We start from the raw sequence: 115,343 nt of genomic DNA, 5'->3' as shown, positions 1-115,343 counted from the left end.
CACGAGCCGCCGGGTCAGCGCCGCGCGGCTCTGGTTGAAGTGCGAGTGCACCGAGGCCACGCACACGTCGAAGCCGGCCAGGAACTCCGCGGGCCAGTCGACGTCGCCGTCCGGGCCGATGTTCAGCTCCACGCCGTGCAGCAGCCGCATGCCGCCCCGTCCGCCCCGCTTGCCGTACGTGCCGTCGAGTTCCCGCACCCGCTCGCGCTGGGCCAGCATCCGTTCCTCGGTCATCTGCTGCATGTACAGGTTCGGACCGTGGTCGGTGATCGCGTAATAGGCGTAGCCGCGCTCGGCGGCCGCCTGCGCCATCTCCTCCAGCGGCGCGAGCCCGTCGGTCAGATCGGTGTGCGTGTGCAGATCGCCCCGGAGGTCCGGCTCCCGCACCAGGTCGGGCAGCTCGTCGCGCAGCCCGGCCTCGATCTCCCCGCGGTCCTCGCGCAGGGGCGGCGGGATCCAGGGCAGCCCGAGCCGGGCGTAGACCTCCTCCTCGGTCTCGGAGACGATCTTCTCCCCGCTCTCCACGTCGAACAGGCCGTACTCGGACAGCTTCAGGCCCTGGTGCACGGCCAGCTCCCGGGTGCGGATGTTGTGTGCCTTCGAGCCGGTGAAGTACTGCAGCGCCGCGCCCCAGGAATCCGGCGGCACCACCCGCAGATCGACGGCCAGCCCCTTGCCGGTGCGTACCGAGCTCTTCGCCGGGCCGTGCGCGATGACCTCGGTGACGTACGGCAGGCCGGTGAAGGCGTCCATCAGCGGCCCCGACCTCTCGGCCGCGACGAGGACGTCGATGTCGCCGATCGTCTCCCGTACCCGGCGCAGCGAGCCGGCGTAGGTGCAGCGGCGGCAGCCGGTCACCCGGGACAGCTCCCCGACGATGTCGTCGGCGAGGTCCAGGGCCACGTCGAGCAGGACCCGGTCGCCGGAGGACCGCAGAAGCTCGACGCCATGGAGGATGTTCTCCTCCGTCCTGGGCCCGAAGCCCTTCAGGTCGCGCAGCTTCTCGGCGTGGATCGCGTCGACCAGCTCGTCGACCGAGGAGATGCCCAGTTCCTCGTAGACGGCCAGCGCCTTCTTCGGGCCGAGCGTCGGGACAGCCGTCAGCCGCCGGACTCCGGCCGGGATCTTCGCGCGCAGTTCGTCGACCGCGAACACGCTGCCGGTGCGGAAGTACTCGGCGACCTTCTCCGCGATCGACGTGCCGACCCCGGGGATCTCCCGCAGCCCCTTGGCGTCGAGCGTGGACACGTCGGCGTGGTAGCCGCCGATCGCGCGCGCGGCCTTTTCGTAGACGCGCGCCTTGTAGGCGTCTCCGCCGGTGATCGAGATCAGGTCCGCGTACTCCTGGAACAGCGCCGCGACCTCGTCATTGGACCGAGCCATTCCCCCCGAGTAGGCAGGAACGCCCCGTTCATTCCTCCCGGCCCGGCCCGGTCGGGCGGTCGATATCCGCTTTTCTTCTGTCCGACGGCGTTCGCCGGGCGCGGGTGGGCATGAGCGGCTCGGCAAGGGGGCACTCAGTACCTATGGAAGGCGCGCCGGTGATCGTGCAGCCGCCGAGCCCTGACGGCGGCAGGCGAGTCACGATCCGTGGCAAGTATGTCGGCACTGCGTATCATCTGCTCGATCTGGTCGAGTTTCTGCGCCTGACCGGCCTGCCCGAGACCGACACGACACTCGACGACCCGAACCTGATCGAATGGCGCGGCGGCGGCCCGAAGGCATGGTCGGCAGTCGAGTGACCGGCCCCCTGCCGCACCCCGTCCGGACCGGCGCGGGTCGGACGGGGTGCGGCGCGCTTCTCGATCGCTCACCGCATGACCGTCGAGCGGGCACTGCCGCACGCCGGGCGCCTGGTCAGACCCCGGTCGAGTCCTTCATATGTGTCGGAGGCACCGTTACAGGTCCGGGTGCGGACGTCGGCTCGGGGCCGCCTTCGCTGAGGCCGTACCGCGTGTGGAGCCTGCGCAGGAAGCCGGGCGCGTACCAGGCCGTCCTGCCGAGCAGACGCATCGCGGCGGGGACGAGGACGCCGCGGACGGCGATGGCGTCGAGGAGGACGGCCAGTCCGCTGCCGAGACCGAACATCTGCATGAAGCTGATCTTCGCGGTGCCGAAGGCGAAGAAGCTCACCGCGAGCAGGAAAGCAGCCGCGCTGACGATGCGCCCGGTGTGGCCGAGACCGTTGACCACGGCGGTCTCGTTGTCGGCTCCGTGGTCGTGGAGTTCCTTGATCCGGCTGGTGACGAAGACCTCGTAGTCCATCGAGAGGCCGAAGGCGATGCAGAACATCAGCACGGTCATCGTCATCTCCATCGGCTGCGCGGTGAAGCCGAGGAGGGACGAGAGGTTGCCGTCCTGGAAGATCCAGGTCATGACGCCGAGGGTGGCTGCCAGGCTGATCAGGTTGAGGAGCAGTGCGCGCAGCGGTTGCACGATGCTGCCGGTGAACAGGAAGAGCAGCAGGAAGGTGGTGAGGACGATCAGGGCCACGGCCAGGGGGAGCTTGTCGGCGATGGATTCCTTGGCGTCGACGAGTACGGCGTCGTTCCCTCCGACCAGAGGGTGGGCCCCAGGGGGCGGGGTGACCGAGCGCACCTGCTTGACCAGGCTCTCGGCCGCTTCCGACTTCGGTGTCAGGCTGCTCACCACGCTGATCCGCTGTGCGTCGGGCCGACCGAGAGCGGAGTTGGCCGGGCCGGTCGCCGCGGACTGTCCCGCGGTGTAGACGCCCGTGCTGGTCTCGACACGCTCGACGCCCTTGAGTGCGGACAGCCGGCCCGCGTACGACGCCAGTGGGGCCTTGTCCACGGGCTGGTCGATGGCGATGTGGAGGGCCGAGTCCTCGCTGCCGCCGAACTTCTCTCGCAGCACCTGCGAGACCTGGCGGCTCTCGGCGTTCTCGGTCAGCACGCGTTCGTCCGGTGTGCCGAAGGTGATGTCCAGCAGCGGGGCTGCCGCGAACAGCAGCACGGCGAGGACGGGCAGTGCCGTGAGTACGGGCCGCCGCATGACGGTGCGGGCCAGTCGTCCCCACAGAGGTGTGCGGGCGGCGGAGCGCCGCCGCTTCGCCCAGGGCAGCCGTCCGCTGTTGACCCGGTGGCCCAGGACCTTCAGCAGGGCCGGCATCACGAACAGGGTGCTGAAGGCGGCGATGGCGACGACGCCGACTCCGGTGAAGCCCATCGAGCGCAGGAAGTAATGCGGGAACACCAGAAGCGCCGCCAGGGCTGCCGCGACGGTCGCGGCGGAGAAGGCGATGGTGCGGCCCGCGGTGTGCACCGTGCGCCGGACGGCGTCGTCCACGCTCGCCCCGGCCGCGAGCTGCTCCCGGAAGCGGCTGACCATCAGAAGGGCGTAGTCGATGCCCAGTCCGAGGCCCAGGGCGGTGGTGAGGTTGGTCGCGGTCTCGGCGACATCGGTGACGCTGCCGAACAGGAAGAGCTGGGCGAAGGAGCCCATGACCGCGATGATCGCGATGACCAGCGGCAGCAGGGCCGCGACCACGCTGCCGAAGACGATCAGGAGCAGTACCAGGGTCAGCGGTATGGCGATCGCTTCGGCGAGGATCAGATCCTCGACCACCTGGTTCGACAGCTCGGCACCTACGGCGGCGCCTCCTCCGGCCTGGACGGTGAGGGTGTTCTTGTAGGTGCCGGTGTAGGTGTCGAGGACCTCGACGGAGTTCTCCCGCTGCTCCGTGGTGTCGCCTCGCACGTGGGTGAGCACCATGGCCTCGCGGCCGTCCTCGGAGCGCAGGTCGGGGCTGTCCGTCTCCCAGAACGAGACGACGTTGCTGAGCCGCTCGTCCTTCTTGAGGTCGGCCACCAGGGCCTGGCCGCTCGCGCGGGCGGCGGGGGTGTCGATGCGGCCGTCGGGGGAACGGACCAGCAGGACCAGGTTCGTCTCACCGCCGAACTTCTCGTCGATGACCTCCGCTGCCCGGGTGGAGGGGGAGGCGGGGTCGTCGAAGCCGCCCCCCTTCAACTTGTCGAAGGCGCCCGCACCTACCGCGCCCATGAGAGCCACGGCCAGGACGGCGACGACCAGCACCAGCCGGGATCGGCGAATCGCCAATTCGGCTATACGTTCGAACACGGGTGATCTCCTTCAATGCGTTCTGCGATAGGCGAGGGGGCCGGCCGGGCAGGGGCCGGATCGATGCGCCGCAGCGCTCCTTTCACCCCGTCAGAAGGGGTGCGGCGCCGCGCTCTTCGTCGCCGCGAACGACGCTAGTGAGACAGCCGGTGTTTGAGCAGTAGGAGATTTACCTGACACCTGTCAGGGATTTCTCCTCGCTCTCGTTTTCTGATGTCCCGTCGGATCGGCCGTCGTAGGATCGCCGCATGTCCGCAGACGCGTATACGACGGCCGTGACCTCCCTGCGCCAGCGACGCCGGGCCGTCGCCGTCCAGGAGACCGTGGAGGCCGCCGAGAGTTATATCGCCGAGCACGGGCCGCACGCTCTGTCCCTGAGAGGGGTCGCCCGCAACCTCGGCATGACGGTCCAGGGGCTCTACCACTACTTTCCGAACCGGGACGCCCTCGTCACAGTTCTCGTCACCAAGGCGTACGACGATCTGGCCGATGCCGTGACGGCGGCCGCCGACACAGCGGCGGACGAGCCGGCCGCGCAGCGGTTCATGGCCGCCGCCGAGGGTTATCGCCGATGGGCCACCACCCACGTCGAGCGATTCCAGCTGCTGTACGGAGCGCCGCTGCGCTATTACGCGGCACCCCACCAGGGCTCGACCACCCGGGCGATGCACCGGATCTGCGAGATATTCCAGCGCGAGATGTTCGACGGGTTCACCACGGCGCAAATGGCCGCCGCCGACACCCGGGGGCTCTCGCCGGCTCTCCAGGCGCATCTGGAACCCCTGTTTCCGCACGGCCCGGAAACCCTGCCGCCGCCTGCGGGCGCTCTCCTCCTCGGCGCATGGGGCCACCTGCACGGCATGGTCGTCCTGGAGGTGTTCGGGCACACCTCCTTCATCGGCGAACATCAGGCCGAGATCTTCCACATGGCGATGGGGGACCTGCTCGAGGACATTCATCGCCGGATCCCTGGGTAGCCCAGGCGCTGAAGTCACGACTGCACAAGGCGATACGTCACCCTGAACCCGCCCACCAGGTAGCGGAGTTCGCCCCGGGCAGGTCGGCCGCCACCGTGCCGAGCAGGGCGAGGGCCTGCCGGGAAGTGCTGCCGGGTTCGGCCTGGTACACGACGAGTTGCTGGTGCCTCGCGTTCTCGATGGTGAACGAGTCGTAGGTCAGGGTCAGTTCGCCGACCTGGTGGTGGTTGAAGCGTTTGGCCTCGTGGGCCTTCCCGCGTACGTCGTGCCGGGCCCACAGGGTGCGGAACTCCGGGCTCTTCAAGGACAGTTCGCCGATCAGCCCGGTGAGCCGGGGATCGTCCATCAGGTCGCCGCTGTCCGCGCGCAGCGCCGCGAGCACGGACCTGGCGACCCGTTCCCAGTCGGGGTAGAAGTCCCGGGCGCCCGGGCTCAGGAAGATGAACCGGACCAGATTGGTCTCTCCCTGTTGCAGCATCCCGGCGAACAGGGCGTATCCGAGACGGTTGCCGGCCAGCACGTCCAGGCGGCGGTCGAGGATCAGCGCGGGGGTGTCGAGCCAGCCGTCCATCAGGCGCAGCAGACTCGGTCCGACGGGTGCACCGCCACCGCGCCGGACGGGTTCACGTGTCGCTCCTGCCAGCCGGTGCAGGTGCGCCGTTTCCTCGGTGTTCAGGCCGAGGGCGCGGGCCAGGGCGTCCACCACCTGCGTGGACGGGCGCCTTTCCCGTCCCTGTTCCAGCCGGCGGTAGTAGTCGGTGCTGACTCCTGACAGCTGGGCCACTTCCTCCCGGCGCAGGCCCGGTGTCCTGCGCCGGCCCGACCAGAGCAGCCCGGCCACGGCCGGGCTGGTCATCTCGCGCCGGGCGCGGAGGAATTCGCCCAGCGGATTGCGGGTGTCCATGCCTCCACGGTAGACGCGCACGCGATCGGTTGCCTGGGAGTGGCGCACCCCGGATGTGACCGGGCCTGGCTGGCCTCCGGCGGGGCGCACATGCTCGGCCTCATGACCGACAACCTTTCAGAAGACTTCTCCCTGCCCGCTCCCGGTGTGTCCGGGGGGCTGCTCGCCGGCCGGGTCGCGGTGGTCACCGGGGCCAGTGCCGGGATCGGCGCCGCGACCGCACGCCGCTTCGCCTCGGCCGGAGCGGCGGTCGCTCTGCTCGGCCGACGGGCCGCGCTGCTGGAGGATCTCGCCGCGGCCCTGCGCGAGGAGGGCTGCGCCGATGTCCTGCCCCTCGGCGTCGATGTCACCGACCCCGCCGCGTTGGCAGCCGCAGCGACGACGATCCGTGCTGCTCTGGGCCGGCCCGACCTGGTCGTGGCCAATGCCGGGGTGATGCTCGGAGCGCCGTTCGACGAGGCGGACACCGCCGAGTGGGACCGGATGATCGATGTGAATCTTCGCGGACTGCTGGCGACCGGCCGGGTCTTCGTCGCCGACCTGCTCGCGGCGGCGGACGCCGGACGGGCCGCTGACCTGGTGAACCTCGGCTCGATCGCGGCCGAGGTGATCTTCGCCGACTATCCGGTCTACGGTGCGACCAAGGCCGCGGTCACCCAGCTGACCCGCAACCTGCGCGCGTCGCTCGGGCCGCGCGGCGTGCGGGTGCGGTCCGTCGACCCGGCGTTCGCCGTCACCGAACTCGGCGCCTCCATGGCCCACGAGGCCACTCGGGCGGGGCTGGACGAGATGCGGTCGGCGATCACGACCATCACCGCGGAAGACGTGGCCGACGCGATCACGTACTCGGTGGCGGCGCCGGCCCGGGTCAACATCGCCGAACTGACGGTCGTTCCGACCCAGTTGGGCTGAGAAACCGCTCGCCACCGGTGAGATGCGAACCGAACGGCCCGCACATCTCGCGTCTCCCCGGCACACCGGCCGCCGCACCCCTTCTGACCCACTGCACCGCAGGCCAGAAGGGGCGTGGCGGCATCCGTTGCTCAGATGTCGCGGAAGAGACCAGCGAATGCGGTGACCTGCCGCGATGTTCGCTCAGCGGTCGCTGACCTGTGAGAATGACCTTTCGGCTATTTCACGCTCGTGCCGGTTGATGAGGCCGGAAGTCCCAGAAAAGTCCCAGAGCACTCCCAGGGCTGACGGACACTCTTTCGGCTCTGGCCAGGGGCGTAGGGCAGTGCGGGCTGGACCTCGTGCCTCGGCGGTCTGCCCTGAACGAACGGCGGCGCGGGATCCTCGAACGGCTCGTTGCCAAAGAGGATCCTCGAACCTGGTGGTCGGGTGACTGGCGCTCGGGCCATGCCCTGCGGGATCGTGTCTATTGATGATCGACGAAGACCCTGCGTACGCCAGCGGCAGTGAGCCGGCGGAGCCCGTCAAGCCCCGGACGTCGTACAGCGAGCGGCCCGTCGCGCGGGCCCGGCGGGCGAAGGCACAGGAGCTGATCGAGCGGCTCGTCGCCGAGGGCCGCGTCCGAATCACTGATCCCGATGACGACGAGGTCGCGGAGTGGCGGCGCGTCGTCAACTACGCGAAGCGACACGGCCTGGAACCGGCGGGCAAACGCATCGAGAAGGTTCCGTACGGCGGGTCGGGGCTGGAACTGTTCCTTGCGGAGGGCCCGCATCCCAACGCTCGGAGTCAGCGGCCGAAGGAGAGCCAGGGTCTGGTTCCTGTTCCCGTGCGATTGGGGAACCTGCATCCGATGGTGGCCGCGCTCAAAGACGACGGGAGTCGGCTGGTGATGCCGTCTGCGCTGCGCCGTAGGTCGCTCCTGCTGCTGCAGGGACTGGCGGCTGAGGCGGTACGACGAGGGTACGAGGTGAGCAAGGCCCGGTCGTCCTTCTTCCCGCGTGAGGGCGGAGTGGACGTCGCTGTCGACGGCTTCGCGTATACGGTCACCGTCAGGCAGGAGTTCACGGATCCGGAGCGCTCCGCTCGTCTTGCCGTGGAGCTTGCCCATGGTCTGACCGGTCGGCCCGGTCGCTGGCGGGATCGGAAGAGCCGGACGCTGGAAGAGGCCATGGGCGTGATCCTTGGAGAGATCGAAGCGCGAGCGGTAGAGGACGCTCGGCGCAGGGAGGATGAGCAGCAGGCCAGGGCAGAACGTGAAGTTCGTTGGCAAGCGGCCAAGGAGGTGGCAAAGGAACAAGCTGTTCGCGAGCAACTTGCCCAGGTGCTTCGCGGAGAGGCCGAGTGCTGGCAGGAGGCTGCTGTCCTCAGTGCGTGCTGCACGGCATTGGAAGGTCGTATCGGCGAGTTGGATGGCGCTGTGGACGAGTCGGCTCTGGACTCGGCCAGACGCTGGTTGGACTGGGCAAAGGGGTACGCAAGGTCGATCGACCCCTTGAGCAGGCTTCCAGAGATGCCGCACACACGTGAACCCACGCCGGAGGAGCTCAAGCCATACCTCAAGGGATGGAGTCCCTTCGGACCGGAACGGCGTGGCTGAGTGGGATGCGAGCGGGCCCGACGACGTCTGAATCGTGGCGCTGGTTCTTCAGCTGGGTCGTTCGAATTCACCCAGGCGACGGTGGCGGGGGCCGCGCGTCGGTGACGACCGTGCGGCAGTCCCGTCCGGCACGCCGAGAGCGAGGGCGTACGGTGAGGAGTCATTGGAGGGGGAGGGATCCGCAGTGAGTCCCAGGAAACGGGCGGCGGTTGACGCGGCGTACTGAGTGAGCAGCACGCAGGCCAGTGGAACGGCCAGATGGTCCGGAGACGGAGGCGCCGATGTGCCGGGTGCGGGGCGTTGGGGTTCCTTATGCATGAGGAAAACGTCGCTGGTGGCGGTGGACGGGTGCTGGAGCGAGGCTCCACGTTCTGGCACCACTTGCGTGTCCGAACGCCTCGCGCTTGTAGGCAGGCCGTGTACGTCCGCGTGCTTAGCCACCCACGGTGTTCGCGAGCAGCCGTGTCGGTCACTGCGCCCACTCGTCGGCGGTAGCGGACTGGGGCGGTGAGCGGACTTCTTTTCCCGACGTGACGACGAGGCGCAGGGCCCGCAGCGCCGTGACGTCGTGCAATGGGTCACCCTCGACTGCGATGAGGTCGGCGCGCAGCCCGGTTTCGATCCGGCCGGTCAGTGTCTCGACGCGCAGAGCGCGGGCGGCACGGGACGTCGCGGCTTCCAGGATCTCGGCGGGCGGCAGACCGAGCCGGGCCATGCCGATGAGGCCCTCGACGTACGCGTGGTGCGGCGCACCGTCGGTGCCGGCGTCGGTACCGGCGACGATAGCGACGCCCTGCCGGTACAGGGCCGGTAGGGCGGGTACTCGACTTGGGCCTCTTCCATCTCGACGCTCGGTGAAACGGACGCTGATGGTCGGACAGACGTGGACGCCGCTCGAAGCAAGTCGGCGTATGAGGCCCTGATCCGGGACGATCGCGCCGGACGCGTCCAGGAAACTGCAGTGCTCGATGGTGTGAACCCCGGCTCGCAGAGAGGCCGCTATCCCGTCCGTACCGTGCGCGTGCGCGGCGACGGGAAGGCCGACGCGGTTCGCCTCATCGACGACGGCCGCAAGTTCCCGCTCCGTGAACTGCCCCTGGCAGGAGTCCGACCCCCGCGTCAACGCGCCCCCGGTTGCCATCACCTTGATGACGTCGACACCGGCGCGGGCCTGCTCGCGTACCGCCTGTCGCAGGGCCTGTTCGCCGACCCGCGCACCACCCATGAACCAGCAGTGGCCGTCCGGCACGGTCAACGGTGCCCCTGACACGACCAGTTCGGGCCCCGGAGCGAGGCCCGAGCGGATAGCACCACGGACGCGCACCCCGAGAACGCCGGGTGCGCCGAGGTCGCGGGCAGTGGTCACACCCGCGGACAGCAGCTGGGCAGCGTTGCGCAGCATCAGTGTGTACAGCTCGTCGTCGGAGATGGCCCGCATCCGGTCCATGGCGCCGGGCGCGCCGTCCAGTGCCAGATGGACATGGCTGTCGATGAGCCCGGGCAGCAGTGTCAGCGGTCCGAGCTTCACATGCTCGCTCTCGCGCCGCAGCCGTTGCGGCACGTCCCGGTCGGGCCCCGCCCACCGGATAAGCCTCCCGTCAACCAGCACCCCGCCGTCGCGGATGCATCTGCCGCGGTCGCCGGTGATCAGCCGGTCTGCCGTGTAGTACCTCACCAGGGTTTCTCAATTCTGCCGGGGGCGCGCCCCCGGCAACCGACGGGTACGCCCGGGATTCCCGGGACCGGGCGCTCACGGGCCGGCGGCGGCCCGAGTCGCCGCCGAGCCGCCGCCGTCAGTAGTTGCCCAAACCCCCGCACACGTTCATGGCCTGGGCCGTGATGGACGCGGCCAGATCGCCGGCGAGGTAGCCGACGAGGCCCGCGACCTCCTCGGGAGTCGAGTAGCGGCCGAGCGGGATCTTCGCCTGGAACTTCGTCAGCACCTCCTCCTCCGTGGTGCCCCAGTGCGCCGCGTAGCCCTGGCGCACCCGGGCCGCCATCGGCGTCTCCACATAGCCAGGGCAGACCGCGTTCACGGTGATGCCGGACTGGGCGAGTTCCTTGCCGAGTGCCTTCGTGAAGCCGATGACGCCGTGCTTCGACGCGGAGTACGGGGCGGCCAGCTCCACGCCCTGCTTGCCGCCCGTGGAGGCGATGTTGATGACCCGGCCGTGGCCGCGTGCCAGCATGCCGCCTTGGGACAGCACCTCGCGGGTGATGCGGAAGACGCTGTTGAGATTGGTCTCGATGACCGCCTCCCACAGCTCGTCCGGGAGTTCGGCGGTCGCGCCGCCACCGCCCCGTCCGGCGTTGTTGACAAGGACGTGGATCGGCCCGAAGCGATCCACGGTGGAGCGGACCAGGTGCTGGATATCCGACTTCGATGTGACGTCGGCGGCGACGCCGTCGGCATCGAAGCCGCGACTGCGCAGCTTGTCCACGACGGCGGCGACTGTGTCGCCGTCCCGGCCGCACAGGAACACCGTGTGCCCCTGTTCCGCGAGCAGTTCGGACACGGCGAAGCCGATGCCGCTCGTGCCACCGGTGACCAGCGCCACCCGCCGGTCTTCCGCCCTCGTGTTCTCGTTCTGGGCGGTTGCTTCTGCCACTGCCATGGTGGGTCCTTTCGCGACGACATCCACAGAGGTTCGGAATTCGGGGTGTTCAGGGCTCGGGCCGCTGCAGCACATGCCGCAGCGCGTGCTCGATTTCGGCGACCGGGTCCGGGCGCGCTCCGGCGGAGCGCCACGCCACGAACCGGTCGGGACGCACCAGGGCGGCCCCGTCGGCGCCGATGCCGTACGCAGCGGCGAACGCCCCGTCGGCGTCGAGCAGCCCGGTGCCCGGGCCGACCCGGTGCACCTGGACGGCGACGCCGAGCGCGTCCGCCGCGGCGACGGCGCCCTCCGCCCACGCCGCCCCGTCCGGGCCGGTGAGCAGCACGAACGCATGGCCGAACAGAGCCGTCGTCGAGGTGGCCGAGCCGTCCACGCGGGTGAGCGGGACGTACGGGGCGTGGGATCCTGGCCGGCCGGTGGGCCGGGCCGGGTTCTCGAACAGCTCGCCGCCGTCATCGGGTTCGGCGAGTACGGCGCCCTTCGGGAAGCGGTAGCCGAACGCGATCACCGGCGGCGGCAGTGGCTCGGCCAGAGACGCGTTGGCGAGCTCGGGTGAGATCCGGTCCACCAGGTTCGCGAACTGCTGCTCCACCAGTTCCGCGGCGTACGGCCGGCGTTCGGCGTCGTGGCTGTCGAGCAGTCCCTCGCCCGCAGTGCCGTTCAGCACCGCCGCAAGCTTCCACCCGAGGTAAAGCCCGTCCAGATAGGCAGTGTTGCCGCCCATACCGCCGGTCGGCGGCATCACATGCGCCGCGTCACCGACGAGCAGCACCCGGCCCTCGCGGAACCGCTGGGCGACCCCGCAGGAGATCTCTGTCTCCCCGATCTCCTCGATCTTCAGCGGGGTGTTCGGGATGCCCAGGTCGGAGCGGATCTGCGCGGCGACAGCGTTTTCGCGCGTCCACCAGCCGTCCGGCAGTTCGGGAGTGAGGTTGCGGAAGTACCCGTACAGGCCTGGAATCTCGGTGTTGAACAGGACCGCGCGGCCCACGTGCAGCGCGGTGAAGCGGCGGCCGTCGGCGGCGCCGTCTGTGTGGGACAGCGGCTCGCTGAGATCGGCCTGGAACAGGACGCGCAGCACCTTGCCCACCGTGCCCCGGCCGCTCACGGCGATGCCGAGGGACTGCCGGATACCGCTGCGCCAGCCGTCTGCCGCGACCAGGTACTGGGCCCGGATCACGCGCCGTTCGCCGGTGTCCGTGTGCTCGGTGACCGCGGTGACCCCGTCCGCGTCCTGGGTAAGCGAGGTCAGCCGGGTCGAGAAGTGCAGCCGCGCGCCGAGTTCCCTCGCCCGGTCGGCGAGCACGGCTTCCACGGCGGACTGGCTCGCGGTGCCCCAGTCCTCCGGGGACACATGCCGCATGCTCAGCTGGTCGCCGCTCATCAGTGTGCGCAACACCGGGCCCGCGAGGGTCTCCGCGACGACCATGTGGAAGTCGCTGCGATACCTCCGCCCCCTCTCGCGCACGGTCTCGGCTGCGCCGGCGATGGCCAGCGCCTCCATCGTGTGCGGGTACTGGCCGGTCGCCTTCACCGCGGTCGACGTGCCGGGGTGGCGCTCGACCACCAGCGCTGGTACGCCGTGCAGACCGAGGAAGACGGCCGTGCTGAGGCCACCGGGGCCTGCCCCAGCGACGAGGACGGGGACGGTCTCGTCGGGCTCAGGCGTCGGGGCGGGTGACGGTGTGTCGGCCGGAGTCGACTGCTTGGCTCTCTGTGACATGGGACGGGCTCCCTAGGGACTCGGTTCCGGACTCAGGGGACGAGGACCACACGACCCAGCTGTGAACGGCTCTCGATGACCCGGTGGGCCTCGGCCGCCTCGGTCAGCGGCAGCGCGGTGTGCACAGCGACACGCAGATCTCCCGACGAGACCAGCCGGACCAGTTCCGCCCGTGCCTCCGCGACCCGTGCCGGGTCGGCATTCGCCCACGCGTCGAGCGACGTGCCCACCACGTAGGTGAGACCGAGGAGTTCGGTCATCGCCACCTTCGCGACCTCGCCGTCGGCACCCGCGAAACCGTAGTAGACGAGTCGTCCGTACGGCTTAAGCAGCTTCAGGCCGTCCTTGAACACGGCGCCCTCGACGCTGTCGAGCACGATGTCTACGCCCTGCCCGCCGGTGAGTTCGCGCACCTTGTCCGCCCAGTCCGGCTGGCGGTAGTCGACGACGTCGTCGGCGCCGTGCGCGCGGACGAAGTCGGCCTTGGCGGGCGAGCCGACCGTGCCGATGACCCGGCCCGCGCCGCGCAGTTTCGCGAGCTGGGTGACGATGTGGCCGATCGCGCCGGCCGCCGCGTGTACGAGCACCGTGTCCCCCTTGGCTACCCGGGCCGCGTCGAGGACGCTCCACGCGGTCTGCGCGGTGGAGCCGAGCGCGGTCGCGGTGGTCGCGCCGATGTCCTCGGGCACCACGAGGGCGCGTTCGGCGTCGATGACGACCTGGTCCGCGTACGCGGCGGGAACGCCGAACGCCGCGACGCGGGTGCCGGGCGCGGGCCCGTCGGTGTCCGGGCCGAGCGCCTCGACCCGACCCACCACGTCACCGCCGGGGCGGCCGGGCAGCGGAGCGGGGAACGGGGCTGTGTTGCTCCGTAGTTGGGTCTCGATGAAGTTGACGCCGACGGCCTCGGTGCGCAGGAGCAGCTGGCCCGGGCCCGGTGCGGGCACCGGGGCGTCCTCGACGCGCAGGACGTCGGGGGAGCCGTGCTCGTGGTAGCTGATCAGTCGCATGGGAACCTCGCGGTGCAGTGACGGAAGTGAGTTCGGGGTGCGGTGACGCGCACCGGCGTCCGCGGTCACATGGACAGGACGACCTTGCCGTTGACCGAGCGGGAGTGGAGGGCGGCGATGGCGCGTTGCGGGTCGGTCCAGGGGGTGAGCAGGCCCGGTTCGGCCACGAGCTTCCCGGAGGCAACCAGGGCGAGCAGCAGAGCGAGGTCAGCCGGTACGTCGCGCCGGGTGACCTCGTCGAGCAGGAACAGGTACTCGATGCGGACGCCGGGGCGGGCGTGGCCCCAGTCGGCGGGCAGCCGCAGTTCGGCGCGGACGGTGTTGCCGAATACGGTCGCCACACCGCCGCGTCGCAGCGATGTGTAGCCGGTGGTGAACACTTCACCGCCGACACTGTCGACGAGGATGTCGACGGGAGTGGTGGGCGGCTCCTCGTAGCCGGCAACGACCTTCGCGCCGAATTCGGCGAGCCCCGTGCCGCGGGCCTCGGAACCGACCCAGGCGGTCACCTTGCTGCCGCCCGCGTGGGCAAGTTGCACGGCCACCCGGCCGACGCCGCCGCTCGCGCCGGTGACCAGGGTGTGCTTGCCGAGGAGCCAGCCTGCCTTCTGGAGCGCGTACAGGGCCGTGAGGCCGGCGACCGGCAGGGTCGCGGCGTCGGTGTCGGTGACCCCGTCCGGAACAGCCGCCAGGCGGTCGGTGCGGACCGCGGTGAGTTCCGCCCAGGCGTTGTTCGCGGCGAGGCCGGTGACGCGGGCGCCCGCAGGTGGGCCACTGCCGTCGGCGGCGGCGCGCAGGACCGTACCGACGACGTCCAGACCGAGGGGGGAGCCGACCGGGCGGCGGATCGCGAGGAGGAGATCGGCTCGGTTCAGGGCCGTCGCATGGACCTCGATCAGAGCCTCGTCCGGGCGGGGGCGGGGGTCGGGTACGGAGCGCAGCTCGAGCGCGAGCGGGTCCAGGGTGGTGGTGACCAGTGCCTTCACGTTTTCCTCGCCGACAGGGGATGCGGTGGTTTCTCCCAGGTGTAGGTGGCGGCGCTGGATTCCTGGTCCAGCGGCCATGGGGTCGGCCGACGTCTCGGGTGGACGCCGTCGCGGACCGTACGACCGCCCTCGGCAGTCGTGAAACGGACCGGCCCGCCCAGGGAGGGCCGGGCGGGCCGGGGTGGGGGAGGTGCGGTCAGGCGGGGGTGGACTCGGGGAGCGGGCCCTCGTCCTCGGCGGGCTGCTCCGGGGGAGCCTCCGCGCGGAAGGAGCCGGGCAGGACCACGGCCGCGAGGGCCGCGATCACGCTGAAGGCGATGATGACCCAGTACGAGCCGCCGTACGCCCCGGCAGGGTGCCCTGACGTGCCGAGCCGATCCTGCAGAGTGATCGCGATGGCCGCGATCCCGAGCGCGCCGCCGATCTGGTTGAAGATGAACAGCGCACTGGTTGCCCGGGGCGCGCTGGCCTCGTCGACGGCCTTGTACATGAACGCCATCGTGCCAGGCGCGGTCAGTCCGATGCCGTAGCCGGTCAGGCCGAGCGCAACGGACAGCAGAGCTGTGTTCGTGTCGGAGCCGATCCCCGTGAAGGCAAGTGTGCCGAGCGCAGTGACCAGCATTCCGGCCGTGGAGGTGAGCCGCGCGGTGACCTTGTTCGCCGTCTTGCCGGAGGTGATCGCGCCGGCGGCGCCGAGGAAACCGGAGGGGATCAGCAGCAGACCGGCGTGCAGAGCGCCGAAGTCACGCGACTGCTGGTAGTACAGCGGGGTCAGGAAGAGCAGGGCATTGGCGACCGCGCCGACGAAGAACATCGTGACGACGGCCATCGTGAAGCCACGCTTGCCGAACATACGCAGGTCGATGAGTGGCGTGATCGAGGTGCGCAGCGCGTGCACCACGTACCCGACGAGCAACAGCGCACCGGCGGCGAAGGCGACGAGCGCCTTGGGAGACGAGGCGTCGCCGGAATGCGCGGCCGTCGTGAACCCGTAGACCAGTGCGGCGAAGCCGGGGGAAAGCAGTACCAGGCCGAGAACGTCAAGACGTTCCTCGGGGCGGCCGGCGTGCTGGTCGGCGGGCAGGGTCCGCAGCGCGAGCAGCAGGGTGATCAGACCGATGGGCAGATTGATGAGGAACATCCAGCGCCAGCTCACAGCGTCCACGAGGACACCGCCGAGGACGGGGCCGAGGATCGGACCGACGGTGAGCGGCAGCGAGATCAGAGCCATGGCCTTGGCGACTCGCGAGGGGCCCGCGGTGGTCGCGAGGACACTCTGCACGACGGGCACGATCATGCCGCCGCCGACGCCCTGGATCAACCGGAACAGGATCAGCGACTCGATCGACCATGCACAGCCGGACAGCACCGAGCCGAGCACGAAGAGGGAGACGGCGGTGAGCCACATCGTGCGGCCACCGAAGCGGTCGACGGCCCAGCCCGCGAAGGGCGTGGCGACGGCGACGGCGAGTAGATAGCCGGCGGTGACCCACTGGACGGTGGCGAGCGGCGAGCCGAACGCGCCGCTGAGCGTCTTGACGCCGACGTTGACGATCGTTTCGTCGAGTAGCGCCATCAGCAGGGCCAGCAGCAGAACGGCGGCCATGCGCATGAACGCCGGGTCGAGTTTGTCGCTCGCCGCGGCGGACGTCTCCGGTGCCGCTGGAGCGGTCTGCGAGGGCTCCGATGTCGTATCTGGTGCCGGGGAGGATTCGGGAGTTCCGCGTGTCATGCGTACCGCCTGTTGTCGATTCAGCCGGGGACGGGCGCGGATCGGCGCCGCGCTGTGTTCACCTCTCAGACTAGAGTTAAATGTAGGCGCCTGCATCTAAGTTTCGGACAGATCCCTGCTTGCCTTGCCGATGTACAGGGCTTTGGGGCAGGCTGGGGATGGATGCGCAGGAAAAATACCTGCGTAGACAAGGATCGTGCATAAAGGTGGCTATAGTGGAGGGGAGCGAACGAAGGGGAGGCGGACATGGCGACCGATGGCCGCGCCGGGCGTCCGGAAGAGTTCGACCTGTGGCGTCGACTGACGCTCATGGTCGGTCAGCTCAACCAGTCTCTGGAGAAGACACTCGCGAGCGAGTACCAGATCTCGCTGCCCGAGCTGATGGTGCTCATCGAGCTGCGGTACGGCCATGAGCGCGGCACTCGGGTGCAGGAGCTGTCCGCCGCGGTCGGGCTCGACCAGTCGTCCATGAGTCGGCTTGTCACCCGGCTGGAGAACAAGGGCCTCACGGCCCGGGTCTCCTGCGAACATGACCGCCGGGGCGTGTACTGCACGCTGACACCAGCGGGTGCCGAGCGCGGTGAGCAGGCGGAGGCCCGCTGCCGTGAGGAACTGACGGGACTGCTCGACGTCGCCTCGTTCGACGATCGCTGGGCATCGCTCGTCGCCCGCTTCCGGCACACTGTGGCCGGAGCTGCCACCCCTTAGGACGCGTCACCCCCTCCTTCCGGCCCCGACCGTGAAGGAGACCAGCGTGAAACTGTCCGTCCTCGACCAGTCCGTCGTGCCGGAGGGATCCACCCCGGCCACTGCCCTGCGTAACTCCCTGGACCTGGCCGGTCTGGCGGACCGGCTCGGCTACCACCGCTACTGGCTTGCAGAGCACCACGCCACGCCGTCCTTCGCGGGCCCCGCCCCGGAGATCATGGTGGCCAGGGTGGCAGCCGAGACCCGCCGCATCCGTGTCGGTTCCGGCGGAGTGCTGCTGCCGCACTACAGCCCGCTGAAGGTCGCCGAGGTGTTCCGGGTGCTCGACGCGCTCTCGCCCGGCCGGATCGACCTCGGTATCGGCCGAGGCATCGGCGCCAGCAGCATTGAGGCGCATGCGCTCGCCCCCGGTTCTTCCGCGGATGGGGACGAGACCGAGTTCCCCCGCAAGCTCGCCGAACTCCTTGCCTTCCTGCATGGTGGCTTCCCCGACGGGCATCCGTACGGGCGCATCCAGCTCATGCCCACCGCCGGGGCCCCGGAAGTGTGGCTGTTGGTCGCGAGCCCTCAGAGCGCCGAGTTCGCCGGCCGGCTGGGACTGCCCGTCTCCATAGCCCACTTCGGCCGACCTCAAGTCACCCGTTCCGTCGTGGAGTCCTATCGCGCGGCCTTCGACAGCCGCGACGGGGCCCGACCGCGCGTCCAAATCGGCGTCGGTGTGTACTGCGGGCCCACGGAGGAGGAGGCTCAGCGGGTCTTCGCCAGTCAGCGGCTGTTCCGCTTGCGTATGGGGCGCGGGTTGCTGCTGCCCCTGCCGTCGCCGGAGGCGGCGCTCGACGGGCTGCGCGGCGAGGTGGAACCGCTCGCGGACGAGGTGGCCGAGTGGCCGAGGTGTGTCGTGGGCGACCCCGACCATGTGCACAAGACGCTCACCTCCATGGTCGATGCCCTGGAGGTCGATGAGTTCATGCTGCTCTCTACGATCCACGCGCCTCGAGACCGCATGCGCTCCTATGAACTGATCGCGCGGCGCTTCGGCCTGGCTGCGCAAGGTGAAGACCAAGGCGTTTGAAAACAAACAAGATGACGGGCAGTCAAACAACAATGTCCTGAACCGTGAGACTTCCCGGCCTCGCAAGCGAGACCCGGATCATTACCTGGGCGATCTTGTGCGTAAGCGTGTTCTATTGTGTCGCGGTGTATCGCCGACGTTGCGCATGGTGACTGATCGGGCAGGTGTGTTCTTGAACGGAGAAGCTGCTTCAACCTACGACTTTCGGATACTCGGGCCCCTGGCGGTCCGCACAGGGGGGACGGAACTGACAGTCTCGTCCCCCAAGCAGCGGGTGCTTCTCGCGTCCCTGCTATTACGGGCCGACCAGGTGGTCACGTCTGACGAACTCATCCGCAGGCTCTGGGATGACCAGCCGCCGCAGGACACCCGTGCCGCGCTGCACATCCATACCACTCGGCTGCGGGCGCTGCTACGCGGCTCACTCGGTCTCGATGCCCCTCCGGTCATCGAGACCCACCCGGGCGGCTACCGGATCGCGATGGATCCGGACGCCCTCGACCTGACCCGCTACCGGAAGGCGGCCGCAGAGGCCCGTACCGCCCACAGTGAGCGGGACCCGGACCGTGAACTGAGCGCCCTGGAACGGGCGCTCGCCGAGTGGCGCGGCGACCCCTTCGAAACAGTGCCTTCCGCCTCGCTCCAGACCGAGGTGGCGCCGCAGCTTATCGAGGAACGTCTCACCTTGGCCGAACGACGCCTCGCACTCGTCCTCGACATCGGCAGCAGCGCCGATGTCATCCCTCAACTGCGCGCCCTCGCCGCCGAACACCCGCTACGGGAACGGCTGCGTGAGTATCTGATGCGGGCGCTGCATCGCTCTGGGCAGGTCGCTGCGGCGCTGGAGGAGTACCGCGACTACTACCGGATGCTCGACCGTGAACTCGGACTCCTGCCAGGGCAGGAACTCCAACAGCTGCACCGGCAGCTGCTCGCCGAGACCGGTGAAATCCATGCGTTCCAGGCCACCCCCTCGGGCACCCCCGGTGCGAAGGCCGCCCGCCAGGCCCACCGGAACGCTGGGGTTCAGCCCATCAATCCCAATGCGCCGTGGGTAGTGCAGCGCCAGCTTCCACCAGAGGCAACCCACTTCGTTGGCCGGGAGGAGTTGTTGCAACAGGTCGTCACCGCCCTTACTCCACGCCATCGCACGGTTGTCCCGCTCGTCAGCCTCGTCGGCCCGCCCGGCATCGGTAAGACCGCGCTTGCGTTGCGCGTAGCGCACCGGCTCGGCTCCGTGTATCCCGACGGGCAGTGGTATGTACGCCTCCACGATGCCCGCGGAGGAGCTCGTCCTGTGCATGACATCATTGCCGAGCTGTTGCACTCCTCAGGGGCCGACGTTTCCGCCCTCCCCACCGAACGGCACCAGCTCACTGGCGTGCTCCGCAGCCGGCTTGCCGACCGGCGTGTGCTCGTCGTCATCGACGATGTCAACGACAGCGAACAGATCTTCGACCTGCTGCCTGGTTCCCCGAGCTGCGCCGTCCTCGCCCTGCACCGCGAGTACCGGCCCGACCTCGTTGCCGTCTACGGTGCACGCAGCTTTACTCTCAACCTGCTGTCGCAGAAGGAGGGCGAGGATGTCCTCACCGCCGTCCTCGGCCGGGCCCCGGAGACGCTGTGCAGGACGGCCGTTACCGAACTCGTCGAACTCTGCGGCCGGCTCCCGCTCGCACTGCGGATCGCCGCCGGACACCTCGCCGGACGACCCTGGCGCTCTGTCGAGTCCTTTGTCGAGGCGTTGCGAGAAGGCGACCCGCTGGAACTCCTCGCCCTCGGCGACAGCCCATCCACCGCTGTACGGGCCGCATTCAGCGTCGCCTACAATTCTCTGGCCGCGCTGTCCCGCCGGTTCTTCCGGCTCCTCGGCGTCGTGGGCGACATGGCCTTCACCCCTTGTACCGCCGCACAGTTGGCCGACTGCGAACCCCAGGTGGCCGACCAACTCCTCGACAAGCTTGCCGCGGCCCAGCTCATCGAGGTCTCGTCCGAGGACACGTACCGCTTTCACAGCCTCATCGCCCTGTACGCGGCCGAGCGAGGCGTCGAGGAGGACAGGCCCGCCGACCGGCGACAGGCCCTGAACCGGCTGTGCCGCTGGTATCTGCGTCGCACCGACGAGGCCGTACAATCATGCTACCCGGGATTCCTGCGGTTGTTCCGGCTCGACCCTCGTGTGCTGGCGCCCGAGATCGACCCTCGGGACGCGCAGGCGTGGCTGCGGGCCGAGCAGGCCAACCTCGTCGCCCTCATCGTCCGCGCCGCCGACGCGAAACTGGACGAGGTGTGCGTCCGCCTCGTGGACATGCTCCGTGGCTACTTCACCCTCGGCCGACTCCAGACCGATTGGCTCACCGTCGCCCAGGCCGGGCTGCGCGCCGCCCTATCGCTCGGCGATCAGCGAGTCACTGCCGTGATGCGGCTCAGTGTCGGACTCGCCCTCCAGGGCCTCAACCGGCTCCCCGAGGCCGCCCGCGAACTGCGGGCCGCGCACAGGGGGTTCATCCGACTCGGCGTACGCGATTTCGAAGCCGTCACTGTCAACGCCATCGCGATGAACCAGTTGCAGCAGCCCACAAAGCACATCGACAGCGCTGTTACCCTGCTGGAGCGCGGTTTGGAGCTCAGCAGGCAACTGGATCTGCCGCATGTCGAGGCTCGCGGGCTGATGTACCTCGGTATGGCCCGGCACAGTCAGGGACGGCTCCGCGCGGCCGAGGCCCACTTCAGCCGCGCCGCCGCGATTCTCGACGAGGACGGAGTTCAGCGCTCCCGCCCCGAGGTGCTGGCACGGCTTGGCTGCGTCTACGCCGACTTGCGAGAATGGGACGCGGGCATGGCCAACCTCGACCTTGCGCTGTCGCTCAGCGAGGAGTTCAACGCCTCCCACTCGATCGTCCTCGCCTCCTACGGGCTTGCCCAGATCTACGCCTGCAATGGCCATGTCGACCTCGCCTACCAGTACGCAGAGAGCGCCGTCGTCATCGCCCGTGATCATGGTTATGTCGCCCTGGAGGCCAACGCCCGCAACATCCTTGGGGGACTGCATCTGATCCGGGGCAGATCATCCGACGCTCACGAGGAGTTCAGCCGCACTCTCAGCATCGCCGAACGCATTGGCCACCCCCAGTCCGAGGCCCATGCCCTCATCGGCCTCGGTCGGATCGAACTCGTGGGCAGGCGGCCCGCGGAAGCGTACGAGCTCGGCATGCGTGCGGTCGCTGTCGCCGACAGGTCGGGGCTGCTGCTTCTGCGTGCCCAGGCCGATGACCTGTGCCGGCGCGCAGGTCACTCTCCGGCCCCGGAACGCCAGGTGCCCACTGGCGAAGAGCCCGTGGACGGCGGTGGTGCGGACCTGCCCGAGGTGTCCGACCGTCTTCGGGCGCTGTTCCCGGAGTGCACTGCCTGAGAGCGCGTCGGTGAAAGGAGTGGTGGACGCGTCCTGGGCGGAGGGCGCCTCGGCTCGTCGCGGACGGCTATCTCAACGCCGTATTGCGGCTTCATGACGGCGATGCCTGTGGTGTGTCTGTAATAGGGGAACCTCACTGGGGTGAAAGGCTACGGAAAGTGAGGCGCAAGAACCGAGGAACAGGATGGTGTGCGTCCCCGATCCAGCCCGTCCTGGAGGCGAGATGTACGTACGGATCCTCGGCCCACTCACTCTCACTGAAGGTCTGCGGACTGTCACCCCGCGGGCCCCGAAGCAGCGTCAGCTTCTGGCCTTGCTGCTGCTCCACGCCGGGCAGGTCGTTACCGTCGACGAATGCGTCGATGAGCTGTGGGCGGACTCGCCCCCGCACAGCGCCCACTCCACCCTCCAGACCTACGTGATGCAGACGCGTAAGACGCTCAGAAGCGCCGTGTCCGCCACCGGAGCCCCCGCGGCAATGCACTTGGAGACCCGCGACCGCGGCTACCTCCTCGCCGTCGGTGCCGGTCGACTGGACCTGCACCAGTTCGAGAAGCTCGTCGAGCAGGCGTCCCTTGCCCGAATCGTCGGCGACCACGCCCGCGAGTCCGAACTGCTGCACAGCGCCCTCGGCCTGTGGTCCGGCAAGGCGCTCGCCGACGTCACGTGTGGACCGGTGTTGCGCACCCGGCTCAGCGGACTGCGGGAGACCTGGCTCGGAGCCCTCGAACAGCGCATCGACGCCGACCTGAGGATCGGCCGCCATCACCAGCTCATCGGCGAACTCAGGGTGCTCACCCGCCAGTACCCCACGTACGAGAATCTGCATGCCCAGCTGATGATCGCCCTCTACCGGTCCGGGCGCACCGCCGACGCCCTGGAGGTGTTCACCCGGCTCCGCCGCACCTTCAGCACAGAACTCGGCCTGGAGCCTTCGACCCGGATACGGGATCTGCACGCCGATCTGCTCAACTCCGCGCCTGTCACCGAGTCCGTGTACCTGCCGGGGCCGGACAGTCCGCCAGTGTCGCTGCGTCCGGCCGGCTGACCCCGCGGCGCGGTGCCGTACGGGTGGAGCCGGACTCCACGCCCGCTCCACCGGAACCGGAAAACCTGGCCGGGACCCCAGCGCCCGACCGGCGCCCACGAAGCACAGGAGGAAGACCGTGACGCGGACCGCACCGCCGGACACCAAGACCGTGTCCGACCTGGACTACGCGGCCATCATTCAGTTCTACGCCGGGCACGCGCAGCTGCTGGACGCAGGCCGGGCGGAGGAGTGGGCCGAACAGTTCACCGAGCACGGAACGTTCGCCCAGAACGTCAAGCCCGGCGTCAAGCGTGGCCGGGCGGACATCGCCGCAGGCATGCGCAAGGGCATCGCCGCGCTCGCCGCGCGCGGTCTGACCCGCCGCCACTGGTTCGGCATGGTCGCCGCGGAACCCGTCGAGCCCGACGTGGTGCGCACTCGCTACTACGCTGTCGTGTTCGAGACCCCGAAGGGCGGCGAGCCCCGGCTGTACCTGAGCACCACCGCCAAGGACGTCCTGGAACGCCGGGACGGGACCTGGTTCGTGCGCAGCCGCTACATCAGCCACGACGGTGCCGAGACGATCACCGGCATCGAAGCCGTCACCGAGGCCGGGGCATGAGCGGCCTCTTCGACCCGGTCCCGTTCGGCGGCCTCACCCTGCCGAACCGGATCGTCATGTCCCCGATGGGCCGCGGCCGCACCAGTGCCGACGGCACACCGCTGCCGGTCATGGCCGAGTACTACGCGCAGCGCGCCACCGCCGGACTCGTCATCAGCGAAGCCACCCACCCGAGCCCGGTCGCCGTCGGCCATGCCCACAGCGTCCGGCTGCACACCGCCGAACAGGCCCGCGCCTGGGACGAGATCGTCCACACCGTGCACAGCGCGGGCGGGCGGATGTACCTCCAGATCATGCACGCGGGCCGGATCAGCCACCCCGACCTGCACGGCGAAGTACCCGTCGCGCCGTCCGCCGTCCGGGCCGACGGAGTCGCCCGGATCTTCCGCGGCAAGCCTGCCTATCCGATGCCGCGTCCGCTGACCGCCGACACCATCGCCGCCACAATCGAGGACTTCGCGCGCTGCGCCAGTACCGCCGCCCGCATCGGCTTCGACGGCGTCGAGATCCACGGTGCCAACGGCTACCTGCTGCACCAGTTCCTGTCACCGGTGAGCAATGTACGCGAGGACGAGTACGGCGGCGACGCCGAGGGCCGCATCCGGTTCACTCTCGAGGTCGCGCGGGCCATCGCCGCGGAGATCGGGCCGGAACGCACCGGCATCCGGCTCTCCCCGGGCTTCCCGCTCAACGACATGTCCGAGCCGGACCGGGCCGATGTGTACCCGGTACTGCTCGACGCACTCGACGCGCTCGGCCTCGGCCATGTCCACTTCGTCGCGGGCAGCGACCTCGACCTCGTCCACGAGCTGAGCCGACGGTGGCGGCGCACCGTCGTCGTCAATGCCGGGACCGGGCCGCTCGACACCGGCGCCACCCTCACCGCCGCCGACAAGGCCCTGGCCGACAGTGCCGACCTGCTCTCCTTCGGCCGGCAGTTCCTCGCCAACCCTGACCTGCCCGAGCGGTTGCGCACCCACGCACCGCTCAACGCCTGGAATCCGCGGTTCTTCTACGAGGGCGGCAGCCGGGGCTACACCGACTATCCGGTCCTCGCCGCGAGCGCGGCGGGCCCCGCAGGCTGACCGGCGCCCGCCGGACGGCCTTGTCTGTGCGGCACGGTGTCGGCCGGCCCTCTCACCATCACCCGCCAACGACCATCCACCCGAGGAGACCACCATGGCCGTCGTGTTCGTCAACAAGCTCACCCTGATCGGGGACGCCGAGGAGTTCGAGAACCGCTACGAGGCGGTCGGCGCCTTCATGGAGACCCAGCAGGGCCTCATCCGCTACTCCCTCGTACGGTCCTCGAAGGACGACTCCGTCTACTTCAACATCGCCGAATGGGAGGACGAGGCCACCTTCCGCAAAGCCCTTGCGGAGCCGGAGTTCCGCCGTCGGCTCGACGCGCTCAGCGGGCTCATCAAGGGTGAGCCGCACCTGAGCGTGCCGGTGCGGCAGGGGCAGGCCACCCAGGTCTGAACCGGACGGAACCGCGGGTCGGAGCGTACGCCACGCGCCGGCCCGCGGTGTCCCCATGGGCGTACTCAGCGCACCCCACCGTCCACGTGCAGTATCTGACCGTTGACGTAGCTGCTCTCGGGCGAGGCCAGGAACAGCACCGCTTGGGCCACCTCGTCGCCCGTACCGGGCCGCCCGGCCGCGAGCGTCTCGGCGAACTTCGGCCACAGAGCCTCGTTGCCGATGAGCGCCCTTCCCATGCCGGAGTCGATGTAACCCGGCGCTACACAATTCACGGTCAACCCGTCCGCAGCCAGCTCCAGCGCGGCGACGGAGGTGAACGCCTCCACAGCCGCCTTCGACGCGCAGTACGCCACCGCGCCCGGCGTGGCCCGCGAACCCAGGAGAGAGGACATGGTGATGACCCGCCCCCCCTGCGTCTCACGCACGTACGGCAGGGCCGCCCGCACCGTGTTGAACACGCCGTGCAGGTTCGTGTCGACGACCTCGCTCCAGTGCTCCACGGACAGCGCGGCGACCGGGCCGGGGCGGCTCACGCCCGCGTTCGCGACCACGATGTGCGGACCTCCGTACTGCTCGTGGACCGTGTCCATCAGCGCCGCCACCGAATCCGGTGCCGTCACGTCCGCTTTCAGCGCGACGATGCCCTCGCCCGGGTCGTCCGGGACTTCTCGGGCGGCCACCACGACGGTCGCGCCCGCACCGGCGAGCGCGCTGGCCACGTCCCGGCCGAGCCCCCGGGTTCCCCCGGTGACGACCGCGGTCCTGCCACGCAACTTCATCTCTCCTCCACAGCATCGGCTTCGGGACTCCGCCGAGCCTGCGCGGCACGGCTCGCGCATGGGCGGAGAGGGACTGGAGACGCCGACGTACGGGGAGGTGCCCCGGGGTGCCGTCCAGCGCACCTGGAGCCCCGCTCCAGCGGGCGACGAGACGGTGCGGGGCATGGACACCTGGATATCGCCGCGCCCGGGGTTGTACCGGCCGTCAGGCGAGGCAGCGCAGGGGACGGCCGCCGTTGAAGGCGACCATCTCGCGCATGGCCGGCGCCGATTCGATACGGGCGCCGGGCGCGCCGCCGGCCGCCTCGTGGAAGGCGCGGTGGAGGTTGCCGACCAGCCGCTCGCGATCCAACAGCGCCGCGAACGCGCCTTCGTCGGCGCCCTGCGCAGTCTCCAGCGGGCTCAGCCCGTCCGCGAGCCCCTGTTCGGCGAGCGCCGCGACCCAGCGCAGGTACTCCTCGGTGAACGCGAGCAGTTCCGGTCCGCCGACCCGGCCGTGCCCGACGACGACGACCAGTGGATCCAGCTCCCGCAGCCGCGCGAGCGCCGCGAGGGACCCAGCGAGCGAACCCATGAGCACGAACGGCGCGGCTCCGGAGAACACCAGGTCGCCCGCGAAGAGCACCCGCTGCTCGGGCAGCCACACCACCAGGTCGTCCGAGGTGTGCGCGACACCGGGGTGGATCAGCTCCGCGGTGATGTCGCCGAGGTGCAGCGTCGCCCCCGCGCGCACGGTCAGCGTCGGCAGCACGGTCGGCGTGTGGCCCCACTCGACATGCGGCCACATCGACTGCAGCGCAGTGCCCTTGCGCACCAGTTCGGCGGGACCGGCGTCATGGCTGACCAGCAGCGTGTGCGGGCCGGAGAACACATGGTTGCCGAAGGTGTGATCGCCGTGGTGGTGGGTGCTCACCACGATCCGGCGCGGACCCGGCGCCAGCGCGTCCACCGTGTCCCGCAGCGCGAGCGCCCGCTTCTCCGTGGCCGCTGTGTCGACGACGAGGACCGTGTCCTCACCCACGACGATCCCGGCGTTGTTCACGCACCAGCCGCCCGGTTCCTGAACATACGCGTGCACCCCGTCGGCCACCGTCACCACTGTCCCCGGCATGACTCCACCACCTGTCCCGCACGATCTCGGCTTCCTGCCCGTCCATTGGGCCGACACCCGGTGGAGCGCCGCTGGAGGAGCCGCGGAAACCGCCCGTGAACCACCGCACCCGGCGACGAGAGGAACCACGATGGAATTCGGCGTGCTCGGGGGACTGTCCGTCGAGGACAGCGACGGCCGCCATCTGCCCACCGCGCCCAAGCAACGCCAGCTGCTCGGACTGCTGTTGCTCCACGCGGGAGAAGTCATGCCCGTCCGCACCTGTGTGACCGAGATCTGGGGCGAGCGCCCGCCGCCCAGCGCGGCCACCACCCTGCAGACGTACGTGATGCACCTGCGCCGGCTGCTCGCCCGGATGCCGTCCATCGGCTCCCGCGGGGCCGCCCACAACCGGCTCAGGAGGACCGGACAGGGCTACCTCATCGCCGTGCGACCCGAGGAGCTGGACCTGCTCAGGTTCGAGCAGCTCGTCGAGCAGGCGGGCCGGGCCGCCGACGACGCCACCGTCGCGCGGCTTCTGCGCCGCGCGCTCGCCCTCTGGGAGAGGCCCGTCCTCGCGGACGTGCGCACCGGACCGGTGCTGCAGCCCGCCGTCACCCACTGGGAGGGGCGCCGCCTGGAGGTCCACGTGGCATACCTCGACGCGCGGCTCCGGCTCGGACGGTACCGCGACGTGTTAGCCGAACTCGCCGTGCTCACCCGCCGCCATCCCACTCACGAATCCCTGCACGCCCGATACATGACCGCGCTCTACCAGACCGGGCGGGCCGCAGACGCGCTCGACGTCGCCTCCCGGCTCAGCGGCCGGCTTGCCCGCGACCTGGGCGTCGCGCCGGGCCCCGTGATCGGGCGGCTGCAGTCCGCGATCCGGCACGGCGTCGTCGCTCCCTTCCCGCCCGTCCTTCCGTCCCTTCCCGGCCGGCGCCGGGCGTGAGGAGACCCCCGTGCCCGTACCCCTGCAACGCGACCCCGACCTGACCCGCGCCGTGCTCACCCACTGGTTCGGCACCCGCTCCGACGAGATCGGCGCGGTCGAGCTCGGACCCGTCACCGTGCCGGAGGAGGCCGGCTTCTCCGGCGAGATCCTGCTGTTCGACGCCGAGTGGACCGAGGCCGGCACCCGTCGGTGGCAGGCGCTCGCCGTCCGGGTCGCCCCAACCGGGCACCGGGTCTTCCCCGAGGACTTCTGGGATGGCCAGGTCCGTTTGCTGAAGCTTCTCGGGGACACCGGCCTGCCCGTACCGAGGGTGCTGTGGGACGAGCCCTCCGCCGAGTATCTGGGCGCGCCGTTCCTCGTCATGGAACGCGTCGACGGACAGGTGCCCGCCGATCTGCCCTCCTACCACCGGCAGGGCTGGCTCGCCGAGTTGCCGCCCGCGGACCGGGCCGCAGTGTGGAACGGGGGAGTGGACGCGCTCGCTGCCGTCCACCGCCTCGATCCGAAGGAGACGGGCGCCGACTTCCTGGACCGGCCCGAGTTCGGCCCCACCGGATCGGGGCAGCTGCTGCGGCACTTCACCCACCACCTCGACTTCTACGGGGTCGCCGACGACAACACGACCGCGGACGCCGCCCTCCGCTGGCTGCACGCCCACGTGCCCGACGACGAGGGCTCGACGTCGCTGCTCTGGGGCGACGCCAGGATCGGCAACATCATCTACGTGGGTACGCGGCCTTCCGCGCTGCTCGACTGGGAGATGGCCGCACTGGGGCCGGCCGAGGCCGACCTCGCCTGGTACCTGCACATGGACCGGCACCTCAGCGAGGGCATAGGCGCTTGCCGGCTCACCGGGCTGCCCGGCCGGGCCGAGACCGTGGCCCGCTGGGAGGAACGCACCGGGCGCACGGCGCGGCACCTTCCGTACCACGAGGTGTTCGCCGCCTACCGGTTCTGCGTCATCACCGCCCGTGTGGCCCGGCTGCTCGACGAGAGCGGCATCCTGCCTCCCGGCACGAACTTCCCGCTGCACCGCAACGCGACGGCACTGCTGGGGAGAGTGCTGGAGGAGAACGGCTCGGCAGCGCCTTCCAGAGGGTATGGACCCGCGCTCCAGCGCCCGCGGACAGCCTGAGCGGGCAAGGGAGGAGCTACGGACCATGGCGATCGATGACGAACTGTTCCGCGCGGTGTTCAGCGCGCACCCGGCCGCGGTCTGCATCGTCACCGCTGCAGGCCCCGAAAGCCGGCCGAGCGGTCTGACGACCAGCGCCGTCACCTCCGTGTCGATGGAACCGCCGCTACTGCTCGTCTGCGTGGGCACCGGGTCCCGGACCCTCGCCGCGATCCGGCACTCGGGCGGCTTCGCGGTCAACTTCCTCGCCGTGCACAACGAGCGGCTCTCGGAGCGCTTCGCCGGCAAGAGCACCCAGAAGTTCGCCGGGCTCGACTGGCGGCCCTCCGAGCGCGCCGCCGGTGCCCCGCTGCTGCCGGCGCACCACCTCAGCGCCGTCGCCGAGTGCCTTGTGCACCAGGAGATCCCGGCCGGTGACCACACCGTGTTCCTGGGCGGGATCGAGGGCGCCGCCCTGCACGGCCGCGCGCCGATGCTCTACCACGAACGCGACTACATCCACCTGCCCGTACCCGCCCTGTCCGGGACCGCGACGACCGACTGGCCGTCCTGGTCCGGCCATCACATCGAGGGGACTCCATGAAGTTCGGCATCAACCTCTTTCCCACCGTGGGACCTGCGGAGAAGCCCGCCGGACAGCACTTCGAGGAGTCGCTGCGGCTGGCCGAACTCGCCGACGAACTCGGCTTCCACCACGTCAAGACCGTCGAGCACTACTTCCACGAGTACGGCGGCTACAGCCCCGACCCGGTGACCTTCCTCGCCGCCGCGGCGGCCCGTACCCGCCGCGTCCGCCTCGTCACCGGCGCCGTACTGCCCGCCTTCACGCACCCGCTGAAGCTCGCGGGCAAGCTCGCCATGCTCGACAACATCTCCCAGGGCCGCCTGGACGTGGGCTTCGGACGGGCGTTCCTGCCCGACGAGTTCACCGCGTTCGAGGTCTCGATGGACGAGAGCCGGGCCCGCTTCGACGAGGGCGTCGAGGCCGTCCGCCGGCTGTGGGCGGAGGAGGACGTCGTCTGGCAGGGCACCTTCCACCGCTTCGGCCCGGTCACCATGTTTCCGCGCACCTGGCAGCGCCCGCATCCGCGCATTCTCGTCGCCACCGCGAAGACACCGGCGTCCGCGGAGGCCGCGGGCCGCGCCGGGCACGGCGTGATGCTCGTCCCGTCCATCAACCCCCGCGAACAGGTGCAGAAGACGCTCGTCCTGTACCGCGACGCTGCCTCCGCCGCGGGCTTCAAGCCCAGCGAGGAGGACATCCACATGAGCTACAGCTGCTACCTCGCCGAGGACGGCGAGGAGGCCCGGGAGAAGGGCAAGCAGGCGTCCGAGCGGGCCAATCAGGCCCTCGCGTCCGCCGTGTCCGCGTGGCGCGAGACCCGCAGCGCCGACTACCCCGGCTACGAGAAGATCGTCGAGAAGGCGGGCCGCGGCGACTTCGACCGCAGCGTCGCCGAACGCAAGGCGCTCGTCGGCACCCCCGACGAGGTACGGGCCGCGATCGACGACATCCGGGGCTGGTTCGGCGACTTCACGATCAGCCTCCAGGTCATCTCCGGCGCTATGCCGTTCGAGGAGTCGGCCCGCACCATGCGCCTGTTCGCCGAGCACGTCCTGCCGCACTACGCGTCGAACGACTGAGGACGGATCGCCGATGGTTTCCCTGCGCACCGAGCACGGCCACACCGGCCCGGGCGACGGTACCGGCGGCGAGGACCGTACGTCCCGTGCCCGCAAGGCCCGTTCGGAAAGGCCCGGTGGGGTGGGACGGACGTCGGTGGACGGGGCCGACGCGGCATTCGCGAGGCCCCGCCCGCGACCGCTTCGCGGGGTGGTCGCCGTGGCTGGCCTCGTCCTGCTAGCGATGGCCGTCAACGCCCTGGTCACGAACGACGCGTTCCGCTGGGACGTGGTCGCCAAGTACGTCACCGCAGATGCTGTCCTCGCCGGGCTCGGCACCACCCTGTTGCTGACCGCGGTCGCCTTCTCCGGCGGCTTCGTCCTGGGCATCGCGCTCGCGGTGATGAGGCTGTCCCGCAACCCGATCCTCGTGACCTTGAGCTTCGGTTACACCTGGCTGTTCCGATCCGTTCCGATGCTCGTACAACTGCTGTTCTGGTACAACATCTCGCTGCTGTACCCCAAGCTGTCGCTCGGTATCCCGTTCGGGCCCAGGTTCACCGAGTTCTCCACCGAGCGGATGATCAGCAGCCTCACGGCCGCCGTCATATCGCTCGTTCTGCACGAAGCCGGGCAGCTCGCCGAGATCGTCCGGGCCGGCATCCTGTCCGTAAGCCGTGACCAGACCGAGGCCGCCGAGGCCCTTGGCCTCGGCGGCTGGCGGATCTTCCGCCGGATCGTGCTGCCACAGGCCATGCCCGCGATCCTGCCCCCCGCCGGCAGCCAGATCATCGGCCTGCTGAAAGGCACGTCCATTGTCAGCGTCATCGCCGTGCAGGACCTGCTGTACGCGACCCAGCTGATCTACAACCGCAACTACCTGGTCATCCCGCTGCTGTTGGTGGCCACGCTCTGGTACCTGCTGCTGACCACGCTGCTCAGCGTCGTCCAGCACTTCGTAGAACGCCGCTACGCCACGGGGGACCGAGGATGATCGAGGCCGTCGGTGTCCGCAAGTCGTTCGGCGCGCTGACCGTGCTGGACGACGTCTCGCTCAGCGTTGCCGAGTCCACTGTCACCTGTGTCATCGGCCCGTCGGGGTCCGGCAAGAGCACCTTGCTGCGATGCGTCAACCGGCTCGAGCGGATCGACGCGGGACGCATCGTCGTCGACGGCGAACTCGTCGGCCATGAGTGGCGAGGCGACCGGCTCTACGAGCGGTCCCGCCGCGACGTCGCCCGGCAGCGCACCCGTACCGGCATGGTCTTCCAGAACTTCAGGCTCTTCCCGCACATGACCGTCCTGGACAACGTCACGGAGGCTCCTCGTGCCCTGCTCGGACTGAAGCGGGCCGCTGCCGAAGAGCGGGCTCGCGACCTGCTCGCCCGAGTCGGTCTCGCCGGGAAGGAGACGTCCCGGCCGCACCAGCTCTCCGGCGGGGAGCAGCAACGGGCGGCGATCGCACGGGCTCTGGCCATGGAACCCAGGGCGATGCTGTTCGACGAGCCGACCAGCGCGCTCGACCCCGAACTCACCCGGGATGTGCTGACGGTGATCCGGGAACTCGCCGACGGCGGGATGACGATGATCGTCGTCACGCACGAGATGCGGTTCGCCCGGGAGATCGCCGACCAGGTCGTCTTCATGGACAACGGCCGGATCGTCGAGACGGGCCCGCCGCAGGAGGTCTTCGACGCCCCGCGCAACGACCGCACAGTCCGCTTCCTGACCAGCAACTGACGTGGGGCCGCGGTTCCTTCGCCCCGCTCCCCGCCATGCCCAGAGCACAGCCCAGCCCCGTCGAGGAGGCACGATGTCCCCCACTCCGGCCACGCGTTCCACGGGCGTGCGCGGACGCCGACCGCGCACCGCTCAAGCCCTCGCCACAGCGACCCTGCTCACCCTGCTCCTTGCGGCCTGTGGCTCCGGTACGGAGGAGATCCCCGAGGACACCCGGGCTGCCGGTCTCGGCCGTGAGGACGTGGTCTCCGCGGTGCACGAGGATTCCGCCATCTCCTCGGAGCTGCCCGCGAAGCTGCGTCGGTCCGGAGTGCTGCGCATCGGTTCCGGCATCGGCGTGCCCCCCATCGCGTTCAGCCCCGAGGACGGCGGAGAGCCACGCGGCGTCGACATCGACATCTCCGAGGCCGTGGCCCGTGTCCTTGGGCTGAAGGTGCAGCGCAAGCATGTCAGCGGCGCCTCCCTCATCACCGGTCTAAACGCCGACCGCTACGACCTCGGCACTGCGAATCTCGCCGTGACCGAGGAGCGCGAGCAGGTTCTCGACTTCGTCCTCTACATCACCGACGGCACCGGGTTCGCCGTACGGAACGACAGCAAGCTGAAGAAGGTCGACGACCTTGAGCAACTCTGCGGACTGCGTGTCGGCACCGGTACGGGCACCACGTTCGAAGCCGACCTCCGAGCGGCGAGCAAGAAGTGCGCCGCCGACGACAGGAAGCCGATCACGGTCAGCACCTATCCGGACGCCGCCTCCCACTTCCTGGCGCTGCGTCAGGGTCGGGTGGACGTGCTGATGACGTCGTCCAGCGTGCTGCGCTACGCGGCCACCCAGCAGCCTGATCTGCGCTTCCTCGGCGAGACCGGGCGCAAGAACGTCGGTCTCGCCGTCAAGAAGGGCTCTCCGCTCTCCGAACCCGTCAGGGATGCGGTGAACCAGCTCATCCAGGACGGCACTTACGTGAAGATCCTCAAGAAGTGGCAGCTGGAACCCGCGGCGGTCGAGAAGTCGGTCGTCAACCCGTCGGCGACGCCCTGACCGAGCCCGGGACTGCCGTCACCCGCCGGCGCCCGGCTCCCGGGCACAGGCCCGCCAGGTGATCGCGACGACGTCCGGAACCGCGAGGGAGGCGTGGGCGCCCGCGAGGGCTGGGAGGGTGTGGACCCGCCAACTCGCGGGGGTGCGGGCCGAGTCCGGGCACTCCGGGTGGGTCTCGATACGGCGCAGATCCGTCGCGACGCCCGTGCCCATCGCCTTGGCAACCGCCTCCTTGCGAGTCCAGCAGCGGAACAACGCCGCAGGTCCCTGAGAGGAGACGACCCGCCGCTGGACGAGAGCGCCCGGCGGGCGATGGCGTCGATGTCCACGGGCCGTTCCCGTTCCACGTCCACGCCCACGGGAAAGCCCGGTGCCACCGCCACCAACCAGTGTGGTCCCGAACGGGACAGGCTGAACATCACGGGGACAGGGGAGTCCAACAGGGCCGGCGGGCCATGGCCGAGGGTGCCGCAGTGTGGGCACGGGGACCGGCCGATGAGCAGGCGCTCGGGAGGCGTCCGTCCCGACCCGTTCGGCGAGGATACGTCGCAACGCCGTGTGCGAGGCGGCTCAGCGGTGTGCGGCGAGCGGCCGTCGGATACGGCGCATCCGGTGCAGTTCGGCCGAGGAGAGCAGCGACGGATCGGGGGCCGGGCCGTCGTCCGCGACCCAGCCAGCCCACACCGTCACGCGCAGCAGGCCGCTCACGCGCCGGTCGCCCATGAGCCCGTACCCGTGAACTCCACGACCGCGCAGCTCCAGGTGAACCCGGCGCCGACCCCGAACAGCAGGCCCGACTCACCGGCCCGAGCCCGGCCCGCACCAGTGAGGAACGCGAGGCCCGCGAACTGGTCGCCGGCCCCGAGGTGCCCCACCGAACGGCCCCACTGCCAGGTGGTCCGTTCCTCCGGGATGCTCCAGCGGCGAAGGAACGTCGAGCCCAGCCGGCCGCGCCCGAAGTTCGGCAGCACGAACCAGGAGATGTCGGCGAGGGTGCGGTCCGCCTCGGCGAGCGCGCGCTTCAGCGTCTCGTCCTGCCCGGCCGTGATCCGGGCGACACTGTACGACCGCCCGGTGTCCTCGATGAACGCGCGCTGGAGCAGTCCCAGATCGATCGGCTGCCGCACCGCGAACGGCACCGGCGAGAACGGGTCCCGCCCCCGGTGCATCTGCTCAAGATCGGCATCCGACACGGTCACGAGGCTGCGGAGGCGTGCGAAGCCCGTGTGCCCCCGGTTGAGGAGGAGCGCGGTTCCCGCGTCGCCATACACCGTGCCGGGGTCACTGCGCCAGCGGTCGAAGCCGGGCTCGCCGAACACGTCACCCGTCGTCAGCAGCGCGGCCGTACGGCCGGGCGCGCCGACGAGATAGCCGGACGCGAGTTCCAGCGCTGCCATGCCCCCGTTGGAGAGCTGTTTGATCTCGATCGCGGGGCACCGGTTGCCGACCGCGCAACGCTGGATGTAAGAGGCCGGAGCCCACAAGTCGTGCCCTTGGTGCTGCACGGTGGCGTGCAGCACCAGATCGATGTCGGCGGGATGCGTATCCGTCCGCTCCAGCACGTGCCGTGCCGCGCCCACCGCGAGCTCGGGCGCGGAGGTGCCCGTCGACACCGCGACGGAGGCGATCCCGCTACGGGTCGCGGTGCGCTCGTCGCACCGCCCGTCCCGCAGCGCCTCCGCCATGGTGCTCCTGCCCTCCAGGTGCACGGCCGCCCCGGCGATGTACAGATCGTCGAACCTCATGTCCCGATGCCCTTTCACCGGCTGTCCAGAAGGGAGCCCCGCGGACGCCGACGGCCGCCGGTCCGGGTGGTGCCCGGCCCGGCGGCCCTCGTACCACCGCGGCGCGCCGGGGCAACGGGTCGCGTGCCTCCGGCCGGGACAACAGTCCGGTCGACCAGTGGACGAGCGGTCCAGCACGACTGGAGCGGCCCTGCTCGGGCACGTTCCGGGACGGCGCGAGGGTGGTGCGCACGGCGCCGGCCGTTGTGCCCCGGGTCGACCCAGACTCCAGACGGCGCTCCCAGCATGGCGGGACACCGAGGAGAGGAGATCCGCCGTGACCGCACCGCCGTCGGCCGTCCTGCTGTTTCCCGGACAGGGTGCGCAGCAGCCAGGCATGGGTGTCGGCCTCTACCACGCGCACTCGGGATTCCGGAGACGTATGGACGAGGTCCTCGAGCTTTGGCGCGCACACGGGTTCGAGCTGCGCGCCGACTGGCTCGCCGCCCGTCGCAGCCCGGAGACCGACAGTCTGCGCACCGCGCAGCCGCTGCTGTTCTCGCTGGACTGGGCCCTCGGCCGGACGGTCCTCGACGCCGGGGTGCGGCCCGCCGCCCTGCTCGGGCACAGCGTCGGCGAGGTCGTCGCGGCCACCCTCGCCGGTGTCTTCGAGCCGGCCGACGCCGTGGCCGTGATGGCGGACCGGATCGCTCAGCTCGACGGCAGCCCGCCGGGCGGCATGCTCGCCGTGCAGGCAGGTCCCGACGAGGTCGCCCCGTACACCTCGGACGAGGTCGTCGTCGGAGCCGTCAACGCGCCCCGCCAGGTGCTGCTCGCCGGCCCCGAGGAGGGCTTGCGCATCGCCGAGGAGAGGCTGCGCGCCGCCGGCGTGACGTGCCGCAGGGCCCGCGCGCTCAACCCGTTCCACAGCCCTGTGCTCACCGAGGCGGCCCTGCACGCGCTGCCGCTGCTCGCCTCGGTGCCGATCCGTCCGCCCCGGATGGTGCTGTACTCCGCGTACGAGCCTGGGCCATTGACTTACGAACGTGCCCGGGACCTGCGGTTCTGGGCGCTCCAGCCGGCGCGTCCCGTGCTGTTCGGGCCGGCGCTCGACATGGTGCTCGCCGATCAGGACGTGGTGCTCGCCGAGGCGGGCCCCGGACAAGGGCTCACCGCGCTCGCGCGCCGCCATCCGAGGGTCGCGAAGGGAGGCTCCCGGGCGATCGGTCTGCTGTCCGCGCAACCGGGCGAACCGGACGCCGAGTGCGTGTACTTCGCGAAAGCCCTCGCCGAACTCGCGGGCGCACCGGCAGCCGACTCGGCCGCACGGGCGTCCAGGCCGGTTCCAGCGGGTCTCCAGACCGACTTGACACGGTTACATCCGGGGGCCGGAGCGCCGGTTCCCGCCGACATCGAGTGAGGATGCCCATGGAACGACGCGTCGTCATAACCGGGATCGGTGCGGTGGCGCCCGGGGGAACAGGGATCAAGCGGTACTGGGATCTGCTGTCGACCGGGCGGACGGCCACCCGCACGATCTCCCTCTTCGATGCCTCCCCGTACCGCTCACAGGTCGCGGCTGAGGTCGACTTCCAGCCCGCGGCGGCTGGGCTGTCCCCGCAGGAGGAGCGCAGGCTCGACCGCGCGGGCCAATTCGCACTGGTCGCGGCCCGGGAAGCGATCGCCGACTCCGGCCTCGACCTCGCGACCCCGCGAGCCGAGAGCACGGGGGTGTCGCTCGGCTGTGCGGTCGGCTGCACCACGTCGATGGAGGACGAGTACGTCGTCCTGAGCGACGGCGGCGCCCACTGGCTCGTCGACCCTGAGTACGTGGTGCCCCGGCTCTACGACCACTTTGTCCCGAGTTCACTGGCCGCCGAGCTGGCCCGCGAGGTCGGCGCCAAGGGCCCGGTCTCGCTGGTCTCCGACGGCTGCACCTCGGGTCTTGACGCCGTCGGCCACGGCGCCGACCTCATCCGCGAGGGCAGCGCCGACATCATCGTCGCCGGCGGCACCGACGCGCCGATCTCTCCGATCACGCTCGCCTGCTTCGACGCCATCAAGGCGACCACGCCCCGCAACGACGACCCCGAGCACGCCTCCCGTCCATTCGACAACACCCGCAACGGGCTCGTCCTCGGCGAAGGCGCCGCGGTGCTGATCCTGGAGGAACTGGAGCACGCACGGCGCCGCGGCGCCCGCATCTACGCCGAGGTCGCAGGGTTCGGCACGCGCAGCAACGCGTACCACATGACCGGACTGCGTTCGGACGGCGCGGAGATGGCCGAGGCGATCCGGGTGGCGCTCACAGAGGCGCGGCTCGCGTCCGGGCAGATCGACTACGTCAACGCGCACGGCTCCAGCACCAAGCAGAACGATCGGCACGAGACCGCCGCCTTTAAGACGTCGCTCGGTGAGCACGCCCACCGGGTGCCTGTCAGCTCCATCAAGTCGATGATCGGACATTCCCTCGGCGCGATCGGCGCGCTCGAACTCGTCGCGTGCGTCCTTGCGATGGAGCACCATCTGATCCCGCCGACGGCGAACCTGCACGAGTTCGATCCGCTGTGTGATCTCGACTACGTCCCCTTGACCGCGCGCGAGGCCCGGGTCGACTCCGTCCTTAGCGTCGGCAGTGGCTTCGGAGGCTTCCAGAGCGCCGTTGTCCTCGCCCGTCCCGAGAGGAGCGCCGCGTGACGGCCACCGCTACCCGTCCCGTGATCACCGGCATGGGAGCCGCCGCCCCCACCGGGCTCGGTGTCGCCGTCCACTGGTCGGCCATTGCCGAAGGCGTGAACGGTATTGCGGAGATTACCCGCTTCGACGCCTCCGGCTACCCGGTGCGGCTCGCGGGCGAGGTGCCCGGCTTCGAGGCCACCGAGCACGTCCCAAGCCGACTGCTGCCGCAGACCGACCACATGACCCGGCTGGCCCTGTACGCGGCGGACGAGGCCCTGAAGGACAGTGGCCTCGACCTCGCCGCCATGGCCCCGTACGAGGCGGGCGTCTCCTCGGCCTCGTCGATGGGCGGCTTCGAGTTCGGCCAGCGCGAGTTGCAGAACCTGTGGAGCAAGGGCGGCCAGTTCGTCAGCGCTTACCAGTCCTTCGCCTGGTTCTACGCCGTCAACACCGGCCAGATCTCCATCCGGCACGGCTTGAAGGGCCCGAGCAGCGCCGTCGTCACCGACCAGGCCGGCGGGCTCGACGCCATCGGGCACGCGCGGCGGCAGATCCGTAAGGGCACGAAGGCGATGCTCGCGGGCGGCGTCGACGGCGCGCTGTGCCCGCTCGGTCTCGCGGGACAGCTCGCCTCCGGCCGTCTCAGCACCGAGGACCGCCCGGACCGCGCGTACCTGCCGTTCGACGAGGCTGCCTCGGGCCATGTCCCGGGCGAGGGCGGCGCGTACGTGGTCCTGGAGGACCCGGTGTGCGCCGCGGAGCGGGGTGCCCGCGTGTACGGTCAACTCGCCGGCTACGCGGCCACTTTCGACCCCGACCCGAGCGCCCCCGAGGCGGACGGCCTGGAGCGTGCGATCCGCGCGGCTCTCACGGACGCGGACCGCCGACCCGGCGACATCGCCGTCGTCTTCGCGGACGCGGCCGGCGTCCGCGAGGCGGACCGCGCAGAAGCGGCCGCACTCGCCGCGGTGTTCGGCAACCGCGGGGTGCAGGTCGCCGTGCCGAAGGCGCAGACCGGCCGCCTGTATGCGGGCGGGGCGGCCCTTGACCTGGTCTCTGCGCTGCTCGCTCTGCGTGACGGCATCGTACCGCCCACCGCGCACGTCACCTCGGTCGCTGCGGACTGTCCCGTGGACTTGGTGACGGGCGACGCCCGTCCGCTCACTGGCGACGCGGCGCTGGTCCTGGCACGCGGCGAAGGCGGCTTCAACGCGGCCGCCGTCGTAACGAGAACGGACTGAACCGCCCCGGCACCGGAGTTACCGGGAGCACCCGATCCACCGGCAAACCACCATCGACGAGCACGAACCAGAGGGAAGGAACCCACCATGAGCGCGCACGGAGTCACGGCACTGAGCATCGACGAGTTCACTCGCATCCTGCGCGAGTCGGCCGGCGAAGACGAGGCGGTCGATCTGAGCGGGGACATCGCCGATGTGCTGTTCACGGACCTCGGCTACGACTCCCTCGCTCTGCTGGAGGTGGCCGGCCGCATCACCCGTGACTACGGGGTCGCCCTTCCCGACGAGGACCTCGACGGCGCCGAGACCCCGCGGGCCTTCGTCGACCTGGTCAACTCGGCCCTGTCGGGAAGCTGAACCGGAACGCGGAGGGAGGGGTCCCGGAAGTCCGGGACCCCTCCCTCCGCGTTCCGGTCAGTGTGACGCGGCTCGTTCCGCGGCCTCCTTGGCCAGCGTGAGGGTGGCCGTGCTGTTCTTGCCGAGAGCACTGCGCACCAAGTCGCGGGCAGTATCGATGGTGGCGTCCGGGCCCAGCAACTCCTGCACCCGATCGGTGCGCAAGACGACGGTGTGCTGTGAGGTGGCACGCACCCCGCGCTCGGTCGGCTCGATGGTCCAGCGGCCCGTGTGCGCGGTCATCAGCGGCGGCACCTGAATCTGCTTGTAGACGAGCCGGTCCGGCCCGAAACCGACTCGTACCGACTTCGTCGTGTGTACCGAGCCGTCTGCGGTGCGGGTGTCCATCTCCACCGTCTGGAGATCCTCGCCGGGCTCGGTCAGCACAAGCCGGCTCACGTGCGGAAGCCGCTCTTTCCACAGATCGGCCCGCCACAGGAAGTCGTACACCTCCTGCTGCGGGCCCGAGATGTCGACGAAGTCCGCGAACGACAGCAGCGCCCTCGGCTCCGCCGCCAGCGATTCGGCCGCCGTCTTCAGCGCGGCCAGCTCGGAGCCGCTGTTGGTGTCGACGGCGCGCTCCACCCACTCGCGGGCCGTGGAGTCGTCGTCCACAACGGTGAAGTCGTGAAGCAGCACGACGCTACTGCCGCCCGGAGCCGCCTTGATGATCCACTCGCCGCCCATCGCCGCGACCGGCGCGGACGAGACCTCCTGGCGGAAGGCCACCCGTAGCGAGCTCGGGTCCAGTTCACGGCGTGAGGTCCATGACCGCACCTCCCCGTTCGCGAACGCCCAGATCCGTAGCCGCTCCGAACGGCTGTCTCCGTCGAGCTTCGCCACGTGCACAGTGGGAGGAAAGATGTGCGGCCAGTCCTCCGCCGCCGCGATCAGCTCGTACACGGCCTTGGGTTCGGCCGCCACATCGATCGTATGACGCGTCCTGATGACGTCTGACTCCGACATGAAGTGCCCCTTTCCGAGATGCCGCCGCGAGTGTCGGGGCTGCTACTCCAGCGGCAGTGGAGACCGACTGGACGACTGGCCAGAGCGCGCGGTCTGCTGTCGAAATGCACGCCGTGCTACATCGAGTGATTTCGATCCAGCGCATGGTCGGTACGGGGGGCTTACGGTCGATTCGAGCAGGCCGACTCTCGCTCCAACCCGACCCTCAACCCGCTCAATACCCCTCCGCAGGAGCGGTCCAGCCGCCCCCTCAGCGCCTGAAGCCTCAAGCGCCGTAGAGCGCCGCCTCCATCCCCATTACCAAGGAGTTCCACCTGGCCGGCTATATAGAAGACCGATGGCTGAAGAAGCGTCCCAACCCGAAGACCGGCAAACGCGAACGCACGGCCCTGTATGGCAAGTGCACCCGCTACCGCGTCAAGGGCATCCCCGGCGTCAAGGACCGTTCCTTCGACGCCCTCCAGGACGCCAAGACCTGGCTCGCCCAGGCGCAGACCAACGCTCGCCGAGGCGAGTTCGTGGATCCGCGTGATGGGGCCATCTCCCTCAAGGACTACATCGCGACCCACTGGTGGCCCAGCCAGAGCGGTGACCCGTCCACGATCGAGCGGATCGAGCAGAGGGTACGGCGGCACATCGTTCCCTACCTGGGTGCTCAGCCGCTCAACGCCATCGGTACGGAAGTCCTGCGCCACTGGAAGAAGCGGCTGGAGAAGGACCTCGGTCCGACCTCGATCCGTCTGGTCTGGGTGACGCTCTCCAGCGTCCTCCAGGCCGCGGTCGAGGACCGTCGCCTCGGACGCAACCCATGCCCGTCCAGCACGGTCGGTCCTCCGGCCGCCACACCCGGCAGGGTCGAGGCGTGGCCGCCCGAGCGGGTCCTGGCGGTACGGGAGGCCCTGCCGGATCGCTATCGGCTCCTCCTCGTGATCGGAGCAGGTCTCGGGCTCCGCCAAGGGGAGGCGCTCGGTCTTTCAGCGGACGACATCGACTTCGAGAAGGATGTCGTGCACGTCCGGCGGCAGGTCAAGATGGTGCGGGCGAAGCTGTGTTTCGCGCTTCCCAAGGGGCGCAAGGTCCGGGACGTGCCGCTGCCGTCAAGCGTGGCTCAGGCCATCCGGCAGCACATGGAGCAATTCGCGCCGGTGCCGGTCACACTGCCCTGGGACGACCCGACTCCGGCCGAGACGCCGGTGGAGGCCAAGCATCGGCGGCCGAGGACCTACAACCTCCTGGTGACGGGACGCGAGCGGAAGGCCATCAACCGGAACTACTTCAACTCCTACGTGTGGAAGCCTGCTCTGGCCAGGGCGGGTGTGATCGCCCCGCTGGACGAGGGCAGCACCGACGGTGCTCGTGTGTGGGAGCCGTCCCGGGAGCACGGCTTTCACGCCCTGCGCCACTTCTACGCCTCCGAGGAACTGGAGGCTGGCGAATCGATCGTCTCCCTGGCCCGCTGGCTGGGGCACTCCGACCCCGGGTTCACGCTGCGGAAGTACTCCCACTTCCTGCCCCGCGCCGGCGCACGAGGCAGCGCCGCCATCGACGCGATCTTCGCGTAGCTGCGGCCGTGGCCGGTCGGTAGAGCCCGTGGAGCGTGGCTCGTAGCCCGCTGCGGGGCCCAAAGTCCCAGAGAAGTCCCAGAGACGCCGCCGCACCCCTCCCTGTCCCGCTAAATAGCAGGTCAGACGGGGTGCGGCGGCGTCGTCGTATCAGATGTCGCGGAAGATCTCGATCTGGGCGCCGATCGAGTTGAGGCGTTCGGCGAGGTCCTCGTAGCCGCGGTTGATGACGTACACGTTGCGCAGCACCGACGTGCCCTCGGCCGCCATCATCGCCAGCAGGACGACCACGGCGGGGCGCAGGGCCGGCGGGCACATCATCTCGGCGGCGCGCCAGCGGGTGGGGCCCTCGACCAGGACGCGGTGCGGGTCGAGCAACTGCAGCCGGCCGCCCAGGCGGTTGAGGTCCGTCAGGTAGATCGCGCGGTTGTCGTAGACCCAGTCGTGGATCAGCGTCTTGCCCTGGGCGACCGCCGCGATGGCCGCGAAGAAGGGCACGTTGTCGATGTTCAGGCCGGGGAACGGCATCGGATGGATCTTGTCGATCGGCGCCTCCAGCTTGGAGGGCCGCACGGTCAGGTCCACCAGGCGGGTACGGCCGTTGTCGGCGACGTACTCCGGGGTGCGGTCGTGGTCGAGGCCCATCTCCTCCAGGACCGCGAGTTCGATCTCCAGGAACTCGATCGGCACCCGGCGCACGGTCAGCTCCGACTCGGTGACCACGGCGGCGGCCAGCAGGCTCATCGCCTCGACCGGGTCCTCGGAGGGCGAGTAGTCGACGTCGACGTCGATGGTGGGCACGCCGTGCACGGTGAGCGTGGTGGTGCCGATGCCCTCGACCCGCACGCCCAGCGCCTCCAGGAAGAAGCACAGGTCCTGGACCATGTAGTTGGAGGAGGCGTTGCGGATCACGGTGACGCCGTCGTAGCGGGCGGCGGCGAGCAGCGCGTTCTCCGTGACCGTGTCGCCGCGCTCGGTCAGCACGATCGGGCGGGCGGGGCGCACGGACCGGTCCACCGTGGCGTGGTACTGCCCCTCCGTGGCGGCGACCTCAAGACCGAACCGGCGCAGCGCGATCATGTGCGGTTCGATGGTGCGGGTACCGAGGTCGCAGCCGCCCGCGTACGGCAGTTTGAAGGCGTCCATGCGGTGCAGCAGCGGGCCGAGGAACATGATGATGGAGCGCGTGCGGACGGCCGCCTCCGCGTCGATGGCGGCCAGCTCCAGCTCGGCCGGCGGCACGATCTCCAGGTCGACTCCGTCGTTGATCCAGCGGGTGCGGACGCCGATGGAGTTGAGCACCTCCAGCAGCCGGTAGACCTCTTCGATGCGGGCGACCCGGCGCAGCACCGTGCGCCCCTGGTTCAGCAGCGTGGCGCACAGCAGCGCCACGCAGGCGTTCTTGCTGGTCTTCACATCGATCGCGCCGGACAGCCGACGGCCTCCGACCACCCGAAGATGCATGGGGCCCGCATAACCCAGCGACACGATCTCGCTGTCCAGGGCTTCACCGATGCGGGCGATCATCTCAAGGCTGATGTTCTGGTTCCCCCGCTCGATCCGGTTGACGGCGCTCTGACTGGTGCCGAGCGCCTCCGCGAGCTGCGCCTGTGTCCAGCCGCGGTGTTGCCGGGCGTCACGGATGAGCTTGCCGATGCGTACGAGGTAGTCGTCTGCCATGAGGTTGAGGTTATCTCAGATATGAGATGGCGCCCGTTGAGGGGGCCATTCGGGTGATGGGGCGCCGGTGTTCCCAGGTGAAAGGGGGGTGTTCGGTGTGTCGCGCTCCCGCTCGTGCTCACCGTCGTCCGGCCGGGGCACCGAATCCGGGCAGGACGGATCCCCTCCGGACATGACCATCCCAGCCCCATGTACTAGAGTTATCTCGACATCGAGATATCTGCCGAGGAGCACCACAGCCGCCACCCCGGTAAGGGTTACCTAACTTAGCCTTACCTTAGCGGATCGGCCCAGTTGCCGTGGCGGCAGGATCGTGGTGGTACGCGCACATCAATGAAGGAGACTGTCGTGTCGGCGAACAGCTTCGACGCCCGCAGCACGCTGCAGGTGGGCGACGAGTCGTACGAGATCTTCCGGCTGGACAAGGTGGAGGGCTCGGCCCGCCTGCCGTACAGCCTCAAGGTCCTGCTGGAGAACCTGCTCCGCACCGAGGACGGCGCGAACATCACCGCCGACCACATCCGCGCCCTCGGCAGCTGGGACTCCCAGGCCCAGCCGTCGCAGGAGATCCAGTTCACCCCGGCCCGCGTGATCATGCAGGACTTCACCGGCGTCCCGTGCGTCGTGGACCTCGCCACCATGCGCGAGGCCGTGAAGGAGCTGGGCGGCGACCCCGCCAAGATCAACCCGCTGGCCCCGGCCGAGCTGGTCATCGACCACTCCGTCATCGCCGACAAGTTCGGCACCAACGACGCCTTCAAGCTGAACGTCGACCTGGAGTACGGCCGCAACAAGGAGCGCTACCAGTTCCTGCGCTGGGGCCAGACCGCGTTCGACGAGTTCAAGGTCGTCCCGCCCGGCACCGGCATCGTCCACCAGGTGAACATCGAGCACCTGGCCCGGGTCGTGATGGTGCGCGACGGCAAGGCCTACCCGGACACCCTGGTCGGCACCGACTCGCACACCACGATGGTCAACGGCCTCGGCGTGCTCGGCTGGGGCGTCGGCGGCATCGAGGCCGAGGCCGCCATGCTCGGCCAGCCGGTCTCCATGCTCATCCCGCGCGTCGTCGGCTTCAAGCTGACCGGTGAGCTGCGGCCCGGCACCACCGCCACCGACCTGGTGCTGACCATCACCGAGATGCTGCGCAAGCACGGCGTGGTCGGCAAGTTCGTCGAGTTCTACGGCGAGGGCGTCGCCGCCACCTCGCTCGCCAACCGCGCCACCATCGGCAACATGTCGCCGGAGTTCGGCTCCACCGCCGCGATCTTCCCGATCGACGACGAGACCCTCAACTACCTGCGCCTGACCGGCCGCAGCGCCCAGCAGGTCGCGCTCGTCGAGGCGTACGCCAAGGAGCAGGGCCTCTGGCTCGACCCGAAGGCCGAGCCCGACTTCTCCGAGCAGCTGGAGCTGGACCTGTCGACGGTCGTCCCGTCGATCGCCGGCCCGAAGCGCCCGCAGGACCGCATCGTCCTCGCCAACGCCGCCCAGCAGTTCAAGTCGGACGTCCTCAACTACGTGGACGTGGTGGACGAGGCGGGCAAGGAGTCCTTCCCGGCCTCCGACTCCCCGGCCGTCGCGCCCAACGGCGCCCCGTCCAACCCGGTACAGGTCACCGCCCCCGACGGCACCACCTACACCCTCGACCACGGTGCGGTCACGGTCGCGGCCATCACCTCCTGCACCAACACCTCCAACCCGTACGTCATGGTCGCCGCCGCCCTGGTGGCCAAGAAGGCGGTGGAGAAGGGCCTGACCCGCAAGCCGTGGGTCAAGACCACCCTCGCCCCGGGCTCCAAGGTCGTCACGGACTACTTCGACAAGGCCAACCTCACCCCGTACCTGGACAAGGTCGGCTTCAACCTCGTCGGCTACGGCTGCACCACCTGCATCGGCAACTCCGGCCCGCTGCCGGACGAGGTCTCCAAGGCCGTCAACGACCACGACCTCGCGGTCACCTCGGTGCTGTCCGGCAACCGCAACTTCGAGGGCCGGATCAACCCCGACGTCAAGATGAACTACCTGGCCTCCCCGCCGCTGGTCGTCGCGTACGCCATCGCGGGTTCCATGAAGGTGGACATCACGCGCGACGCCCTGGGCACCGACCAGGACGGCAACCCGGTCTACCTGAAGGACATCTGGCCGAGCGAGGCCGAGGTCAACGACGTCGTCGCCAACGCCATCGGCGAGGACATGTTCGCCAAGTCGTACGAGGACGTCTTCGCCGGCGACGCCCAGTGGCAGGCGCTGCCGATCCCGACCGGCAACACCTTCGAGTGGGACGCCGAGTCGACGTACGTCCGCAAGCCCCCGTACTTCGAGGGCATGGGCATGGAGCCGGCCCCGGTCGAGGACATCGCCGGCGCCCGCGTCCTGGCCAAGCTCGGCGACTCGGTCACCACCGACCACATCTCCCCGGCCGGCGCCATCAAGGCCGACACCCCGGCCGGCAAGTACCTCACCGAGCACGGTGTGGAGCGCCGTGACTTCAACAGCTACGGCTCCCGCCGCGGCAACCACGAGGTCATGATCCGCGGTACGTTCGCCAACATCCGCCTGCGCAACCAGATCGCGCCGGGCACCGAGGGCGGCTACACCCGCGACTTCACCCGGGCCGCGGAAGGCGAAGGGGACGCTCCGGTCTCCTTCATCTACGACGCCTCGCAGAACTACCAGGCCGCCGGCATCCCGCTGGTCGTCCTGGCCGGCAAGGAGTACGGCTCCGGCTCGTCCCGCGACTGGGCGGCCAAGGGCACGGCCCTGCTGGGCGTCAAGGCCGTCATCGCCGAGTCCTACGAGCGCATCCACCGCTCCAACCTCATCGGCATGGGCGTGCTGCCGCTCCAGTTCCCGGAGGGCGCGTCCGCCGAGTCCCTCGGCCTGACCGGCGAGGAGACCTTCGCCTTCTCCGGCGTGACCGAGCTGAACAACGGCACCACGCCGCGCACGGTCAAGGTCACCACCGACACGGGCGTCGAGTTCGACGCGGTCGTCCGCATCGACACCCCCGGTGAGGCCGACTACTACCGCAACGGCGGCATCATGCAGTACGTGCTGCGCAGCCTGATCCGCAAGTAGGCGACGGCCGGTCCGGACCCCGGCGACGGCCGGTCCGGAAGCAGCCGACGGCACCCGGCACTCGGCGGCGAGTGCCCGGCGTACGGCTCCGCGCACAAGGGCCGCATCCCCGGCGAAGGGGGTGCGGCCCTTCGCCGTGCCGTCCGCGCGGCGTCGCCTTCGTCGGCTTACGCCCCAGGTCATCACCGACCCTCAGCCGGAACACAGGGATCCCCCAGCGGGCCGGGACAGGATCGGTACATGACTGGTACCCCTGGGCCGCGAACCGGCCGTGTCCGTGCGCCGGACGTCCGCCGACCCGGCTGCGCCCTCGGGGACGAGGAGGGTCGAAGATGACCCGCGACACGCTGGGTACGCCGCCGAGCGGCCGTTCGCTGGGCACGCGGCTGCTGGTCGTCGTCATCGCCGCGATGGTGTGCCTGACCACCGCGTCGGCCGTCGCCACCGCGGTCGCCCAACGCGCCCGGCTGCTGGGCGACCTGGACGACCGGCTGACGGCCGCCGCGGAGCGCGGCGTGGCGGGCGCGGCGCGTCACCCGGAACGCGCCGGGGACCTGTCCTTCCTCGGCGACGGCGGGCGACCTGAGGGCCTGCTCGCGGCCCGGCTCGACACGGACGGGACGATCCTGACCGCGGCGGTGACCGCCCGGACCGGCGGCGCCGCGAGCGACGGCGACGCCGACCCGGCCGGGGCGGCGGGCGTGGCGCCGCGCGACCTCACCGGCGTCCAGCGCGCCGCCCTCGGGGGCATCGCCGCCGACGGCTCCCCGCACACCCGGACGGTGCCAGGACTGGGCACCTACCGCCTCCTCGCCCTCGACGCGGCGGGGATCCGTGTCCTCACCGGCCTCCCGATGGACGACGTACTCGCCACCCTCCGCGATCTGGTGACGGCCGAGGTCGTGATCGCGGGGACCGGGCTGACGGTGGCGTGCGGCGCGTGCGCGGTCGTCGTACGGCGCCGGCTGCGCCCCCTGCGGCAAGTCGCCGCCGCGGCCGACGCGATCTCCCGCGCACCGTTCGACAGCGGCCGGCCCACCGGTCCCACCCGGGTGCCGGAACAGGAGACCGGCCCGGCCGGCGAGACCGCCCGGATCGGCGTGGCCCTGCACCGGCTCGTCGACCGGGCCGCGGCGGCGCACGCCGAACGGCTGCGCGCCGAGGAGCGGGTGCGGCGCAGCGACGAGCGGATGCGGCGCTTCCTGGCCGACGCCAGCCATGAACTCCGCACGCCGCTCGCGGCCATCGTCGGCTACGCGGAGCTGATGAGCGACGGCTCCGGCCGCGTCCCGCCCGAGCTGGCCTGGCGGCGGGTCACCGCGGAGTCGGCACGGATGACGGGCCTGGTCGAGGAGCTGCTGCTGCTCGCCCGGCTCGACGAGGGGCGCCCGCTGGAGTCCGCCGAGGTGGACCTGGCCGAGCTGGTGGCGGAGGCGGTCCGGGCGGCGCGGGCCGCCGGTGACGGCCATCTCTGGCGGCTCGAACTCCACCCGGACGCCCCGGCCCTGGTCGTCGGCGACGCGACCCGGCTGGGGCAGATGGTGGCCCGTCTGCTGGCCAACGCGCGCGGGCACACGCCGGTGGGGACGACGGTGGTCGTCTCGGTCGCGACCACGCCCACCCACTGCGTCGTCCGTGTCCGCGACGACGGTCCGGGCATTCCGCCCGACCTGCTCCCGGTGGTCTTCGAGCCCTTCACCCGCGCGGATCCCTCTCGTACGCGTGCCGGGGGCGCGGCGGGCGGCTCGGGGCTCGGCCTGGCGATCGCGGCGGCGGTGGTGACGGCCCACGGAGGCCGCATCACGGTGGAAAGCACCCCGGGACGAACGGAGTTCACAGCAGAGCTGCCGAGGCGGCGCCCCGTCGGCCCGGCGAAGGATCCCGGTCGGCCGGTGCGGGCGCCGTCCGGGGGCGAGGTGGCGGCGAGAGCGATGTAGGGGGGCGCGCTGTGTGCGGGCCGGGGGCCGGTTGGGTGCGCGGAGGCCGCCCGCGGGTCGAACGCCGTGCCGCCGTGACCCGAGGCCGAGCATGTCCGGAGGGGACTTCGGGTAGCTACCCGAGTTCGGACCGGTCGAGCCTGCGACGAGGGGAGCACCATCATGGCGACGGCCCTGTTCTGCGGAGACATAGCGTTCGACGTTGCGCTGCGCGTGGCTCGCTTTCCCGACCCGGACCAGAAGACGCACGCGTTCGAGAACCTGGTGAGCGCCGGCGGGGTGGCCGCCAACTCCGCGGTCGCCTGCGCCCGGCAGGGCATCGGCACGGCGCTGCTGGCCGTCGTCGGGGACGACGTGTTCGGCGCCTACACCAGGGACTTCCTCGCGGCCCGCGGGGTCGACGTCACGGGTGTCACCACCGCAGCGGGCCGGACCGCGGTGTCGGTGTGCACCCTGGCCGAGGACGGGGAAAAACGTCTCGTCTACACCTCGTCCGTGTCGCAGTATCCCCCGCTGGAGCGGGTGCGCGGCGCCGACCTGGCGGGCGTGGACTGGATCCACACCTCCTGTCTGCACCCCGAGGGTGCCGCCGTACTCGCGGAGCGGGCACGAGCCGCCGGCATCCCGATGTCGATCGACTTGGAACCCCTCGCGCTCGCCCACGGCATGGACGCGCTCGCCCCGGCCCTGTCCGGGGCCGCGGTCGTCTTCGTCAACGAGAAGACCGCGGCGGCGATAGGTGACGTGCCCGGCTTCTCGGCCCGGCACCGCCTCAAGTCGGTCGTCCGCACCGGGGGGTTACGCGGGGCGGCGCTGACGTACGGTTCCGGCGAGATCGCCGTCGCGCCGCCGCCCGCCGACCGGATCGTCGACACCACCGGTGCCGGCGACTGCCTGGCCGGGGTCTACATCGCCCGCTCCCTGTCCGGTGCGGACCCGCACGCGGCGCTCCGGGCGGCGGTGGCCTCGGCGACGTACGCCTGCGGCCACCTCGGCGCGCAGGGAGGGTACCCGGACCGGGCAACGACGGACGAACTCCTCGCGACCGCCTGGCCGAAGAGACCGTCCCCGAACCGAAAGCCCAAGCCCTAGGAACCCGTGAGGTGGTGGCCGGGCGTGCGGGTGACCGCTTCGTCCACCACCGTGCTGTGGGCGGGGCCGAGCGACACGAAGTCGTCCCGTACGGGGTGGGGCCACGGGCGGGCAGATCGTGCCGAGGAACGGTTCGGCCACGGCGGATGCCGGCTGGGCACGGCCGTCGGCCGAAGAAGGGCCCGCGGCCGACGGCGAAGCCGGTGCCGGTGCTGTCGGCGCGTTCGGTGACTCCGCCGCCGCTGCGGCCGGCCATCAGTTCCTTGGCCGGCTCCGGCAGCGCTTCCTCGTCGCGGGCGCAGAGGACGACCGGGTGACCGAAGCCGGCCGGCACCCCGGCCACCTCACCGGCATCCGCGAAGCCCGGCGAACCGGGACGCCGGTCCGGCGCCGGGCGTTTACAGGTGTCGTCGGGCGCGCTAGCTTCACTGGGGAGTGGGGTGGGAGCGCTCCCATTCGGCGGACCGGAACCCGCAGTGCGGGATCGCTCCCCCCTCACGCTCACGCGGCACCGAAGACACCCGCGCACCCTTCGCACGACCGTCGATTCCGGAGGTAGATGTGTCATGTCTGCGACATTAGGGCCGCCCAGGGGGTGCCCACGATTAGCGGGGGCCTCATCGCGCAAGGCCCTCTTCCTCGTTCTGCTGGCGCTGCTGACCACCGTTCCGGCCCTCGGGCTCATCGTGGCCGGCGGCACCCGCGCCGAGGCCCACGGCACCCCCATGAAGCCGGGCAGCCGTACCTTCCTGTGCTGGCAGGACGGGCTCACCGACACCGGTGAGATCAAACCCGTCAACCCGGCCTGCCGGGCGGCCCAGCAGATCAGCGGGACCACGCCGTTCTACAACTGGTTCTCCGTGCTGCGGTCGGACGCCGCAGGGCGCACCCGTGGCTTCGTGCCCGACGGCGAGCTGTGCAGCGGCGGCAACCCGAACTTCACGGGCTTCAATGTCGCGCGCGACGACTGGCCGCTGACCCATCTGACCTCGGGCGCCACGGTCGACTTCTCGTACAACGCCTGGGCCGCCCACCCGGGCTGGTTCTACGTCTACGTCACCGAGGACGGCTATGCCCCCACCCAGCCGCTCACCTGGGACGACATGGAGGACCAGCCGTTCCTGACGGTCGACCACCCGCCGCTGAACGGTAGTCCGGGCACGGTCGAGGCCAACTACTCGTGGAGCGGCCGGCTGCCGGCGGGCAAGTCGGGGCGGCACATCGTCTACATGGTGTGGCAGCGGTCCGACAGCGCCGAGACCTTCTACTCCTGCTCCGACGTCGTCTTCGACGGGGGCAACGGCGAGGTGACGGGCATCCACGACCCCGGGAACCCGACCGAGCCGCCGCCCGGCGCCTGCACGGCCACCCGGCGGACCACCGGAACCTGGTCGGGCGGATACCAGTCCGAGGTGACCGTCACCAACAGCGGTGATGTGCCGATGCTCGGCTGGATGGTCGACTGGACGCTGCCCGCCGGTCAGTCGGTGGACAGCCTGTGGAACGGGAACGCGACCTACACCGGGCAGGACGTCATGGTCCACAACGCCGACTGGAACGGGTCGCTCAGTCCGGGGCAGAGCGCGACCTTCGGGTACGTGGTCTCCGGATCCGGCGGTGACAGCGCGACGAGCCTGCCCTGTCAGGTCGGTTGAGCTGCTCCGGGCGGACCCGGCGGCGGTCGCGCACCGGGTCCGCGAGCCGGACGGGCGAGAGGGGTCTGCCCGTCCGGGTGGGGCGTGGCTTGTGTCGAGCTGGGGTGCGACAACGTTGTCGTTTTGGTGTGAACATGACTCTACCGCCTCAACGGACAACGATGTCAAGCCACTTGTGGTAGCCCGGTCGGGTGGGGGCGGCGGGGGTCGGCGTCGGCGCACGCGGTCTTCCGTGGTACCGGTGGCGCACGTTACTGTCCCTGCGGCTTGTGCGACCTGTGGTGCGCGACCCGTCCGAAGGAGGAGGGGCCGCGTCATGCGTTTCCGTCCCACGTCCCTGCTGCTGGCCGCCGTGCTCGCGGTCGGCGGCTCCCCCGCCCTGGCGGCCACCGCAGCACCCCCCGAACTCGTCAAGGACCCGACCGCGTACGTCGATCCGCTGATCGGCACCAGGAACGGCGGCAATGTCTTCCCGGGCGCCGTCGTGCCGTTCGGCATGCTCTCCTGGAGCCCCGAGAACACCCGAGGCGACGCGACGAGAACCGCGGCGCCCGGCGGCTACCAGTACGACGCCACCCGCATCCGGGGCTTCAGCCTCACGCACATGTCCGGCACGGGCTGCGCGGGCGGCAGCGGCGACATCCCGTTCTTCCCGTACCCGGGCGAGGTCACCTCGTCCCCGGCGAGCGACACCAAGGACGCCGTCTACGCCGCCGACTTCGACCACGCCGACGAGAGCGCCGAACCCGGTCACTACGGGGTGACCCTGGCCTCCGGTGTGCGCGCCGACCTCACCGCCACCGCGCACACCGGCTCGGCCCGCTTCACCTATCCGGCCGGCAAGCCCGCCTCGCTGCTGGTGCGCACCGCCAACTCCGAGGTGGGCTCCAGCGCTTCGACGGTGCAGATCGACCCCGAGCGGCGCACCGTCTCCGGGTCCGTCACCTCCGGCAACTTCTGCGGCTACCTCGACCCCGAGGGCCGGCGCGACTACTACACGCTGTACTTCACGGCGACGTTCGACCGTGCCTTCAAGGCGACCGGCACCTGGCAGGACGACCAGCTGAACCCGGGGGCCACGGCCGCCTCGGGCGGCACGGGCGGCTTCACCGACGGCGGCCGGCCGGTGGCGGGCAAGGGCGCCGGCGGCTACGTCGAGTTCGAGCCGGGCGCCGGTCCCGTGCACGCCAAGGTCGGCATCTCGTACGTGAGTCCGGCCGGCGCCGCGGCCAACCTCGCCGCGGAGAACCCGTCGTACCGGTCCTTCGCCGACGTGCGGGACGCCGCCCGGCGCGCCTGGCGCGAGCGGCTGGGGCAGATCCGGGTGGGCGGCGGCACCGACGCCGAACGCACCACCTTCTACACCGCCCTCTACCACGCCCTGCTGCACCCGAACGTGATCAGTGACGCCGACGGCAGATACCGCGGCAGCGACGGCGCGGTGCACCGGGTGGGCCGCGGCCACCGGGCCCAGTACGGGACCTTCTCCGGCTGGGACGTCTACCGCGACCAGGTGCAACTGCTGACCCTGCTCGACCCGCGGACGGGGTCGGACATCGCGCAGTCCCTGTACGAACTGGCCCGGCAGAACGGCGGCGTCTGGGACCGCTGGCTGCACGGCGCGAGCGGCACGCACGTCATGAACGGCGACCCCTCGCCGACCGCACTGGCCGGCATCCGGGCCTTCGGCGGCACCGACTTCGATCTGCGCGGCGCGCTGGACTCGCTGGTGAAGGCGGCGACCGTGCCCACCGCCCAGGACCTGTCGGCGGCGGGCAAGCCGGTGCTGTCGGTGGGCCAGCGGCCCTCGCTGGACAAGTACCTGGCGCTGCACTACATGCCGTCCGTGTCCAACGCCTGGGGCGGCGCGGCCGAGACCCTGGAGATGTCCACCGCGGACTTCTCCCTCTCCCAACTGGCCACGGCGGCCGGGCAGAAGGACACCGCCGCCGCCTTCGCCCGGCGCGCCCAGTGGTGGCAGAACAGCTTCAACGTCGCGGCCGACCGGACCGGCGGCTACATCGCCAACCGGAAGGCCGACGGCAGCTGGGTGACCGGCTTCACCCCGGACACCGGCAACGGCTTCGTGGAGGGCACCGCCGCCCAGTACACCTGGATGGTCCAGCACAACCCGGCGGGCCTGTTCGCCGCCATGGGCGGCACCGACGCGGCACTGGCCCGGCTCGACGACTTCTTCCACGACGCCGACGGCGGCTGGGCCTTCACCGGCAGTGGCGGCGCCAAGTCGGAGCTGGACAACGAGCCGTCCCTCAACGTCCCGTACCTGTACGACTACGCGGGCGCCCCGTACAGGACGCAGGAGACCGTCCGCGCGGCGATGCGGCAGCTGTGGACGACCGAGCCGGGCGGCATACCCGGCAACGACGACCTCGGGGCGATGTCGGCGTGGTACGTGTTCTCGGCGCTCGGCATGTACCCGCAGGTGCCCTCACGGGCCGAACTCGTCCTCGCCTCGCCGCTGTTCGAACGGGCGGAGATCGACAGGCCGCACGGCAACGACATCTCGATCCGGGCGGCGGGCGCGGCGGCCGACGCACCGTATGTGCGGTCCCTGAAGGTCGACGGCCGCACCAGTGACCGGGCCTGGCTGCCGGCGTCCTTCGTGCGGGACGGCGGCCGACTCGACTACACCCTCTCCGACACCCCGAACCGTGCCTGGGGCACGGGCCAGGCGCCGCCGTCCTTCCGGGAGGGCGAGCAGCCGTACCAGATCGGTGTCGGCCCGACCGCGGCGACCGTCGCGCCGGGCGGCAGCGCGCAGGTCGGCATCCGCGCGCTGTCGCTGAGCGGCGGCACCGGGCCCGAGGTCCGCTTCCGGGTCGAGACACCGGACGGGATCACCGCGACGCCCGCCGAGGGCACGGTGACCGCCGGGTCCCAGGAGATCACCCTCGCCACCGGCCCGGACACCCCGCAGGGCTTCGCCACCGTCAAGGTCACGGTGACCGCGGGCGACACCTCCTACGCGCAGCCGGTGTCGCTGACAGTGGCCGCGCCCGGCACCCTCCTCGCCGCGTACGACAACACCGGTGTGTCGGACGACGAGGGCGACCACGACGAGGCCGACTACGACGGCGGCGGGTGGAGCTACTCCCGCCAGGCCCTCGCCGCGGCGGGCCTGACCCCGGGCGGTCACGGCACCGTGGACGGCCTGGACTTCGTCTGGCCCGACTCGCCGAGCGGCCGTCCCGACAACGCGTCGGCCGTCGGCCAGACGATCGAACTGGCCTCCCCGGCGGCCCGGTTGTCCTTCGTCGGCAGCGCCGTCAACGGCAACCAGCGCACCACGGCGACCGTCGGCTACGACGACGGCACCACCGGCACCGTCGACCTCTCCTTCACGGACTGGACGGTCGGCGGAGGCGGCGGGACCGTGCAGTACGGCAACGAGGTGGTCGCCAGGACGGCGTACCGCAACGTCGCCGGAGCCGACCGGGACCCGGTGGCGACCTACGTCTTCGCCACCCGGCCGTACCCGGCCCCGGAGGGCCGGCGGATCGTGCGCGTCACCCTGCCCGACAACGCCGATCTGCACGTCTTCACCCTCGCGGTCGGCTGACCGGACGGCACCGCGGGCGGCCTGCGGCGATGGGCGATGACCGACGGACATCGCCGCAGGCCGCCTCGCGCCGCACCCGGACACCGTGCACACCCGCCGTTCCCGGGCAGGGCGTTGCCGTTGCCCCGGACGATCGGGACGTCGGGGAGGCCGCGGCGGAACTCGGCCGCCATGCCGTCACCGGGTTCCACCGCGACCACGTCGGCGCCGCGGGCGCGCAGGAGCGCGGTCGCGATGCCGGTACCGGCGCTGACGTCCACGACCCGGGCGCCGGCGAGGGGGCGGGCGGCCACAGCCGCCGCGGCGCGGGGTACCGACTCGACGCGTCCGCGCTGTCCGAGGCCGGCCCCGCGGACGCCGAAGGGGCGGACCCGGAGTGATTCCGGGCCCGCCCCTCGGCGTGTGCGGCGCGGGTCAGGCCAGCAGCTCCACCTCCGCCAGCGTCGACTGACCGTCGAGGACCAGCCGGTACTTCGCATACGTGCCCGGCGAGGGGATCGTGAACGCCCGGGTCTGCCGGTCCCAGGTGAACGACTCGCCGGAGCGCTCGTCCAGGGTCTTCCACGTGGTGCCGTCGGTGGAGCCCTGGAGGGTCCAGCCGGCCGGTGCCTTCGTGCGGTCCGTGGCCGAGGTCAGCGTGTACTGGACCGCCTTGGTGGCGGCGCCGACCGGCAGGTCCACGGAGGTGACCGCCGCGTTCGTCGCCGAGGTGTCGTCGAACAGCGCGCCGTCACCCTTCAGCACGTCCGCGTGCGGCGTCGGCACCTTGCCGTCCTGGGCGATGGAGACCGGGCCCGCGTTCTTGCCCGTGCCCCACGTGGACGGCCTGGAGCCCATGTCGAAGGTGAGCACCCCGCCCTTGGCCAGCACCGAGTGCGGGAGCGAGGTCGACGTCCAGGTACGGCCGTTGACCTTCAGACCCTGCACGTACACGTTCTTCGTGCTGTTCTTCGGCGCGTTGACCACCAGGTCCCGGCCGTTCTCCAGGTGGACCGTGACCTTCTTGAACAGCGGGGAGCCGATGGCGTACTCGCCGCTGCCCATGACCAGCGGGTAGAAGCCGAGCGAGGAGAACAGGTACCAGCCGGACATCTCGCCGTTGTCCTCGTCGCCCGGGTAGCCCTGCCCTATCTCACTGCCCACGTACAGCCGGGAGAGCGCCTCGCGCACCAGCGCCTGCGTCTTCCACGGCTGCCCCGCCGCGTCGTACATGTACAGCGCGTGGTGCGAGGGCTGGTTGGACTGCCCGTGCATGCCCATGCGGACGTCCCGGGCCTCGATCATCTCGTGGATGATCCCGCCGTACGAGCCGACGACCTCGGGCGAGGCCGTCTCCGGTGTGGAGAAGTACTCGTCGAGCTTGTCGGCGAGACCGGACCGGCCGCCGTAGAGGTTGGCCAGGCCCCGGCTGTCCTGCGGCGCCGTGAACGCGTAGCCCCAGCCGTTGGTCTCCGTGTAGTCGTACCCCCACACGCGCGGGTCGTACTTCGCCGAGTCGACCCGCCAGTTGCCCTTGGCGTCGCGGCCCTGGAAGAAGCCGGCCTGGGAGTCGAAGAGGTTCACATAGTCCTGGGCGCGGTTGAGGAAGTACTGCGACTCCTCCTTGTAGCGCTTCTCGCCCGTCTTCTTGTAGAGGGACTCGCCCATCTTGGCGATGCCGTAGTCGTTGAGGTAGCCCTCCATCGCCCAGGACAGGCCCTCGCCGGTGGCGGTGCTGGTGTAGCCGAGGAACGGCGAGGTGGCCATGCCCTTGCGGCCCACGCCGGAGGACGGCGGTACGACGGTCGCGTTCTTCACGGCCGCCTCGTACGCCGCCGTGGCGTCGAACTTCACGCCCTTGACGTAGGCGTCCGCGAACGCGACGTCCGAGGAGGTGCCGGTCATCAGGTCCGCGTAGCCGGGGGAGGACCAGCGGGAGGTCCAGCCGCCGTCCTTGTACTGCTGCACGAACCCGTCGACCATCTCACCCGCCCGGCCCGGCGTCAGGAAGGAGTACGCGGGCCAGGTGGTCCGATAGGTGTCCCAGAAGCCGTTGTTTATGTAGACCTTGCCGTCGACGATCTTCGCGCCCGTGTGGGTCGGGGTGTCCTGGCCCGGCATCGGGGAGAAGGGCGAGGCGTACTGGTACTTCGAACCGACCTTCTCGAAGCCGGAGTTCGGGTACAGGTACAGCCGGTACAGGCTGGAGTACAGGGTGGTCAGCTGGTCGGGCGTCGCGCCCTCCACCTCGACCCGGCCGAGCACCTTGTCCCAGGCCCGCTGGGCCCGCGACTTGACCGTGTCGAAGGACATGCCGTCGGGGATCTCCTGACGCAGGTTGTCCTTCGCCTGGTCCACGCTGATCAGCGAGGTCGCCAGGCGCAGCGTGACGGTGCGGTCGGCGCCCGCGTCGAACCGCAGATAGCCCTTGACCCCGCTGGAGTCGCCCGCGGTGACCGGCTTGTCGAAGACGCCGTACACGAACAGCCGGGTGGCGCCCGCCGACAGGCCCGACTTCACGTCGGAGTAGCCGGTGACGATCCCGTTCTCCTTGTCGAGGGTGAGGCCCGCCTGGTCGGTGACGTTGTCGAAGATCACGCTCGTGTCGTCACCCGGGTAGCTGAAGCGCAGCGCCGCCGCGTGGTCGGTCGGCGCCATCTCCGCCTTGAGGCCGCTCTCGAAGCGGACGCCGTAGTAGTACGGCCGCGCGGTCTCGTTCTCGTGCCGGAACGCCAGAGCCCGTGCCGTGCGGCCGGTGTCCGGGGTGCCGGACGCGGCGGACGGCATCAGCTGGAAGGTCTGCCGGTCGCCCATCCAGGGGCTCGGCTCGTGGCTCGCGCTGAACGCCTGGATCGTCGGCAGATTGGCGTCGTTGTTCGCCCGCGCGTACTCGTACAGCCAGCTGAGCGAGGACGCGTTGGTCACCGGGGTCCAGAAGTTGAAGCCGTTGGGCACCGCGGTCGCCGGGAAGTTGTTGCCCCGCGAGAAGCTGCCGCTGGAGTTGGTGCCGCGGGTGGTCAGCGCGTAGTCGGACAGATGCGCCTTGGGCTTCTCCGGGGCCGCCTGCCGCAGCGCCACGTCGTCGAGCCAGCCGCGGAACTTCGCAGGGCCGGTGGGGGAGTCGTAGGCCAGCAGGATCCGGTCGACGGTCCTGCCCGCCGCGACCGAGCCGATCCGCGACTCCACGTTGTTCCACTGGTTGACGTACAGCACCTTCGCCGCGCCCTGCCCCCGCGGGGACAGCGCGAAACCGTGCTGGTCGGTCGCGCCCAGCCCGCTGAGGTAGGTGCCGTCGGTGAAGGCCAGGTCGACGGAGACGTTGGTGGCGTCGTAGTCGCGGTCGCCGTCGGCCATGGACGGGAAGATCCGGTACGACAGCCGGGTGTCGCGGCCGACCTTCACGTTCACGTCGAAGACCTTGTTGTACGAGTAGGCGCGGCCGTCCGCGGTGTGCCGTCCCGCGTACCTGAGGGCCCGCTTGCCGGTGAAGCCGGCGCCCGCCTTGGCGGTCGGCGAGCCGCTCGGCCCGCGGTCGACCAGCGAGAGCATGTCCTGCGGGACCGGGTTGTCGCTGCCGCCCGTGGAGAACTGGACGTCCGCGAGCTGCAGGATCCCCGACGCGCCGTTGTTCTTCGTCACATCGAGCCGGAAATGCTGGTATTCGGCCGGTTCGGCGAGGTCGTACGACTTGGTCCGGAAGCGCTCCGCGAAGGTCTCGCCGGAGCGGGTGTCGAGGGTCTTCCAGTCCTTGCCGTCCGTGGAGCCCTGAAGGGTCCAGTCCTTCGGGTCCCGTTCGGCGTAGTCGTTGGCCGACGTGAGGGCGTACGTCACCAGCTTGACCGGCTTGTCCAGGTCGAACTCGGCCCAGCCGGTCGGCTGGAAGGCGAGCCACTTGGTGCTCGGCTCACCGTCGATGAGATTTTCCTTCACCTCCCCGCCGCCGGTGTTCTCGGCGCTCGCGCGCACCTCGGTGACGTGGTCGGTGACGTTCCCCGGGATGCCGGTGCTGTAGCCGCCGTCGACGCCCGAGGCGCGCTTGGCCCCGCCCGGCCCCGTGTCCACCGTGTTCAGCCAGTCAGGCGCCGGATCGTCCGCCTCGAACGAGGAGGCGAACTCCCGGTCGGCGGCCGGTGCCTGGGCGGGCAGGGCGACCGCCGCCCCCTGTGCACCCACCGCCATGACGAAGGCGGTCGTCAGCACGGCCGCCGGTCCCCATCTGTACCGAGCTCTCCGCTGCATCTACGGAAACCCTCCCTGCGCTCATCAGACAACGTTGTCAAACTTGCTGCGCAGGAACCAGTAGGGAGTCAAGTGGCCGATGATGTCAAGGGTGTTGCCTGTGGCATTCGGGGCTCTATGTCGCGGATTTTTCCGGCAAGGTGCCCACAGGTGGCTCATATTTCCGCGAGGTCTCAACTCGGAAAAGACCCATGGCCAACCTTGCATTCGATCTTGCTCAGCCGACCGAAAGTGGACTATACCTGTCGGCGTTTCCTGCACGACCCAGCGCTACCCGACCGCGGTGCCGGGGAGGATCCGGTTCACCGCCTGAGTCCTGGAGAAAGCGAGGACTTGAGCATGGGATCCACTTCCGCAGCGAACCACGGTGGCGGTGGCGTCGGCCGCCGTGACCTCATCAAGCGGTCCGCCGCACTCGGCCTGCTCACCCTTCCCACGGCGGGTTTCCTGTCCGCCTGCGCGAGCAGCGGTGGCGACAGTCAGGACAAGGCGAAAGCGGGCAAGAAGACGGCGCAGAACCCGCTTGCCGTCAATGACACCGCTCAGATGGAATTCGTCCTGTTCGACGGCGGTTTCGGCAAGGAGTACGCCGAGGACGCGGTGAAGATCTACGAGCAGAACTTCCCGAAGGCCGAGGTGAAGTTCTCCGCCACCCAGAAGATCCAGTCGACGCTCCAGCCCCGCTTCAACCAGGGCACCCCGCCGGACCTCATCGACAACTCCGGCGCCGAGCAGATGGACATGGGCGTCCTGGTAGGCAAGAACCAGCTCGCCGACCTCACCCCGCTGCTCGACGCCCCCTCGTACGACGACCCGGACAAGAAGGTCCGCGACACGCTGCGTCCCGGCATCGTCGAGATGGGCCAGTTCGACGGCGACCCGGTCTGGATCTTCTACTACGCCTACACGGTGTACGGCGTCTGGTACTCGCAGAAGGCCCTGAACGCGCTCGACGAGCAGTACCCGGAGACCTGGGACCAGATGCTCGCGGTCTGCGCGAAGGCCAAGAAGAAGGGCATCGCGGGCTGGACGTACGCGGGCAAGTACCCGTACTACATCCCCTTCTCGCTCTACCCGATGATCGGCAAGGTCGGCGGCCGGGACGTGCTCGACGCCATCGACAACCTCGAACCCAACGCCTGGAAGCACCCGGCGGTGAAGGCGTGTTTCGAGGCCTACTACGAGCTGTACAAGAAGGGCTACATCCTCAAGGGCACCCCGGGCCTCGACCACATCCAGTCGCAGACCGCCTGGGCCCAGGGCAAGGCGCTGTTCCTCCCGAACGGCTCCTGGGTGGAGAACGAGTCGGCCAACGTCATCCCGGAGGACTTCGACCTGGCCGTCTCGGCGCCCACCGGCCTCGACTCCTCCGACAGGATGCCGTTCGGCACCATCTGGGCCTCCGGCGCCGAGCCCTTCGTCGTCCCGGCCAAGGCGAAGAACCCGGCCGGCGGCATGGAGCAGCTGCGCATCATGCTCAGCGAGGCCTCCTCGAAGAGCTTCACCGCCAAGGTGAAGTCGCTGAGCGCGTACAACGGCGGCACCACCGGTATCATCCTCACCCCCGGCCTGAAGTCCGGCCAGGCGGCCCTGGAGAAGGCCGGGGACAACGTGGTGAATCCGCGTATCCAGGACTGGTACGTGAAGCTCCAGAAGGAGCAGATCGGGGTCGCCGGTCTCGGCGAGATGATGGCGGGCCGTATGACCCCGGCCGAGGCCATCACGAAGATCCAGGGCTTCGCCGACGAGGCCGCCAAGGACACGTCGATCAAGCACTACAAGCACCAGTGACGATCCGTCACCAGGGCCTGCCCGGCGGCACCCCGCCGGGCAGGCCCTGGCGGCGCCCGCGCAGAGATCGGGGTCGGCAGTAATGCAGCACGGTAAGTACCGGTTCATCGTGGGGTTCCTGGCGATGCCCCTGGGCCTCTACGCGCTCTTCGTCGTATGGCCCTTCATCCAGTCCATCTACTACTCCTTCACGGACTGGACCGGGCTGAGCCCCGACTTCAAGATGGTGGGCCTCGACAACTACACGCGGATGTTCGACGACAAGATCTTCTGGAAGTCGTTGCAGCACAGCCTGCTGTTCGCGGTCCTGCTCCCGCTGGTGACGATCAGCCTTGCGCTGTTCTTCTCCTTCATGATCAATGTGGGCGGCCGGCGCCGTAGGGGCGGGCCGGTCGTCTCCGGCGTCCGCGGCTCCTCCTTCTACAAGATCGTCTACTTCTTCCCGCAGGTGCTGTCGATCGCGATCGTCGCGCTGCTGTTCGCTTTCGCGTACAACCCGGACAGCGGCGCCATCAACTCGCTGCTGCGCGGTATCGGCCTCGACAGCGTCCAGCCGCTGTGGCTGGGCGACCCGAACCTCGCGCTGTGGTGCGTGATGGCGGTGCTCGTCTGGTCGACGGTCGGCTTCTTCGTGGTGCTGTTCTCGGCGGGCATGGCGTCGATCCCCGCCGATCTGTACGAGGCGGCCCTGCTGGACGGGGCGAGCCGCGTCACCACGTTCTTCCGCATCACCCTGCCGCTGCTGTGGGACACCGTGCAGTCGGGCTGGGTCTACATGGGCATCCTCGCGCTGGGTGCCGAGTCGTTCGCGGTCGTGCAGATCATGACGACCGGGCCGGGCGGCCCCGACTACTCGACCACCGTGATGGTCCTGTACGTGTACCAGAAGGCGTTCCGGGACGGTCAGGCCGCCTACGCCACCACCATCGGCGTCGCCCTGCTCGTCGTCACGCTCGCCTTCGCGGCGATCGTGATGCGACTGGGCCGTCGCGAGCGGCTGGAGTACTGATCAGATGAAGACGACCAAGACCCCCGCCCCCCTGCCGGCCGAGTCCGGTGCGCCGGTCACCGAGGTGGACGGGACGTCCGCCGGGCGGTCCGGGCGGAAGAAGAAGGAGGGGCATGTCCTCAACGCCTTCTCGCACGGCGTTCTGATCCTCTGGGCGTTCATGGTGGTCATGCCGTTGCTGTGGGCGGTGATGACGTCCTTCAAGGACGACCGCTCCATCTTCAGCTCGCCGTGGTCGCTGCCGGACAAGCTGCACTTCGGCAACTGGTCGCGGGCCTGGACGCAGGCCAACATGAGCGACTACTTCCTCAACACCATCCTGGTGGTGGGCGGTTCGCTGATCGGCACGCTGGTTCTCGGCTCGATGGCGGCGTATGTGCTCGCCCGCTTCGACTTCCCCGGCAACCGGTTCATCTACTACCTGTTCATCGGCGGCATGAGCTTCCCGATCATGCTGGCCCTGGTCCCGCTGTTCTACGTCGTGAACAACATGGGGCTGCTGAACACGATCCACGGGCTGATCCTGGTCTACATCGCGTACTCCCTGCCGTTCACGGTGTTCTTCCTGACCGCGTTCTTCCGTACGTTGCCGACATCGGTGGCGGAGGCGGCCTTCGTGGACGGCGCGTCCCACTCCCGGACGTTCTTCCAGATCATGCTGCCCATGGCCAAGCCCGGGCTGATCAGCGTGGGCATCTTCAACTTCCTCGGCCAGTGGAACCAGTACATGCTCCCGACGGTGCTCAACACCGACCCGGACAAGCGCGTCCTGACCCAGGGCCTGGTCCAACTGGCGGTGAGCCAGGGCTACAAGGGCGACTGGTCCGGCCTGTTCGCGGGCCTGGTCATGGCGATGCTGCCGGTACTGGCGGCGTACATCGTCTTCCAACGCCAGGTGGTGCAGGGGCTGACGGCGGGGGCGCTGAAGTAGGCCACACTGAGCGCGACCTGCCCGACGGCAGCCTGACGGGACGTTGCGCTGAGCGGCCCTGTGGTGGCCGCTTCGAGGCGGCCCGCGGCGGTGGGGCTCGGGGTGTCCGCGCCGCGTTCGAGTCCGGGTGTCGGAGCTTCGCCCGTCGTCCCGGTCGTATGCCCGAGTGGTCAGGGAACCGCCTGCAAAGCGGTGCACAGCAATCCGGTTGCGGCCTCAGGAATTCCTCGGCTGCGGAGTCACCGCTGAGGATGTCACCCCGGTGAGCTCCTCGGAGACGGTCCACAGGCGCTGCTGGACGGCCCGGTCGTGGGAGTCCGGGCTGGAGGCGACCAGCTTCGGGTAGCCGCGGAACTCCCCCCGGTTGCCGGGGCCGTAGTACTGGCCGCCGGTGACGGCCGGATCGGTGGCGGCGCGCAGGGTGGGCAGGGCGCCCATCTCGGCCTTCTGGGTGAGCAGCGGCGCGAGCCAGGTGACGGGCAGGCGAAGCGCGGCGGGCGTGTTGCGGGCGAGCTCGGTGTTGGACACGCCGGGATGGGCGGCCACCGCGACCGTGGTGCCGAACGGTGCGAGCCGGCGCTGCAGTTCGTACGTGAACATCAGGTTGGCGAGTTTGGCCTGGCCGTAGGCGGCGACGCGGCTGTACGAGCGCTCCCACTGCAGGTCGTCGAAGTGGATGGCGGCCCGGATGCGGTGACCGGCGCTGCTGACCGTCACGACGCGGGAGCCGGGGACGGGCAGGAGCCGGTCCAGCAGCAGGCCGGTCAGGGCGAAGTGGCCGAGGTGGTTGGTGCCGAACTGCAGCTCGAAGCCGTCGGCGGTGGTCTGCCGCGGGGTGTACATCACGCCCGCGTTGTTGATCAGAAGGTCGATGCGCGGGTGGGCCGCGCGCAGGTCGGCCGCCGCGGACCGGATCGAGTCCAGGGAGGCCAGGTCGAGGGCCTGGACGGTGACGTCGCCGGTGATGCGGGCGGCTGCCTGCCTGCCCTTCGCGACGTCGCGGACCGCCAGGACCACCGCCGCCCCGCGCGCCGCGAGCATCCGGGCGGTCTCGAAGCCCAGCCCGGTGTTGGCGCCGGTCACGATCGCCACCCGGCCGTGCTGATCAGGGATGTGTTGCTCGGTCCAGTTGCCGCTCATGGCGCACTCCTAAAGAACCATCGGTCTGTTATGTGGGATCCCAAGGTAAAAGACCGCCGGTCTATTGTCAAGGGACCGGTGGTCTTTAAGTTAGGCTGAGGGCGTGACATTTCAGCGGGCGCGAAGCGAGGAGCAGCGGGAGATCCGCCGCCGGGCGATCCTGGACACGGCGGCGGCGATGCTCGACGAGATGCCCGTGGCCGAGGTGAGCCTCAACGAGCTCAGCCGGCGGGTGGGCCTGGCCAAGTCGAACGTCCTGCGGTATTTCGAGTCGCGCGAGGCGGTACTGCTGGAACTGCTGGACGCTTTTCTGGAGAGCTGGCTCGCCGAGCTGGCGGACGAACTGGCCGCGGGCGTCGAGGCGCACGCGGCACCGGAAGTGCGGGCGGGTCAGCTGGCCGAGATCCTCAGCCGGTCGCTGGCGGACCGGGTGGTGCTGTGCGACCTCTTCGGCGCGCAGGGCGGCGTCCTTGAGCACAACGTCTCGGTCGAGGTGGTCAAGCGGCACAAGCGTTCCTCCCTCACGCGGCTCGCGGCCATGACCGAGCTCGTGCGCCGCCACCTGCCCGAACTCGGCGACGGCGCGCAGCTGTTCTGCCTGATGAGCCTGGTCTCGGCGGGTGCCCTGTCGGCGTACGTACCGCCGCCGCCCAGCCTCCTTGCCGCCTACGCGGACGAGCCTGCCCTCGGCGTGCTCCACCTGGAGCTGCGTGACGCGCTGCGGGTCTCCTTCGTCTCGGCGCTCCTGGGCGTGCTGCCGCGCGCCTGAACCTCTCCGGTTCCGCATCGACTTCGTCGCTCGGGACAACCGGCCGGGCGGCGTCCCGTGGTCCGGGGTTCCTCCGCTGCGCCCTCGGCTGCCCTCTCCCTTATTTCCGTACTGATCGGTGCGGAAGTGCTACAGTCCCGTCCATGCCGATCGGTACCGATCGGTGCTTAAGTGTGCGGAGGGCATGGGCGTGGGCGGAGTGATGCCGAGACGGCCGTCCATGTGCTGCCACTCCGCGGCAGTCGAACGTGACGGAAGCGCCCGAAACGCGAAGGAGTTCCGCACATGAGCCCCAAGAGGTCAGACGTCCCCGAGCTCTCCCACCGGCTCAGCAGACGCAGCGCGCTCGGTGTCACCGCGGGTGCCGGTGCCGCGGCCCTGCTCGGCCTGCCTGCCGGCACCGCGGCCGCCGCCCCGAGGGCCCGTCAACCGAGGACCCCGATGGTCAGGGGCTTCACAAGCCGCTTCGCCGAGGTCAACGGCACGCGGCTGCACTATGTCACCGGAGGTCAGGGTGACCCCCTGGTCCTGCTCCCCGGGTGGCCGCGCACCTGGTACCAGTTCCACAAGATCATGCCGCCGCTGGCGCGGCGCTACCGGGTGATCGCCCCGGACCTGCGCGGCATGGGCGACTCCGACAAGCCCGCGGGCGGGTACGACAAGAAGACCATGGCCCGCGACATCCACGAACTGCTTCGCGCCCTCGGACACAGCCAGGCCTATGTCGCGGGCGAGGACATCGGGTCGATGGTGGCGCACAGCTTCGCCGCCAACCATCCCGAAGCGACCCGGAAGGTCGCCTTGTGGGAGACCGGGCATCCCACCGAGATCTTCAACGACCTGCGCATGCTGCCCCAGCCGGGCCGACCGGCACCGTGGTGGTTCGCGTTCAACCAGCTCGCCCAGTTGCCCGAGCAACTCCTCGAGGGGCGGTTCCGGTTCATCGTCGACTGGCTGATCGACTTTCAGGGCGGGGATCCCAGGGCCTTCAGCGAGGAGGCCCGAGCCATTTATGCCGCCGCGTACAACACACCGGATGCGATCCGCGGCGGGAACGGCTGGTACCAGACGTTTCAGCAGGACATAGCCGATCTGAAGGACTACCCGGTGCTGACCATGCCGCTGCTCGGAATCGGCGGCAAGTACTACGAGCTCCTTCGCGCGCAGCTGGAGGGATTGGCGGCAGACGCGCGCTACGTCGAGCTGAAGGGGGCGGGGCACTATCTCGCCGAGGAACGCCCCGACGACATCGTGCGGGAACTCACCGCTTTCTTCGCGTGATCCCAGATCTGCACCGATCGGTACGGGAGGGGTACCATCCGCCCGTGAGGGATCAGCAGAAGGCGCCGATCGGCCGGCCACGTGGCTTCGATGCCGACAAGGCGCTCGAACAGGCCATGCGGGTCTTCTGGGGCCAGGGCTACGAGGGTGCCAGCCTCACCGACCTGACCGACGCCATGGGCATCAGCCGCACCAGCATGTACGCGGCCTTCGGCAACAAGGAAGACCTGTTTCAGCAGGCCCTGCAGCGCTACACCGACGGCCCCGCCGCATACGTACCGCGGGCTCTGGCGGAGCCGACCGCGCGGCAGGTGGCCACCGCGTTCCTCCGAGGTTCCGTGCAGGCCACCACCCGTCCCGATTCTCCCGCCGGCTGCCTCGGTGTCCAAGGTTCCCTGGCGGCGGGCGAGCCCGGTCGCAGTGCCCGGGACACTTTGGCGGCGTGGCGCAACAGCGGCATCGCGCTGCTGGAAGAGCGGTTCCAGCGCGCTGTCGACGAGGGCGACCTGCCCGCGGGGACCGATCCCGGCCTGCTCGCCCGGTACCTCATGACCGTGGCCAATGGCATCGCCGTCCAGGCCGCCGGCGGCGCCGCCCGCGCCGACCTCCACATGGTGGCCGACATGGCCCTACGGCAGTGGCCGCCCAGCTGAGAGGACGGTCCGGGAGGTCGTGTCCCGGTTTCCCGGCATCGACGGAGCGACGAACGGCCGGCCATGCCGGCGAGACGCGTCGGTACCGGAGTCTGATGGGCTCCGGCGCCCACAGCGGAGCTGGGCGCGGTGCAAGGGCATGTCTCGGTTTCCGTGGTTGAAGGGGGAGCGGGGGTGTGGGCGGGCGTGGGGGGTGGCGGCGCGGAGCGCGGTGGTGGTGGTCGGGGGAGCGGTTCGTGGGGGACGCTGCCCTGCTCCGGGGTGGCGTGGGAGTGTCCTGAGGGTGTCCGTGGCGGGGCCGGCCAAGTCGCAGCGATTTACGTCAAGGACTTGACGGCGGCAACCCCTTCAGAAGAGCTTGGAGTTCACAACTTGTAGGTGGCCCGGTTCCGCGGTTGTGACCTGGGCCACGGGCGGCGCTGGGGCTGCCCGGCCGATGGCGGGAGTGGATGAGTCGATGGAGACTCCGGGGTCGCAGTCGTCGCTGCACCGAGCGAATCTGGAACGAGTCGTACGGGCGGTGCGGCTCGCCGGCTCGCTCACGCAGGCGGAGATCGCGCGGACGACCGGCCTGTCCGCGGCCACGGTCTCCAATATCGTGCGCGAACTGAAGGACGGCGGAACCGTCGAGGTCACGCCGACGTCGGCGGGCGGCAGGCGGGCCCGCAGCGTCTCGCTGAGCGGAGACGCCGGCATTGTCATAGGCGTCGATTTCGGCCACACCCACCTGCGCGTCGCGATCGGGAACCTCGCGCACCAGGTGCTGGCGGAGGAGTCCGAGCCGCTGGACGTCGACGCCTCCTCCGCGCAGGGCTTCGACCGGGCGGAACAACTGGTCAACCGGCTGATCGACGCGACCGGCGTCGACCGCTCCAAGGTCGCGGGCGTGGGCCTCGGCGTGCCCGGCCCCATCGACGTCGAGTCGGGCACCCTGGGCTCCACCGCCATCTTGCCGGGCTGGTCCGGCACCCGGCCCGCCGAGGAGCTGCGGGGGCGGCTCGGCGTACCGGTGCACGTGGACAACGACGCCAACCTGGGCGCCCTCGGCGAGCTGGTCTGGGGCAGCGGCCGGGGCGTGCGCGACCTGGCGTACATCAAGGTCGCCAGCGGTGTCGGCGCCGGTCTGGTGATCAACGGCAGGATCTACCGGGGCCCCGGCGGCACCGCCGGTGAGATCGGGCACATCACGCTCGACGAGTCCGGCCCGGTCTGCCGCTGCGGCAACCGCGGCTGCCTGGAGACCTTCACGGCCGCGCGCTATGTGCTCCCGCTGCTCCAGCCCAGTCACGGCACCGACCTGACCATGGAGGGCGTCGTACGGCTGGCCCGGGACGGCGACCCGGGCTGCCGCCGGGTGGTCGCCGACGTCGGCCGTCACGTCGGCAGCGGGGTGGCCAACCTGTGCAATCTGCTGAACCCCAGCCGGGTGGTCCTCGGCGGTGACCTCGCCGAGGCCGGGGAACTGGTGCTCGGGCCCATCAGGGAGTCGGTCGGGCGCTATGCCATCCCCAGCGCGGCGCGTCAGCTCTCCGTGCTTCCCGGCGCGCTCGGGGGCCGCGCCGAGGTGCTCGGCGCGCTCGCCCTGGCGCTCAGCGAGATGGGTGATTCGACCCTTTTGGACGGCACGCTGTCCGCAGCGACACCCGCCTTCACTTAGAGAACGGCTGACACCGTTGCCATCTCGTTAAGGATTTACTTCTTGACGTTGCACGTATGGCCGAGTTGACTTCCAGCCACCTCGGCCGCAACGACGCGGCCTCGTCAGGGAGGTTTCCAGAGTGAACACGCGTATGCGTCGTGCCGCCGTCGCCGTTGCCGCTGGTGCGATGGCCGTTTCGCTTGCCGCCTGTGGCAGTGCCAAGAGCTCGGGCAGTGACGATTCTTCCGCGTCGTCGGCCAAGAAGGGCGACGACATCAAGGTCGGCCTGCTGCTGCCCGAGAACAAGACCGCGCGCTACGAGAAGTTCGACCGCCCGCAGATCGAGAAGAAGATCAAGGAGCTGACGAACAACAAGGCGGAGATCCAGTACAACAACGCCCGCCAGGACGCCAACCTCCAGGCCCAGCAGGTCGACACGATGATCACCAACAAGGTGGACGTGCTCATCCTGGACGCCGTGGATGCGAAGGCCATCCAGAACTCGATCCAGAAGGCCGTGGACGCGGGCATCAAGGTCGTCGCCTACGACCGCCTGGCCGAGGGCCCGATCAGCGCCTACACCTCCTTCGACAACGTGCAGGTGGGCAAGACCCAGGGTGAGGCACTCCTGAAGGCCCTGGGCGGCAAGGCCACCAAGTCCTCCAAGATCGTCATGATCAACGGCTCGGTCACCGACCCGAACGCCAAGCAGTTCAAGGAAGGCGCCCACTCCGTCCTCGACGGCAAGGTCACCATCGCCAAGGAGTACGACACCAAGGAGTGGTCGCCGGACAACGCCAACTCCGAGATGGAGACGGCGATCTCGGCGGTCGGCGCGAAGAACATCGCCGGCGTCTACTCCGCCAACGACGGCATGGCCGGCGGTGCCATCACCGCCCTCAAGGCCGCCGGCATCACCGTGCCGGTCACCGGCCAGGACGCCGAACTCGCCGCCGTGCAGCGGATCGTCACCGGTGAGCAGTACATGAGCGTCTTCAAGTCCTACCCGCAGGAGGCGCAGATCGCCGCCGAGATGGCGGTCGCGCTCGCCAAGGGCGAGAGCCTCGACTCCATCGCCAAGGACAAGGTCTCCAGCGACAGCGCGAAGGACGTCCCGTCGGTCCTGGTCCCGGTCGTCTCGCTGACCACGGACAACATCAACGACACGGTCATCAAGGACGGCTTCTACACCGTCGCCGACATCTGCACGGGCAAGTACAAGACGGCCTGTGACAAGATCGGCCTCAAGTAAGCAGTCCCAGGTCCCTTCCCAAGCACGGTGATTCGCCCTTGAATCCCCGTGCGGGACGCGACTGCTCCAGGCTCCACCGGCGTCCCGCGCATCAGTCAGCCCCGCAAGCTCGGCGCGGGACGCCGGATGGAACTCCCCCCAAACTTCTGCACAACCTCCCGCCGGGTCAGGCGGCGAAGGAGATGGTTCACGTGTCCGCTACGCCCGTGCTGGCGTTGCGCGGGGTCTCCAAGCGGTTCGGTGCCGTCCAGGCGCTCACCGACGTAGAGCTTGAGGTCCACGCCGGTGAGGTGGTCGCCCTGGTGGGCGACAACGGCGCCGGAAAGTCCACGCTGGTCAAGACGATCGCCGGCGTGCACCCCATCGATGAGGGCGTCATCGAATGGGAAGGCAGCTCCGTCCAGATCAGCCGGCCGCACGACGCCCAGAGCCTGGGTATCGCGACGGTGTACCAGGACCTGGCGCTGTGCGACAACATCGACGTCGTCGGCAACCTCTACCTGGGCCGCGAGCTGAAGCGGCGCGGCGTCCTCGACGAGGTCGAGATGGAGCGCCGCTCCCGCGAGTTGCTCACCACGCTCTCGATCCGGATCCCCAGCGTCCGCATCCCGATCGCCTCGCTCTCCGGCGGTCAGCGCCAGACCGTGGCGATCGCCCGGTCCATGCTCGGCGAACCCAAGCTGGTCATCCTCGACGAGCCCACCGCCGCCCTCGGCGTCGAGCAGACCGCTCAGGTCCTCGACCTGGTGGAGCGGCTGCGCGAGCGCGGCCTCGCCGTCATCCTCATCAGTCACAACATGGCGGACGTCAAGGCCGTGGCGGACAAGGTCGCTGTGCTGCGCCTCGGCCGCAACAACGGCGTCTTCGAGGTCAAGACGACCTCGCAGGAAGAGATCATCTCCGCCATCACCGGTGCCACCGACAATGCCGTGACCCGCCGTGCGGCGCGCTCGAACGGGGAGGTTTCCAAGTGAGCATCGACAAGACCTCCGCGGCTCCGCAGGACGAGACCGTGGTCGAGAACCCCGAGGCGGCCGCCGCCGCGGTGACCGCGGTCGACCCGCGCCTCCTGGTGCGCGAGCAGGGCCTGGCGGGCTACCTCGGCGAGTTCAAGCGCAAGATGAAGGCCGGCGACCTGGGTTCCATGCCGGTCGTCATCGGCCTGATCGTCATCTGCATCGTCTTCCAGAGCCTGAACTCCAACTTCCTGTCCGCGCAGAACCTGAGTGACATCACCGTCACGATGGTCGGCACGGGCATGATCTCCGTCGGCATCGTCTTCGTGCTGCTGCTCGGCGAGATCGACCTGTCGGTCGGCTCGGTCAGCGGCGCGGCCAGCGCCCTCGCGGCCGTCCTCGCGGTCAACCAGGGCTGGCCCGAGTGGCTGGCCGTGCTCGCCGCCGTCGCCGCGGGCCTCGCCATCGGCGCGGTGCACGGCTTCTTCTTCGCGGTGCTCGGCGCCCCAGCGTTCGCCGTGACCCTGGCCGGGCTGCTGTTCTGGCTCGGCTTCATGCTCAAGGTGCTGGGCGAGAACGGCACGATCAACCTCGACAGCGACGGCCTGATCGGCAAGCTCACCACGTACTTCTTCGCCGACGTGGCCGCCGCCTACGGGCTGGCCCTCGTCGTGGTCGCCGTGTTCTTCATCACCTCGTTCCTGGGCAACCGCCGCCGCGAGGCCGCGGGCATCCCGTCCCGGCCGCTCAGCGACACCCTGGTGCGTACGGTGCTGCTCGCGGTGGTCTCGTTCGCCGCCGCCTTCATGTACAACCAGTACAAGGGCCTGCCGCTGGCCACGGTGATCTTCCTCGCCTTCCTGATCGGCACGGACTTCCTGCTGCGCCGCACCTCCTACGGGCGCAAGATCTTCGCGCTCGGCGGCAGCGTGGAGGCGTCCCGCCGGGCGGGCATCAACGTCACCGCTGTGCGGATCTCCGTGTTCGCCATCTCGGGCGGATTCGCGGCGATCGGCGGGCTGTTCCTGGCCTCGAAGATCGCCTCGGCCAACCAGAGTGCGGGCACCGGTGACCTGTTGATGAACGCGATCGCCGCGGCCGTCATCGGTGGCACGAGCCTCTTCGGCGGCCGGGGCCGTACCTGGAACGCGCTGCTCGGTGTGCTGGTCATCGTGTCGATCCAGTACGGCCTTCAGTTGGAGTCCATCGCCGAGCCGGTGAAGTACATGATCACCGCGGCGGTGCTGCTGACCACGGTGGTCATCGACTCCGTCACGCGCAAGACGCAGAAGACTGCGGGCCGCGCGTAGCGCTCCGCTGGGTTGGGCGGGGCTTTGTGGCTCGGTGTGTTATTCGTGAGCCTGGGTTTGTGACAGTGCCCGGTGCCTTTCAGGTGCCGGGTGCTGTCGTGTTTTTTGGGTGCGGGCGCGTTGTGGCTTGTCGCGCAGTTCCCCGCGCCCCTTTGGGGGCGTGGCTGTGGGCGGTGTTGTTGTGGCTTGTCGCGCGCCCGCGCGGCGGAGCCGCATGTTGGTACAGCCCTGTGGCTTTGAGGTGCCGGGTGCTGTTGTGTGGGGGTGAACATTAGACTCGGTGGGCCCGGCAACGCTCGATCAGCTCTATTGCAAGGAGGCACGGGTGCCGCTGCTGACCCGCATCAGGGGACCGCGCGATCTGGACCGGCTCAGTCTGGAGGAGCTGGATCAGCTGGCGCAGGAGATCCGGACCTTCCTCGTGGACGCGGTCGCCAAGACCGGCGGCCATCTCGGGCCCAACCTCGGCGTGGTCGAGCTGACCATCGCCCTGCACCGGGTCTTCGAGTCCCCGAAGGACAAGGTTCTGTGGGACACCGGCCACCAGTCGTATGTGCACAAACTGCTCACCGGCCGGCAGGACTTCTCCCGCCTGAAGATGAAGGGCGGCCTGTCCGGCTACCCCGCGCAGGCCGAGTCCGAGCACGACGTCATCGAGAACTCGCACGCCTCCACGGTTCTCGGCTGGGCCGACGGCATCGCCAAGGCCAACCAGTTGCTGCGGCGCGACAGCCATGTCGCCGCGGTCATCGGTGACGGGGCGCTCACCGGCGGCATGGCCTGGGAGGCCCTCAACAACATCGCCGACGCCAAGGACCGCCCGCTGGTCATCGTCGTCAACGACAACGAGCGGTCGTACGCGCCGACCATCGGCGGCGTCTCCAACCACCTCGCCACGCTGCGCACGACGGACGGCTACGAGCGTTTCCTGGCCCGCACCAAGGACCTCCTGGGGCGCACCCCGGTCGTCGGCAAGCCGCTGTACGACACGCTCCACGGGGCCAAGAAGGGCCTCAAGGACTTCATCGCGCCGCAGGGCCTGTTCGAGGACCTGGGCCTGAAGTACGTCGGCCCGATCGACGGCCATGACATCGAGGCGCTGGAGTCCGCGCTGTCCCGCGCGAAACGGTTCGGCGGACCGGTGATCGTGCACTGCCTCACCGAGAAGGGGCGCGGCTACCAGCCCGCCCTCCAGGACGAGGCCGACCGCTTCCACGCCGTCGGCAAGATCCACCCCGACACCGGTCTGCCGATCGCCAGCTCCGGCGCCGACTGGACCTCGGTCTTCGGCGACGAGATGGTCGAGCTGGGCCGGGAGCGCGAGGACGTCGTCGCCATCACCGCCGCCATGCTCCAGCCGGTCGGACTGGAGAAGTTCGCCAAGGCCTTCCCTGACCGGGTGTACGACGTCGGCATCGCCGAGCAGCACGGCGCCGTCTCGGCGGCGGGCCTGGCGCACGCCGGGGTGCACCCCGTCTTCGCCGTGTACGCCACCTTCCTCAACCGCGCCTTCGACCAGGTGCTGATGGACGTGGCCCTGCACAAGTGCGGGGTGACCTTCGTCCTGGACCGGGCCGGGGTCACCGGCAGCGACGGCGCCTCCCACAACGGCATGTGGGACATGTCGATCCTCCAGGTCGTGCCCGGGCTCAGGCTCGCCGCCCCGCGCGACGCCGACCAGGTGCGCGCCCAACTGCGCGAGGCCGTCGCGGTCGAGGACGCGCCGACCGTGGTGCGCTTCTCGAAGGGCGCCGTCGGCCCCGCCGTACCCGCCGTGGGCCGGGTCGGCGGCATGGACGTGCTGCGCGAGCCCGGCACCGACACCCCGGACGTGCTGCTGGTCTCCGTGGGCGCGCTCGCGCCGATGTGCCTGGAGATCGCCGGCCTGCTCGACAAGCAGGGCATCTCCACGACCGTCGTCGACCCGCGCTGGGTCAAGCCCGTGGACGAGGCCATGGCGCCGCTCGCCGAGCGGCACCGGGTGGTCGTCACCGTCGAGGACAACTCCCGTGTCGGGGGCGTCGGCTCGGCCGTCGCCCAGGCGCTGCGGGACGCGGGTGTCGACATGCCGCTGCGGGACTTCGGCATCCCGCCCCGCTTCCTCGACCACGCCTCGCGCGCCGAGGTGCTCGCCGAGATCGGGCTGACCGCGCCCGATATCGCCCGCCAGGTCACCGGGCTCGTGGCCCGGCTGGGCGGCCGCTTCGAATCGCCCACGGCCGAGGTCGACCCGGTGGAGCCGGCCCGCGACTGAGCGCCCGGACGGGCCGGTTCCGCCACAGTGGAGCATGGCGGAACCGGCCCATTTGCGTGAATACGCCTGTTTCGGGGCATACGTCCCACGCCCCCTCTCGATCATGTCGAGGACGCCAAGCGTGGGAGGTACCTCGTGAGCAGCACCGTTTTCCGGACGAAGAAGGTCGAGCAGTCCATCCTCGACACCGAGGAGCCAGCGCACGCGCTCAAGAAGTCCCTGTCCGCGCTGGATCTGACGGTCTTCGGCGTCGGTGTCATCATCGGCACCGGCATCTTCGTGCTGACCGGCAAGGTCGCCAGGGAGAACGCCGGACCCGCGGTCGCCCTGGCCTTCGTCGCCGCCGGCATCGTCTGCGCCCTCGCCGCGCTCTGCTACGCCGAGTTCGCCTCCACCCTCCCGGTGGCGGGCTCCGCGTACACCTTCTCGTACGCCTCCCTGGGCGAGCTGCCCGCCTGGATCATCGGCTGGGACCTGGTCCTGGAGTTCGCGCTCGGCACGGCGGTGGTCGCCGTCGGCTGGTCCGGGTACATCCGGGCGCTGCTCGACAACGCGGGCTGGCATCTGCCGGAGTACCTCGGCGGCCGGGACGGGGCCCACGGGTTCGGTTTCGACATCCTCGCCGCCGTGCTCATCCTGGTGCTCACCGGCATCCTCGTGCTCGGCATGAAGCTCTCGGCCCGGGTCACCAGACTCGTCGTCGCCGTCAAGGTGTCCGTCGTCCTCATCGTGATCGTCGCCGGTGCCTTCTTCATCGACGCCGGCAACTACAAGCCCTTCGTCCCGAAGCCGGAGCCGGTCGCCGCGGGCGGCGATCTCAAGGCGCCCCTCATCCAGCTGATGGTGGGCTGGGCGCCCGCCAACTTCGGGGTGATGGGCATCTTCGCGGCCGCCTCCGTCGTCTTCTTCGCGTTCATCGGCTTCGACGTCGTGGCCACCGCCGCGGAGGAGACCAAGAACCCGCAGCGGGACATGCCGCGCGGCATCCTCGGCTCCCTGCTCGTGTGCACCGTGCTCTACGTGGCGGTGTCCGTCGTCGTCACCGGGATGCAGCGCTACACCCAGCTCTCCGTCGACGCCCCGCTCGCCGACGCGTTCAAGGCCACCGGGCACCCCTGGTTCGCGGGCGTGATCAGCTTCGGCGCCGCCGTCGGCCTGACGACGGTCTGCATGATCCTGCTGCTCGGCCAGACCCGGGTGTTCTTCGCGATGAGCCGCGACGGGCTGCTGCCGCGCTTCTTCTCCCACGTCCACCCGCGCTTTCGCACCCCGCACCGGCCGACCGTTCTGCTCGGCGTGGTCATCGCGGTCGTCGCGGGCTTCACCAGTCTCAGTGAACTCGCCGAGCTGGTGAACATCGGCACACTGTTCGCGTTCGTCGTCGTCGCGGTCGGCGTGGTCGTCCTCCGCCGCACCCGGCCGGACCTGCACCGCGCCTTCCGCACCCCGTGGGTGCCGGTCATTCCCGTGCTGTCCGTCGCCGCCACGCTGTGGCTGATGCTGAACCTGCCCGCCGAGACCTGGCTGCGGTTCGCCGTCTGGATGGTGCTCGGCTTCGTCGTCTACTTCCTGTACGGCCGCACCCACAGCCGTCTGGCCCGTGGCCAGGACACCCCGGCCGTGCCCCCGTCCCAGGGCACTCGGGGGTGACCGGGAACACGCGGTGATCGGCCGGCTCACCGGTCCGGACCCGTATGTCCCGCTTCGGGGGAGAGCGCGGGGCCGGATAGCGTGCTCACCATGCTCGCCCCGCCCCTCGCCCCGCCACGGTCCGCAGCCGTACGGACGGCGTACTGGACGCGGCTGCTGCCGCTGCTGGCGGCGCTCGCCTGCGTCACCCGGGCGCCGTCCTTCGCCCGGCCGCTGTGGAACCCGGACGAGGGCTATCTCGCCGTACAGGCACGGATACTGGCGCGCGGCGGGCGGCTGTACGAGACGGTCGTGGACCGCAAGCCGCCGCTCGTGCCCTGGCTGTACGAGGGCACGTTCGCGGTGTTCGGATCGGGTTCGCTCACCCCGGTCCGGGTACTGGCGGTCCTCGCGCAGCTGTGCACCGCGCTGCTGCTGGCCTCCCTGGCCCGGCGCCGCTGGGGCGGCACCGCCGGGCGCACGGCCGGGGTGCTGTACCTGCTGGTGTCCGTCGGGCTCAATCCCGAGGACGCGCAGGCCGCCACCTTCGAGGTGTTCATACTGCCCTGCACCGCCGCCGCGATGTGGTGCGCCGACCGGCGCCGCTGGGGTGCGGCCGGGGCGGCGGTCGCCTGCGCCTTCCTCGCCAAGCAGACCGGCGGGGCGGTGCTGGTGCCGGTGGCGTGGCTGCTGCACCGGTGGGGCGCGCCGCCGGGCGGGGTACTGCGGCTGTCGGCGGGGATGGCGGCGCCGGTGCTGTGCGTGGCCCTGGCCACGGACCCGGCGGGCTTCGTCTTCTGGACCGTCACCGGCGTCGGCGCGTACGCCTCCTTCACCGGCTCCGAACTGCACGTCCTGGTCCGGGCGCTGGCCAACACGGCGATCCTGACGGTGGCCTGCGCGGGGCTGATCCCGCCGGTGGTCCGGGCGCTGCGGGTGGCGCGCACGGGCGCGACGGACCTGTGGCTGTGGCTCGGGTCCTCCGCCGCCGCGGTCGCCGTCGGCTTCCACTTCTTCGGCCACTACTACCTGCAACTGACTCCGGCGATCGCCCTGTTGGCGACGGCCGCGCTGCAGCTCCTGCCGCGGGAGCGGCTCGTGGCCGCGGTCCGCGCCACGGCCTGCTGCTGCGTCCTGTTCCTGTCCTGGGGGCTGCTGGCGCCCCGCGCCGACCTCGGGCACGCCCAGCGGCTCGCCGCCGCGGTCGGCGACCGCACGGCGCCCGGCGACCGGGTCCTGGTGTGGGGCATGCACCCGGAGACGTACTGGTTCGCCGCGCGCACGCCCGCCAGCCGCTATCTCACCGCGGGCCTGCTCACCAACTACAGCGGGGGGCGCAACGGGCCCCAGGTGGGCGAGAAGTACGCCGTCCGGGGCGCCTGGCCCGTCTTCCGCGCGGAGCTGGCCGCGCACGCGCCCGCCCTGGTCGTCGACGACTCCCGGGGCAAGCCCTATGCCCCCGCCCGGGTACCCGGCCTGCGGCGCCTGCTGACGGCCGAGTACGAGCAGGTCGGGCAGGTGGACGGGGCGGTGCTGTACGCGCGGGTGACGGGGGAGTAGGCGCGGCGGCGGTCAGGACGGGCGGCGGCACCTCGACGTCCGGTGAGGCCGCGCTGGGACGCCCGTGGGCCGTTCTGCCGCGGCACGATGTGCGGCCCGGCTGGCACCCTTGCCGGTCCGCTCAGCCCAGTGCCGCGCGCGGTCCCGTCACCTCCGCGCCCAACTCGGTCACCCTGCGGCGCAGTTCACGGTCGGACGTGATGACCAGACGGGGCCGGTGCGGATGTCCGGCGACCAGTTCGACGACCCGGTCGTCACCGCTGCCCGCTGCCGGCTCCACCCGCACCCCGGGCACGGACTGCACGTCGCGCGCGGCGCCCTCGACGACGAGCACGATCTCCACGGGGGTGGGACGGCCGGGCAGCCCCTCGGCGGCCAGCCGGTCCCGCAGCCGCTCGGCGGCACCCTTCCGGTCCCGCCACCACCCGTCCGGCACGGACCCGACCACATTCGCCGCATCGACGATCACGAGCACCGGAGACTCCACGTCCATGCCGCCAGGGTCCCACGGCTGCCGGGGCCCGTGCGCGCGGGCCGCCCCCACCGCCGCGCCGAGGGCGGCTTGGAGTGAGGTGGTGAACGGCGATTGGCTCATACGTGGCCGAGACGGCCGGCTCAGTGTGTACCTGCTGTCGGACGACGCCGTCCTGTGCCGGGCCGAACGCGGACCGGACGGGCCCTGGGGCGCCCCGCGCCCGGTGGGCGGCGACCAGAAGCTGCATCCCGTCCTCGCCGTCGGACAGGGCCGTGACGGCTACGCCCACCTCGTCTCCTGGCGGCCCACGGCCAAGGGCGAGTCCGGACTGGTGCACTCCACCCACTTCCGTCCGCACCTCGCCGCCCTGGACTGGAACCCGATCGGCCACCCGGACAAGAAGGGCCCCCGCACCGGAACGCCCGCGGTCGCCGTCGACGCACAGGGCCGCGCCCATGTCTTCGTCCGCAACAAGGGCGGCGGCGTGAGCCTGCTCGCCCAGAAGGAGAAGGGCGGCTGGGACCCCTGGCAGGACATCGAGGGCCGCGACGTCCAGGACGAACTGGCGGCCGTGACCGCGGAGTCGGGCCGCGTCGAGGTGTACGCGGCGGTCCCCGGCGGCATCCTGCACTGGCGCCAGGAGGAGCCGGGCTCCCGGCCGGTCCTGGAGGAGGCGATGTCGGCCCCGGCCCGGCCGGGCACGCTGTACGCGCTCGCCACCTCCCCCGACGCCACGACCCTCTTCTACACCGACGACTCGGGCTACCTGTGCGCCTGGCGCCCCGGCGGCAGGCCCAGCACCCTTCTGCCGTCCGCCGGACCGGGCCCGGTCGCCGCGGTCCGCTGTGAACTGGACGGCCACCTGAGCGCTCCGCTGGTCATGCGGTGATGTGCTGCCGTCGGTCGGCTGCGGCGCCGTTGTGGTTGGTCGCGCAGTTCCCCGCGCCCCTTCGGGCGCCTGAGCGCTTCGTTGGGAATGCCGCGATGTGTCGTCGGTCGGCTGCGGCGCCGTTGTGGTTGGTCGCGCAGTTCCTCGCGCCCCTTCGGGCGCCTGAGCGCTTCGTTGGGAATGCCGCGATGTGTCGTCGGTCGGCTGCGGCGCCGTTGTGGTTGGTCGCGCAGTTCCCCGCGCCCCTTTGGGGCGCTTCGGACTTCAGAGCGGCGGGTGCCCGCACCCCCGGGGGGGGGTACGGGCAGCCGGAGCGGTCTGCGTGCTGTTATGCCGGGACGCTTGCCGTGCCCGGTGTCAGGAACCGCTTGCCGTTGACTCGCTCGGAGATGCCCTCGCGGTCCAGGTACGGCGTGATGCCGCCCAGGTGGAAGGGCCAGCCGGCGCCCGTGATGAGGCAGAGGTCGATGTCCTGGGCCTCGGCGACGACGCCCTCGTCGAGCATGAGCCCGATCTCCTGCGCCACCGCGTCCAGCACCCGGGCCCGCACCTGCTCCTCCGTCAGCACGACGTCGCCCTGCCGCATGAGCGCGGCGACCTCGGGGTCCAGCTCCGGCTTGCCGCTGTCGTAGACGTAGAAGCCGCGCTTGCCGGCCTTGACGACGGCCGCGAGGTTCGGGGAGACCGTGAAGCGGTCCGGGAACGCCCGGTTGAGGGTCTCCGAGACATGCAGACCGATCGCCGGACCGACCAGCTCCAAAAGGACCAGCGGCGACATCGGCAGGCCCAGGGGCTCCACCGCCTTCTCCGCGACCTCGACCGGCGTGCCCTCGTCGATGACGTTCTGGACCTCGCCCATGAAGCGGGTGAGGATGCGGTTGACGACGAACGCCGGGGCGTCCTTCACCAGGACCGCGGTCTTCTTCAGCTTCTTGGCCACGGCGAAGGCGGTCGCCAGCGACGCGTCGTCCGTCTGCTCGCCGCGCACGACCTCCAGCAGCGGGAGGACCGCGACCGGGTTGAAGAAGTGGAACCCGACGACCCGCTCGGGGTGCTTCAGCTTCGACGCCATCTCCGTCACGGAGAGGGAGGAGGTGTTGGTGGCGAGGATCGCGTGCTCCGGGGCGACCGCCTCGACCTCCGCGAACACCTGCTGCTTGACGCCGGTCTCCTCGAACACCGCCTCGATGACGAAGTCGGCGTCCGCGAACCCCTCGGCCTTGTCGAGAACGCCGGTGACCAGCGCCTTGAGCCGGTTGGCCTTGTCCTGGTCGATCCGGCCCTTGCCGAGCAGCTTGTCGATCTCGTCCTGGACGTAGCCCACGCCCTTGTCGACGCGCTCCTGGTCGATGTCCGTGAGGACGACGGGCACTTCGAGACGGCGCAGGAACAGCAGGGCGAGCTGCGAGGCCATCAGACCGGCGCCCACCACACCGACCTTGGTGACCGGACGGGCCAGGTTCTTGTCGGGGGCGCCCGCCGGACGCTTGCCGCGCTTCTGCACCAGGTTGAACGCGTAGATGCCGGCGCGCAGTTCACCGCCCATGATCAGGTCGGCGAGCGCCGTGTCCTCGGCGTCGTAGCCCTGCTGGAGGTCGCCGTTCTTGGCGGCGGCGATGATGTCGAGGGCGCGGTAGGCGGCCGGGGCCGCGCCGTGCACCTTGCCGTCGGCGATGGAGCGGCCCCTGGCGACGGCCCGGTCCCAGGCCTCGCCGCGGTCGACCACCGGGCGCTCGACCTGGAGGTCGCCCTTGATCACCTGGGCCGTCCAGACCAGCGACCGCTCCAGGAAGTCGGCGCCCTCGAAGATCGCGTCGGCGATGCCGAGGTCGAAGACCTGCGCGCCCTTGAGCTGCCTGTTCTGGCTGAGGCTGTTCTCGATGATGACCGAGACCGCCTTGTCGGCGCCGATCAGGTTCGGCAGCAGGGTGCAGCCGCCCCAGCCCGGGACCAGGCCGAGGAACACCTCGGGCAGCGAGAAGGCGGGGATGGCCTTGGACACCGTGCGGTAGGAGCAGTGCAGGCCGACCTCGACGCCGCCGCCCATGGCGGCGCCGTTGTAGTACGCGAAGGTCGGGACCGCGAGGCCCGCCAGGCGCTTGAAGACCTCGTGGCCGCCCTTGCCGATGGCGAGCGCGTCCTGGTGGCTCTTCAGCAGTTCGACGCCCTTGAGGTCGGCGCCGACCGCGAAGACGAATGGCTTGCCGGTGACGCCCGCGCCGACGATCTCACCGGCCGCGGCCTCCGCCTCGACCTGGCCGATCGCGGTGTTCAGGTTCGCCAGCGAGGCCGGGCCGAAGGTGGTCGGCTTGGTGTGGTCGAGGCCGTTGTCCAGCGTGATCAGCGCGAAGCGACCGGCGCCGAACGGCAGGTCGAGGTGGCGTACGTGCGCCTGCGTGACGACCTCGTCGGGGAACAGCTCGGCCGCACCCTTCAACAGATCCGCGGTGGTGCTCACTTGTCCCCCTCGAAGTGCGGGTTCTCCCAGACGACGGTGGCGCCCATGCCGAAGCCGACGCACATGGTGGTCAGGCCGTAGCGGACGTTCGGCTGCTCCTCGAACTGGCGGGCCAGCTGCGTCATCAGCCGGACGCCGGAGGAGGCCAGCGGGTGGCCGTAGGCGATGGCGCCGCCGTACTGGTTGACGCGCTCGTCGTCGTCCGCGATGCCGTAGTGGTCGAGGAAGGCCAGGACCTGGACGGCGAAGGCCTCGTTGATCTCGAACAGGCCGATGTCCGAGATGGACAGGCCCGCCTTGGCGAGGGCCTTCTCGGTGGCCGGGATCGGGCCGTAGCCCATGACCTCGGGCTCGACACCGGCGAAGGCGTAGGAGACCAGGCGCATCTTGACCGGCAGGTCGTGCGCGCGGGCGAAGTCCTCGGCGGCGATGATCGAGGCGGTGGCGCCGTCGTTCAGACCGGCCGCGTTGCCCGCGGTGACCCGGCCGTGCACCCGGAACGGCGTCTTCAGGCTCGCCAGGTTCGCCAGCGTGGTGCCCGGGCGCATCGGCTCGTCGGCGGTGACCAGGCCCCAGCCGGTCTCGCCGCCCTCCGGGTTGGTGCGGCGCACCGAGATCGGCACCAGATCCTGCTGGATCCGGCCGTCGGCGTACGCCTTGGCGGCCTTCTCCTGCGAGCGCACCGCGTACTCGTCGGCCCGCAGCTTGGTCAGGTGCGGGAAGCGGTCGTGCAGGTTCTCCGCGGTCATGCCCATGAACAGGGCGGACTCGTCGACCAGCTTCTCGCTCACGAAGCGCGGGTTCGGGTCCACGCCCTCGCCCATCGGGTGGCGGCCCATGTGCTCCACACCGCCGGCGATGACGGCGTCGTACGCGCCGAAGGCGATCGAACCGGCGGTGGTCGTGACGGCGGTCAGCGCGCCGGCGCACATCCGGTCGATCGAGTAGCCCGGGACGGACTGGGGGAGACCGGCGAGGATGCCGGCCGTGCGGCCCAGAGTCAGGCCCTGGTCGCCGATCTGCGTGGTCGCGGCGATGGCGACCTCGTCGATCTGCTTCGGGTCCAGACCGGGGTTGCGGCGCAGCAGCTCCCGGATCGCCTTCACGACGAGGTCGTCGGCGCGGGTCTCGTGGTAGATGCCCTTCGGGCCCGCCTTGCCGAACGGGGTGCGGACGCCGTCGACGAAGACGACGTCCCTGACGGTACGAGGCACGATGGCTCTCCTCCAGGGTGCGGAATCACTGCCGCGCAGTACTGAGCGCGCGCTCAGAGCCCATGCTACTTATCAGTAACGTGACTGCCCAGTCCCGCAGGCGACAGCGGTGAAGGTCACACGTTCGGCGGCGCCGCGGGACCCCGGGCGGCTCGCCCTGCCGGTCTCTGCATGGGGCGTCGCCGCGCTTGGATCTTGGCTTGATCCCGACGTCTCCGTGGCGCCGACTGGGAGATCATCTCCGCGGGCGTGCTGATGCCGGTCCCTGTGCCCGCAGGGGTTCCGTTAGAGCGGCTTCGTCCCGGCCGACAGCGCGGCCACGAGCGCGGGGGCCACCTGCTCGATCTGCCACGGTCTCGCCCCGTACCCGGCGAGGGCCGCGGCCACGGAGTCGTCGTCGGCGGGCTTCGGCGGCTCCCAGCACAGCCGTCGCACCGTGTCCGGCGTGATCAGGTTCTCCTGCGGCAGGCCGAGCCGCTCGGCCAGCGCCGAGACCGCGGCGCGGGCCGCGGACAGTCGGGCGGCGGCGACCGGGTCCTTGTCGGCCCAGGCCCGCGGCGGGGGCGGCCCGGTGACCGGCTGCCCCGGCTGCGGCAGCGCTGACTCGGGCAGCGCCCTGGCCCGGTCCACCGCGGCCTGCCACTGCTCCAGCTGGCGCCGCCCGGTCCGATGGCCGAAACCGTTCAGTGCCGCGAGGGCGTGCACGGTGCCCGGCAGGGCGAGCGCCGCCTCCACGATGGCCGCGTCGCCGAGCACCTTGCCCGGCGACACGTCCCGCCGCTGGGCGATCCGGTCCCGCGTCTGCCACAGCTCGCGCACCACGGCGAGCTGGCGCCGCCGCCGCACCTTGTGCATGCCGGACGTGCGCCGCCAGGGGTCCTTGCGGGGCTCGGGCGGCGGGGCGGAGGCGATCGCGTCGAACTCCTGCAGGGCCCAGTCCAGCTTGCCCTGCCGGTCCAGCTCCTTCTCCAGCGCGTCCCGCAGGTCGACGAGGAGCTCCACGTCCAGGGCGGCGTACCGCAGCCACGGCTCGGGCAGCGGCCTGGTCGACCAGTCGACGGCCGAGTGGCCCTTCTCCAGGACGAAGCCGAGGACGTTCTCGACCATCGCGCCGAGGCCGACCCGCGGGAACCCGGCGAGCCGGCCCGCCAGTTCCGTGTCGAACAGCCGGCTGGGCACCATGCCTATGTCGCGCAGGCACGGCAGGTCCTGGGTGGCGGCGTGCAGCACCCACTCGACGCCGGCCAGCGCCTCGCCGAGACCGGACAGGTCGGGGCAGGCCACCGGGTCGATCAGCGCGGTCCCCGCGCCCGCGCGGCGCAGCTGCACCAGATAGGCCCGCTGGCCGTAGCGGTAGCCGGAGGCGCGCTCGGCGTCGACGGCGACGGGGCCGGAGCCCGCGGCGAAGGCGGCGACCGTCTCGGCCAGCGCGGACTCGTCGGCGATCACGGGCGGAACGCCCTCACGGGGTTCGAGCAAGGGGACCGGCGCCTCCGCCGCAGAAGATCCGCCGTCGTCCGGAGGGGTCCCTCCGGTGGTGCGCAGTGGCATGTCTGCTGCGGTCTCTTGGGCGTCGGTCACCTGTCAAGGGTATCCGTGTATCGAAGGCGCCCGTCGACGGAACGTTCCGTCGACGGGCGCCGTGGGGTCGTAAACCAGTCAGGTCGGTGACATGTGGGGGGCAGGGTCGGCAGGGGACGGGGTCGGGGACCTGCGGCCGATCCCGTGCGCGCCGGTGCGGGGCCGGGGTACGGATCCGGTCGTCGTCGGCGGGCTCAGTGGATGATGCCGGTGCGCAGGGCCACGGCGACCATGCCGGCCCGGTCACCGGTGCCCAGCTTGCGGGCGATGCGGGCGAGGTGGCTCTTGACGGTCAGCGCGGACAGGCCCATCGAGACGCCGATGGCCTTGTTCGACTGGCCCTCGGCGACCAGACGCAGCACCTCGACCTCGCGGCCGGACAGTTCGCGGTAGCCGCCCGGGTGGCTCGGGGCACCCGGGGGGCGGCGGTGCATACGGGCTGCGGCGGCGCCGATGGGGGCGGCGCCCGGTCGGGTGGGGAGCCCGATGTTGGTCCGGGTGCCGGTGACGACGTAGCCCTTGACCCCGCCGGCCAGGGCGTTGCGCACGGCGCCGATGTCGTCGGCGGCGGACAGCGCCAGGCCGTTGGGCCAGCCCGCGGCCCGGGTCTCGGACAGCAGGGTCAGGCCGGAACCGTCCGGCAGGTGGACGTCGGCGACGCAGATGTCGCGGGGGTTGCCGATGCGGGGACGAGCCTCCGCGACGGACGAGGCCTCGATGACGTCGCGCACACCGAGCGCCCACAGGTGGCGGGTGACGGTGGAGCGGACGCGCGGGTCGGCCACGACCACCATGGCGGTCGGCTTGTTCGGGCGGTAGGCGACCAGGCTTGCGGGTTGCTCAAGGAGAACGGACACCAGGCCTCCTGGGGTGCGGGACGGGGCCGGCTCGTGGGGGGTGAAGCCGGGACGAACCGTGCTTTCAAGGTCACAGTCGTCTTCGGCACCAAACCCGTCCGCCTTTAGAGAATGATCACGAACTAGTGAGAACATTCCGTGCAATTCGGACGCGCGATCGATCAGTCGTGGATCGAGCCGGTTCGAGCGGGTTCGCTTCGAGGGCTGAAAGTGGCCGTATCGACAAAGGGGTGGTCAACGAAATGATGATCGTCCGGCGGCCCGGGCGGTCAGCGGGACTGCGGATCCCTGCGCTGCGGCAGGGTCACCACCGACGCGTCGCCCGGGGCGGCCGGCGGCAGCCCCGCGATCTGGGCCAGCAGATCGCACCAGGACGCCAGATGGGCCGCCGTGTCCGGCACCCCGCCCAGCCCCTCCCGGGGCGTCCAGGAGGCCCGGATCTCGATCTGCGAGGCGGGCGGGCGCGGGGAAAGACCGCCGAAGTAGTGCGAGCCCGCACGCGTCACGGTGCCGCTCGGATCCCCGTACGTCAGCCCGCGTGCCTGGAGCGCACCGGTCAGCCACGACCAGCACACCTCCGGCAGCAGCGGGTCGGAGGCCATCTCCGGCTCCAGTTCCGCGCGCACCAGCGTCACCAGCCGGAAGGTGCCGCGCCAGGCGTCGTGCCCGGCCGGTTCGTGCAGCAGGATCAGCCGGCCGTCGGCCAGATCCTGGTCGCCGTCGACGACCGCCGCCTCCAGGGCGTACGCGTAGGGGGCGAGCCGCTGGGGCGCGGGTGTCGGATCCACCTCGATCTGCGGCCGCAGCCGCGCGGTCCGCAGCGCCTCGACTGCGGCCCGGAAGGCCGGCGGCGCCGAACTGTCCGTGTGCCCGTCCCCCTTCGCCTCGTCCATCCCACCAGCGTCGTCCGACAATCGTCCCTGAGCCGCAGCCATGCGGGGAAGAGTAAAGGGAACGGGCGCCGCGCGCAGGGAGAGACACCACCTAAGACATCCCCTGAGAGTGCACCCGAGGGCGTCGCCGCCTCCCGTCGAGGGCCCGGCCGGACCGGGTCCGGGACCGTGCGAGACTTTCCGTCGTGAGTGCCAACGCAAGCCCCACGGGCCAGCAGCCGACAGCGACGTACGACAGCGCCTTCCTCAGGGCGTGCCGGCGCGAACCCGTGCCGCACACCCCCGTGTGGTTCATGCGCCAGGCCGGCCGCTCCCTGCCCGAGTACCGCAAGGTGCGCGAGGGCATCCCGATGCTGGAGTCCTGCACCCGCCCCGAACTGGTCGCCGAGATCACGCTCCAGCCGGTGCGCCGGCACAACGTGGACGCCGCGATCTACTTCAGCGACATCGTCGTCCCGCTCAAGGCCATCGGCGTCGACCTCGACATCAAGCCCGGCGTCGGCCCGGTCGTCGAGCGTCCCGTCCGCACCCGGGCCGACCTCGACCGGCTGCGCGACCTCACCCCCGAGGACGTCTCCTACGTCACCGAGGCCATCGGCCTGCTCACCCGCGAACTCGGCCCGACCCCGCTCATCGGCTTCGCCGGCGCCCCCTTCACCCTGGCGAGCTATCTCGTCGAGGGCGGCCCGTCCCGGACGTACCAGCACGCGAAGGCGATGATGTACGGCGACCCCGGGCTGTGGGCCGACCTGCTCGACCGCCTCGCCGACATCACGGCCGCCTTCCTGAAGGTGCAGATCGAGGCGGGCGCCTCCGCGGTCCAGTTGTTCGACTCCTGGGCCGGCGCGCTGGCCCCCGTCGACTACCGGCGCTCCGTGCTGCCCGCCTCCGCCAAGGTGTTCCGCGCCGTCGCCGGATACGGCGTCCCGCGCATCCACTTCGGCGTCGGCACCGGCGAGTTGCTGACGCTCATGGGCGAGGCCGGCGCGGACGTCGTCGGCGTCGACTGGCGCGTCCCGCTCGACGAGGCCGCCCGCCGCGTCGGCCCCGGCAAGGCGCTCCAGGGCAACCTCGACCCGACGGTCCTCTTCGCCACCGAGGAGGCTGTGGAGGCGAAGGCCCGCGAGGTGCTCGACGCGGCGGCCGGGCTGGAGGGCCATGTCTTCAACCTCGGCCACGGCGTGCTGCCCGACACCGACCCGGACGCGCTGACCCGGCTCGTGGAGTACGTGCACACGCACACCGCCCGCTGACTCACCACGTCGGCCAGGGCCGGGCCCGCCTGCCGAACAGCAGCCGGGGCGGCTCCGGCGGGGGCGGGGTGCCCGGCCGCAGCGGCAGCGCGAACAGCATGCCGACGACGAAGCCGACGATGTGCGCCGCGTACGCCACCGTCCCGGTACCGGAGACGCCAAGACCGGACGAGTACACCGCCTGGAGCACGAACCAGAAGCCCAGCACCAGCCAGGCCGGCAGCCTGAGCGGCAGGAAGATCAGGAACGGCACGAGGACCCAGACCCTGGCCTTCGGATACAGCACCAGGTAGGCGCCGAGGACGCCGGCGATCGCCCCGGACGCGCCGATCAGCGGCTCGGCCGAGGCGGCGTTGAGCAGGGCGTAGCCGTACCCGGCCGCGTAGCCGCAGACGACGTAGAAGAGGAAGTACCGGATGTGGCCCATCCGGTCCTCGACGTTGTTGCCGAAGATCAGCAGGAACAGCATGTTGCCCAGCAGATGCAGCCAGCCGCCGTGCACGAACATCGCCGTGAAGACCGACAGCGGCGGCGACTTGTCGTACGACGGCGGGGCCACCACACAGCCCGGCCCCTGCGGGCCGACGCCCACCGCGCCGGTCGGGACCAGCCCCGGCAGCTGATGGTGGATCAGCTCTCTGGGCACCGCCGCGTACTGGTCCATGAACGCCTGCAGATGGCACAGCTGCGCCAGATCGCCGCCGCCGGACACGGAACCGGCCGTGCCGGGCGTGACCAGGAAGACGAAGACGTTCGCGGCGATCAGCGCGTACGTCACCCAGGGGGTGCGGCGCACCGGGTTCACGTCATGGACGGGGATGACCACACAGGAGTACTGCCCGCGACACGGCGGGCGAATCGGTGAACGCCGCCGGGCGTGGCTGCGTATCCCTGGGCAACCGACGTGAGGACCAGGCGATGAACGACCGAGTGACCCCGCAGACATTCCCCGCGATGCAGGCCCTGCCGGACGGCGAGGCGGAGATCTCCCTCGTGGTGCGGCTCCCGTGGGAGGACGTCGCCCGGCTCGGCCAGGAGGCCGGGCGGCTCGCCGCGCAGATGCAGCGGCCGGTGACCCTCGACGAGGCCGTCAGCCACCGCCTGCGGTCCGTGCGCGCGACCGCCTCGCACGCGAAGCCCGCCGGGGAACAGCCGCAGACCATGACCTCCACCGCGTCCGTGGCCTCCCTGCCCCGGATCAGCGGAACGGCATAGCCGGCTATCGCGCGGGGCCGGTGTTCCGGATCTTGGCCGCTGCCTTGCGGGCCGCCACCAGGACGGGGTCCCATACCGGGGAGAAGGGTGGTGCGTAGCCCAGGTCCAGGGCTGTCATCTCCTCGACCGTCATCCGCGCGGTCAGTGCCACCGCGGCGATGTCCACGCGCTTGGCCGCGCCCTCCCTGCCCACGATCTGGACCCCGAGCAGCCGCCCCGTACCGCGCTCGGCGAGCATCTTCACCGTCATGGGAGAGGCGCCGGGGTAGTAGCCGGCCCGGCTGGTCGACTCGATGGTGACCGTCTCGAACCGCAGACCCACCCGGCGCGCGTCCTTCTCGCGCAGCCCGGTGCGGGCGATCTCCAGGTCGCAGACCTTGCTCACCGCCGTGCCGACCACGCCCGGGAAGGTGGCGTAACCGCCGCCGACGTTGGTGCCGATGACCTGGCCGTGCTTGTTGGCGTGGGTGCCGAGGGCGATGTGCCGCTCCTGGCCCGAGACCAGGTCGAGCACCTCGACGCAGTCGCCGCCGGACCAGATGTCCTCCTGGCCCCGGACCCGCATCGCGAGGTCGGTGAGCAGCCCGCCGTGGCGGCCGAGCGGCAGCCCCGCCGCGTCGGCGAGCGCCGTCTGGGGGTGCACACCGATCCCGAGGACCACCACGTCGGCCGGAAACTCGGCGTCCTCCGTCGCCACCGCCCGCACCCGGCCGTCGTCCCCCGTGAGCAGCTTGGTGACGGGCGCGTCGTTGACCATGGTGATGCCCAGGCCCTCCATGGCCCGGTGCACCAGCCGGCCCATGTCCGGGTCGAGCGTGGACATGGGCTCCGCGCCGCGGTTGACGACCGTCACCTCGTAGCCCCGGTTGATCAGCGCCTCGGCCATCTCCACCCCGATGTAGCCCGCGCCGACGATGACCGCACGGCGGCCCCGGGTGTGCGCCAGCGTGTCCAGCAGGGCCTGGCCGTCGTCCAGGGTCTGCACGCCGTGCACCCCGGGGGCGTCGACGCCCGGCAGATCGGGGCGTACGGGCCGTGCGCCGGTCGCGATCACCAGCTTGTCGTACGACGTCCAGGACTCGGCACCGGAATCGACGTCACGCGCGCGTACCCGCTGCCGGGCCACGTCGATCTCCGTGACCTCGGTGCGCATGCGCAGATCGATGTCCCGCGCGCGGTGCTCACGCGGCGAGCGGGCGATCAATCGGTCGCGTTCGGGGACGTCACCGCCCACCCAGTACGGGATGCCGCACGCCGAGTAGGACGAGAAGTGGCCGCGTTCGAACGCCACGATCTCCAGTTCGCCGGGCCCCCGCAGCCGGCGCGCCTGCGACGCCGCGGACATTCCCGCGGCGTCGCCGCCGATCACGACCAGCCGTTCCGTCCCGCCCCGCGCACCGCTCATGCCCATGTGAACACGCTACGGGCGCGAGGCATTTCAGGCCCGTCCGGCCCGGTCCCGGCCGGCTCCGGGCTCAGCCCTCGTCGCCGGACTCCTGGGCGCCCGCGTCCCCGGACACCGGCCGGGCCTGGGGCAGCGGGCCCACGGCGGTGGTGACCGGCGCGGGCGCCGCGCGGCGCGGCAGCCGGGGCCGTACGACCCGCAGCCACACCAGGACGAGCAGCGCCGCCACGGCCGCGAAGGGCAGCACCGCGCCCAGGGCCAGGGCGATCCAGCGCAGCATCGTGACGAAGACGTGCCAGCCGCCCAGGACCGCGTCCAGGAAGCCGGGGGTGTCGTCCCGCGCGGTCCGCTTCGCCGGCGCCTCGGACAGCGTCAGGGTGATGGTGGCGAGGCTCGTGCGGTCCTTCAGGGACGCCTGCTGGGCGAGCAGCGACTCCAGGTCGGCCTCGCGGCTGCTCAACTCCCGTTCCAGGGTGACCACGTCGCTGAGCCGGTCCGCCCGGTCCATCAGCTCGCGGATCCGGGACACGCTGGCCCGCTGCGAGGCGATCCGGCTGTCCACGTCCACGACCTGGTCGGTGACGTCCTCGGCCCGCGCGGTGCGCGAAAGCAGCCTGCCCGTGCCCTGGAGGTCGGCGAGGACCCCGTCGTACGCGCCGGTGGGCACGCGCAGGACGACCCGGGTGCGCTCATGGCCCCCGGAGTCCCGGCTGGTGCTCTCCCGGCCGACGAATCCGCCCGCGCCCTCGGCGGCGGCGCGGGCCTCGTCCAGCGCCTTGGGCACGTCCGCGACCCGCACGCTCAGGGAGGCGGTGCGGATGATGTGCTCGGCCCTGATCCGGGGCGCCTCGGGGGCCGTCCCGGCGTCCGCTGCCCGGCCCGGCGCGCCGGCCTCGCCGACCGCTGCGGAGCCGGCGGCCGTGTCCCGCTCGGCCGGGCCGGCCGCGACGGCCTTGTTGTCACCGCCGCTCGCGCTGTCGGAGGCGCCGCAGCCGGTCAGCGCGACGGCGGCGGCCAACAGGATCCCGGCCAGGGCGGGCACGGGGCGTACGGAGCGTGAAGTGCGCATGTGGCGATTCCCCCAAGGGTCGTGACGACTGACGCTCCTACGACGCGGCACCCCGACGGGACGTTGGCGGGGGACGGTTCCGATGAGGTCACGGTCACGACGCGAGCGGGACACGAGGCGCCGAGTCGGCCGTCAGAGGTGTCTGAGAGGCTGGAGCCATGAGCGGATCGGATACGGGCACGGACCATGTCGTCGTCATCGGAGCCGGGATCGCCGGGCTGGCAGCAGCGCACCGGCTGCTGGACCGCGGGGCGCGGGTGACCGTGCTGGAGGCGGCGGACCGGGTCGGCGGCAAGCTGCTGGCCGGCGAGATCGCGGGCGTGCGGGTGGACCTGGGGGCCGAGTCGATGCTCGCCCGCCGGCCGGAGGCGGTGGCACTCGCGCGCGAGGTGGGCCTGGCGGACCGGCTGCGCACCCCGGCCACCACGACCGCCTCGATCTGGACCCGCGGCGCGCTGCGCCCCATGCCCAAGGGACATGTGATGGGCGTGCCCGGCACGGCGTCCGCGCTGGCCGGCGTGGTCTCTGAGGAGGGCCTCGCACGCATCGGCCGCGAGGCCGGACTGCCGCGCACCGAGACGGGCGAGGACGCGGCGGTCGGGGAGTACGTGGCGACGCGGCTCGGCCGCGAGGTCGTCGACCGCCTGGTCGAGCCGCTGCTCGGCGGGGTGTACGCGGGCGACGCGTACCGCATCTCGATGCGCTCGGCCGTCCCCCAGCTGTTCCAGGCCGTACAGACCCACGACTCACTGACCGAGGCGGTCCGCGACCTCCAGGCGAAGGCCGCAGCGGACCCGCGGACCGGCCCGGTCTTCCAGGGCATCGAGGGCGGCGTGGGCCGGCTGCCGCTCGCGGTCGCCGAGGCCGTGCGGGCGCGGGGCGGCGCCGTGCTCACCTCGGCACCGGCGACGGAGCTGCGCCGGGAGGCGGCGGGCGGCTGGCGCGTGGCCGCCGCCGACCGGGTGCTGCACGCCGACGCCGTGGTGGTCGCCGTGCCCGCGCCCGCCGCCGCCGGCCTGCTGGCCGCCGAGTCCCCGGGCGCCGCCGCCGAACTGCGGGCCGTCGAGTACGCCTCCATGGGCCTGGTCACCCTCGCCTACCGGCGGGACGCCGTGGCCCTCCCCGAAGGCAGCGGCTTCCTCGTGCCGCCCGTCGACGGGCACACCATCAAGGCGTCCACCTTCGCCTCCGTGAAGTGGGGCTGGATCGCCGAGGAGGACCCCGAGGTGATCGTGCTGCGCACCTCCGTCGGGCGGTACGGCGAGACGGAGATCCTCGGCCGCGAGGACGCCGACCTGGTCGACGTCTCCCGGCACGATCTGCGCGAGGCCATCGGCCTGACCGCCGAACCCCTCGAGACCCGGGTCACCCGCTGGACCGGCGGCCTGCCCCAGTACCCCGTCGGCCACCACGCGCGCGTGGCCCGCATCCGCGAGCACGTCGCCAAGCTCCCGGGGCTCGCCGTGTGCGGCGCCCCGTACGACGGCGTCGGGATCCCGGCGTGCATCGCGAGCGCGGAGGCCGCCGTCGACCGGCTCGCGGACGACCTGCGCGCGGGCGGTCCCACCGCGGTGGAGCCGACCACCGACCCGGTGCACGGCCCGCAGGGCGGAGCGGGAGAATAGGCACATGAGTGACGACGCCCCCACCACCGAGTCCGGCAGGATCCCCAACAAGGGCAAGCTGGCCAAGGACCTCAACGAGGTCATCCGCTACACGCTGTGGTCCGTCTTCCGGCTGAAGGACGCGCTGCCCGCGGACCGCACGGGCTACGCCGACGAGGTCCAGGAGCTGTTCGACCAGCTCGCCGCCAAGGACGTGACGGTCCGCGGCACCTACGACGTCTCCGGGCTGCGCGCCGACGCCGACCTCATGATCTGGTGGCACGCCGAGACCAGCGACCAGCTCCAGGAGGCGTACAACCTCTTCCGCCGCACCAGGCTGGGCCGCGCGCTGGAGCCGGTGTGGTCGAACATGGCGCTGCACCGCCCCGCCGAGTTCAACCGCTCGCACATCCCGGCGTTCCTCGCCGACGAGACGCCCCGCGCCTACATCAGCGTCTACCCCTTCGTGCGCTCCTACGAGTGGTACCTGCTGCCCGACGAGGACCGCCGCCAGATGCTCGCCGACCACGGCAAGATGGCCCGCGGCTTCCCGGACGTGCGCGCCAACACGGTCGCCTCGTTCTCCCTCGGCGACTACGAGTGGATCCTGGCGTTCGAGGCCGACGAACTGCACCGCATCGTCGACCTCATGCGCCATCTGCGCGGCTCGGAGGCCCGCCGGCACGTCCGCGAGGAGATCCCCTTCTTCACCGGACGCCGCAAGGAGATCGGCGAGCTGGTCGCGGGGCTCGCGTAGGACGCACCGTCAGGCCCGCTCGGCCTTGCCCCTCAGCGCGTCCCGCGGGGACTGCCGCTCGGCACGGCCGCCCGGTGTCTTCGGCCGCGGCTCCGGGCGCGGCGCGCACGCGGCGTGCCGCCCCGGGACCCGGCCCTCCAGCAGATATGCCTCCAGATGGGCGTTGACGCACGGGTTCGAACCGCCCGCGATCCCGTGCGTCCCCGTGTCCCGCTCGGTCACCAGGACCGAGCCGGCCAGCCGCCGGTTCATCTCCAGCGCCCCGGCGTAGGGGGCGGCCGCGTCCCGCTCACCGGCCAGGATCAGCGTCGGCGGCAGCTCGCCCGGCCCGGTCCGCACATCGAGGGGCTGCTGCCGGGGCGCCCGCCAGTAGGCGCACGGCAGATTGGCCCACACGTTGTCCCAGGTCTCGAAGGGCGCCACGCGCGCGAGCCGGGTGTTGTCGCGGTCCCACACCGCCCAGTCCGTCGGCCAGGGCGCGTCGTTGCACTCGACGGCCGTGTAGACCGCGTTCGCGTTCTCGGCCTCGGCGGCCGTCCCGGCGACCGGCGCGGCGATCCCCACCAGCGGCTCGGCATCGCCCTTGAGATACGCCGACAGCGCCTCGGCGCGGCTCGGCCAGAAGTCGTCGAAGTACCCGGCCGTCAGGAACGCGCCCTGCAACTGGCCCGGCCCGACCTTGCCGTCCGCGGGTTCGGCGGACAGCCGGGCCCGCGCCTGCTCGTAGCTGAGCCGCACCTGTTCGGGTGTGCTGCCGAGCCCGTACACGTCGTCGTGCCGGGCGATCCACTCGCGGAAGTCCGTCCAGCGGCTCTCGAACGCGGCCGACTGGTCCAGGTTGGCGCGGTACCAGATCTGCGCGGGGTCCGGGTTCACCGCCGAGTCCAGCACCATCCGCCGTACGTGCGAGGGGAACAGCGCCGCGTACAGCGCGCCGAAGTAGGTGCCGTACGAGGCGCCCATGAAGGTCAGCTTGTCCTCGCCCAGCGCGGCCCGCAGGACGTCCAGGTCACGGGCGTTGTTGAGCGAGTTGTAGTACTGCAGGGCGCTGCCGGTCCGTTCGGCGCAGCCGCGCGCGTACGCCTTCGCCTGCGCGATCCGCTCCTGCTTGTACGACGCCGAGGGGTGCGTCGGCGCCTGCGCGGGCCCCTTGTAGAAGTGCGCGGGGTCCTGGCAGGACAGCGGCGCCGAGCGGCCCACCCCGCGCGGGGCGTAGCCGATCAGGTCGTACGCGGCGGCGATCCGCCGCCACTCGGGCAGCACCCCGATCACCGGGAAGTGCAGGCCGGAGGCGCCGGGACCGCCCGGGTTGAAGACGAGGGCGCCCTGCCGCCGCACCTTGAGCTTGCTGTTGTGCGGGTCCTTCTGGGTGGCCCGCACCCGGCTGACCGTCAGGGTGATCTGCTTGCCGTCGGGGTGCGCGTAGTCGAGCGGCACGGACACGGTGCCGCACCGCAGGACTGCCGGCGCTTCCTGCTCGGCGGAGCACGTCCCGAAGTCGAAGCCCGCCGCCCGGGCGCGCGCGGCGGCCACCGCGGTACCGCGGGCCTCGGCCGCGGCGCCCGGAGCGCCCGGGGCGCTGTCGGCGGGGGCGGCGGCGAGGGTGGTCAGGAGCAAGGATCCGGCGGCCGAGTAGAGGGCGGCAGCTTTCATCGGGTATCCCTTCGGAGCGCGGCAGCACCGGTGCTGCGGCGACAAGAGGGAAGTTTCGTTCGCCTGCCGGCGAAGGCAAGCACCGTCCGGCGGTGTCGGCGCCAATGCTCCCCGTGCGCCCCCGGCGGGCCCGCTTGCGGGCTGGTCGCGGCGCGCGGTCCGGGCATCCCGGCCGGGGCGGGCAGCAGCAGCGTAATTCCCCTTCCCGGGCAGGTCAGGGGCTGGCGGGTGGCGGTGCGGAGGCGGCCGGCGGGAGCGTCGGGGAGGGTGCGGGGGAGGGGGCGACCGGGATCGCCGAGGCGACGTCGACCGCCGGCGGCGTGGAGTCGGCGCCGGACGGCGGGCCGCTCGCCGTCAAGTCCCGGGCCAGCGCGGCGAAGTCGACGTAGCCCGTCGCCTCCAGGACCTTGATGTGGTCCAGGACGGTGGCGTTGGCGTCGTCGGCGAGATCGCGCACCAGCGAGTTCTGGGTGCCGGCCCGGACCTCGGCGACGACGGAGAAGACCTTGCCGTGGGCCAGCCTGAGGATGTTGGCGAACTTGCGGTCGAAGTCCGTTCCCTGCGCGGCGTTCAGCTCCGCCAGCCAGTCCTGCTGCTGTGCGGTGGCCGCGTTGGGCAGGGCCAGGCCGAGCCGCGAGGCGACGAGGCGGACATGGGCGTCCAGAGTGGTGTGTCCCTCGACGAGATGCTGTCCGGCCGTCCGCACCGCCGGGGTGGTGCCCTTGCGCTCCGCCAGTTCGCCGGCCGGCAGTTCCCACAGTCCGGCCAGCCGGACCCTGATGACCAAGTCCTCGTCACGCGCGGACAGCGGGCCGTACGGTGTCGTCTCGGTCCGTGCGCTCAGCACGTCCGCGCCGGTCGTCCCGGACCGGTCGGCGTAGGACCAGACCGGGAAGACCAGCGCCGCGAGCGTCGCGGCCAGGCCCGCGATGATGAGCGCGGTGCCGCTGAAGATGCCTCTGCCCTTGATCGGGGGGCGCGGTCGCATGGTGCCTCCTGCGTGCGGCACCGCAAGCCGGTGTGCGTGGGGTGGGCGCGAGTCGGCATATTACTGCGCAGACCGCCCCGACCGTCCGCGTGGTCCGCGTCTGCCCGGCGCCCCGCCGCTCCCGGGTCCTGTCATCCCCTGCGGGCCAGTACCCGTCGTGCTGCCCGGCTCACCCGGGCGACCCGGCGCTGGGATCGTGGCGTGGGTCCCGATCGTTCCAGCCACCATGTGCGCAGCTCCCGCCGTACCCCGGCGTCCTCGGGGCGCCGTGTGCGCAGCAGATGTGCCACGAAGTCCAGCGCGTCCCGTCGGTATCCGCCGGTCATCGGCTGTGCCTGCGCGTAGTCGAGGAACGCCGGGCGGTACCGGGCACCGAGGACCGCGGGCAGTTCTGGCGCGACCTTGGCCACCACGTCCGCCCGCTTCGCGGCGAGCGCCCGTGCCTGCACCCCCATCCGCACCCGGTCGAAGCCCTCGGGCAGCGGGGTCCCGGCGACCAGCGCGGAGAGCACCGCAGCCTGGGCGAGCGCGACCCGTTCCCGGTTCGGTTCGGCTGCCGCCCGCGCGGCCGTCCGTGCCGTCGGCCGCGGGGCGGCGGCACGCCGGTGTACGGCGCCCTCGTCCACGGCCGTCCGGACGGCCGCCAACTCCCGCTCCAGTTCCCCGGGTCCGGGGAAGTTCTCGTCGCGCTCCAGCAGCACCCCCGGCGGCCGGACCCGGGAGGCCAGGTCGGTCAGGATGTCGAGGACCGGCCGCGGGACCGGGTGGGCGTGGCTGTCGTGCCACACGCCGTCGCGCTCGAATCCGCCCGCGACATGGACGTACGCGATGGCCTCCAGCGGCAGTTCGGCGAGCGCCCGGGCCGGGTCGTCGCCGCGGTTGACGTGGTTGGTGTGCAGGTTCGCCACGTCGATGAGCAGCCGCACACCGGTCCGGTCGGCCAGTTCGTACAGGAACTGCCCCTCGCTCAACTCCTCGCCGGGCCAGGAGATCAGCGCGGCGATGTTCTCCACGGCGAGCGGCACCGGCAGGGCCTGCTGGGCGATGCGCACGTTCGCGCACAGCACGTCGAGGGCGTCACGGGTGCGCGGCACGGGCAGCAGATGGCCCGCTTCCAGGCGCGGGGACGCGGTCAGCGGGCCGCCGGCCCTGACGAACGCGATGTGCTCGGTGACCAGGGGCGAGCCCAGCGCGGTGGCGCGTTCGGCGAGGGCGGTCAGTCGGCCCTCGTCGGGCCGGTCCGCGTCGCCGAGGCCGAGCGAGACCCCGTGCGGGACCACGGTCACCCCGCGTTCGCGCAGCCGCAGCAGCGACGCGGGCAGATGCCCGGGGCACACGTTCTCCGCCACGACCTCGACCCAGTCGATGCCCGGCATGTGCTCCACGGCGTCCGCGATCTCCGGTCGCCAGCCGATCCCCGTCCCCAGTCGTCGCATCGCCCTGCCCCCTCCGTGCCTCCTCGCCGCCGTCGTGGCGTGACGGAGGTATGGCCCGGCCGACCGGCCCCGAACCCCGCAGCCCGGGTCTTCAGAGCAACATTTGAGGTTCCCGGCGGCCGGCGATGCCGCGCGGGCCGGGTCAGGCTCCGCCCCGGCGGCCCAGAGCCGGATGGTCGGCGACCACCGTGTACGCGCCGGGGATTACTGCACAGATCGGTTCCATGAGCATCTTTCAGCCACAAAACACTTGCCTAGTGTTGTTTAGCGATCACCGATTGTGCCATTGGCGCGTGCGAGTGTCTATCGAAAAGACTCGAAAAGTCCTTTGTGTTCGGTGAGTTGAAGAATGGCACGCAACACGGAACCGGGGCTCAGGCCGGCAACAACAGCAAGGCCCCGCTCGTCTGCCACGGGGGAGGCAGACGAGCGGGGCCCGTGCACAAGGTCAGCGGGTCTGGGTGGGCTGGCCACGTCCGGGGCACATGGGCCCGCTGCCTGATGCTCAGCAGCGGGCCCGGTGGCGTCGACCGCCCTTGGCGTGCGGGACTGGTTACACGGGCCAGGAGTTCTCCGGTGTGTCCAGCCACGCGTGCTGGGCGCCGTCCTTGGTGACGGTGAGACCGAACCGGTCGTAGCCGGGCTCGCCGGCGTCCTGCCACCAGCGCAGGGCTGCGGTCACTTCGTGCCACAGCTCCCGGTCGCCGGACTGCCACACGGTCGTCGGCCGGCCGTCGCGGAACATCACGCACGCCCAGGAGCGGTCGGTGAGCCCGAAGAACCAGACCGGGCGTGCGCCGTCCCGCTTGTCCGCGACCGTGCAGTGGCAGTCGGGGACGCGGAGCCCGAGCGCGAACGTCCGGGCCTCGAAGCGGCCGGAGCCGAGCAGTTCGGCCTCGGTCACCTCCGTCGTCGACCGGGACGCCCCGCCGACCCCGTCCGGTACGTATGCCGAGTGGCCGTCGAAGGCCAGGCGCTGGGCGCGTACCTTCATGAACTCCGCGGCCCTGGTGAACGGTCCGCTCGCGCCCTCCGGGCCAACGGTCAGGCGCACGATGGCGTCCTCGTTGCCGAAGTGCGTGCCCCAGGGGGCCACGATGACCCCTTGGCGCCGGACCTGCTCCAGCCAGGCGCCGGGGATCTGCCGCAGCCCCGCGGTGGCGATGATCCGGTCGTAGGGTGCTCCCGCCGGATCGCCGAGCGCCCCGTCCCGGGTGAGGACTGTGCCGAGCAGGTCGGCGGCTGCGAGGCGGTCACGGGCTGCAGCCGCCACGTTGCTGTCGATCTCGATGGTCACGACCCTGTCCGGGCCCAGCCGGTGCGTCAGGAGGGCGGCGTTCCAGCCGGTGCCGGTGCCGATCTCCAGAACGCGGTGGCCGTGCTGTACGTCGAGGTCGCCCAGCATGCGGAAGACGACCGTGGGCATCGACGCCGACGAGGTGGGCATCTTGCCGGGGCCGTGGCCCTCGCCGTCGTCCCACTGGGTCACCAACGGCATGTCGGCACTCGCGAACGACTCCCAGTCTTCCGGGGCGGTGCGCCGGTCGACTTCCATGACCTTGCCGGTGTCCATGTCGAAGGGCCAGAAGACCTCCGGGAGGAAGGCGGACCTCGGCACGGCAAGGAACGACGGCATCCACTCCGGGGACATCGCACCGCTCTCCTGGAGGGAGTGGCCCAGAGCGGACCACTCCTCCCTCACGGCCAGTGCCATCAGACGGCGTAGCGGGGGCCGCCGTCGGGGGACGGGGGCTCCTCCGGCCCCGGCCAGGGCTCGCCCGGCAGTCCGTCGCCGCCTTCGTCGCCCTCGCCTCCGTTACCGCCGCCCAGGTGAATCTGAAGCTTCATCGCTGTCTCCGTTCGCTCGGTACATCGTTGCCCTGCCGGACTGCGCCGGGAAGGGGGTTGAGACCCGCTCCGCTGGAGACTTGCGGTGCTCCAGCGGAGCGGGAGGACCCGCCGAGCCGGGGTTGCGGTCCTCGGCCCGGCGGGGGTACGGGTGCGGCCCTGACCCGAAGCGGCCGCCATGGGGGTGCGTCAGCGCGGTACCTGCGCCAGCACCAGTGCGAGAACCGGGCCCGTCACGGCCGTCACGTACACGAGCAGGCCGGTGACCGTCCTCAGGGCGCCTCGCTCGCGCTCTCGTCGTGGTCGCACAGCGCCCACCGCCTCGGCCTGCGGCGTCGCCATGTCTCCGGCTCCTCGGGCATCCGGTGCCGCCCGGCGGCGATCAGCCGGGCCACGGTAAGGGGAGCGCACATCAGGGCAGCGGAGGCGATAGGCACGGACCAGTAGGACACGCGGGCCTGCGCTTCGAGACGCGTGACAGTTACTCGGGGGACGCCCAGGTAGGTGCCGCGGCCCAGGCAGTCGACGTCCACCACCCGCCAGTCGTCAACCGCCTTCTTCCATGTCACGGGCTTCGTGGCAGGCACCAGCGCGTAGTAGCGCTGTCCATGGGGGTCGTAGATGACGGGGCAACCATGGAGGGACTCGGCAAGGAACGCGTCGACTTCCGCGGACGCAAAGGGGCGGCCGACCGCAGCCTCCACCAGGCGCCCGGGCAGCCGGACCGCCGAGAAGAGGCCCCCGAGCGGCAGGAGGGCTACGCCGTGCTCCTGCCACTCCAGCCGGGCGCGGTCGCGGTGCGGGCCGTCGAGCGTCGATAACAGCCAGTGCTCCGTCGCCAGGTGCCGGTCTGTCCCCTGCATCGGTCACGCCTCCACGGTCACGGTGATCCCTCTCACACAGGCACCGTAGGACGCGGTACAACAGTGGAGGGCACGCAAAGTGCGTGCCTTGTTCCTGGGGCGCACGTGGACACTTCAGGCATCGGCCGCCGCATCGCGTACTGGCGCGCTCGGCGCGGCTTCACCCAGACCGACTTTGGCCAGCTCATGGGGCAGACGAAGCGATGGGTGCAGGACATCGAAGGCGGGAAACGACAATAAGACCCCCGCCTGTCGGTACTGGTGCGTGCGGCTGAAGTTCTGCGCGTACCACTGGAGCAACTCTTGACCGACAGCCTGTCCGAACCACCCGCGGGCAGTGCCCCGCCCGCCGACGCCATCGGCGTCATCGACGCCCTCTACGGGCCCGCACCCTCCACCGAGCCGCCCGCGCTGGCCGTCCTCCAGCAGCGCCTCGTCTACTGCTGCGAAGCGTTTCAGGCATGCCACTACGCCACCCTCGCCCGGGAACTACCCGCCCTGATCGCCGGTGCCGGGCAGGCAGCACACAACGCACCCGTCGGCGCCCAGTCCGAAGCCCAAGGCGTGCTGTCCCGCGTCTACCAGCTGGTGACGTCGTACCTGCACAAGTACGGGGAGGCGACCGCGACTCAGGCAGCGCTCGCCGCGGACCGCGCGCTCGTCGCAGCGGAGCGATCCGGGGACCCGGCCCAGATCGGGGCTGCGGCCCGCAGAGTGGCGAAGAGCCTCGTGTACCAGCAGCGGCCGGAGACGGCCGTGGAGTTCGCCATCACCTCTGCGTGCCGCCTCCAGGGCGGCCTCGTCGAGCGGGGACCGCTCGGCCTGTCCACCCTCGGCATGCTGTACCTGTCCGCCGCCCTTGCCGCGTCCTCGCAGGAACGCACCACCGCCCGGGTTCGCGCGGCCACCAACTTCGTCGACGAGGCCGCGGACGTCGCCAAGCGCCAGGGCGACGACCTCAACCAGGACTGGACGATGTTCGGCCCGACCAACGTCGGCCTGCACCGGGTAGACATGCTGATCCGCTTCGAGGACGGCTGGTCGGCACTCGAAGCCGCGGACAAAGGTGAGCCCGGAAGCGGTCGCCGGAATGACCCGGGAGCGGCAGGCCGGCCATCACGTCGCGATGGCACGCGCTTCGCTCTTGACACGGCACAAGGACACCGCGGTGAAGGAACTCCTGGCGGCTGACAAGCTGGCGCCCGAGGAGGTGCGGGGTCGGCCGGACACGGTGAACCTGGTCAAGGACATCGTCGGCGCAACCGCGTCCCCTGGCGGCGAGTTGCGTGCGCTGGCCAAACGCTGTGGACTCCGCGCATGACGACTCCAGTGCTATATCTGATCGCTTGTGCTGCAGGGCCCACCCAGTACATCGACGACGGCGTGCGTGCTGGGCAGGCTGACGGGTGGGACGTGTGCCTGCTCCTCACTCCGTCCGCGGCAGGCTGGTGGGAGCCGCGGATGCAGGAACTCGTGGAGTTGACCGGTCGTCCGGTGCGGTCGCGGTACAAGCTGCCGTGGGAGAAGGATGTGTTGCCGAAGGCGGACGCGATGCTGGTGGCGCCGATGTCGTGCACGACGCTGAACAAGTGGGGCGCGGGCATCTCCGACACTGTGGCGATCGGCATTCCGTCGGAGGCGGTGCACATGGGCGTGCCGGTGGCGGCGATGCCGTACTTCAACCAGGCGCAGGGTGCGCAGCCTGCGGTGGCGCGGTCGATCGCTGCGTTGCGGGAGCAGGGTGTTCTCGTGCTCGACGGGCCGGACGGTTATGCGTCGCATCCGCCGAAGCAGGGGAATCCGAAGGCGTTCCCGTGGGGTAGCGCGCTGGCCGGCGTGCGGCGGTTGGCCGGCGCCTGACGCCAGCGCGCCTGGGCATGACGAAATGGCCCCTGCCGCCCGAAGGCAGCAGGGGCCGATAGCCACTGGTCAGGGTGCCTTGGTTCAGCGGCGAGGGGTGAGTGTGCCCCTCCCATGGGGCCGGGGAGGGGCACACCCTGCGTGGACCGGCCGTTCCGGGCCTCGGGGCTGTGGTGGGTCCGAGGTCTGGTAGCGGTACCCAGTCTCATGCTGGCAGCGGTCCGCCAGGCCGTGGAATCGGGCGGGGTATCCAGGTGACAGCAGGGCGTTCGACACACACTTGTTCCCCTGCGAGCTCAAATTAGGCTCAGAAGATCAAGAAGCAGACTGACGTGCCCATGACCTTCACTTAATCTCCAAGTGGTGACCGACGTTCCTGATGGGGGAAACGGGATGCCGGACGAACCCACAGTGATACCGGCACCCCCCAAGGACTGGCCGAACAGCGAGTACTGTGGACCGTCGCACGGGGTCTACACACCGTCAACTCAGGGCAAGCAGTACCACAAGGGGGTGGGCCCCACGCTGGCGAATTACAACGGCACGTCCCGAACCGCCAAGTCGACCTTTACGTCAGAAGTGACCGGTGAAGTCGGAGTCAGCGTGACGTCCGGTCTGCAGACGAGCATCAACACGATGCTGGCGAAGCTCGAAGGCAAGTTCGACGTGAACCTGTCCGCGAAGCTCACCGCGAAGTTGGGCAACACCATCAGCGTGGACACGCCGTCCAAGAAGACTACGAATGCCAAGTACGGCGTCTACCGACTCAAGCACACAGGGGTCAGCTACATCCTCTACAGCAACTGCCAATCCTCCACTCGCAAAACCATCACCAGCTACAGCCCCTACAAGGTCGGCTGGTATCTCTGGGAGAGCTGATGTCCACAGTCGCCCGATCGACCCGCCGTCCAGGCGTCCTTGCGGTCTGCGTGATACTGGGTGGCTTCGCACTCGATGGCTGCTCAGGGAACGATCAGGCGGAAGGCCCCGACAGAACCACCACGCCTGCCACGACGGCGTCCGCAACGCCGGGGGAGAACTCCGCCAGGGCGGAACACATCGCGGGAGAAGCGGTCACCAAAGCCCCCAAGCTGCCATCTGGGGAACCGCTGACCCAAGTGGCTTCGGCCAAGGGCAACCGTGAACTTGAGCTGGGGCACATCACCACACAACCACTGTCCGTGTTGGTGAACTGCCAGGGCAAGGGCACGCTGACGGTCGAGGTTCGGCCGATGGGGCTCAGCTTCCCACTGGAATGCGTGGCCAGTGAGGTCAGCAGCACGTACAACGAGCTGCGTCTCAAGAAGGGCCGGGAGAACGGGGTTGTGTCCGTGACTGCTCCTTCCTCTGTCCGCTGGTCGCTTACTGTGGGCCAGTAGGCACGCAGCACTATGGACAGGGGTTGCCTGGCTGAAATCTAGATAACCCCTGTTCGCCTCGCATAACTCCGCTGACTTTGGTGCAGCACGCCAAGGACGGCTGCCACATGGCCGGTTGGATCTCCGCATCCAGCCCGCCAGGGCCGCCAAGAACGCCGATCGGGCGAGGGGCCACTGGGCCGGTACGCTGACCCCCGACATGGCAAGACGCCCCCTGTGCCGTCCGCAATCCGGGCGGCACAGGGGGCGTATCTGGCTCACTTGCCGATGGCCTGCCACATGGATACCGCGAGTGCACCAACGCCCGTCAGGCCGGCCACGGCTGGCAGTGGCCACCGGTTCTTCTTCAACGATTCGACCTCGGCACGAAGCGCGTCGATGTTCTTCTCCGTGTCTTCCCGGAGCTGGCGGACATCGGCGTCGGTACGGTTCGTGCGCTCGACCAGGACACCGAGCGTGCCCTTGATGTCGGCGAGCTGCGGAGATCCTCCGGGAGATCCTTGAGCAGGAGGGCGCGCCGTACGCCGACATGTCGGATCGCTGGGAGCGGACGGCGTGGGAGATGCCGATCTCCGTCGAGGACCGGAAGCTGATCGTCGACATGCTGCGCAAGGCAAAGGCGCAGAAGCGCGGCGAGCGCAGCGCGTAGACACCCCTGACGGACCCAGTCAGGGGTGTGGTGTCCCTGGGATTACGGCTGGGGGTGTGGCAGGGAGCTGACGCGGTGATGTCCCTCGACTGCAAGAGTTAGCCCGGGGGCGATCTCTGTGAAGCCGGCGTCCTGTACCAACGGGAGTCCGCTGACGGTCAGTTCGCGCCAGGACGCCGGGTCCGCGGTGCGCACGGCCAGGGGGAAGCCGGCGTCCCGCCAGTCGGCCCGCTCCGCGGCGGACAGTTCCCACCAGGCGAGCTGGGCGCCGTGCCCGGCCTGGGCCATCGCCTTGCCTGCCGACATGTCGAGCTCCGGGTTCAGCCACAGCACGGGCTGGGCCGGGTCGGGGCCCGGCGGCTCCGGGTCGTCGAGTTCGGTGCCGGACACCTGGAGCCGGGCCAGGTCCTTGGGCCAGGCGTCCAGCGGCACCGGCGGGAAGACCCGCACCTCCGCGGACTTCCCGGTGACGGTGATGCCCGGCAGCGCCTCGGCCCGCCGCCACTCGGCGCCCCGGGCCCGCCGCACCACCTTGCGGATCCGGGCGTCCTGCCAGTCCCGCACCGCCCGCGCCCACTCCCCGTCGCCCGCGCCCGCTCGTCCGCGAGCAGCACGAGCACGGCCCGCGCAGCGGTCTCCAGGGCGTCGGTGCGCGCGGGCGGCGCCGCCCGCTCGATCCGCACGACGAGCGGCAGCACGAACTGCGGGGCCTCGTCGCGCGGGGAGCGCGCGGCACGGAAGGGGCTGTCACCGGGGGAGTCAGGAACGTCGCTCACGACAGCCCACCCTACGGGGCCGGGCGGCGCCGCGGTGGCCCGGTGCGCACGGGCCGTCGGTCACCCCGAGCAGGCGGTGCGCTGCGCCTCCTGCCACTCGCAGGCGGGGCACAGCGTGACGCCCCGGTGCGCCTGCGGGTACTCGGTCGGCTCGCGGCACAGCACGCACTCCGCGTACGGCGGACCGCCGGCCGGGGCGGGCCGGCCGGGGCCGCTGAGCGGGCTGGGGTCCTCGTCGGTCATGTGCTCAGCGTAGGCCGGTCAGCGGCCGGCGCCGGTCTGCGAGATCAGCGCGGACACCTTCACGAACCGAAAGCCCCGCTTGCGCAGTTCCGGCACGATCGTGCGCACGACCCGCTCGGTCGTCGGGGCGGCGCTGCGGGTGCAGTGCATGACGACCACCGACCCGGGCTTCACCCCCTCCAGCACCTGCCTGACGACCGCGTCGGCGTCCGTCGCGAACGCGTCCCCGCTCACCACGTCCCACTGCACCGCGGTGACCCCGAGCCCGCTCAGCGCGCGCAGTGACTGCCGGTCGTAGCAGCCGCCGGGGAAGCGGAAGTACGGCATCGGGTGCGGCACGCCCGCCTTGCGGAGGGAGGTGTACGCCTGCTCCACGTCCGAGCGCATCCGGTCGACGGAGACGGTCGGCAGGCCGTAGCAGTCGGCGGTGAAGGCGTAGTGGCTGTAGGAGTGGTTGGCGACCTCGAACAGCGGGTCGCCGCCGATGGAGCGGGCCTCGGCCGGGTACTGCTCGGCCCATCGCCCGGTCATGAACACGGTCGCCGGGACCTTCAGGTCGCGCAGGGCGGCGATGAGCTCGGGGTTGTCGAAGTGCTCGCCCGCCGCGGCGCGCGGTCCCTGGTCGGCGGTCATGTCGGCGTCGAAGGTGAGGGCGACGGTCTTGCCCCCGGTGCGCGGGCCGTTCGTGAAGACCGGGGTGAGACCGCCGGGGCCCGGGGTGAGCGTGGGCGGGCGCGAGGGCGGGGCGGAGGAGGGGGAGGCGGTCGGCTCGGCCGGGGCCCCGCCCGCGGCGCGCGGGGCCTTGACGGTGCCGCAGGCGGCGAGGGCTGCGCCCAGGGCGCAGAGGGCGGTGATGCGGCGTACGTGAGTGAACACCGTACGAAGATATGACTGGAGAAGTGGCCTGTCGGACGACATGGCTCGGGGGCTGGGAGCGCGTCACCCGCCCGGCCCCGCGCGCGCTGTGGCGCCCGCCCGGTGGGCCGCCGGGCGTCTGCTCAGCGGCCGTAGCGGCCGGTCAGGGTGCCGGAGGCGAGGGTGTGGCCGGCGAGGGCGCGCCGGAGGCCGTCGGCGGTGGCGGTCGCCGGAGTGAGGTCCGGACGCCGGTCGGCGGCGTAGACCGTGAAGACGTAGTGGTGCGGCCGGTCGCCCCGCGGCGGGCACGGGCCGCCGTAGCCGGGCTTGCGGAAGCCGTTGCGGCCCTGCGCCGCGCCCTCGGGCGCGTGGCCCGCGGTCAGCGCCGTGGTGCGCGGCGCGATGTCCCACACCAGCCAGTGCGTGAACGGGCCCTGCGGGGCGTCGGTGTCCTCGACGAGCAGGGCCAGCGAGGTCGCTCCCGCGGGTACGCCGGAGAAGGCGAGCGGCGGTGAGACGTCCGCGCCGTCGCAGGTGTGGCGGCGCGGGATCGTACCGCCCTCGGCGAAGGCGGAACTCGTCACGGCGATGTGCTGCCCGGACGACGGCGCGGGGGAGGAGGCCGTGGGCGTGGCGGCCCCGCCGTCCCCACAGGCCGCGGCACCGCCGAGCACGGCGGCCAGCACTCCGACGATCACCGGACGGTTGCGCATGCGTTCTCCTGTGGTGCGCGGGTTGTGGCGGGTGACGGCCGGATGGCGGTGGGCGTCCGAGGGGCGGGGCGGTCGGGGCCCGCAGGGCTGCTCCCGTGGGGTCGCGGAGGACCGTGCGGGAGTTCGGCTGCCTGGCTCAGGGGCGGTCCGGGCGGGGGTCGGGGGGCGGTGTGTCCTCCTGGGGCGCGCGGGTCGGGCGGGGTGCCCGGGCGGTGGAGTGGTCCTGGCCGTTCGGTGCGGTGGATTCGGTGTGGGGTGCGGCGGGAGGCGCCGCGTCGCTGCCCGTCGGCGGCTGCTGTGCCTTCTCCAGGAAGCGGAGCAGCTCCACCGGGAAGGGCAGCACCAGCGTGGAGTTCTTCTCGGCGGCCACCGCCACCACCGTCTGCAGCAGCCGCAGCTGCAGCGCGGCGGGGGTGTCGGCCATCTGCTGGGCCGCCTCAGCCAGCTTCTTCGACGCCTGGAATTCCGCGTCGGCGTTGATGATCCGGGCCCGGCGCTCGCGGTCCGCCTCGGCCTGGCGGGCCATGGACCGCTTCATCGTGTCCGGCAGCGAGACGTCCTTGATCTCGACCCGGTCGATCTGCACGCCCCAGCCCACGGCCGGGCTGTCGATCATCAACTCCAGGCCCTGGTTGAGCTTCTCCCGGTTGGACAGCAGATCGTCGAGATCGCTCTTGCCGATGATCGAGCGCAGCGAGGTCTGCGCCATCTGGGAGACGGCGAACCGGTAGTCCTCGACGTTGACGATCGCGGCCGTCGCGTCCATGACCTTGAAGTACACGACCGCGTCGACCCGCACGGTCACGTTGTCGCGGGTGATGCCCTCCTGCGCCGGGATCGGCATCGTCACGATCTGCATATTGACCTTGTGCAGCCGGTCGACCCCCGGGATCACCAAGGTGAAGCCCGGCGTCCGGGTCGGGTCCATGACCCGCCCGAGCCGGAAGACCACGCCGCGTTCGTACTGCTTGACGACCCGGGCCGCCGCGGCCAGGTAGACCAGGCCGGCGGCACCGAGGCCCACGAGGGCGCCCAACAGGTCCGAGAGCATGGCGGCCTCCTCCGCTCAGCGGCCCGTTCCATCCGCTCCTGCAACGATATGCCCGGTGTCTGGTCCGGGGCCACGCCCCTGCCCCGGACCAGACGGGCGCGTTACCGCGCCGCCGTGAGCCGTACCGGCTCGGTCCCGGCCGAGCTGTGCCGCTCGGCCCAGGACTCCAGCGCCGTACGGCAGGCGTGATCCAGGTGGTGCAGGCCGGACAGGTCGAGCCGGACCGGCCGGTCCTTGGGCAGCGCCTCCAGGCTGTCGAGGATCTTCGGCAGCCGCAGGAAGGTCGCGTTGCCGGACAGATACGCCTCGACCGGGCCGGCGCCCTTGTCGACGAACTCCAGCCTGACGTGCGAGGCCTCCCACGCCGTCTTGGCGATCGCCATCGCCAGGCCGATGAGCACGCCCTCGAACATGCTGACCACGACGATCGAGACGGCCGTGACCACCAGGATCAGCGCCTCACCCCGGGACTCGCGCCACAGCGCGGCCAGCGCCCGCACCGGGATGAGCTTGGCGCCCGAGTACACCAGGATGCCCGCGAGGGCGGGGATCGGGATGTAGCCCAGCACGTCCGGCAGCAGGGCCGCGAACAGCAGCAGCCAGACGCCGTGCAGGACCCGGGACGCCTTGGTGCGGGCGCCCGCCTGCACGTTCGCCGCGCTGCGCACGATCACCGCGGTCATCGGCAGTGCGCCGAGCAGCCCGCAGATCGTGTTGCCGGCGCCCTGGGCGGCCAGCTCCTTGTCGTACTCGGTGCGCGGCCCGTCGTGCAGCCGGTCCACGGCCGCCGCGCTGAACAGCGACTCGGCGGACGCGATCAGCGTGAACGCGACGACCGTGCCCAGCACCCCGATGCCGGCGAGTTCGCCGAAGGCGCTCAGCGGCGGCGGCTGGACCGAGCCCAGCAGCCCCTGCACCTCGACGGTCGCCACCGGCAGACCGAGGGCCGCCGCCGCCAGTGTGGCGAGGCCCACCGCGGCGAGCGGGCCCGGTACCGCGCGGACCGGCGCGGGGGCGAACCGCCACAGCACGAGGACCGCGATCGTGCCCGCGCCGACGGCGAGGGAGGCCAGCGCGTCCGTGTCGGCGAGGGCGTCCGCGAGCGCCCCGGGCAGCCCCGCTATCTTGCCGGGGCCCGAACCGGGGGCCTCGGCGGCCAGCGCCGGATACAGCTGTCCGGCGATCAGCACCAGGCCGATACCGGCCAGCATGCCCTCCACCACCGAGACCGAGATGGCCCGGAACCAGCGCCCGAGCCGCAGGGCGCCCATCGCCATCTGGAGCACCCCGCTGACGAGCACGATCACCCCGAGCACGGGCAGCCCGAACTGGTGCACCGCCTCGAAGACCAGCACGGTGAGGCCGGCGGCCGGACCGGAGACCTGGAGGCTGCTGCCGCGCATCAGCCCGGTGACGATGCCTCCGACGATGCCGGTGACCAGGCCGAGTTCGGCCGGTACGCCGGAGGCGACGGCCACGCCCACGCACAGCGGGAGCGCGACCAGGAAGACGACGAGGGAAGCGGTGAAGTCCTGCCTGAGATGAGGGAACGGGTTCGTCACGGCGCCACTCACAGTGCTTCGAAGGTGTCGGTCTGCGCGACGTGCGTCCGGACGGCGCCGGTGTGCACCTCGTAGTACCAGGCGTGCAGGGCGAGTTGCCCCTGGGCCAGCTTCTGGGCCACGCACGGGTACGAGCGCAGCCGCAGCAGCTGGGTCAGGGCGTGGCTCTGCACGCCCTCGGCGACAGCGGGGTCCTCGGCCGCTCCGGCCGGGCGTGGGGTCGCGTGCGCCAGCCAGTCGCGCACGGCGGGTACGGCGGTCAGATCGTCGCCGCGCACCAGCGCGCCGACGGCACCGCAGTGGGAGTGGCCGCAGACGACGACGTCGCGGACGCCGAGCACCTCGACGGCGTACTCGACGGTGGCCGCCTCGGCGGTGGGGTGCGCGGACGCGTACGGCGGGACGATGTTGCCGGCGGTGCGCAGTTCGAACAGCTCACCGGGGCGGGCGCCGGTGATCAGGGCCGGGACGACCCGCGAGTCGGAGCAGGTGATGAACAGGACCTGCGGGGACTGGCCTTCGGCGAGCTTGGCGAACTCCTCAGGGCGCTGTCCGAAGGTACGGGCGTTGTCGATGAGGGGCTGCATGGTGTGTTGGTTCCTCCTGGCGCGCCGAGCCGGCGCGTCGGACGTGCACGACGGTGGTGGGGGCAGCCCGTCTCTCAGCAGCGGAAGACCTGAAGCACCGCCGGAGTGTGGGCTCTCGAGGGTCTCGGGATGCGGTGGTGCACGGCGCCCGGCGCGGACGCCGGGCGCGGGGTCGCCGTGGCCCGGGCGGGCCGCCGGCGCTCGTGCGCCCGCCTCGAGACGGCGGCGCGCCGGCGGTCACGGGCCTGCGACGGACCGGGCTGCTCCTCGAAGCGCTCTGTGTCGCGATGCGTTCCCGTGCCGTCGCGTGACGCCTTCCCGGAAATCTCGGATCCGGATGGAGTCTTGGCCTCGACATGACGGATTGTGTGCGCGGATGCGAAGGAATCCGCGGGCGCGAAGAATTGCAGAGTGAGCAGCAGGGTGGTGAGGAGCGTCAGCGCACTCCGGTGCGTTCTACCTCGGAACATGCGCCCCCCTCTCGATAATTCGCGCCTCTAGTACGTACCAAGCATTGGTCAATGGATGGTCAAGAAACACGTTAACCCTGCAAAGTTGTTTGCAGGGTTAACTCCGCGTTTCGGGCGCAGGAGAGAGTGAAAAAAGCGGGTCCTATGGCGTGAACCAGTCCTTGGCCCGCGGAATTTGATCGATTGTCAGACCGACACGAGGGGCTGCGCGTCCCGGGCGAGTGCGGTGAGCCGGGATATCGCGCGGAAGTACTTCTTGCGGTAGCCGCCGTTCAGCATCTCCTCGCTGAACAGCTCGTCGAAGGGCGCCCCGGAGGCGAGGACGGGCACCTCACGGTCGTAGAGCCGGTCCGCGAGGACCACGAGGCGCAGCGCCGTGGACTGGTCGGGCACCGCCCGCACGCCGGTGAGGCACACCGCCCGCACGCCGTCGGTCAGCGCGCCGTAGCGGCTCGGGTGCACCTTCGCGAGGTGGTCGAGGAGCTGCGGGAAGTCGTCGAGCGAGGCGCCCTCGGTGGCGTACGCCGTCCGGGTCACCTGCTCGTCCGAGTACGGCGCCGGCGCCTCGGGCAGGCCGCGGTGGCGGTAGTCCTCGCCGTCGATGCGCAGGGTGCGGAAGCGGGCGGACAGGCCCTGGATCTCGCGCAGGAAGTCGGCGGACGCGAACCGGCCCTCGCCCAGCTTGCCCGGCAGGGTGTTGGAGGTGGCGGCGAGCGCGACGCCCGCGTCGACCAGCCGGCCCAGCAGCGTCGACACCAGGACCGTGTCGCCGGGGTCGTCCAGCTCGAACTCGTCGATGCACAGCAGCCGGTGGCCGCCGAGCGTGCGCACGGTCTCCTGGAAGCCGAGGGCGCCGACCAGGTTCGTCAGCTCGACGAAGGTGCCGAACGCCTTGAGCGCGGGCTCGGCCGGGGTGGCGTGCCAGAGGGAGGCGAGCAGATGGGTCTTGCCGACGCCGTATCCGCCGTCCAGGTAGACGCCGCGCGGGCCGGCCGGGGTCTTCGCGGCCCTGGACCTGCCGAGGCCGAGGAACCCGCGCTTCGCGCCGCCCGTCGCGGCCGGACCGCCGAGACCGGCCGCGAAGTCTTCCAGGACCCGCACGGCCTCGGTCTGGCTGGGCCGGCCGGGGTCCGGCAGGTAGGTGGCGAAGCGGACCGAGTCGAAGCGTGGCGGCGGCACCATCTCGGCGACCAGCCGGTGCGCGGGGACGTGCGGCTCGCGGGCGCACAGGGACAGGGGGGCCGCGTCGGCGGCGGAGCCGGGCCGGGAGGCGGCGGTGGAGGACGACACGGTTCCCCATGGTAAGCGCCGTGTCACACTGCACCGCATGCGACGCCTGTTCCCTGTGACCGAAGAAACAGCAGCCCAGGACTCCGCCGCGGACGCCGCGCGGGCGGGGGCCGCCGCGTACCCCGCTGCCGGGGGCGTGGGCGAGCACGTGGATCGGGAGTGGAGCCTCGCCGAACTGGCCGCCGCCTACGCGTATCCCGGGCAGGACCGGACCGGCGGGGCGGCCTGGCTGCGGGCCAACATGGTGTCCACGCTCGACGGCGCCGCCCAGCACGAGGGGCGTTCGCAGCCCATCTCCGGCGCGGCCGACATGCGGATCTTCGGGACGCTGCGGGCCCTCGCGGACGCCGTGGTCGTCGGCGCGGAAACGGTACGCCGGGAGGGGTACCGCCCGGCACGCGCGCGTGCCGACTTCGCGGCGGCCCGGGAGGCGGCGGGGCAGGGCCCGGCCCCGGCCGTCGCGGTCGTCAGCGCCGGCCTGGAGCTGGACTTCTCGCTCCCGCTGTTCACCGAGCCCCTGGTGCCCACCCTGGTCCTGACCGGCGCCGCGGCGGACCCGGAGCGGATCGCCGCCGCCGAGCGGGCGGGGGCCCGGGTGGTGATCGCGGGCGACGGCGCCTGGGTGGATCCGGCGCGCGCGGTGCGGGCCCTCGCCGGGCTCGGCCACACCCGGCTGCTCAGCGAGGGCGGTCCCCGGCTGCTCGGCCGGTTCATTGCCGCCGGGGTCCTCGACGAGCTGTGTCTGACCCTCTCGCCGATGCTCACCGCGGGTGACGCCCAGCGCATCGCCGGCGGCCCGCCGGTCGCCGTGCCCCGGCGTTTCGCACTCGTGTCCCTGCTGGAGGATGCCGGATATCTGTTCGCCCGCTACCAGAGGTCCTGAAAACAGCGGAATGTATCGTTCCGTTTAGCTTTCGCCAGGCACACTGAAACCGGCAGGACCCGTGCCGTCACGGGGCAGGATGGTTTCCGCAGGGCCTGGTACGGCCCACGGAGGAGAGAGGGCCAGGGGCCCTAGAAGGAGAATGGGGCGCTGGTGTTCACAAGCGTTTTGATGATCGAGAAGGCACTGACGTCCGCCGACGTGGAGTTCGTCACCACCTTGCACGGGGACGAGTCGGTCGCCTTCCATGTGCTGCTCCAGCCGCGCGGCGACCAGGCCGACCGGCTGCTGCGGGCCATCGACGACATCGCCCTCGGCGAGCTCGACGACGCCGCCCGCGAGCGGGAGACGCCCGAGGGCGCCGCCGCGAAGGAGCCCGCCGAGCAGGCCCTGGAGGTGTCCCTCACCGCGTTGCGGGCGGCGGGCAGCCAGGCGGAGGGGCGGCTGGTCGAGGACCATCCGCTGGACGCCCTCAAGGCCCTCGTCGACGAGGTCGGGGCCGACGAGGTGATCGTCCTCACCGACCCGCACTACGTGGAGGAGTTCTTCCACCGCGACTGGGCCTCGCGGGCCCGGCACAAGGTGGGGGTGCCGGTGCTGAAGCTGTTCTCGCACAGCAGGGCCTGAGCGCGCCCCGGCGGAGCGCTCCGCGCCTCTCCGCGGCGGGCGCCGCTGGGCCGCTCGGGCCGGTTCCGGAGCGTCGGCGGGGGCGTGCGGCCGTGGGGGGCCGGCGGGTGGGCGGGCTGTGCGGTGCCGTCGGTCGGCGGCGCCGTGGACGGTCGCGTGGTTCTCCGCGCGGCTTCGCGGCGGGCGTCGTTCGGGCGCTCGGGCCGGTTCCGGAGCGTCGGCGGGGCGTGCGGCTGGGGGGCGTCCCCGGAGGGCAGTGTTCCGGTGGGCGGGCTTGTGTGGTGCCGCGGGGTTTTCCGGGCCTCTCTGCGGCGGACGTTGCTTGGTCGGGCCGGGTGGGTGGGGGGTCGCGCCCCAGGAGGGTGGTGTCACCGGCACGCAATAGGCTGGGGGCGCGTTCCTCGCGGGGCGCGCTCCGTCGTCGTATCGCATCTGGGAGACACGCGCATGGCACCCGGCCCTCGTACCGCCATGGACCGACCGCACTTCATCGGCATCGGCGGCGCCGGGATGTCCGGGATCGCGAAGATCCTCGCGCAGCGTGGAGCCAAGGTCGCCGGGAGCGACGCCAAGGAGTCGGCGACCGCCGAGGCCCTGCGGGCGTTCGGCGTGACCGTGCACATCGGGCACGCGGCCGAGCACCTCGCCGACGACGCCGACTGCGTGGTCGTGTCGTCGGCGATCCGCGCGGACAACCCGGAACTGGCCCGCGCCGCCGAACTGGGCATCCCGGTGGTGCACCGCTCCGACGCCCTCGCCGCCCTGATGGACGGCCGGCGGCCGATCGCCGTCGCGGGCACCCACGGCAAGACGACCACCACGTCGATGCTGGCGGTGGCGCTGACCGAGCTGGGCCTGCACCCGTCGTACGCCATCGGCGGCGACCTGGACGCCCCCGGCTCCAACGCCCTGCACGGCACCGGCGAGATCTTCGTGGCCGAGGCGGATGAATCGGACCGCAGCTTCCACAAGTACGCGCCCGAGGTCGCCATCGTCCTCAACGTCGAACTCGACCACCACGCCAACTACGCCTCGATGGACGAGATCCACGAGTCCTTCGAGACCTTCGCCGGCCGGATCGTGCCCGGCGGCACCCTGGTGATCGCCGCGGACCAGGAGGGCGCCCGGGAGCTGACCCGGCGGCTGGCCGGTTCGGTGCGGACGGTGACCTACGGCGAGCGCGCGGACGCCGACGTGCGGATCCTGTCCGTCGTCCCGCAGGGGCTCAGGAGCGAGGTCACCGTGGAACTGGACGGCGCGCCGCTGACCTTCACGGTCTCCGTGCCAGGCCGCCACTACGCGCACAACGCGGTGGCCGCGCTCACGGCGGGGGTGGCCCTGGGCGTCCCGGCGCCGGAACTGGCGGCGGCGCTGGGCGCCTACACCGGGGTCAAGCGCCGGCTGCAGCTGAAGGGCGAGGCGGCCGGCGCGCAGGTCGTCGACTCGTACGCGCATCACCCGACCGAGATGACGGCCGACCTGGAGGCGATGCGGGCGGCCGTCGGCGACGCCCGCATCCTCGTGCTCTTCCAGCCCCACCTGTTCTCCCGCACACAGGAACTGGGCAAGGAGATGGGCCGGGCCCTGGCCCTCGCGGACGCCTCGGTCGTCCTCGACATCTACCCGGCCCGCGAGGACCCGATCCCCGGCGTGACCAGCGAGCTGATCGTCGAGGCTGCGCGGGCGGCGGGCGCGGACGTCACCGCCGTGCACGACAGGGCGGAGTCCGTGTCCGTGATCGCGGGAATGACGAGGCCCGGCGATCTCGTTCTCACCATGGGCGCGGGCGATGTGACCGACCTGGGCCCGCTGATCCTGGACCGTCTGTCGCAGCAGTGAAGGGGCTGAGACTCATGTCGTACGACGTCGAGAAGCCGGACGAGCAGTGGCGCACGGAGCTGACCCCGGCCGAGTACGCCGTGCTGCGTCAGGCCGCCACCGAGCCGGCGTTCACCGGTGAGTACACGGACACCAAGACCACCGGCGTCTACTCCTGCCGCGCCTGCGGCACCGAACTCTTCACCTCGGACACCAAGTTCGAGTCCCACTGCGGCTGGCCGTCCTTCTACGACCCGAAGGACTCCGACGCGGTGGAGCTGGTGGAGGACCGCTCGCACGGGATGGTCCGCACGGAGGTCCGCTGCGGACGCTGCGGATCGCATCTCGGCCATGTGTTCGAGGGTGAGGGCTATCCCACCCCGACGGACCAGCGGTACTGCATCAACTCGATCTCGCTGCGGCTGGTGCCGTCCGAGAGCTGACCGTAACCGGCTGACGACGGACCGGACGATGCCCGCACAGGGAGCCGTGTGCGGGCATCATCACGTTTCACCGGGCGCAGCACGCTGCGGGCGCCGCTTGCCTCCGTAATACGCGTCATACGGTTGCTGTATGGCGAAGACCCGGATCAGCATCAGCCTGGAGCAGGCGCAGGCCGAGCGCATCAGGCGGCACGCGGAGCGGTCGGGCATGGATGTCTCGGCGTACCTGGTGCATGCCGCGACGCGGCAGATGGCCGAGAGCGATGCCATAGAGGAACAGTTCGCCGGGGTGGACGCGCTGATCGCCCGGGCGGAACGGGAAGCGGTCGACCTGCCTGAAGAGCCCGCCGCGGTGTCGGTGGAGCTGACGGAGCAGGAGCGCCGCGAGGTCGAGGAGGCCCTCGGACTCGTGCACGGCCGGGACCAGCAGGGCCGGCGGCC

Annotated in this window: 95 protein-coding genes and 3 pseudogenes (2 of these 98 cut by a window edge); 56 read left to right on the top strand and 42 right to left on the bottom strand. The window is 70.9% G+C overall.

Translation table 11 applies throughout. From position 1 onward, the window contains the following. Positions 1-1,383 carry the 5' portion of a DNA polymerase/3'-5' exonuclease PolX gene (polX, locus tag CTZ28_RS27255; protein WP_121892352.1) on the bottom strand. 378 nt of this gene lie to the left of the window's left edge, so 1,383 of the gene's 1,761 nt are visible here — the first part of the coding sequence; the start codon lies at positions 1,381-1,383; its stop codon lies off the left edge, out of view. Positions 1,384-1,526: 143 nt separating this feature from the next. Between polX and CTZ28_RS27250 the strand changes: the two genes are divergently transcribed. Continuing rightward, a complete protein-coding gene (locus CTZ28_RS27250; protein WP_121892351.1) occupies positions 1,527-1,742 on the top strand; it encodes a hypothetical protein in 216 nt (71 codons plus the stop codon). 115 nt (positions 1,743-1,857) lie between these two features. Here CTZ28_RS27250 and CTZ28_RS27245 read toward each other — a convergent pair whose 3' ends face one another. After that, on the bottom strand, positions 1,858-4,098 hold the full coding sequence (locus CTZ28_RS27245; protein ID WP_121892350.1) for an MMPL family transporter: 2,241 nt from the start codon (positions 4,096-4,098) through the stop codon (positions 1,858-1,860). A gap of 248 nt (positions 4,099-4,346) precedes the next feature. Here CTZ28_RS27245 and CTZ28_RS27240 point away from each other — a divergent pair, with 248 nt between their 5' ends. Beyond that, on the top strand, positions 4,347-5,075 hold the full coding sequence (locus tag CTZ28_RS27240) for a TetR/AcrR family transcriptional regulator (RefSeq protein ID WP_121892349.1): 729 nt from the start codon (positions 4,347-4,349) through the stop codon (positions 5,073-5,075). Positions 5,076-5,112: 37 nt separating this feature from the next. On the opposite strand, the gene CTZ28_RS27235 is transcribed toward CTZ28_RS27240, so the two are convergent. Next, the gene (locus tag CTZ28_RS27235; protein WP_121892348.1) at positions 5,113-5,979 is read right to left on the bottom strand and encodes a helix-turn-helix transcriptional regulator; all 867 of its coding nucleotides are present in this window, start codon (positions 5,977-5,979) and stop codon (positions 5,113-5,115) included. 102 nt (positions 5,980-6,081) lie between these two features. Between CTZ28_RS27235 and CTZ28_RS27230 the strand changes: the two genes are divergently transcribed. Next, on the top strand, positions 6,082-6,891 hold the full coding sequence (locus CTZ28_RS27230) for an SDR family oxidoreductase (protein WP_121892371.1): 810 nt from the start codon (positions 6,082-6,084) through the stop codon (positions 6,889-6,891). Between the two features lie 472 nt (positions 6,892-7,363). Next, on the top strand, positions 7,364-8,491 hold the full coding sequence (locus CTZ28_RS27225) for a hypothetical protein (protein ID WP_259471828.1): 1,128 nt from the start codon (positions 7,364-7,366) through the stop codon (positions 8,489-8,491). A gap of 469 nt (positions 8,492-8,960) precedes the next feature. On the opposite strand, the gene CTZ28_RS27220 is transcribed toward CTZ28_RS27225, so the two are convergent. The 6 genes from CTZ28_RS27220 to CTZ28_RS27195 form a co-directional block, all read right to left on the bottom strand. Continuing rightward, positions 8,961-10,166, bottom strand: coding sequence for a metal-dependent hydrolase family protein (locus CTZ28_RS27220; RefSeq protein ID WP_259471827.1), 1,206 nt, complete (start codon positions 10,164-10,166; stop codon positions 8,961-8,963). 118 nt (positions 10,167-10,284) lie between these two features. Then, positions 10,285-11,106, bottom strand: coding sequence for a 3-oxoacyl-ACP reductase FabG (gene fabG / locus CTZ28_RS27215; protein ID WP_121892346.1), 822 nt, complete (start codon positions 11,104-11,106; stop codon positions 10,285-10,287). Positions 11,107-11,155: 49 nt separating this feature from the next. Continuing rightward, positions 11,156-12,832 carry an FAD-dependent monooxygenase gene (locus tag CTZ28_RS27210; RefSeq protein WP_121892345.1) on the bottom strand — a complete coding sequence of 559 codons (1,677 nt, stop codon included), beginning with the start codon at positions 12,830-12,832 and terminating at the stop codon, positions 11,156-11,158. Positions 12,833-12,864: 32 nt separating this feature from the next. Next, positions 12,865-13,842 carry a quinone oxidoreductase family protein gene (locus CTZ28_RS27205; RefSeq protein WP_121892369.1) on the bottom strand — a complete coding sequence of 326 codons (978 nt, stop codon included), beginning with the start codon at positions 13,840-13,842 and terminating at the stop codon, positions 12,865-12,867. 65 nt (positions 13,843-13,907) lie between these two features. Then, positions 13,908-14,828, bottom strand: coding sequence for a zinc-binding dehydrogenase (locus CTZ28_RS27200; RefSeq protein WP_121892344.1), 921 nt, complete (start codon positions 14,826-14,828; stop codon positions 13,908-13,910). 196 nt (positions 14,829-15,024) lie between these two features. Beyond that, positions 15,025-16,560: an MDR family MFS transporter gene (locus CTZ28_RS27195; RefSeq protein WP_121892343.1), complete on the bottom strand. Its 1,536-nt coding sequence runs from the start codon at positions 16,558-16,560 to the stop codon at positions 15,025-15,027. Between the two features lie 246 nt (positions 16,561-16,806). Between CTZ28_RS27195 and CTZ28_RS27190 the strand changes: the two genes are divergently transcribed. The 7 genes from CTZ28_RS27190 (at position 16,807) to CTZ28_RS27160 (ending at position 24,886) form a co-directional block, all read left to right on the top strand. Continuing rightward, positions 16,807-17,268 carry a MarR family winged helix-turn-helix transcriptional regulator gene (locus CTZ28_RS27190; RefSeq protein WP_121892342.1) on the top strand — a complete coding sequence of 154 codons (462 nt, stop codon included), beginning with the start codon at positions 16,807-16,809 and terminating at the stop codon, positions 17,266-17,268. 46 nt (positions 17,269-17,314) lie between these two features. Next, entirely contained in the window at positions 17,315-18,340 is a 1,026-nt protein-coding gene (locus CTZ28_RS27185; RefSeq protein WP_183154605.1) for an LLM class flavin-dependent oxidoreductase, read from the top strand. Next, a complete protein-coding gene (locus CTZ28_RS27180) occupies positions 18,321-21,752 on the top strand; it encodes an AfsR/SARP family transcriptional regulator (protein WP_259471826.1) in 3,432 nt (1,143 codons plus the stop codon). Before CTZ28_RS27185 ends, CTZ28_RS27180 begins: the two co-directional genes overlap by 20 nt. 184 nt (positions 21,753-21,936) lie before the next feature. Continuing rightward, complete coding sequence (locus CTZ28_RS27175) at positions 21,937-22,800, top strand: AfsR/SARP family transcriptional regulator (protein ID WP_310887627.1); 864 nt, start codon at positions 21,937-21,939, stop codon at positions 22,798-22,800. 118 nt (positions 22,801-22,918) lie between these two features. Beyond that, entirely contained in the window at positions 22,919-23,404 is a 486-nt protein-coding gene (locus CTZ28_RS27170; protein WP_121892339.1) for a nuclear transport factor 2 family protein, read from the top strand. Beyond that, entirely contained in the window at positions 23,401-24,489 is a 1,089-nt protein-coding gene (locus tag CTZ28_RS27165; protein ID WP_121892338.1) for an alkene reductase, read from the top strand. The genes CTZ28_RS27170 and CTZ28_RS27165 overlap by 4 nt, the downstream gene beginning before the upstream one ends. A gap of 94 nt (positions 24,490-24,583) precedes the next feature. Beyond that, a complete protein-coding gene (locus tag CTZ28_RS27160) occupies positions 24,584-24,886 on the top strand; it encodes an antibiotic biosynthesis monooxygenase family protein (protein ID WP_121892337.1) in 303 nt (100 codons plus the stop codon). Positions 24,887-24,951: 65 nt separating this feature from the next. Here the strand turns inward: CTZ28_RS27160 and CTZ28_RS27155 are convergent, their stop codons facing one another. Next, a complete protein-coding gene (locus CTZ28_RS27155; protein ID WP_121892336.1) occupies positions 24,952-25,668 on the bottom strand; it encodes an SDR family NAD(P)-dependent oxidoreductase in 717 nt (238 codons plus the stop codon). A gap of 205 nt (positions 25,669-25,873) precedes the next feature. Continuing rightward, a complete protein-coding gene (locus CTZ28_RS27150; RefSeq protein WP_259471825.1) occupies positions 25,874-26,779 on the bottom strand; it encodes an MBL fold metallo-hydrolase in 906 nt (301 codons plus the stop codon). 130 nt (positions 26,780-26,909) lie between these two features. Between CTZ28_RS27150 and CTZ28_RS27145 the strand changes: the two genes are divergently transcribed. The 7 genes from CTZ28_RS27145 (at position 26,910) to CTZ28_RS27115 (ending at position 33,253) form a co-directional block, all read left to right on the top strand. Further along, positions 26,910-27,713, top strand: coding sequence for an AfsR/SARP family transcriptional regulator (locus CTZ28_RS27145; protein WP_121892335.1), 804 nt, complete (start codon positions 26,910-26,912; stop codon positions 27,711-27,713). 10 nt (positions 27,714-27,723) lie between these two features. Beyond that, positions 27,724-28,851: a phosphotransferase family protein gene (locus tag CTZ28_RS27140; protein ID WP_121892334.1), complete on the top strand. Its 1,128-nt coding sequence runs from the start codon at positions 27,724-27,726 to the stop codon at positions 28,849-28,851. 25 nt (positions 28,852-28,876) lie between these two features. Next, positions 28,877-29,434, top strand: a complete 558-nt coding sequence (locus CTZ28_RS27135) for a flavin reductase family protein (RefSeq protein ID WP_121892333.1) — start codon at positions 28,877-28,879, stop codon at positions 29,432-29,434. Further along, positions 29,431-30,495 carry an LLM class flavin-dependent oxidoreductase gene (locus CTZ28_RS27130; protein WP_121892332.1) on the top strand — a complete coding sequence of 355 codons (1,065 nt, stop codon included), beginning with the start codon at positions 29,431-29,433 and terminating at the stop codon, positions 30,493-30,495. Before CTZ28_RS27135 ends, CTZ28_RS27130 begins: the two co-directional genes overlap by 4 nt. A 13-nt stretch (positions 30,496-30,508) precedes the next feature. Beyond that, complete coding sequence (locus CTZ28_RS27125; RefSeq protein WP_121892331.1) at positions 30,509-31,468, top strand: amino acid ABC transporter permease; 960 nt, start codon at positions 30,509-30,511, stop codon at positions 31,466-31,468. Then, on the top strand, positions 31,465-32,214 hold the full coding sequence (locus CTZ28_RS27120) for an amino acid ABC transporter ATP-binding protein (RefSeq protein WP_121892330.1): 750 nt from the start codon (positions 31,465-31,467) through the stop codon (positions 32,212-32,214). The genes CTZ28_RS27125 and CTZ28_RS27120 overlap by 4 nt, the downstream gene beginning before the upstream one ends. 73 nt (positions 32,215-32,287) lie before the next feature. Beyond that, complete coding sequence (locus CTZ28_RS27115; protein WP_121892329.1) at positions 32,288-33,253, top strand: ABC transporter substrate-binding protein; 966 nt, start codon at positions 32,288-32,290, stop codon at positions 33,251-33,253. An 18-nt stretch (positions 33,254-33,271) separates the two neighbouring features. Here CTZ28_RS27115 and CTZ28_RS47225 read toward each other — a convergent pair whose 3' ends face one another. The 3 genes from CTZ28_RS47225 to CTZ28_RS27105 form a co-directional block, all read right to left on the bottom strand. Then, positions 33,272-33,508, bottom strand: a complete 237-nt coding sequence (locus tag CTZ28_RS47225; protein WP_183154604.1) for a 4'-phosphopantetheinyl transferase family protein — start codon at positions 33,506-33,508, stop codon at positions 33,272-33,274. A gap of 315 nt (positions 33,509-33,823) precedes the next feature. Further along, positions 33,824-33,976, bottom strand: a complete 153-nt coding sequence (locus CTZ28_RS47220) for a hypothetical protein (protein ID WP_183154603.1) — start codon at positions 33,974-33,976, stop codon at positions 33,824-33,826. After that, entirely contained in the window at positions 33,958-34,998 is a 1,041-nt protein-coding gene (locus CTZ28_RS27105) for a ketoacyl-ACP synthase III family protein (protein WP_121892327.1), read from the bottom strand. Before CTZ28_RS27105 ends, CTZ28_RS47220 begins: the two co-directional genes overlap by 19 nt. Positions 34,999-35,314: 316 nt before the next feature. Between CTZ28_RS27105 and CTZ28_RS27100 the strand changes: the two genes are divergently transcribed. The 4 genes from CTZ28_RS27100 (at position 35,315) to CTZ28_RS27085 (ending at position 39,254) form a co-directional block, all read left to right on the top strand. After that, complete coding sequence (locus CTZ28_RS27100; RefSeq protein ID WP_121892326.1) at positions 35,315-36,397, top strand: acyltransferase domain-containing protein; 1,083 nt, start codon at positions 35,315-35,317, stop codon at positions 36,395-36,397. Between the two features lie 8 nt (positions 36,398-36,405). Then, the gene (locus CTZ28_RS27095) at positions 36,406-37,674 is read left to right on the top strand and encodes a beta-ketoacyl-[acyl-carrier-protein] synthase family protein (RefSeq protein ID WP_121892366.1); all 1,269 of its coding nucleotides are present in this window, start codon (positions 36,406-36,408) and stop codon (positions 37,672-37,674) included. Beyond that, the gene (locus CTZ28_RS27090) at positions 37,671-38,897 is read left to right on the top strand and encodes a ketosynthase chain-length factor (RefSeq protein ID WP_121892325.1); all 1,227 of its coding nucleotides are present in this window, start codon (positions 37,671-37,673) and stop codon (positions 38,895-38,897) included. Before CTZ28_RS27095 ends, CTZ28_RS27090 begins: the two co-directional genes overlap by 4 nt. A gap of 87 nt (positions 38,898-38,984) precedes the next feature. Beyond that, positions 38,985-39,254 (top strand): acyl carrier protein, encoded by a 270-nt coding sequence (locus CTZ28_RS27085; protein ID WP_121892324.1) that lies wholly within the window; start codon positions 38,985-38,987, stop codon positions 39,252-39,254. A gap of 57 nt (positions 39,255-39,311) precedes the next feature. On the opposite strand, the gene CTZ28_RS27080 is transcribed toward CTZ28_RS27085, so the two are convergent. Further along, positions 39,312-40,259, bottom strand: coding sequence for an aromatase/cyclase (locus CTZ28_RS27080; RefSeq protein WP_121892323.1), 948 nt, complete (start codon positions 40,257-40,259; stop codon positions 39,312-39,314). Positions 40,260-40,777: 518 nt separating this feature from the next. Here CTZ28_RS27080 and CTZ28_RS27070 point away from each other — a divergent pair. Continuing rightward, positions 40,778-41,821, top strand: a complete 1,044-nt coding sequence (locus CTZ28_RS27070; RefSeq protein ID WP_310887626.1) for a tyrosine-type recombinase/integrase — start codon at positions 40,778-40,780, stop codon at positions 41,819-41,821. 150 nt (positions 41,822-41,971) lie between these two features. Here CTZ28_RS27070 and CTZ28_RS27065 read toward each other — a convergent pair whose 3' ends face one another. Next, complete coding sequence (locus CTZ28_RS27065; RefSeq protein WP_121892321.1) at positions 41,972-43,501, bottom strand: helix-turn-helix domain-containing protein; 1,530 nt, start codon at positions 43,499-43,501, stop codon at positions 41,972-41,974. A gap of 348 nt (positions 43,502-43,849) precedes the next feature. On the opposite strand from CTZ28_RS27065, the gene acnA reads away from it, so the two are divergent. The 5 genes from acnA (at position 43,850) to CTZ28_RS27040 (ending at position 54,846) form a co-directional block, all read left to right on the top strand. Further along, positions 43,850-46,582, top strand: a complete 2,733-nt coding sequence (gene acnA / locus CTZ28_RS27060; RefSeq protein ID WP_121892365.1) for an aconitate hydratase AcnA — start codon at positions 43,850-43,852, stop codon at positions 46,580-46,582. A 332-nt stretch (positions 46,583-46,914) separates the two neighbouring features. After that, positions 46,915-48,519 carry a sensor histidine kinase gene (locus CTZ28_RS27055; RefSeq protein WP_121892320.1) on the top strand — a complete coding sequence of 535 codons (1,605 nt, stop codon included), beginning with the start codon at positions 46,915-46,917 and terminating at the stop codon, positions 48,517-48,519. Positions 48,520-48,681: 162 nt separating this feature from the next. Continuing rightward, on the top strand, positions 48,682-49,611 hold the full coding sequence (locus CTZ28_RS27050) for a carbohydrate kinase family protein (RefSeq protein WP_121892319.1): 930 nt from the start codon (positions 48,682-48,684) through the stop codon (positions 49,609-49,611). 566 nt (positions 49,612-50,177) lie between these two features. Continuing rightward, positions 50,178-51,266 (top strand): lytic polysaccharide monooxygenase auxiliary activity family 9 protein, encoded by a 1,089-nt coding sequence (locus CTZ28_RS27045; protein ID WP_121892318.1) that lies wholly within the window; start codon positions 50,178-50,180, stop codon positions 51,264-51,266. A gap of 316 nt (positions 51,267-51,582) precedes the next feature. Beyond that, positions 51,583-54,846, top strand: coding sequence for a GH92 family glycosyl hydrolase (locus tag CTZ28_RS27040; RefSeq protein WP_121892317.1), 3,264 nt, complete (start codon positions 51,583-51,585; stop codon positions 54,844-54,846). 104 nt (positions 54,847-54,950) lie between these two features. Here CTZ28_RS27040 and CTZ28_RS48660 read toward each other — a convergent pair. Beyond that, positions 54,951-55,136, bottom strand: a pseudogene (locus CTZ28_RS48660) (methyltransferase domain-containing protein); the annotation flags it as partial. A gap of 124 nt (positions 55,137-55,260) precedes the next feature. Further along, a complete protein-coding gene (locus CTZ28_RS27030) occupies positions 55,261-59,064 on the bottom strand; it encodes a GH92 family glycosyl hydrolase (protein ID WP_398656796.1) in 3,804 nt (1,267 codons plus the stop codon). Between the two features lie 339 nt (positions 59,065-59,403). On the opposite strand from CTZ28_RS27030, the gene ngcE reads away from it, so the two are divergent. The 3 genes from ngcE to CTZ28_RS27015 all read left to right on the top strand — a co-directional run bounded on the left by ngcE (position 59,404) and on the right by CTZ28_RS27015 (position 62,795). After that, on the top strand, positions 59,404-60,855 hold the full coding sequence (gene ngcE, locus CTZ28_RS27025) for an N-acetylglucosamine/diacetylchitobiose ABC transporter substrate-binding protein (RefSeq protein ID WP_121892316.1): 1,452 nt from the start codon (positions 59,404-59,406) through the stop codon (positions 60,853-60,855). An 82-nt stretch (positions 60,856-60,937) separates the two neighbouring features. After that, on the top strand, positions 60,938-61,864 hold the full coding sequence (locus CTZ28_RS27020) for a carbohydrate ABC transporter permease (protein ID WP_121892315.1): 927 nt from the start codon (positions 60,938-60,940) through the stop codon (positions 61,862-61,864). Between the two features lie 4 nt (positions 61,865-61,868). Further along, the gene (locus CTZ28_RS27015) at positions 61,869-62,795 is read left to right on the top strand and encodes a carbohydrate ABC transporter permease (protein ID WP_121892314.1); all 927 of its coding nucleotides are present in this window, start codon (positions 61,869-61,871) and stop codon (positions 62,793-62,795) included. Between the two features lie 216 nt (positions 62,796-63,011). Here the strand turns inward: CTZ28_RS27015 and CTZ28_RS27010 are convergent, their stop codons facing one another. Further along, positions 63,012-63,935, bottom strand: a complete 924-nt coding sequence (locus CTZ28_RS27010; protein WP_121892313.1) for an SDR family NAD(P)-dependent oxidoreductase — start codon at positions 63,933-63,935, stop codon at positions 63,012-63,014. A gap of 103 nt (positions 63,936-64,038) precedes the next feature. On the opposite strand from CTZ28_RS27010, the gene CTZ28_RS27005 reads away from it, so the two are divergent. The 10 genes from CTZ28_RS27005 (at position 64,039) to CTZ28_RS26960 (ending at position 77,238) form a co-directional block, all read left to right on the top strand. Next, positions 64,039-64,704, top strand: a complete 666-nt coding sequence (locus CTZ28_RS27005; protein ID WP_121892312.1) for a TetR/AcrR family transcriptional regulator — start codon at positions 64,039-64,041, stop codon at positions 64,702-64,704. Positions 64,705-64,989: 285 nt separating this feature from the next. Further along, positions 64,990-65,985: an alpha/beta fold hydrolase gene (locus CTZ28_RS27000; RefSeq protein WP_121892311.1), complete on the top strand. Its 996-nt coding sequence runs from the start codon at positions 64,990-64,992 to the stop codon at positions 65,983-65,985. 44 nt (positions 65,986-66,029) lie between these two features. Beyond that, the gene (locus CTZ28_RS26995; RefSeq protein ID WP_121892310.1) at positions 66,030-66,638 is read left to right on the top strand and encodes a TetR/AcrR family transcriptional regulator; all 609 of its coding nucleotides are present in this window, start codon (positions 66,030-66,032) and stop codon (positions 66,636-66,638) included. A 457-nt stretch (positions 66,639-67,095) separates the two neighbouring features. Next, on the top strand, positions 67,096-68,295 hold the full coding sequence (locus CTZ28_RS26990) for an ROK family transcriptional regulator (RefSeq protein ID WP_121892309.1): 1,200 nt from the start codon (positions 67,096-67,098) through the stop codon (positions 68,293-68,295). Between the two features lie 133 nt (positions 68,296-68,428). After that, positions 68,429-69,529 (top strand): substrate-binding domain-containing protein, encoded by a 1,101-nt coding sequence (locus tag CTZ28_RS26985; RefSeq protein ID WP_183154608.1) that lies wholly within the window; start codon positions 68,429-68,431, stop codon positions 69,527-69,529. A gap of 182 nt (positions 69,530-69,711) precedes the next feature. Next, on the top strand, positions 69,712-70,503 hold the full coding sequence (locus tag CTZ28_RS26980; RefSeq protein ID WP_183154600.1) for an ATP-binding cassette domain-containing protein: 792 nt from the start codon (positions 69,712-69,714) through the stop codon (positions 70,501-70,503). Continuing rightward, a complete protein-coding gene (locus tag CTZ28_RS26975) occupies positions 70,500-71,795 on the top strand; it encodes a sugar ABC transporter permease (RefSeq protein WP_121892306.1) in 1,296 nt (431 codons plus the stop codon). Before CTZ28_RS26980 ends, CTZ28_RS26975 begins: the two co-directional genes overlap by 4 nt. A 325-nt stretch (positions 71,796-72,120) precedes the next feature. Further along, positions 72,121-74,049: a 1-deoxy-D-xylulose-5-phosphate synthase gene (gene dxs, locus CTZ28_RS26970; RefSeq protein WP_121892305.1), complete on the top strand. Its 1,929-nt coding sequence runs from the start codon at positions 72,121-72,123 to the stop codon at positions 74,047-74,049. A gap of 135 nt (positions 74,050-74,184) precedes the next feature. Then, positions 74,185-75,699: an amino acid permease gene (locus CTZ28_RS26965; protein ID WP_121892304.1), complete on the top strand. Its 1,515-nt coding sequence runs from the start codon at positions 74,185-74,187 to the stop codon at positions 75,697-75,699. Positions 75,700-75,789: 90 nt separating this feature from the next. Continuing rightward, positions 75,790-77,238, top strand: a complete 1,449-nt coding sequence (locus CTZ28_RS26960) for an ArnT family glycosyltransferase (RefSeq protein ID WP_121892363.1) — start codon at positions 75,790-75,792, stop codon at positions 77,236-77,238. A 121-nt stretch (positions 77,239-77,359) separates the two neighbouring features. On the opposite strand, the gene CTZ28_RS26955 is transcribed toward CTZ28_RS26960, so the two are convergent. Further along, a complete protein-coding gene (locus CTZ28_RS26955) occupies positions 77,360-77,731 on the bottom strand; it encodes a PIN domain-containing protein (protein WP_121892303.1) in 372 nt (123 codons plus the stop codon). An 82-nt stretch (positions 77,732-77,813) separates the two neighbouring features. Here CTZ28_RS26955 and CTZ28_RS26950 point away from each other — a divergent pair. Then, a pseudogene (locus CTZ28_RS26950) lies at positions 77,814-78,599 on the top strand (PLL family lectin); the annotation flags it as partial. Between the two features lie 331 nt (positions 78,600-78,930). On the opposite strand, the gene CTZ28_RS26945 reads toward CTZ28_RS26950, so the two are convergent. From CTZ28_RS26945 to CTZ28_RS26925, 5 genes are all read right to left on the bottom strand, one after another. After that, a complete protein-coding gene (locus CTZ28_RS26945; protein ID WP_121892302.1) occupies positions 78,931-81,060 on the bottom strand; it encodes a 3-hydroxyacyl-CoA dehydrogenase NAD-binding domain-containing protein in 2,130 nt (709 codons plus the stop codon). Further along, positions 81,057-82,274 (bottom strand): thiolase family protein, encoded by a 1,218-nt coding sequence (locus CTZ28_RS26940; protein WP_121892301.1) that lies wholly within the window; start codon positions 82,272-82,274, stop codon positions 81,057-81,059. The genes CTZ28_RS26945 and CTZ28_RS26940 overlap by 4 nt, the downstream gene beginning before the upstream one ends. Positions 82,275-82,559: 285 nt before the next feature. Continuing rightward, positions 82,560-83,855, bottom strand: coding sequence for a ribonuclease D (locus CTZ28_RS26935; RefSeq protein ID WP_121892300.1), 1,296 nt, complete (start codon positions 83,853-83,855; stop codon positions 82,560-82,562). Positions 83,856-84,049: 194 nt separating this feature from the next. Beyond that, complete coding sequence (locus CTZ28_RS26930) at positions 84,050-84,712, bottom strand: response regulator transcription factor (RefSeq protein WP_030041211.1); 663 nt, start codon at positions 84,710-84,712, stop codon at positions 84,050-84,052. A 269-nt stretch (positions 84,713-84,981) separates the two neighbouring features. Then, positions 84,982-85,647 carry a DUF3000 domain-containing protein gene (locus CTZ28_RS26925; RefSeq protein WP_121892299.1) on the bottom strand — a complete coding sequence of 222 codons (666 nt, stop codon included), beginning with the start codon at positions 85,645-85,647 and terminating at the stop codon, positions 84,982-84,984. 143 nt (positions 85,648-85,790) lie between these two features. Between CTZ28_RS26925 and hemE the strand changes: the two genes are divergently transcribed. Beyond that, complete coding sequence (gene hemE, locus CTZ28_RS26920) at positions 85,791-86,858, top strand: uroporphyrinogen decarboxylase (RefSeq protein WP_121892298.1); 1,068 nt, start codon at positions 85,791-85,793, stop codon at positions 86,856-86,858. Position 86,859: 1 nt separating this feature from the next. On the opposite strand, the gene CTZ28_RS26915 is transcribed toward hemE, so the two are convergent. Further along, positions 86,860-87,684 (bottom strand): rhomboid family intramembrane serine protease, encoded by an 825-nt coding sequence (locus CTZ28_RS26915; RefSeq protein ID WP_121892297.1) that lies wholly within the window; start codon positions 87,682-87,684, stop codon positions 86,860-86,862. 92 nt (positions 87,685-87,776) lie between these two features. Here CTZ28_RS26915 and CTZ28_RS26910 point away from each other — a divergent pair, with 92 nt between their 5' ends. Further along, the gene (locus tag CTZ28_RS26910) at positions 87,777-88,073 is read left to right on the top strand and encodes a hypothetical protein (RefSeq protein WP_121892296.1); all 297 of its coding nucleotides are present in this window, start codon (positions 87,777-87,779) and stop codon (positions 88,071-88,073) included. Positions 88,074-88,077: 4 nt separating this feature from the next. Here the strand turns inward: CTZ28_RS26910 and CTZ28_RS26905 are convergent, their stop codons facing one another. Next, on the bottom strand, positions 88,078-89,484 hold the full coding sequence (locus tag CTZ28_RS26905) for an FAD-dependent oxidoreductase (RefSeq protein ID WP_121892295.1): 1,407 nt from the start codon (positions 89,482-89,484) through the stop codon (positions 88,078-88,080). Positions 89,485-89,548: 64 nt separating this feature from the next. Next, positions 89,549-90,547: a DUF4349 domain-containing protein gene (locus CTZ28_RS26900; RefSeq protein WP_121892294.1), complete on the bottom strand. Its 999-nt coding sequence runs from the start codon at positions 90,545-90,547 to the stop codon at positions 89,549-89,551. 158 nt (positions 90,548-90,705) lie between these two features. Between CTZ28_RS26900 and hemG the strand changes: the two genes are divergently transcribed. Together hemG and hemQ are read left to right on the top strand one after the other, a co-directional pair. Beyond that, complete coding sequence (hemG, locus tag CTZ28_RS26895) at positions 90,706-92,172, top strand: protoporphyrinogen oxidase (RefSeq protein ID WP_121892293.1); 1,467 nt, start codon at positions 90,706-90,708, stop codon at positions 92,170-92,172. Positions 92,173-92,176: 4 nt separating this feature from the next. After that, positions 92,177-92,908: a hydrogen peroxide-dependent heme synthase gene (gene hemQ, locus CTZ28_RS26890; RefSeq protein WP_121892292.1), complete on the top strand. Its 732-nt coding sequence runs from the start codon at positions 92,177-92,179 to the stop codon at positions 92,906-92,908. A gap of 9 nt (positions 92,909-92,917) precedes the next feature. Here the strand turns inward: hemQ and CTZ28_RS26885 are convergent, their stop codons facing one another. From CTZ28_RS26885 to CTZ28_RS26865, 6 genes are all read right to left on the bottom strand, one after another. Next, entirely contained in the window at positions 92,918-94,561 is a 1,644-nt protein-coding gene (locus tag CTZ28_RS26885) for an alpha/beta hydrolase (protein ID WP_121892291.1), read from the bottom strand. Positions 94,562-94,775: 214 nt separating this feature from the next. Continuing rightward, positions 94,776-95,549: a DUF4142 domain-containing protein gene (locus CTZ28_RS26880; protein WP_121892290.1), complete on the bottom strand. Its 774-nt coding sequence runs from the start codon at positions 95,547-95,549 to the stop codon at positions 94,776-94,778. A 131-nt stretch (positions 95,550-95,680) separates the two neighbouring features. After that, entirely contained in the window at positions 95,681-96,985 is a 1,305-nt protein-coding gene (locus CTZ28_RS26875) for an MbnB/TglH/ChrH family RiPP precursor modification enzyme (RefSeq protein ID WP_121892289.1), read from the bottom strand. A gap of 553 nt (positions 96,986-97,538) precedes the next feature. Next, entirely contained in the window at positions 97,539-98,699 is a 1,161-nt protein-coding gene (locus tag CTZ28_RS26870) for a methyltransferase domain-containing protein (RefSeq protein ID WP_121892288.1), read from the bottom strand. Beyond that, positions 98,699-98,833: a hypothetical protein gene (locus tag CTZ28_RS48655; RefSeq protein ID WP_259471821.1), complete on the bottom strand. Its 135-nt coding sequence runs from the start codon at positions 98,831-98,833 to the stop codon at positions 98,699-98,701. Before CTZ28_RS48655 ends, CTZ28_RS26870 begins: the two co-directional genes overlap by 1 nt. Before the next feature lie 272 nt (positions 98,834-99,105). After that, complete coding sequence (locus CTZ28_RS26865) at positions 99,106-99,696, bottom strand: hypothetical protein (RefSeq protein ID WP_121892287.1); 591 nt, start codon at positions 99,694-99,696, stop codon at positions 99,106-99,108. A 303-nt stretch (positions 99,697-99,999) separates the two neighbouring features. Between CTZ28_RS26865 and CTZ28_RS26860 the strand changes: the two genes are divergently transcribed. The 5 genes from CTZ28_RS26860 to CTZ28_RS48645 all read left to right on the top strand — a co-directional run bounded on the left by CTZ28_RS26860 (position 100,000) and on the right by CTZ28_RS48645 (position 102,935). Further along, positions 100,000-100,887, top strand: a complete 888-nt coding sequence (locus CTZ28_RS26860; RefSeq protein WP_259471820.1) for a hypothetical protein — start codon at positions 100,000-100,002, stop codon at positions 100,885-100,887. Next, the gene (locus tag CTZ28_RS48650; RefSeq protein ID WP_259471819.1) at positions 100,865-101,017 is read left to right on the top strand and encodes a hypothetical protein; all 153 of its coding nucleotides are present in this window, start codon (positions 100,865-100,867) and stop codon (positions 101,015-101,017) included. The genes CTZ28_RS26860 and CTZ28_RS48650 overlap by 23 nt, the downstream gene beginning before the upstream one ends. Then, positions 101,014-101,556: a flavoprotein gene (locus tag CTZ28_RS26855; protein ID WP_121892286.1), complete on the top strand. Its 543-nt coding sequence runs from the start codon at positions 101,014-101,016 to the stop codon at positions 101,554-101,556. The genes CTZ28_RS48650 and CTZ28_RS26855 overlap by 4 nt, the downstream gene beginning before the upstream one ends. Before the next feature lie 363 nt (positions 101,557-101,919). Continuing rightward, a complete protein-coding gene (locus tag CTZ28_RS46650) occupies positions 101,920-102,435 on the top strand; it encodes a hypothetical protein (RefSeq protein ID WP_147481205.1) in 516 nt (171 codons plus the stop codon). Beyond that, on the top strand, positions 102,435-102,935 hold the full coding sequence (locus tag CTZ28_RS48645) for a hypothetical protein (protein WP_259471818.1): 501 nt from the start codon (positions 102,435-102,437) through the stop codon (positions 102,933-102,935). The genes CTZ28_RS46650 and CTZ28_RS48645 overlap by 1 nt, the downstream gene beginning before the upstream one ends. Positions 102,936-103,626: 691 nt before the next feature. On the opposite strand, the pseudogene CTZ28_RS26840 reads toward CTZ28_RS48645, so the two are convergent. The 8 genes and pseudogenes from CTZ28_RS26840 to zapE all read right to left on the bottom strand — a co-directional run bounded on the left by CTZ28_RS26840 (position 103,627) and on the right by zapE (position 111,131). Beyond that, positions 103,627-104,360, bottom strand: a pseudogene (locus tag CTZ28_RS26840) (peptidyl-tRNA hydrolase). Positions 104,361-104,420: 60 nt separating this feature from the next. Beyond that, positions 104,421-104,603, bottom strand: coding sequence for a hypothetical protein (locus CTZ28_RS26835; protein WP_121892284.1), 183 nt, complete (start codon positions 104,601-104,603; stop codon positions 104,421-104,423). Positions 104,604-104,621: 18 nt separating this feature from the next. Then, positions 104,622-105,479, bottom strand: coding sequence for a polysaccharide deacetylase family protein (locus CTZ28_RS26830; protein ID WP_121892283.1), 858 nt, complete (start codon positions 105,477-105,479; stop codon positions 104,622-104,624). 122 nt (positions 105,480-105,601) lie between these two features. Continuing rightward, positions 105,602-106,171, bottom strand: coding sequence for a YbhB/YbcL family Raf kinase inhibitor-like protein (locus CTZ28_RS26825; RefSeq protein ID WP_121892282.1), 570 nt, complete (start codon positions 106,169-106,171; stop codon positions 105,602-105,604). A gap of 136 nt (positions 106,172-106,307) precedes the next feature. After that, positions 106,308-107,222 carry a slipin family protein gene (locus CTZ28_RS26820; protein WP_121892281.1) on the bottom strand — a complete coding sequence of 305 codons (915 nt, stop codon included), beginning with the start codon at positions 107,220-107,222 and terminating at the stop codon, positions 106,308-106,310. Between the two features lie 101 nt (positions 107,223-107,323). Continuing rightward, entirely contained in the window at positions 107,324-108,784 is a 1,461-nt protein-coding gene (locus CTZ28_RS26815) for a SulP family inorganic anion transporter (protein WP_121892280.1), read from the bottom strand. Positions 108,785-108,792: 8 nt separating this feature from the next. Continuing rightward, complete coding sequence (locus tag CTZ28_RS26810) at positions 108,793-109,371, bottom strand: carbonic anhydrase (RefSeq protein ID WP_121892279.1); 579 nt, start codon at positions 109,369-109,371, stop codon at positions 108,793-108,795. Between the two features lie 656 nt (positions 109,372-110,027). Continuing rightward, on the bottom strand, positions 110,028-111,131 hold the full coding sequence (gene zapE, locus CTZ28_RS26800) for a cell division protein ZapE (protein ID WP_259471817.1): 1,104 nt from the start codon (positions 111,129-111,131) through the stop codon (positions 110,028-110,030). A gap of 37 nt (positions 111,132-111,168) precedes the next feature. Between zapE and CTZ28_RS26795 the strand changes: the two genes are divergently transcribed. From CTZ28_RS26795 to CTZ28_RS26775, 5 genes are all read left to right on the top strand, one after another. Next, positions 111,169-112,014, top strand: coding sequence for a pyrimidine reductase family protein (locus CTZ28_RS26795; RefSeq protein WP_121892276.1), 846 nt, complete (start codon positions 111,169-111,171; stop codon positions 112,012-112,014). A gap of 153 nt (positions 112,015-112,167) precedes the next feature. Next, positions 112,168-112,641, top strand: coding sequence for an indole-3-glycerol phosphate synthase (locus CTZ28_RS26790; RefSeq protein WP_121892275.1), 474 nt, complete (start codon positions 112,168-112,170; stop codon positions 112,639-112,641). A 447-nt stretch (positions 112,642-113,088) separates the two neighbouring features. Beyond that, positions 113,089-114,480, top strand: coding sequence for a UDP-N-acetylmuramate--L-alanine ligase (murC, locus tag CTZ28_RS26785; protein WP_121892274.1), 1,392 nt, complete (start codon positions 113,089-113,091; stop codon positions 114,478-114,480). A gap of 14 nt (positions 114,481-114,494) precedes the next feature. After that, a complete protein-coding gene (msrB, locus tag CTZ28_RS26780) occupies positions 114,495-114,902 on the top strand; it encodes a peptide-methionine (R)-S-oxide reductase MsrB (protein ID WP_121892273.1) in 408 nt (135 codons plus the stop codon). Between the two features lie 130 nt (positions 114,903-115,032). Beyond that, positions 115,033-115,343, top strand: the 5' portion of a protein-coding gene (locus tag CTZ28_RS26775) for a ribbon-helix-helix protein, CopG family (RefSeq protein ID WP_121892272.1). 16 nt of this gene lie beyond the right edge of the window; only the first 311 of its 327 coding nucleotides appear in the window; its start codon is at positions 115,033-115,035; its stop codon lies off the right edge, out of view.

Source organism: Streptomyces shenzhenensis, from assembly GCF_003688995.1.
GTDB lineage: Bacteria > Actinomycetota > Actinomycetes > Streptomycetales > Streptomycetaceae > Streptomyces > Streptomyces shenzhenensis_A.
Note: the sequence above shows the minus strand (reverse complement) of the source record. Positions and strands in the feature narration are given on the sequence as shown.

What these genes read in the sequence shown, in the direction of transcription:
- CTZ28_RS27250 (WP_121892351.1), top strand. Translation starts at nt 1,527, where the DNA reads ATGGAAGGCGCGCCGGTGATCGTGCAGCCGCCGAGCCCTGACGGCGGC.
- CTZ28_RS27240 (WP_121892349.1), top strand. Translation starts at nt 4,347, where the DNA reads ATGTCCGCAGACGCGTATACGACGGCCGTGACCTCCCTGCGCCAGCGA.
- CTZ28_RS27235 (WP_121892348.1), bottom strand. Translation starts at nt 5,979, where the DNA reads ATGGACACCCGCAATCCGCTGGGCGAATTCCTCCGCGCCCGGCGCGAG.
- CTZ28_RS27230 (WP_121892371.1), top strand. Translation starts at nt 6,082, where the DNA reads ATGACCGACAACCTTTCAGAAGACTTCTCCCTGCCCGCTCCCGGTGTG.
- CTZ28_RS27225 (WP_259471828.1), top strand. Translation starts at nt 7,364, where the DNA reads ATGATCGACGAAGACCCTGCGTACGCCAGCGGCAGTGAGCCGGCGGAG.
- fabG (WP_121892346.1), bottom strand. Translation starts at nt 11,106, where the DNA reads ATGGCAGTGGCAGAAGCAACCGCCCAGAACGAGAACACGAGGGCGGAA.
- CTZ28_RS27210 (WP_121892345.1), bottom strand. Translation starts at nt 12,832, where the DNA reads ATGTCACAGAGAGCCAAGCAGTCGACTCCGGCCGACACACCGTCACCC.
- CTZ28_RS27205 (WP_121892369.1), bottom strand. Translation starts at nt 13,842, where the DNA reads ATGCGACTGATCAGCTACCACGAGCACGGCTCCCCCGACGTCCTGCGC.
- CTZ28_RS27195 (WP_121892343.1), bottom strand. Translation starts at nt 16,560, where the DNA reads ATGACACGCGGAACTCCCGAATCCTCCCCGGCACCAGATACGACATCG.
- CTZ28_RS27190 (WP_121892342.1), top strand. Translation starts at nt 16,807, where the DNA reads ATGGCGACCGATGGCCGCGCCGGGCGTCCGGAAGAGTTCGACCTGTGG.
- CTZ28_RS27175 (WP_310887627.1), top strand. Translation starts at nt 21,937, where the DNA reads ATGGTGTGCGTCCCCGATCCAGCCCGTCCTGGAGGCGAGATGTACGTA.
- CTZ28_RS27165 (WP_121892338.1), top strand. Translation starts at nt 23,401, where the DNA reads ATGAGCGGCCTCTTCGACCCGGTCCCGTTCGGCGGCCTCACCCTGCCG.
- CTZ28_RS27160 (WP_121892337.1), top strand. Translation starts at nt 24,584, where the DNA reads ATGGCCGTCGTGTTCGTCAACAAGCTCACCCTGATCGGGGACGCCGAG.
- CTZ28_RS27155 (WP_121892336.1), bottom strand. Translation starts at nt 25,668, where the DNA reads ATGAAGTTGCGTGGCAGGACCGCGGTCGTCACCGGGGGAACCCGGGGG.
- CTZ28_RS27150 (WP_259471825.1), bottom strand. Translation starts at nt 26,779, where the DNA reads ATGCCGGGGACAGTGGTGACGGTGGCCGACGGGGTGCACGCGTATGTT.
- CTZ28_RS27145 (WP_121892335.1), top strand. Translation starts at nt 26,910, where the DNA reads ATGGAATTCGGCGTGCTCGGGGGACTGTCCGTCGAGGACAGCGACGGC.
- CTZ28_RS27135 (WP_121892333.1), top strand. Translation starts at nt 28,877, where the DNA reads ATGGCGATCGATGACGAACTGTTCCGCGCGGTGTTCAGCGCGCACCCG.
- CTZ28_RS27130 (WP_121892332.1), top strand. Translation starts at nt 29,431, where the DNA reads ATGAAGTTCGGCATCAACCTCTTTCCCACCGTGGGACCTGCGGAGAAG.
- CTZ28_RS27125 (WP_121892331.1), top strand. Translation starts at nt 30,509, where the DNA reads ATGGTTTCCCTGCGCACCGAGCACGGCCACACCGGCCCGGGCGACGGT.
- CTZ28_RS27120 (WP_121892330.1), top strand. Translation starts at nt 31,465, where the DNA reads ATGATCGAGGCCGTCGGTGTCCGCAAGTCGTTCGGCGCGCTGACCGTG.
- CTZ28_RS27115 (WP_121892329.1), top strand. Translation starts at nt 32,288, where the DNA reads ATGTCCCCCACTCCGGCCACGCGTTCCACGGGCGTGCGCGGACGCCGA.
- CTZ28_RS47220 (WP_183154603.1), bottom strand. Translation starts at nt 33,976, where the DNA reads ATGGGCGACCGGCGCGTGAGCGGCCTGCTGCGCGTGACGGTGTGGGCT.
- CTZ28_RS27105 (WP_121892327.1), bottom strand. Translation starts at nt 34,998, where the DNA reads ATGAGGTTCGACGATCTGTACATCGCCGGGGCGGCCGTGCACCTGGAG.
- CTZ28_RS27095 (WP_121892366.1), top strand. Translation starts at nt 36,406, where the DNA reads ATGGAACGACGCGTCGTCATAACCGGGATCGGTGCGGTGGCGCCCGGG.
- CTZ28_RS27085 (WP_121892324.1), top strand. Translation starts at nt 38,985, where the DNA reads ATGAGCGCGCACGGAGTCACGGCACTGAGCATCGACGAGTTCACTCGC.
- CTZ28_RS27080 (WP_121892323.1), bottom strand. Translation starts at nt 40,259, where the DNA reads ATGTCGGAGTCAGACGTCATCAGGACGCGTCATACGATCGATGTGGCG.
- CTZ28_RS27065 (WP_121892321.1), bottom strand. Translation starts at nt 43,501, where the DNA reads ATGGCAGACGACTACCTCGTACGCATCGGCAAGCTCATCCGTGACGCC.
- CTZ28_RS27055 (WP_121892320.1), top strand. Translation starts at nt 46,915, where the DNA reads ATGACCCGCGACACGCTGGGTACGCCGCCGAGCGGCCGTTCGCTGGGC.
- CTZ28_RS27050 (WP_121892319.1), top strand. Translation starts at nt 48,682, where the DNA reads ATGGCGACGGCCCTGTTCTGCGGAGACATAGCGTTCGACGTTGCGCTG.
- CTZ28_RS27045 (WP_121892318.1), top strand. Translation starts at nt 50,178, where the DNA reads ATGTCTGCGACATTAGGGCCGCCCAGGGGGTGCCCACGATTAGCGGGG.
- CTZ28_RS27040 (WP_121892317.1), top strand. Translation starts at nt 51,583, where the DNA reads ATGCGTTTCCGTCCCACGTCCCTGCTGCTGGCCGCCGTGCTCGCGGTC.
- CTZ28_RS27030 (WP_398656796.1), bottom strand. Translation starts at nt 59,064, where the DNA reads ATGCAGCGGAGAGCTCGGTACAGATGGGGACCGGCGGCCGTGCTGACG.
- ngcE (WP_121892316.1), top strand. Translation starts at nt 59,404, where the DNA reads ATGGGATCCACTTCCGCAGCGAACCACGGTGGCGGTGGCGTCGGCCGC.
- CTZ28_RS27020 (WP_121892315.1), top strand. Translation starts at nt 60,938, where the DNA reads ATGCAGCACGGTAAGTACCGGTTCATCGTGGGGTTCCTGGCGATGCCC.
- CTZ28_RS27015 (WP_121892314.1), top strand. Translation starts at nt 61,869, where the DNA reads ATGAAGACGACCAAGACCCCCGCCCCCCTGCCGGCCGAGTCCGGTGCG.
- CTZ28_RS27010 (WP_121892313.1), bottom strand. Translation starts at nt 63,935, where the DNA reads ATGAGCGGCAACTGGACCGAGCAACACATCCCTGATCAGCACGGCCGG.
- CTZ28_RS27000 (WP_121892311.1), top strand. Translation starts at nt 64,990, where the DNA reads ATGAGCCCCAAGAGGTCAGACGTCCCCGAGCTCTCCCACCGGCTCAGC.
- CTZ28_RS26990 (WP_121892309.1), top strand. Translation starts at nt 67,096, where the DNA reads ATGGAGACTCCGGGGTCGCAGTCGTCGCTGCACCGAGCGAATCTGGAA.
- CTZ28_RS26985 (WP_183154608.1), top strand. Translation starts at nt 68,429, where the DNA reads ATGCGTCGTGCCGCCGTCGCCGTTGCCGCTGGTGCGATGGCCGTTTCG.
- CTZ28_RS26980 (WP_183154600.1), top strand. Translation starts at nt 69,712, where the DNA reads ATGGTTCACGTGTCCGCTACGCCCGTGCTGGCGTTGCGCGGGGTCTCC.
- CTZ28_RS26960 (WP_121892363.1), top strand. Translation starts at nt 75,790, where the DNA reads ATGCTCGCCCCGCCCCTCGCCCCGCCACGGTCCGCAGCCGTACGGACG.
- CTZ28_RS26955 (WP_121892303.1), bottom strand. Translation starts at nt 77,731, where the DNA reads ATGGACGTGGAGTCTCCGGTGCTCGTGATCGTCGATGCGGCGAATGTG.
- CTZ28_RS26925 (WP_121892299.1), bottom strand. Translation starts at nt 85,647, where the DNA reads ATGGCTGCGGCTCAGGGACGATTGTCGGACGACGCTGGTGGGATGGAC.
- CTZ28_RS26910 (WP_121892296.1), top strand. Translation starts at nt 87,777, where the DNA reads ATGAACGACCGAGTGACCCCGCAGACATTCCCCGCGATGCAGGCCCTG.
- CTZ28_RS26905 (WP_121892295.1), bottom strand. Translation starts at nt 89,484, where the DNA reads ATGGGCATGAGCGGTGCGCGGGGCGGGACGGAACGGCTGGTCGTGATC.
- CTZ28_RS26900 (WP_121892294.1), bottom strand. Translation starts at nt 90,547, where the DNA reads ATGCGCACTTCACGCTCCGTACGCCCCGTGCCCGCCCTGGCCGGGATC.
- hemG (WP_121892293.1), top strand. Translation starts at nt 90,706, where the DNA reads ATGAGCGGATCGGATACGGGCACGGACCATGTCGTCGTCATCGGAGCC.
- hemQ (WP_121892292.1), top strand. Translation starts at nt 92,177, where the DNA reads ATGAGTGACGACGCCCCCACCACCGAGTCCGGCAGGATCCCCAACAAG.
- CTZ28_RS26885 (WP_121892291.1), bottom strand. Translation starts at nt 94,561, where the DNA reads ATGAAAGCTGCCGCCCTCTACTCGGCCGCCGGATCCTTGCTCCTGACC.
- CTZ28_RS26880 (WP_121892290.1), bottom strand. Translation starts at nt 95,549, where the DNA reads ATGCGACCGCGCCCCCCGATCAAGGGCAGAGGCATCTTCAGCGGCACC.
- CTZ28_RS26875 (WP_121892289.1), bottom strand. Translation starts at nt 96,985, where the DNA reads ATGCGACGACTGGGGACGGGGATCGGCTGGCGACCGGAGATCGCGGAC.
- CTZ28_RS26870 (WP_121892288.1), bottom strand. Translation starts at nt 98,699, where the DNA reads ATGGCACTGGCCGTGAGGGAGGAGTGGTCCGCTCTGGGCCACTCCCTC.
- CTZ28_RS48655 (WP_259471821.1), bottom strand. Translation starts at nt 98,833, where the DNA reads ATGAAGCTTCAGATTCACCTGGGCGGCGGTAACGGAGGCGAGGGCGAC.
- CTZ28_RS26865 (WP_121892287.1), bottom strand. Translation starts at nt 99,696, where the DNA reads ATGCAGGGGACAGACCGGCACCTGGCGACGGAGCACTGGCTGTTATCG.
- CTZ28_RS26855 (WP_121892286.1), top strand. Translation starts at nt 101,014, where the DNA reads ATGACGACTCCAGTGCTATATCTGATCGCTTGTGCTGCAGGGCCCACC.
- CTZ28_RS48645 (WP_259471818.1), top strand. Translation starts at nt 102,435, where the DNA reads ATGTCCACAGTCGCCCGATCGACCCGCCGTCCAGGCGTCCTTGCGGTC.
- CTZ28_RS26835 (WP_121892284.1), bottom strand. Translation starts at nt 104,603, where the DNA reads ATGACCGACGAGGACCCCAGCCCGCTCAGCGGCCCCGGCCGGCCCGCC.
- CTZ28_RS26825 (WP_121892282.1), bottom strand. Translation starts at nt 106,171, where the DNA reads ATGCGCAACCGTCCGGTGATCGTCGGAGTGCTGGCCGCCGTGCTCGGC.
- CTZ28_RS26820 (WP_121892281.1), bottom strand. Translation starts at nt 107,222, where the DNA reads ATGCTCTCGGACCTGTTGGGCGCCCTCGTGGGCCTCGGTGCCGCCGGC.
- CTZ28_RS26810 (WP_121892279.1), bottom strand. Translation starts at nt 109,371, where the DNA reads ATGCAGCCCCTCATCGACAACGCCCGTACCTTCGGACAGCGCCCTGAG.
- CTZ28_RS26795 (WP_121892276.1), top strand. Translation starts at nt 111,169, where the DNA reads ATGCGACGCCTGTTCCCTGTGACCGAAGAAACAGCAGCCCAGGACTCC.
- murC (WP_121892274.1), top strand. Translation starts at nt 113,089, where the DNA reads ATGGCACCCGGCCCTCGTACCGCCATGGACCGACCGCACTTCATCGGC.
- msrB (WP_121892273.1), top strand. Translation starts at nt 114,495, where the DNA reads ATGTCGTACGACGTCGAGAAGCCGGACGAGCAGTGGCGCACGGAGCTG.